Raw genomic sequence first — 115,343 nt, 5'->3', positions numbered from 1 at the left:
AACACATTTCCTAATATTAAGATTGATGCGAAAATTGGCCGGCAGCTGTCTCAAGCAATTCCTGCGGTGGAACAGCTAAAGAATGAGGAAGATTTAGGGGATTATGTCATAATTGGATTAGGTACAAATGGTGCTTTTACTAAGGAACAGCTAGTCTCATTAATAAAAGTGATTGGGAATGAACATAAAATTGTACTAATCAATACGAGGGTACCACGTCCATGGGAATCATTAGTAAATGAAAAATTAAAAGAAGTAGCATCTGAATACCAAAATGTGACGCTAATCGATTGGTATTCAGAAAGTGATGGAAATAAGGCATACTTTGCGCCAGATGGAGTACATTTAACGAAAACAGGTGCAGAAGCATATGCGTCACTTGTTGCAAAAGAAATAAATCAAGTGAATCAATAATTTAATTCGCTTCAGAATACGATTCTATCCATTAAAATTACAAATTGTTATTCTAAGTAGAATCATTTGTAATCAAAAAGAACTTGTAGATCCGCTACAAGTTCTTTTTTGACTTATATTTAATAACGGTGGGTAACCAGATAACACATCTCAAATACAATGAACGGGGGTACATTTATCTCGGCGTTTGGATTAAACCTATAGTGAACTACTCGCCACTTAGCAAAGCTTGAAGTGGAAGCTTCTCAGTTCCACGACGAAAGTAACCTTTGCGTTACTTCGGGGTGTTCCATCCCTAGACGTCCAACGCTTGGACGCTCTTTTGGTACGGTTGTTATTTTACGCAGGAACCGAATGGCTTGGCTTTCGCACTCTATTTTCTTCCTGCAACCTCATATATCAAGTTATCAAAGAACTTCATATAGCTAGTTTATCAAAAGTTTTTGGCTATACCAAACCGAAATTCATCTCCCACCTACCGTTGTGCTATCGCCCTTCACACGCTTGAGAAAGGAGAATTCTTTCGGTAAATCCCTTAAATTTGCGCATTAAAAAAGTTAAAGTAGATAAATTTTCACAAAAATATCTTTCATCGTACAACAAAATATCTCAATAATCTCATTAAACAAAGATTATCGGCATGTGAAGCGCTGTTTTTCTCGCTCCTTAGGATTTCAAAGTCTTCGTCATACCTCATGTACGATATAAGGGATAGAAACGCTTCATGCCATATACGCCGAAAAGACGAAGTCTTCAATCAGATTCCGTCTTTTCGGCGTATAACGAATATCTCTATATGTAAAAAAACTTTGCTATAGAACCTTTTTTCACTTGTATACATTTTCCCAATCGATTTGGGTTAAGTTATTTCTAGAAGGAATGTAGTAATTTCAATGAGTATATTTTATATTACTCTTATTGGATTTTTCAATATGAATTTTTGAAATGTATTATATAGTTTATTTCTGAAGGGAAGGGGATTATCAATTGAAACAACATGAAAAAATCCCTAGTTATCCTATGAAATCTTTGAAAGACCTTATTCAATTGTTAAAGAAATCTAAAGATTTCAATGAATTTAAAATCCATTCAGATAAATCACCTATTGTGGTCTCATATTTTCGGACATTAATTGATGTAAATATGTTACAAGAAGATGTTTTACCGTACATAAAAGAAAAACCTTTCGATTCACTACAAGATATTCAAGCTGTTTTACCAATCGGAATTTCAAAAATAACAAAACAAATAGCAGACATCCAGAATGATATTTTAAACGGGTATATACTAATTCAAATGGATAGAGATGTGTCAAGCGGATTGTTAATCAATATATCCAAAAAAGAAGGAAGGGATATTACAACAGCCGAAATTGAATATAATATTGTAGGCCCACAAATCGCATTTGTTGAAGATTTAGATACAAATTTGAATTTGCTGCGCAGAAAGCTTCCAACGCCGTTTCTCCAAGTAGAAGAATTGAGAGTAGGAGATTTATCTAATACCTCTGTGGCCGTTGTATTTATTGAAGGAATCGCAAACAATCAAAATGTAGAGGAAATCATAAAACGTGTAAGTAAAATAAAAATAGACCACATTCTTGATAGTACTTATTTAACCCAACTGCTTGTTGATAATCCAAGTTCTATTTTTCCACACTTCCTTAATACAGAACGTCCAGATCGTGTAGCTGCTGTTTTGGCTGAAGGAAAGATTGCACTATTTGTAGATGGCTCACCTTTTGCTATTACACTCCCTACGACATTGATTGAATTTTTCACTTCAACAGAAGACTATACGATGCCTTGGGTTTTAGCTTCTTTCTTTCGGTTGTTAAGAATTTTTGCTTTTATATTTTCCGTTTTAACTACGCCCTTATATGTTGCGATATTAACATATCATTACGAGCTTATTCCGAAAGAACTTCTTGAAACATTGGTGATTTCTAGAAGTAAGATACCTTTCCCTCCGGTAATCGAAGCATTTTTTTTAGAAATAACTATTGAATTACTGAGAGAAGCAGGGACACGCTTACCAACTAAAGTGGGATTAACCGTAGGTATAGTAGGTGGTATTGTAATTGGACAAGCATCAGTAGAAGCCAGTCTCACAAGTAACGTGCTTATCATTATTGTTGCTCTTTCAGCACTAACATCATTTACAACTCCAATTTATAAAATTGGTATTACAATTCGAGTAATCCGCTTTCCCTTTATAGTAGCAGCACAACTACTGGGGTTACTAGGGATTGTTATAGCAAGCTCTTTTCTTCTAACGCATTTATTACGTACAAAATCGTTAAAACGTCCTTATTTATTCCCGTTTTATCCAACAAGACTGACAGATTGGAAAGACAGTATTATTCGTATGCCAATCTCATCAATGTTTCAGCGACCTTTGTTTTCAAGAACCAAACAGCGCATTCGGTTTAATCCTGAAAACGAAAAGAAAAATAAAATTTCATCACGAAATGACTTTGATGATTGAACAAAACATGGAGGAGCGTTATGAAAAACATTCCAATTGAGTATAAAGTCTCCCCATTTGTTGTGTTTTTTTTAATTTGTACTATGCAAATGGGAGTCGGCATGCTCGGTTTTGAAAGAATTAGTGCAAAGTTAGTAGGAAACGATGCATGGATTAGTACTCTGTTTTTTGGCTTGTCTGTTAACGTCATAATTTGGATTATATATCAAATTTTGAATCGAGGTAATAGTGACATCATCACAATCCAAAAGAATGTCTTTGGAAAATGGATTGGTGGAGTATTCAACCTCATTTTTTTAGTATATCTGTTAATGTTGGGTGCAACAACATTACACACCTATATTGAGGTAGTACATGTCTGGATGTTTCCTTCTATGTCAACGTGGTTTCTTTCAGGGGTTTTTTTGATTTTATGTTACTACATTGTAACAGGAGGATTCCGTGTAGTTGCAGGTATTGGTTTCTTTGGAATTGTCATTCCAAGTATACTGTTTTTTACATTTTTCTATCCTTTGCAATATGCAGATTTTCGAAATCTATTTCCAATGTGGCAGCATTCAGTTCAAGAAATTATTAAGGGAATGAAAGGAACTATGTTCAGCTATCTAGGATTTGAAATGTTATTGATGTATTATCCCTTTATTAAAAATGCGCGAACCTCTCAGAGATATGCGCACTACGGGAATTTAGTAACCACTGTCACATACACGTACCTTATGATTTTATCACTCACATTTTTTAGTGAAAAACAACTTTCCAGTGCTATATGGGCATATTTGAGTATGACCAAAATCATCCAACTTCCTTTTATAGAGCGATTTGAGTACATTATAATCTCTGTCTGGGCATTTTTTATATTACCAAATATATCCATGACATTATGGGGAGTAAGCCGTGGCATAAAAGAGACATTGAGGATAAAACAAAAATATGTTTTGCCGTTTCTTATCCTATTTATCTTCATTCTAACATTTTTCTTAAATAATCGTAATCAAATAAATGTATTAAACACTTGGGTAGGCCAAGCTGGATTTATTTACATATATATGTACCTTCCTATATTGTGGATTATCCAAACCATTCAAATAAAATTAAGGAGATAAAGATGAAACAGTGGTTATTTTTTCTCATATTAAGTGTCCTCTTAGCAGGGTGTGCTAAAACCAAAATTGTAGATGACATAGGTTTAGTTCAAGTCGTTGCATATGATATAGAGGATGAGAATAAACTACAGGGAACATTTGCGGTTTCGGCATATAAAGATAGTGGAGAAGGCCAAACAAAAATTTATTCAGCGTCAGGGAAAACTAGTAAAGAAGTACTTGCAAGAGCATCTGAAAAATCCTCTGGTCCTCTAGAATTAGGTCAATTACGCATGATTATATTTGATAAAAAATTAGCTAAAAAGGGGATGAAAGAAATTTTAGAAACCGCGAACAGAATTCCAAATATAGGGAATTCTGTTTATTTAGCGATTACAAATGAAAAAGGAGAATCACTTTTAAAAGGAACTTACTCTAAAGAAAAAGGAGTTTCTACCTATTTATCTTCCTTAATTGAGCAAAATATTAAGAATGGAGTACAGCCAAAAACAAATCTTTATTTATTTTTAAATCAACTTTATGATGATGCGAGAGATTCATATTTGCCACTAATTTCCAAAAAAGAAAATTCACTAGAGGTAAATGGTGTGGTTTTATTCAAAAGGTATAGTATGGTTGATACGCTCTCATCTAAAGATTTGTTTATATTCAAGGTGTTGACCGATAAATTTCAACATGGAACGTACCAATTCCACCTTCCTGGTTTTTCTGATAATTATGCCACAATAGAAAATATTAGAGCAGGAACAAAATATAAAATGAAGGGAAATAGCCGGAATCCATTCATAGATGCACATATTCAAGTGACAGGTGAAATTCAAGAAATTACAAAAACAAAAAGCTTGGATAATGCCAAAGAAATACGAAAGCTGGAAAAAATAATGGAAAATGAAATAGAACAAAAGGCAACTAAATTAATAAAAAGATTTATCAATAAGGGTACAGATCCTATAGGTCTTAGAAAATTTGGTAGGACTCAAACAAGAAAGTGGAACGATAAAGAGTGGGAAAACTCCTATAAGCATTTACGTTTTCATGTAACTGCGGATGTGAAAATTACCCAATCTGGTGTGACGGAATAAAAAAGTCAATCAGATAAGGTATGAAAGCTGTTAATAAATGAAACCAGGTGTTATGGGATGAACAGAGGAAAGCATCTTATGAAAAGTTGAAATACTTGGGTTCTGTTGCAAAGTTTTCTAAACCACGTTACATTTTAGAAAATATGAGTAAGAGCACGATAAGATGACCTGTTTTATTGTAACTTTAAAAATAGACCATTATTCAAACACAAGTGTTATTTAAATTTTAAACTTTATCAATCTTTATTATTAATTATCAAACTTTGTTATAAATGATCACTCTTTTTTACAAAGCTACAACATCCACAGTTATAGGAGAATTTAGAGTGGATTACCTATGATGTAAACTTTTTTCAAAACGCTTCGTAAGAAACAAAAAAAGCTTGTGATTATTAATCAAGCAAGCTTTTTTATCGAACTTTAGTTAAAAGTTACACATTGTATGTTTTGGTAATACTTATGGTTTAACAGGTGAAGAATTAGTTAGAACATCTACTTCTGCTGCTGAAGCAAATCCATTCTTTCCATCTGTTACTTCCATTTTTACATATTTCGCAGTGACAGGATTAAATGTTGCCGTTTTCTTATCTTTATTATTTTCCCATGTTCCAGAAGATACTTTGTCATACTTAACGCCATCTACACTCGTATAAATATTGTAGGATAAAATACGGCCATTTTCCGACCAATCTTGCCTTGGTAGATATGCTACTTGATTAATCGTTTTCGTTTCACCGAGATCTAACGTTAAGTTGTATGGATATTGATTTTTTGTACTCCATTTACTATGCCAAATTGTGTTTGGATTGTCATCAATTGCATTACTAGCTGGATCCTGCCATGATTCCTCGCTGTTTGCACTTGCTTTCATTATTTTTTTAGACAATACAGCAAGTGGTTTAACAGGTTTAGCATCCGTCGCTTCCCATATAGGGGCAATTAATGTTGGATTATGTAAAGCTTCTACTTTTTGTCTCGTTTCTTGTGATGCTTTCAGCCCCCATTGATCAAAAAATGGAAGTAAATTTTGTTTCGCTACTTTTGATGTATTGTAAATAAATACTTGTATTTTATCTTCATCCGTTTTTGGAAGTTGATCTTCTGGTAACTCTCGATATAGTTTGTGAAGGTTCGGATAAAAATCTTCACCGTATGCTAGATTAAGTTGCCAAATCATTACAAGTTTCACAAATAAGTCATCAATATTTTTATAGTCTTTATCTGTTTGTTTTAAGTATGAAAAGGCTTTATCGTAATCACCTGATTTTTCTAAACGCGTCGGTTGATTCGGGAATAATTGCTTTTGTGCAGCTAAAGAATATAGATTAACAGTTACTTCCCCCATACCTCTAAAATCGCTCCACGTCCATGGGGATTGTTGCCTTGCATGTCCCGCCTCATGCATTTGTCCCCATCCAAATTTATTTACATCTAAAGCACTTTCAATTGCGTTACCAGCAGTAGTAAATACGGCTCCATCAAGAGAGGCATACATGCCCCAATCTGGTTTGTTAGGATTTTCTACAAAAGCCCACATGCGGCGAGTGGAACGATGTAAAGGATTTGGGTCTTTTTCAGATAACCCTGATATCTTATCTTGTGCTCGAATCATTTCATCATATTTTTTTAATAGAGGAACAGGATCTTGATCCACAATATATTTCTTGGCACTATCCTGCGTAACAGTAAGTACTGCTTTTTCTGATTTCAATTGTACCGCATGTGCATCTGGATACTTGTTCATCATCGCAATCCAGTCTTCTTTCGTATGCTTCCCTAGTTCAAAGAATGGAACAGGGCTTCCGCCTTGTGTTACTTTGACCTTAACGGTTCCTGTATCTTGAGAGTTATCAAATCCTAATAAACCACCATTTGGAGAGGAGATGGTATTAGAACCAGGAGATAGATTAACTTCCTTTCCCCATTGTTTATCATATTGATGCGTCCCAATAATCGCTCTAATCTTTTGTGTTCCCGATACTTCAATTGTAACTTGTTCATTCGGTTTTACATAGATTCCTGTTGGCATATAGTTTTTTTGCTGACCTCTTCGCTCTCTTTTTGCCTCACCTTCAAAACTTCCCGTACCTGGAAGTTCGAATTCCCTCTGTTCATATTGATTTTCAGTTTGTGCGGCAACCGTTTCGGCTTGAACTGTCAAGTTATTTGTTATAGTAGGTGTAAATATTGTAGTTGCCAAAATAGCAGATGTCGCAAGTACTTTCATCGGTTTTTGGAACATTAAATTATTCCTTTTCTTCATATAAATTACCCTTTACCTTCCGATTTTTCCATTAAAATACTTTATCTTTGCACCAAAACCAAAATCCCCAGGAACCTTTGCTACGAACAAAGGATTCTTGGGAATTTTATAGTTTGTTTTTCTAACTTTTTCTTAAAGAGATTTATCTTGATCAAATGTTATAAATTCCGCTTGTGCCGCTGTATTATAACCCATTTCTCCTGTATAGTTAAAAGTTACGTTTTTCACTAAGACTTTTTTACCATTGTCATCAAAACTTAAATATGCTGGTAATGGTATAGATGGTGTGTTTTTGAAAATAGTATATATGTCTTGTGAAGTTAGAGTAACTTCTTCGGTATGAACTACAGTTTGGTTATTAGTGTTTTTAACTATAGGCAATTTCAATTTTAAATCAGTTAAAGCCGCGTCAGTTTGGAATGACCCCGAAAATTTTGCTTTTCCGACCCTGGTAAAATAATTCGTTGTTCCGCCTACGGCAGCTTGTACTTCCTGTGCCTTAAATGTAACAGTCTCTTCATTAGTAACAGTATTTGTATCTGTATGTGAAAAATTAAATTCAGCACTAGCTTTAAATGATTGTTCAGCTTGTGCTACAAGAGCATTAACTTTAAAGTTAGTTGAAGACTCAAATCCTAATTTAAACCCATATTGGTTTGTCGCAGTAACAGTATCTACACGTTTCACTTGTTTTTCTGTTGTAAACTGTTTTTGTGTGATAGGTGTGTCATTTCTATAACTTAATAGCTCAATTTTACCCGCTTCTACTTCAGTAACTGTAGTTGGATTAACCGTAATATTTGTTCCGGTACTTGAAGCAGTCACCTTACTTAATTGATCTCTTAAACCATAATTAATGGCAGGAGTTTTTTCACCGTTAAAATTACCTTCTCCTTGTTCTACTTGTATCCTTTCATCATCTGCTATTTTAAATTTCTGACGTAATTCAGGTGAAGCTTCTATACCAGCGCGTAACCTTACGTATAAAGCATTTGATATGTTTTCTGAAGAGTAAGTACTACCTTGACCAAAATCATATTCTGAAGCTGCTACTGGTGCTGCATCTGCATGAGATGCAGTTGGGAAAGTAACAGCTCCTGTTCCTAGCATGCATGCAAGTGGAGCAACCATTAACAATTTTTTATATCGTTTCATTTTTTTCTCTCCTGTTAAAAATCCATTATTTTTCTGACTTTTCTGTCTTTTCATAACGTATCCCTCTTTTCAAAATAGAATAATAAACTATACATAATGCTATACTATAAAACTATTACCTAAGACCTTATATCAAAGATAAACAATAAAAATAGACTTTATTCTTTTATCTCATAGGATGCAAGAATCTTATGTCCATATTAAAACACTATATTTTTGCGAAGTAAATCATAAAATAGCGTCCGATATATCCGTTATATGATATATTAAGTTTATATGTTAATCAAAAAGTATACTAGGAACTATGTCATAAAATAACTCTTTCACAAATTGTAATAATTACAACCTAATATATCTATGTACAGAATAATTATTGTAACCTTTTTTATCTATTTAGAATGCTAAAAATGTTTTTAATATAATTTAATAGTATTTTCATACCATTCCCTTTTATTTAGATATGCAAAATTGCATGAAAATCAAAAGATACCCACTATTACATGATTTGTTTTTGATTGTGTGTTCTAGACTGACTTTTAACATTTTTATTTAATAGATAATAATTACATGTTTTATAAAAAAATCGACATTACAATATAAATAATTAGATGATGTCTATTACATACACATCTAATCCACATAAAGTATCGTTTTAGGATGAAAAAATGTGTCAAAAAGTTCGAGATAACATTTTGCAGTACTTCATAAACACATAGACCTTTTGAATCATTGTAAATTAGTATCCCAAAACCGATTATTTTGGGGACAATCAAATATCGAGAGGTTTTTGATGTTATTTTGTTGAAAAACTTCCCAATACAATAAAATGTAAATTTTCTCGTTTTGGGGGTATTTACATTTCTTAGCTTGATAGCGATGTGGTGGTATCCCCTTATGCGAATACTAAAGTCCATTTCAATTGAAATGGACTTTAAAACATTTTATCAGAAATCTTCTACTCTTTTTTTTTCATTACAAAATCTCTCGGATTCCCTCTAAGCTTGTAATACTTCATGTTAAGACGAATAGCAACTACAGAAATTATAAGAAATCCAATGATATAAGGAATCATGTAACCTACTCCATTTCTTATTGTTTAGCGAACTTATTCTGTAAATACTTCACATGTCTCTTTTCAATATCCTTATCCGTAATGTTTGCTCGCAATATAGTTTGATAGATATGCTGGACCTCTTCTTTTGTTAACTGAATGTCTGTATAAGATTCAATACATTTCTTCAGATTGCTATAATATAAGACATGTTTATCTTTAGAGTGAACATGTACCCTTTTTAGACTGCATTTTGGATGAAACGCAGCAATAGAGATACACGGCAGCTGTTGTTCCATCACCCATTCAATTGCTTTCGTATGTTTATAGTTTTGTCGAAATGGATTTTGAAAAGAGTGTTTCTTTCTAAAAATACCTTGTGTCCATCTTGCCGCCTTCTCATCTCCATAGATCCAGCCCTCGTAGTTCTTCGTCTCTATGACAAATACACCTGTTTCCGCGATAACAATATGGTCAATTTGCGTTGTATCACCATACTCCGTATGAACCGTCACATCATGTAACACATAATAGCTTTCAGGATTTAATTTACTTAATATACGTTTCACCAGTTTTTCTCCAGCTTTCCCTTTCCATTTAGGTACATGTTTTTTTAGAACAATATTCAATGGAATCAGAATCGCAATGAGAATTAATTCGAATATCAATACTTTCATAATAAAAACCTCCTTTTCACACTCTTGCGTTTTTGCGTATCAAACGATATACATACGTTTCTAATCCTAAAATAAAATATGAGATACATAAGCCTTTTATCACCATCTCTACAAATCCTAATGCTAAAGAAACAATGAGCCCACCCCGAAATTGAAAAGGTCTTGTCACCCTTCGATTCACTGGCTTTTCAATGACGCCAAAATTAGCCCAGGTAGGTAAACGCTTTTCCACATTCTTTACGGTACCCATTAATCCATATTTAAGCGACAGAATGAAACATCCAATTAGTAAATACACAATAGAAGAAAAATAGATAGATAGACCCATTACGATAATTGTAAGCAGCCAACCTATTAAAATAGAATTTCGCAAAACAATATATTCTCGATTTCTTTTCAAAACAAACATTCCTTTCAAAATAAATTAGGGTATTTTTAAATGGAAAATATTTACATTTAATTATAAGCATGATATGATACGTCTATATTAATTTACGAACTAGCCTAAAAAGGATTGTGATAGACATGTTAAAACTTATAGTAGATAATACGGTAACAGACCAAGAAACAGATTCAGCTTTTTCAAACCTTTTCACCTGCAAAGACTGTGTATACTATCTTTCAAAATCGGATTCTTGCAGTCTACAATTAGCAGCTGATTCAAATAATCCCCTTATCCCTTATGAGTGTGGGAATTTTGAGGAAACCTATGAAATCGGAACGGAAGATCCATTGAATTCACATATTCATCAACGACTTCGTGAAGAAAAAGCACAAATACTAGCTGAAAATTATCCAGCACAACCTTCTATTGATCCTATTCATAAAGAAGCATTATGGTATGGAACAGCAGATTATGGTTGTTGGATTGTAAATGATGCAAAGAAACGTTTTTCTCTTGCAGGACAGGTTCCTTTCGGTGATAATAATATGTCATCTAAAAAATACGCATCTCCTTTCCCTTTACATGATCATGGAGCAAAAGAAGGTATTAGGCACTATATGTGCTGGTATGTAAACGAAAAAGGAATAGGCGAATACCATCTACTTATTGGTGGTGTCATCATGAAAATTGCAGAAGGAGTTAAGAAACTTGGATTCAATTACTAATCACATCTACAAGAAAAGAATGTTAGAACATACGATATTATTTAGCCTGGTACATCTGGTACCAATCCTTATCTTTACCGGCATCATATACTTAGTACTAGATCTTTCTAAGTCGGAATGGCATACTTGGCTTATTTATGAAGGAATCTTTACGATCCTGTTCCTCATAACAAGATTACAAGTCTTTCAAACGAAAAAAAGTATTCTTTCTATGAAGCAATACGAGAAATGGTTTTCGAAGTTAAATATTATTTTAGTTTCTATTTTCCTTGTCTGTTTTGCAGGCATACCAGCTCTACTACAAATTGTGTTCATTCTACAAATGGCACTCATTTTCTATCTGTTAGAGCGTAGTTGCCTGTATATCGAAAGATTACCAATACATAACGTCTATAAAATCAAGGCAATTATTTGCGACAAAAAACAACTGAAAATTGAACGAATTATCCCTAATAACGAGGAACACGGCACTCTTACAGTTCAAACAAAAGATGAACAATACTTTTTATATACAGCTGTATATCTAAGTGGCATATTATCCCCTATATCACCGGAAGTATTTGAAGAATACGAAAGAAGAAATCATATGGGTAGATAAAAGGTACTGAATATAGATTCAGTACCTTTTTCATTCCTTTTATATGTATTTCTTTACATATTCGCAAATAGCCATGGAGCGAGTACGGCTAACATACAAAGTAAACAAGATCCCGTTATGACACGATTGGACCAACGATAATACTCAGGTTGTTTCGTACTCTCATGAATTTTTCGTAAACGAATACCTGCAATTAACATAAATGGTGTAAAAATAAGTGCTGTTGATTTAAACAGGTCTAAAAAATCCGTAAAGATGTTCATAAACGAAACTACATCGGAACTGAATAAGAAGTACACACTTAGTCTCATCGCCATCATACTAACGAATGAAAAGATCATACTCCCCGTCGCCCACTTCATCCATTGACCATTCTTCGTAATTAATGCCATAACCATGACAATAACGCCTAATACGAAAGAGATAGAAAAGATATTTACCCCTACTTTAAAGGCAGGTGCATACATACCCTCAATTTTTTGTAGTAATGATGAACCGAATGAATCATCCTTCTCTGGTGTTTTGGTTCGATTGTTTAATCCCTCTTTAAAGGATGACGAAACATCATTCCCTTTTAATTCATTAAAGTCCACTTTTACAGATGCATGAGCTGCTTGTAATGGTATAAGTAATAAGACCGTTAAGATGAGTGTACATAAGACACCAATCATCCCTTTTTCTTGTTTCATTACATATCACCCGCTAATTTCGGTTTAATGCTCTTTAATTTGATTTCATTTCCTTCCGCAACATAATAGAGGTCTGCTGAATAATAAATGTTCGCTTTTGTATATGCCCCCATAATTGCATTCGCAATTTCTTCTTTCTCTACTGCCACATATGTTTCATTTTCATTGTAAAATTCAATTTCAATTCGATTAATATTATTATTTAATACTGTGATATGTAGCTCTTTTAAGCTATTTAGACGATTTCCTAAGCCACACACTAGCTTAAATACCTTATTCGCAATCGTTGGTGGCTTGACATACGTCGTATTAAAATGAATGGTTTCATCATCTAACACACCATCTTCCTCGACTGCACACGTCATAATGAAAGAGTGATTTTGTTTTTCAATTTCTTGTTGACTCAACTTACGATCAATGACATACTTCACGCTTGTTGATAGGTTTTCTATATATTCATCCAGTTCGGTATTTGAAATTTTAGCCTCTGAGAATTCCGGGAAAATCATGTAAGCATGTATATTTGAACTACTTTTACTTACACGCAATACCTTAACTTGTTTCTTTTCGTAGCGCACCGTCTGTTCCAATTTTTTTACTACGTTGTTACTCATATGATCTATAGTCATATATCATCAGCCTCCAATAATTTTAATATAATAATCTTAAATACAATCTCATGTATATGAAGCATTGTAATGTTTCATGGAGTTCTCGAAGCTCCTATTCTAAGATCAATGATTATTTCAACCTTAAAATATTTTGATATTGCAATGACGTGCAATGTCTCATTATAGTCGAATATCCTTATATGGTGAATCATTCCGTCTCACTCATTTGTACAAAAATAAAAAAATATTTTGTCCTTGTACAAATGAGTGAGAACCTAGTGTTTTTAATGCTATATAACTAAGAAAATACCAACTAGGAAATAGATTTATATACTCCCTAGTTGTCTATCACTCCACCCAACTAATGTATAGGAATAAGTTGAATCGACCTCTAATTCTATATACAATAGTTTATTTTCTGGTAATATCTCTCCCTCTGTATGTATCCAATAGCGCTTCCTATTAGACATATTTATCACACGTGTCAGTCCTTGTTCTCGTTCTATCACTTTTGCGGTCCACTTTACCATATTCCCATCCTGCACTTCTGATACTTCTTGTTGAACAGGAAGGATAAGTTCTGTTTCTGCTGAAACCGGCAGTTGTTCTAGTTCTGGAAATGTATCTTCATATCCTAAGAATTCCTCTGGTGTATCCATATCGCTTGGAAACGGTATGTCCTCATCACTCAGGAATGGGATATCATATCCTGCTTCAGAAGCAGGAGTATGGTGAAAATCTTCAACATACTCCACTTCTTCTACAGCTTCAATTTCCTGTTCAAATTTGTTACTCGCTTCTTCACACAGATTCTTTTGAACCGATGTAGCAACTAAATCGTATATACTTGCTACATCTTTTTCTAAGGTGATTTCCTTCGTAGGAGCAGTAACACGCTCTTGTTCTCTACCAATTGGTCTGTTTTCTCGCGGGCACCAATAAACGGGACGTTCCACCGGTGCCTGTTCTATTTCTTTTTTCTTTGCTTCTTCTATTAGCATGTTCTTTCTGACTTTGCGAACTACAAAAAACATATAACAAAATAAAGCGATAAAAATCGTTGTAAACATGATTTTCTCCTCTCGGTTATGCAAATAAATCGAACTCAAACTGTCCTTCGATTACTTTGCTTTTTCGTTTCCCTTTCTTTTTAGCAGTATCCACTTCAACAATCACTTCATCCCAGAATGCAATATCTTGTTTTTGGACCAGCATACGCTTATCTGTATTCAGCGTTGTTAATGTACGAATGATACCTTCTACTTCCCCATCTATTTCAAGTTCACGTTTCTTCACTTGAACACCAGGTACTTTCCCTTGTTGAATAAATTCAACAGCCTTTTGTACAAATTTGGCATCTTTCATAAATGCAACATCCATTGTTCCTGGTAATTTCTCCACCCAGTTCGTAAATTGAATTTCAATCGATTCAAACACAGGTGTAATCACATTACCGATATTTGCAAGAACTCGTTTCGATTCTTCTGATGCCGCTTTTGTCCATTCCTCTGTTGAACCTTTTAATTGATTGCCACTCTTAATATTTTGAATTAATAAAGTCTGTATATCCCCTGTATCACCAAGCATTGCATTCAGACCATCGCTTGTTGCATCACCGTTCATTGCTTCTGCAGCTTTGTTCTTTTGGGCAATTAACTGCGCCATCTGTTCTTGGAACGTTTCTCGGTAGCCAAGATAGAAAGTTCTACATTGCTTTGTTTGACCAATGCGCCAATGTCTTCTTGCAGCCTGGTTTAACGTAAATAAGCTGAATGATAATTGATAGAAAATTAATGTTGGCGTCGCCAGCAAGTCCAATCCTACCTTAACTAGTTCTTGTGAACAGATGATAACATTCACACCGCTATTTACTTGCTCTTTTAACCATGCACTACGTTTTGGCGGATTAACTGTATTGGTACGGAGAATAGCTACTTTCGCACCAGGTACTTGCTCTGCAACCTTCTGTAAACGTGGCTGAACGTCTCGTTCTTTTACTGTAGATCCTGTATCTGATACATAAATGATAGTCGGACGGCCCTCAGAAATTTCAGTACGCAATATCTCTCGCAACTTCTCCTCTTTAGGTTGTATACAATCCTCATCAAATTTAAATTGATCATTGGACCAAACCAGTTCTTTTCCTGCATTATCTAGGTAATAGTTCGGATAGTGGATCATATTATCTGGATATGCATTCCCTGTACGAATATAAGAAAGCCATAGTTTCCCAGCATCTGGTGTACCTTTCGCTGCTTCAATTGCTTTTTCAAACGACTCTTTCATATGCTCATAGGCTTGTTTTTGCTCTTCAGACATATCAACAAGAATTGTAGGGACGTTGATTAGTTCAACTGGATTTGGCCATACATCTTTAAAACGCACATTAATTGCTGTATCCATTAAGAATTGAGTAAACACATATGGTGAAATACCAGGGACAACTTTCGTCTTATCTAGCATTCCTTGTGCGCCACGTGAAGCTACATTAGATACAACCTCACCATCATGGTAGTACGTTCTCTCAATGTTTCCGTAGGTTTCATTCCATTCCATTAAAGAACTATATTCAAACCCACTCTTCACCATCTTTTGAGGGAATAAACGCCATAATGTATAGAATACGTCGCTCGCTTTACCTCCAAATAACGTACCTGTACCCGCTACAAATTTCTTACAAACCTTCGCTAAACTTCCTAAAGCCGTTCCTTGTGCTGTCTCACTTTTTAATTCGTGGACTTCATCAACGATAAGAGCATCAAAGAAGTGTTTCATTTTCCTACGAATATACTCAACAGTAGCTACCTTTCGATATGCTCGCCCTGTGTGTTTCGCATCATATGGTTTTACACGATTCTCTAATTCTAGTTGTTTTTGCAACGGTTTATTTCCCTCTTTTATTGCTTGCACTAATTTATTTTCATATTTCGTCCAATCTCTAAAACTCGCATATTTCGTTTTTACTTTTGGACTCCAAATAGGAGACTGACAATCGGCACATTCACTGTTTTTATTCGTCTTTGACTCTAAGTCACTGACTGTAAAATCTTTATACTGACAAACTTCTTGTTGTTCACCGTTAGCTTTTTGAACCATCATAGAAGAAGTCTTTTTGCGTAACTTAGCGCCACAATCTGAACAGTAGTATCCATTCTTATAATATCTTTGCACCTCTTCCTCAGATTTCTTAGAAAGTGCGATCTGCTTATAAAGTAATGGCATCTGTTTAATAGAATCCCCTCGCATTGTTGTAAAACTAATGACAAAGAAGGTTGGTTTTTGTGGTTTCGGTCTTCCAGCCTGAATCCAAGATTGATGAATTCGAATAAGATCCTCTGTACGTTTAATAAGGTATATCTCTGCATCTGGTAATAAGTGTCTTATTTCTTCTTTTGCCCACTTTTCCGTAAGGGTTGGTGGAACGAAAACGCATGTACGATACCCTTTTTGTCCTTTTAAATGAAAATACCCATCTACTGCGGCTGTCATAAACGCACTTTTCCCCGTGCTCATCTCACCCTGTATAATGATTCCTTTTTGCACTTGTAATGCTTTAGCAGCACCTGTTGCTACATGTGCTTGTACAGGGAATAATGGTCTTTCATACGTATCAAAATGGGATAATGCTTGGTCTTTCATCGGTTGATGTAATGGCTCATCCAATTTTGTTACCTTATCAAGCATGACAGGCGAATATTCCAATAGGTATTCATTTAAATCATTAATTTCATTGATTTTTTCACCTGTACCCTCTTGCGGAAATTGACATTTTCCAGAGCGAATCATTTCTGATAAAAACTCTTTACAATCCTCTTCTTTTAGCAATACTTGCGCAATAGATAGAGAAGAAAATTCATTCTTATCAAAATACACATCTAATGATTGTAATAGATTTCTTGTTAGCATCTCCTCATAAATTGGCTTCGCCCATTCTTCTAAGATTGGCAGACCATAAGGAGGAGCCATTAAGAAATCTCTTACTTGCATTTCTGGTGCTTCATCAATTGCAACAATGTATTTCTCCTCTAATTCTTTAGAAAACGCAATGACTGCCTTCTTTCTATTTGCTGTTTGTGTATTAATAAACTCAAATTGTCCTGTTGATATTACATTCACTTTTTTTCCTAACGCGTAATGTAAATCTTCTTTTTGTCCCTCTCCAAAATACATGCGACGAGTACCCATCGATATGGCTGCTCGGAATGACTTTAATGTACTGTCATTCCCCCCTAATACTGCAAATTGCATTTGGTGATGAGGATTTACTGCCATAGCAAAACAGAAAGCCGAATGTGAAGCAGTAGCTGTCTCTAATTGCAACATCGCTGGTGTTTGTTCCTGGTCAAATGTATGTTGTTGAATCATTTCTTGTATCATAAGTTTCCCTCCCAAAAATAAAAACGCATCTTATCGATACGTTTCATGTCCTACTCATTAAATTTATTGTTTAAAAATCTATAAACTGTTTCCACTCTGGTAATGATTGCTCAGCTGCATGCAACATATCACCTGCACTATGGAACAGTGAGAATTGTTCTAGCATTGCCCAATGTGTAGTACTGAATTGAGATACACACAAGCAAATAAATGTTAGTACAATAGCAATACGAAATATACGATTGCTAAACTCCCATACGATGAATAATGCTCCTATTCCTAATAGTACAGACATAGCCTTCTTCCTTTCCTAGACAAGTTCTTTGACTTCACCTTTTGGCGTTGCGATGATAAATTTAGCGCGACGTTTTTGTAAAACAACTTCTTTCGTTGTTTTTTCCAATTGCTCGAATGAAGTTTCAAAAAACACATTTTCAGATCCACGAACAGCGTGGAGTGTATCGCCTTCACCAAGCAAACCATCTGCCACACCTGTTATCAGCAATAGTCCTAATTGTCCGGAAGCAATCGGCATTTTCGCTCTTTCAGCAGCTGTTTTCTCTCCTTGCAGTGAGTACCCATTCCCTCGATTTAAACGCTTCTTAAATGTTGCGATACCTTCTGATTTCCCAACACCTTCATAAGCACTTTTATAGTCCACTCTTGATGTGAAAATGAGTTTCTTCTGGTGATGCAATTCAGGTATAATCCAACTTTTACGATTCACCATTTCCGCTAATGTATTCACATGTTTTCTTACGAAAGCAAGATCGGACATATTTTCACAAAAATTAGCAAATCGATCATTGAAATATGTATCATTTTTCGTAGCTTCACGCTTACGGCCAATAAAGACACATTGCTTAAATTGCTCAAATTCTTCATTTTCATCACCAAAACGCATTAATCCTATTTCCTCGTAATTCTTAGCTAAGAAATAGCTAATTTCATCTCGAGCAAAACGATCATACGGAATGACATACACCATAATCCCACCATCTTGTAAATATAGGTGAGCACGCTTTAGGAAGTTGAATTCCATTTTCTCTGATTTTGCTTTTTCTGTACGAAGCTCCGTATTATAAGGAGGGTTTAAAAAAATAAGCGGAAAATAGTCATGACTAATCATCATGTTCTCAAAGCTTGAGCGTACCGCTACATCTAATTGCTCTTTTGCTTTGTCATACCGATTTGCATCTAATTCCACACCATATGTATCAAGTTGTATGCCAACTTGCTTCGCCTCGTCTGCAAAACTTCGTAAAATAGTGCCTTCCCCACAACATGGGTCAAAGCAAGCATAAGCTCGCCCTGGTTCCATTTGTAATAGTTGTATTAAGTGTTTCCCTTCTGTTAGTGGTGTTGGATAAAATCCCGCCGCTAAATCATTTCCTATACGCATAATCTTTCCCTCCAAGTTCTATTTTGCAATAAAAAAAGGAAGATCCAAGTATATACATCACTTAGTTCTTCCTTTTACCCTCTATACACTACCTCGACTTGCTTAAAATGGTAGTTCATCATCTGTAATCTCCGATAGCTCATCCATACCAGCAAATATGTCATCCTGCTCTTTGGATTGCTCTTTTGTTTCCTGCTCTTTTGGATCATCTAATACTGTCCAAATGTTATCTTTTTTCATATCTATATCCCTCTATCCTTCTTATTTTTCAGTTTCATAAACCACTTCTTCATAATCGAAAAAATAATCTTTCATCTTACGCATGAATTTACGAAACTTCGGTTCAGCTACAATCTTTGTACCATGGTAAAAACTTTGTTGCCCGACAAAGCGCCATAAGATGACATAGCCTTCTTTTGTTTCCTGGATGCCCTCAATAAATAATGCAATTTCTTGAGTAGCTTCTTTTTCATGAATAGAGTTTGGTTTAAAATATTGCTTTTTACCATCAGGTAATATGATTTCTGCCTCTAAACAACCTCGTAATTGATTAATTCTCGATCTAGATTCGGTTAACAGTGCAGATAAAGCATATGACTTCTGAGTTTTTTCCATTCGTGTTTTATGTTCCTCTACTGTTGGTACTAATCGTAAGTGTCTACAATCTTTTTTCATTTTACTATCTCCTCTATTTTGTAATTTGTTATAATTCATAACCCCGCCTGCGAACTTGAAAACAACACAAAAAGGGCTTCTTCAAGTCGATTAAAAATGTGCATAGCAAAATAAGCTATATATACACTAATCGGCTCAAAGAAGCCCTTTCACAATTGAAACAAGACGCAACTTGCTTCTACAACTCAACCACAACACAATAAGGTGTGGGAATAAACGGAATCAATTAAACTAACAATATACCTATATATTATATAATATCGTTATATATTTCAAGAAGTTTTAATTAAAGTTAACGCATTACCAAAAGAATCCTTCTTCCTCAAGATTGTGAAGGACGTTAGTCAAAAGGTATTTGGGTAATGCGTTAAGGCTTAATAAAATACTATCAAGTGTCTTACCACTTTCAATCCAAACACCTACTAGAGGTGTGACGCCCATACAATTCCTTTAGACGTTTAGCACTAGCGATTTCAATTCACGCAACTATAAGAGGTGCGACAAGTATTATAAGGAGAATTTAAAAAGATAAGTGATTTCAATCCACGCACCCATGAAAGATGCGACACCGATTTTTGTTCAAAATCATACAAAAATACGTTAATTCTGTTCAAAAATATACAATTTCTTTATTTGATAAAAAAATTTGTATAGAAAATCATAAATTTTACTCATAAATTATAAAAATTCAGGTGCGAATGTACGAGACATTTCATGTGTGCTATACGTTCTCACCTACTAAGATTTTAATCCTTGCACCAATAAGGGATGTAATTGAAGATAATCCGGTATGGATGAAATATTTATGTATTTCGATCCACGCACCTACATGAGATGCGACTGACAGACTTCTTTTTGTTCACCATTGGCTTGTTATTTCAATCCACGCACCCATGAGAGGTGCGACAAACTGGTTGTACATTGTATTCCAATCCGCGCACCTACTAGAGGTGCAACTTTAATAGCTGCTGTGTGCCCATAAATATCCTGATTTCAATCCACACACCTTCGAAAGGTGCGACATTAATACATCTCCTTTTTCCCAAACCTGCAAAGAATTTCAATCCACGCATCTACGAAAGGTGCGACAAATATTATTGGTTTTTTTCGGATATTCTTTAAATTTCAATCCTCGCACCTATAAAAGGTGCGAAAAGTAATTTTGAAAACTTTTGATGAATGAGCAATATTTCATTCCACACACCTACTAGAGGTACGGCTTCTTATATTCTGTCCCCTTTTTTTGCTATAATCAATTTCAATCCACGCACCTATAAGAGGTGCGACCCATGTCATGCTGTTCAGATTCCAGCACTTGACGATTTCAATCCACGCACCTACAAGAGGTGCGACAAAACGCTCCGGCCACACCGTTAAGCGACAGCCTGATTTCAATCCACGCACCTACGAGAGGTGCGACCTGCAAGTCTTACATAAAATATAACACATCTTTTATTTCAATCCACGTACCTTCAAGAGGTACGACTTTTCTTTAATAAATGGTTGATTAGCTTTTTAATAAATACGCTTTCCTTCAATCATTCTAACGTTTTCTTCATTACAGTCCATCAATAATCACAACTTTTAAGCTATCTAATTCATTTACCAAAATGTTATAGTCATCAATTGTTTTTGGTTCGTCAATGTTCCGCTTAATATCCAGTAAACGGTATACTTTTGCGGAAGAGTACTGGCCAAGTTTTGAATTATGCTCCCACCAACAAACTTTATGTACTTCTATACTTCCTTCAGGGCGTGCTGCTGACGCATTATTTTCAAACAATGTAACTAGTGCATTTTTAATCTTTTCCGCATCTTCGTTAGTAAAACCTGTCTTTTCTGCTAATTGTGTATTAATACTTCCATAAAAAACATAGACTCCAAAATCAACACGCTGCTTCATCCCCATCGTATCTGAACCTTTATCCTTCTCCTTCTCAGGCTCAGAATTTACACTTTTCGTACTCTGCATACTAGTAATGTCAATTGGATCAACACTAGTTGCTGTATGAATTGAAGCAGGTCCTCTTACTCCAACAGAGACACTAAATTACTATCAAGCATCTTATCAGTCTTAATTCACGCACCTATAAGAGGTGCGACTGTATTGCCGTCACCATCCAAAATCACAACTTCAATTTCAATCCACGCACCTATAAGAGGTGCGACTTTCTCAAATGGCAAACCTCCTGGTTGGTCAGATATTTCAATCCACGCACCTATAAGAGGTGCGACCAATTTCTCTTTCTGTTTCTTCAACACTTCCAATATTTCAATCCACGCACCTATAAGAGGTGCGACCTGCCTTAACATGTCACGAAAAACCATGTTTTGAATTTCAATCCACGCACCTATAAGAGGTGCGACGGTAATAGATACATTGAATTTCTTTAGAGGGATAATTTCAATCCACGCACCTATAAGAGGTGCGACCTTAAACCTGTTATTATTTGGACTACTTATATAAATTTCAATCCACGCACCTATAAGAGGTGCGACAAAGATTATTAGTATTGTAGGCCCAGCTCCTTATTTCAATCCACGCACCTATAAGAGGTGCGACGCTTTTTGAGTTGTGTAACTCATCGTCACTAACATATTTCAATCCACGCACCTATAAGAGGTGCGACTCCGATTTGTGTTCAAAATCCTACACAAATCCGTTAATTCTGTTTAAAAATATGCAAGTTTTTTTATTAGATAAAGAAACTTGCATAGAAAATCATAGACTTTACTCATAAATTATGAAAATTCAGGTGCGAATGTACGAGGAATTTCATGTGTGCTATACGTTCGCACCTAAAAAATTAATGGACCTTCTAAATCTATTGATTCTTTTACACCAATATGTTCAACCTTATTTTTATAGTTATTACCTAACTAATAAAATCTGAGACTATCCTTATCTTCGTCAATAATTTTAATTAATTCCATTTTTAAAGTAGCAAGTTGAGCTGCATCAACAACACATTCAAACACTGAGTTTTGGACTCGTTGACCATAATTTTGACATGTTTTCGAAAATTTTCGCCAAAGGAGTCCTACTTATTAAGAATAATCAAGGTCTTTATATCGATAAGGACCTGTGTCTTGTTGTTTTCGGTGTATGTTTTGTTTATTTGGCCAATTATCTATTTCTCTTTCAATAGCATTTATGGAGTATGGTATATGTAAAGTTAATTCTTCTCTAAGAATAGCGAAATATAAGGTACGATCTATACCATTTTCTTATTCAAGTTAACAACTAATATAGAAATGTCAGCTTGTAAGTTATTACAATGGTATTTTAATTTAGACATATAAATTTGATTATTTATGTATTCTAAATTCTTGTAATGCCTTATTTAATGCCAATCCAACTGATAATCTATAATTATCAACTTGTACTTCCAATTCATTTCCCATATCCACAAAAAAACGATTCTTTTTAACTTTGGCTAAATAATGTTCTACTATACTTTGATTTGATTCTATGTAGTCCTCAAATGATTCCAGTTCTTCTTGATTTTCGAAATAAAGTACTACTTCATCTAATCTTCTTTTAGCGAAAACTTCTTCTTGATTTTCAGCATTAAAGAAAAATTGCTGTAACTTATAAGTTATACTATCCTTCAAATAATATTTATATGTATATTTATGTTTTACATGCCATTTATCGAATCCTACATGTCCCCATTCGGGTATAGGTGTCTTATATCTTCCACTGTCTAATACTACTAATTCAAAGCTATCTAAAACTGTTTCATTACACATTATGTCTAATGTTTTATAACTAAATTTTGAATTTGTTTGTGAGTATACAAAAAATTCGCTTCCCCTAGTGTCATACTCATCATCAATATACTTTTCCACTAACTTGAATTCAGGTTTATAAATATTATAAGAAAAGTGATTACTATCTACCCATTCTGTTTTATTTTTTAATCTACTTTCTATTTGTAGTAATGGTGGAAAAGTTAATCCCAGCCTTTTTTTCCATAACATTTCTATTTGTTGAATAGTTGCATTTTGATTTATAGGGGTGTTTCTATCTCCAACCCTTGTGTATATGTATCCCTCTTTTATATTATTGTATTTTCTACTTTTGCTCTTTAAGTAATAAGGAACGTTATTAGAATTAAATATTGTAAGAATATCAACCTCTTTATGTTCTATGTTTATTGTATCTATTTGAATTCTTGGGGTATTATCACCTGCAAAAACAGTATTAGCAAGTAAGTCAAGTACACTTGACTGTTCCCTTCTATTTTCATTATTTATCCCAATTATATCTCCATTATCTGATACTCCAATTATTATATAGCAGTCTTTTTCATGAACTGTATTTGCAAAACAGAGAATATCATGTAATAATCTCTCATTGTCTCTATGCCACTCTTGTTTAAAATCCCAAAATTCTCCTTCGGATTTACTTGATATTAAGTTTTTAATTTTTATCATGAAATTATTGTTCATTATTAACCTCCTTTTATAAACTGAAAATTTGCTTCTAAAATTTTACATATCTAATTTGATGTAAATAAGCGTTTGCTTATCTCATTGGTCGTAAGGAAGTAAGCATATCTCTCGTATAACGATTTGGATATAATTTGTTTAGCATTCTAAAAGCATTTTTATTCTAAAAGTTTGCAAAAGTTATTCTTAACTCAATTTGTTTAATCTAATCACAATCCTACAAGAGATGTGATTTTACGCTCCGAGTCCTCGTTAAGAAATTGACAGATTTCAATCCACACACCTACAAGAGGTGCGACCAGCATGTACAGTAAATACGATGTGATGACAAAAATTTCAATCCATACACCTACAAGAGGTGCGATAATGAGAATTGTGGAGCGTAGGAATAGCATAAACATTTCAACCCGCGCACCTAAAAGAGGTGCGACTCGTCCAGTATGTACCGATAGGTAAACTCAGGAGATCTCAATCCCCGCACTAATAAGAGGTGCGACATTTTTACATTTTCATAGGTGACTTTGTAACGTAATTTCAACCCACGCACCTATAAGAGGTGCGACCTAACTGTAATACAATTCGTACTAAAGCTAAAATATTTCAATCCACGCACCTATAAGAGGTGCGACGCCGTTATTCGTATCAAATACAGCGCATGGAAAATTTCAATCCACGCAGCACCTATAAGAGGTGCGACATGATTCCTTTGCGGATTTCACAACAGAATTAGAATTTCAATCCACGCACCTATAAGAGGTGCGACATACCAATAGTTTGTAATAAACTTGCTTGCATATTTCAATCCACGCACCTATAAGAGGTGCGACATTTTCGTATAATCATATAATCATGACCAACAGGATTTCAATCCACGCACCTATAAGAGGTGCGACTTTGAGTAACAAAGATTAAAGCATTGTTATAAATTTCAATCCACGCACCTATAAGAGGTGCGACTCCGATTTGTGTTCAAAATCCTACACAAATACGCTAATTCTGTTCAAAAATATGCAAGTTTTTTTATTAGATAAAGAAACTTGCATAGAAAATCATAAACTTTACTCATAAATTATGAAAATTCAGGTGCGAATGTACAAGGAATTTCATGTGTGCTATACGTTCGCACCTAAAAAATTAAAGGACCTTCTAAATCTATTGATTCTTTTACACCAATATGTTCAACCTTATTTTTATAGTTATTACCTAACTGATAAAATCTGAGACTATCCTTATCTTCGTCAATAATTTTAATTAATTCCATTTTTAAAGTAGCAAGTTGAGCTGCATCAACAACACATTCAAACACTGAGTTTTGGACTCGTTGACCATAATTTTGACATACTTTTGAAACTTTCCGCAGTCTTTTTTGTCCTGCACCGCCAACAGTGCTTACATCATACGTAATTAATACTAGCAAATGTTACACCTACTTCCATAAAAATGGTGGATACTCATCTAAGTCATTACGTAAATAACGAGCCAATAACAAAGCTTGTGCATGTGGTACTAATCCCCAAGATATTTTTTCACCAAGATATGGATGTGTTATTTTTTCTTGCTTTTTATTTTGCCAAGCCGCTAAAAATTTTTTTCTAGCTTCATCTGTCATGATAACAGCTCCATTTTCCTTTTTTAGAAAATCTCCTTTGTTTATGACTTTTTTATTAATTAATGACAAGACAAATTTATCTGCACATACCCCTCGCAGCTCTTCCATGATATCTAAAGCCAAAGATACCCTTCCTGGTCGATCTCGATGTAAAAAACCAACATATGCATCCAATCCAACACCCTCTAATGCGGATGTCATATCATTTGCTAATAATGTATAAGCGAATGATAGCATTGCATTCACATTATCTAATGGAGGTCTTCGAGAACGTCTATTGAAATAAAAATCCTCTTTTTGTTGTAGGATCATTTGATCAAATAATTTATTATAACTTGTCGCAGCCTGCCCTTCCAATCCTCTTAATCTTTCTAAATTCTCACATTCCCTTACTTCAAGAATGATAGATGATAAGTGTTGAGAGATTACTTTGAATTGAGCCACATCTATTCGTAATGGATAATCTCGAGTCATTCTTTCAATTATCCATTTGTTATTGTAAATCTTTCCAACAATGAAGTTGCGCGCAATTTTAGCCGATATAACTTCATCTTCTGATATACGATATTGTTTCTTTCTTAGAATGACATTCCCCTTACTTTTTCCAATAACTCTAGCAAGAAATTGTCCATACATTGTTAAAAATACCAATGAAATATTTTTTTCTGTACAATAACCCATAAGTGCAGGACTTGTACCAGTATAGCCAAAAGACACAATTGATTCTAAGTTATGAAGTGGCAACCTTCCTATCTTCTCCTTTTCCTTAAGAAGAACGATATTATCACCATCTAACGATAAATAAACATCTGGTTGAGTTATAAATAATGTATTAAGAAGTTTTTTCATTCATGAATCTTCCCTTCAATATAACTTTTTACAGATCTTTTATTCATTAATCCTGGTAAGCATAAATTTTGAAGGGAACATTTTTTACAAAACGATCCAGTTTTTACTTTAGGAGTATACTTGCGTTTATAATAATCATACATTTCTTTGACAATTGACCTAACTTTATTCTTTTCATGTGCTGTTAGGGGTACTTTGATTCGGTGTTTTATTTCATTATAAAATATAAAGCCGGTCTTTATTTCACAAAGCAGCATTTCTTCTAGACATATAGCTTGTGCTGTTAATTGTAAAACATCCGAATCGTTTATTTTGGGTTTCCCGCTTTTATATTCGATTGGGTGAACAATATATTTTCCCTTGACACCATTTATTTCAATCCCACTATTATCTTTAATAAACTCTACCACATCACAAACACCTGTAATTCTAAGTTCATTTGATTTTATGGGCATCGCACGCACAGTGAGTTTGTTTCCTCGTTTTTCCTTAATAAATGGCTGATCAGCTTTCTGATGAAGAAACTTTCCTTCAATCGTTCTAACGTTTTCTTCCCATTGTTGTTCAATATGAATGAGAGCCCATTGTCGTTTACAAAATTGAAAATGTTGAATACCGGATAACATTAAATAACTATTTTCTTCATTACAGTCCATCAATAGTCTCAACTTTTAAGCTATCTAATTCATGTACCAAAATGTTATAGTCATCAATTGTTTTTGGCTCGTCAACGTTCCGCTTAATATCCAGTAAACGGTGTACTTTTGCGGAAGAGTACTGGCCAAGTTTTGAATTATGCTCCCACCAACAAACTTTATGTACTTCTATACTTCCTTCAGGACGTGCTGCTGACGCATCATTTTCAAACAATGTAACCAATGCATTTTTAATCTTTTCCGCATCTTCGTTAGTAAAACCTGTCTTTTCTGCTAATTGTGTATTAATACTTCCATAAAAAACATAGACTCCAAAATCAACACGATGCTTCATCCCCATCGTATCTGAACCTTTATCCTTCCCAGGCTCAGAATTTACACTTTTCGTAATCTGCATACTAGTAATGTCAATTGGATCAACACTAGTTGCCGTATGAATTGAAACAGGTCCTCTTACTCCAACAGAGACACCTTTTCCAGCTCCTCCTTTAAATGCAAAAACTTGTCCAAAGCTCCTTACATCAATCCACTCTTTACATGCGATTGCAGCAAATTGTTCATGAGGATTCTCTTTTGACTTTAACGCTTTGACTAAATCTACATTTGTTTCTGCTCTTTCCCTTAAACTATTAAACTGGTCTACCTTCCTATCATTTGATTGAACAAAAATAGATTCTTCCATGTCTTGCAGACGATTTCTAATCTTTCTTTTAATGGCTACATCAGAGATTTCCCCGTGGCCATCATAATTTTGTCTTGGACGATTCCCGTTCAAAGGATCTCCATTTGGATTAGCCTTGGTAACAGATAGAACAACTGCAAAATCGATTTTATGGTTTAAAGTTGTCATTATTAATTCTCCTCTCCATTATTTACTGCATCATCTAGTGAAACATTCTTTTCTTTTTTTTGATACAACTCATGCCGTTGACTATAAAATCCTAACAAATATTTTCCTGATAGTGGTTTATTATTGAAATCTTCGATTTTTATTTTTGAGCCAACCTCATCAATTAATTTGTTATAATACCAAACTTTCTCTCCCAAACGTGCTTGATATGGCTGTAGAGCCCCCTGAATCGTCTTCCATGTTCTTTCTGGATGTTGAGAAAAGGAATTCATATATCTTCTAGCATTTGTAGCACGTTGATCACCGGTATTTAAAGAATTTCTTTCCAAAACATCCGCAATTGCAAGAAGACGACCAAATAGATAATCACGATCAATATTTTCCTTATCTAATACCAATTGATATCCCTCCATTGTATTAATTAATGCACATGTAATGCTTAGTGTTTTTTCCCATTCCCATTTATCCATTGATAGAGGGTTTGATGCACGCTGAAAGGCACTTCTAACAATGTCGAAGGGAATTTTTCTCTCATCTATGATGCAAGGCAGCATACGCTCCATCAAACCCTTGACTACTTTCTCGTTTGCTTTTGGCCCATAAGCAGCAAAGGCAATATCTCTCGTTGATGGTGCTCCATAAAATTTAACAAATTCATTATCTGTACTTTTACGATAGCTATGCTCCCATACACAAGTAGAATGCCAGTTCTTTAACCTGTTTAAATAAAGTTTTTTATCCATATTACGATAATAAAGAACTGCTAATCTACCTGTTGTCGCTGAATCAAGCAAGAGAATATTTACATTCTCACTGGACGATAAATTATTTTTATAGCCATCAATCGCCTTAGCAACTTCATTGGCAAATTGTTCATGTGTATAAGATTTGACTTCTCGCTTTTTCGTTACTCTTAAATCCATTGAAAAAATGCTGTAACTGTCCTCTACAATATCTGGAATATCTTCTGCATCATTGCCCCAGACAAGAAATACACGTTGATCAATGATTTTCCCTTGCTTGTTAATAAGCCATTTCAATGCATTATGCGCTTTTTGGGACACATCATAACTAACGTTAGCAACTTCATTAGCCTTTTGAAATCTTCCTCTAAATGTAAATCCACTTGTATCATTTGCAGAAATCAATTTTGCCTTGTCCCCTGCATTCCTTATTTTATTGGCATGTTTGTCCGTACTTGGCATTATCTTTCCTGTTACATAGCAATAGTCATCTTTACCCAAAAAATCATTATAAAATTTGATAAAAGAATCGTACATTAGGGAATCTTTCCAGACCTTTGTTAGCATCTCATTCGGAGAATACACATTAAACCTAATAAAAGCACTTTCTTGCTTACCTGTAACTGTTGAAAAAATGGGCGGTTTTTCACCAAGGAAAGACTCCGCCTTTTCATCCCATGCTTCAATTAATTGGTCATTTGCATCAACATGCAAAACTTTTTGTTCGACTAAATCTTTTATTAATTGTCTTTTGCTTAAATAATTATAGATGCTCTTTACTTTATCTGTAGCATAGGGAGATACTGCCCATTTTTTTAATTGTCTTATGTAGGCTGAGAAAGGTTCTTCTTTTTTGATTTTCCCCCCATAGTTAACAAAGTCACCTGCCACATAACTCAACTTATCATGTAATGGATAAGGAGCTACTTTTGAACCGGCTCTGTTTGCGGAATCTTCAGTACATGGAATCAATGTATTGGCATCAATTTTATCAATGATTTCCGCGGTGTGAAATTCACCATCTTCTGTAATTGAAACTTCGATATGAGCTGTTTGAGTGGTATGAGAAATAGGTAGTAATGTATATTCTTGGCCATTATATTTTTTTTCAATTTTACCGACTCGATCTAAGTTTGATTGATATGTCTCGTACAAATTTAATAGCCAACTCATTTATTCACCACCTTTTTCTAATTGTTTGATAAGCTCCTCAACTGATTCAACGTTTGAACGGTCAAAAACCTTTGGCTCCATCTTAGATATTTTACGAACTTGTGTACATTCCTCTGGTCGGATAAATTGAATAATCCCATCTCTCATTACCGGATTCCATAATCGAACCTCTAGTTCATTTCTACCTGTTTCATCAGGATAATTGAGCCCATGAACCATTGTGCCTAAATGAATATCTCCACCATAATTATCATAAAAGCCTTTTCCTTCACCAAAAACACAAGGCTCCACATATCCTTGGCATTCTCTCGTTCCTAAAAAAATGTCTCTCCGTCCCCCAACTTTAAGTGAACGTTTTAGGATGTTATGATGCTTAAATTCATTACGGTCAAAAGCTAAATCTGGTCGATGAGGATTAAAGATAAAATGAGCCTGAACTTGGTATCTTACATTCTTTAAATATGTGTAATTTGCGAGTGTATTTCCGCCACCATACTCAATTGGACGAATACCTTTTGATTCCATTTTGATTGCATTCATAATTCTTATTTTATCTACAATCATAAGAAGAGTTGGCTTCCAGTAGATCGATTCGACAATCCCTTTAATAGCTTGATAAGTTGGTACTTGATAAGTTAACTTTTCTCCTCCCATTTTCATCAAGGGATCTGTGAAAAGAGCGTAATCACCAAACACTTCAAATTCAATAGAATTTCTCAAAGATTCTCCCTCCTTTTTTTATTTTCTATATTTTGCTAGTAAATTAATGATACCCCTCCTATGTAACGATATCAATATTTTACGATTATATATTATATGAAATTTAAGAATTTTTTAGATGTGGTATAAATGTGTGAATTAAAAACCCTATCTCAAACCAAGATAGGGTTTAAAATATAGCTGTCTTAACATCGCTCTCATTAAGCAAATTCAAACCATATTCATCATTATAAGCACCTTCCTTCAAGGCTAGGATTTTCCCATCAAGATAGTATACAAGTCCATCGTTTATTATCAATTGTTCTTTTTCATAGTTGAATAAGTTAACTGTATACTGCTGTGCCTTTCGTAATAACCGACTTAGATCCTCAATAGAACTATTGCTATTTAATTCTGCGATAATATCCTTTCCTTCTTCATATGGGACAATAACTGAAGTGGTTAGATCATCAATGACGTTAAAATGTTTGGCCGCTGTCTGGTAGCTATTTAAAATAAATAACGGAATGTCCTTTTTGGTGTGTTTATGTATATATGCTCGACGATAGCTATTTTCTATTCTCGGTGCAGATAATAGCTCAGTCATGTTCTTTTTTAGTTTTGGAATAAAATAATTTAGATCAGATTCAAATTCTGTATAATATTCTTTAAAATACCTTTTCATTGCCTCTCTTGATAAAATATGCCCACCATGCGATTTGTTGTTACGCTTCAAGTCTTCAAGAATCTTTTTCGTAATTTTCTTTCCGATTTTAATCTCCTTTAAACGACTTAGGTTTTCCTCTTCATAATCAATCACATAGACATTCTGTATGTCCTTTTCCCCATGACGATTACACCTTCCCGCAGCTTGCGCTATAGAATCTAACCCAGATAGGGAGCGAATAACACACTCAAAACTCACATCCACACCAGCTTCGATTAACTGTGTGCTAATGCAAATGATTTTTCTTCCATCTTTGAGGCACTTCCTAACCTCTTCTAAAATTTTATGTCGATGGGCTGCACACATTGTTGTGCTTAAATGGTAAATCGGAATATTTAATCGTTGACTCAGTAATTGTGTATATAAATCTCTCACAACCGATTTTGTATTCAAAACAATTAGGATACTTTGTACTTCCTCTATTTTTGTATGTATAAATGTTGTGAGTTTATCTTTATTAAAGGTTTCAATAGTTGCTTTATCAATGATTTCTACTCTTTTAAATGATTCAATTACATTATCGAGATTATTAATCATTTCAGCATCTGTATTTACGTCTAATTTCTGTTCTACAAAGTCCAAAGCTGGTTGAGTGGCAGTGCAGAGGACTATACTGGAACGACTATATACTTTTAAAAAATTCAAGGCTTGATTAAATAATGAAACACATGAAATAGGAACTTTTTGTACTTCATCAAAAATAATAATTGCCTCACTTAAATTATGGAGTCTTCTAGTATTTCTATTTCCCGTTGCGTAAAACACATTTAGAAACTGAACCATGGTTGTAAAAATAATAGGCGATTCCCAATTATCTTTAGCTAGCTTTAATTTTTGTTGTACGCTAATCATACCGTCTTCATTTTCATCATTATCATTCACTTCTTCAACTATATTTGAATGATGTTCTAAAATATTTTCTTCATCTTCTAATATTCTTCGGACCTCTTCCGCATTTTGCTCAATAATTGTTGTGTAAGGTACAACATAAATAATTCGTTTTTTATTATGGATTTTGGCGTGTTTTAGTGCATATCTTAAACTAGCTAATGTTTTACCACCACCAGTTGGAATAGATAACGTATATATACCTGATGCCCTCTCAGCAAACTGATCACACTGCTCTGACATCTCTGTTCTTAGAATATTAATAGGGGTATTTGCATTCTGCTGTTTTTTAAAAGAATTGATTTTTGACATGAGCCTCTCGTAGTATATCTCGAATAACTCACCAGATTTTATTACGGATTCTACACTTTTTTCTTCTTCAAATAATCGGGTGTTTGTTCTATCAGCATCAATTAATGTACTAAAGATAAATTTAGTTAAAAACATTAATTGTTTTTCAGTATTTTCCGGGGATTCTTTACGTAAAAAACTTTCTAGTTCTTCAGTGGCTTTGTCAACATACTCATGAAAATCTTGCTCACTCATAACATGTTTAAAAAAGAATTGCTGTGTTACATCAAATCCACTTAATTTTTTATCTCGCACTCTATTTAAATAGGGCGATTCTAAATCTGGATTTAAAAAGTCTTGAAGGTATCCATGGTGAGAAATAATAGCATTTCCTACTATCTCAGATAGTATTCCTTTATAAGGAATGATATTTTCTGTATGGAATAATTGATATAACAATTTTCCACCTGCAGTTGAATGATCAACACTCCCTCTTTTAGATGAAGAATTAGGGTTATTTACTGCTTCCAATATGTACTCTCTAAACTCATTGGTATATTTACCTAAATCATGGAGCATGCCCGCTAAACCAGCTAAATGTTTTATACCAATTTTTTCTCCATAGATTTCAGCTAGTTCTTTTACTCCTAATAAATGCTCTTCGACTGTTTGTACTTGACTGTCACTCTCGCGGATATGAGCAATGTAGGTCATTCAATCTCCCTCCAATTTATATTTTTAACATGTGTGTTAGATACTGCAGATAGATACTTCCAGTTGAGTATCTAATAAGCTGAAGACTGTTTTGAAGTTAAAGTATTACCTTAAAAACCCCTTCTTCCTCAATCTTGTGATATTTCAATCCACGCACCTGCAAGAGGTGCGACCGAAGTTTTTGTTATCTTGAGCCTGACTCTCTAATTTCAATCCACGCACCTACAAGAGGTGCGACATGAACTCTTCAAACATCTCAGCTTGTTCTTCTGAATTTCAATCCACGCACCTACAAGAGGTGCGACGCAACAAGGTTTCACAGATGGACAAGCACAAGAAATTTCAATCCACGCACCTACAAGAGGTGCGACTTATTTTGCAGTTCGTAAAGTTGATCATTAATTATTTCAATCCACGCACCTACAAGAGGTGCGACGAAGGCGTGTAGGGTTGCCTTCCTTGTCTGTGTAATTTCAATCCACGCACCTACAAGAGGTGCGACTGTAATTTAGCTGCACGTTTCATTGCGTGTTTCTTATTTCAATCCACGCACCTACAAGAGGTGCGACTAAACCCAATAAACGCAACTGAAATCATGTTAATATTTCAATCCACGCACCTACAAGAGGTGCGACGATTATAAAAATCCTATAGATTACCTTTTTGAAATTTCAATCCACGCACCTACAAGAGGTGCGACCCCGATTTGTGTTCAAAATCACACACAAATACGGTAATTCTATTCAAAAGTATACAAATATTTTTATTTTATAAAGTAATTTGTATAAAAATCATAAATTCCAATCATAAATTATGAGAATTCCAGGTGCGAATGTACTAGGAATTTCATGTGTACTATACGTTCGCACCTAAAAAATTAAAGAGCTTTCTAAATCAATTGATTCTTTTACACCAATATGTTCGACAATAGCCTATATATATTAAGTCATAATTTACAATAAATTAACTACCTCTTGTCTCTCTATCCACTTATCAAGCTTATTCTTTGTATCATCATTTAATCGTTTCCTTTTACCGGATAACATCCTAGAAAGCGTTGAATACGAAATATCAATTTCTTTCGCTAACTCACGTATACTTTTATTATTCTTTTCTTTATACGTATTCATCTTTTCAATATAAAACTCGATGCTATTAGGAGTCTCTTGATTTAAAATACTAATTTGCTTCTCTTCAATTACTGGCGGCTTTTCTTCCATCTCGATGACTAATGGGACCCGCTGCTTACTTTTCTTAGTAATCAACTCCTGTTGTAGTTTAACAAGTTCATTTGTAGGAGAAATACTTACTTTCAATTTTAACCAATAGTTTTCAAACCAGTTTTTCCCCTTACATTTCTCTTCATCAATTTCAGGAGAGTATTTCCACTCTTGAATCACTTGATCCCTCATTAGGTCATCTAACGTCTTTTCAAAAACTTGTCTTATGAGACTTGGTTTTCTATTCATACTTATCTCCATAACTTGTAATAGCCCTTTGGGACCACCAATACTATATGAATGAGTTAGATGTTGATATGATTGTTGAATGCGCCAGCGCCAGCTAAAGTATCTTGTCAGCCTTTTATGATATCTCTGCTGCTTACTGTTATACTCTAGTGCTTTCTTAGATAATAAACCTGTTAGTTTTTCAGAACCATATAGATATTTCGATAAAAAACTACCTGGTGTAACGTTCATACTCTCTATTCCTAATGTTCTATCCGTATCAATATCTTTTGCAATGATAATTTCGTCCATTACAAATAGCCTTCTAATTCTTTGCTTTTTATAAGCTAAGGTTTCATTTGGATCCTCTTCATTTAATATCACAATCTCATTATCTTCATTTACATAAATAAAAATGCTGGCAAGGGCAGCTAAACGCTCCATAATCTTTAATCTGTCCTCTTTTCGATAATAAGCTTTACCGTTCTTGATTTGCTTCATATTACACATCTCTAATATCTGCTCATAATGTACAGGCACAATAGTCTTATCATTTTCCGCACTCTTTACCCATAGTTCCGTTACAATATCGAGGCAATCCGCCGTCAAATCATCCATTACTCGAGTTAAAAAAGTAGAATCAATTAGCGTATTCCATCTTTTTAGCTCTTTTCTTTGTAATTTCATATCACCATCATCATGTGCAGATACTACCACTAGACTATTTTGTTTATCCTGCAACTGAGCAATACGAACATTCTTATCTTGGTCATCTGTAAACTTATTCTTAGCAATGGTGTCTGATAAATGGTACATAAATCCTGCATTACTTCGTTCTATATAATCACTCTTAGCCTCTGAATCTAAAGGTAATTCTTTTGCGAAAACAGGCAGTTTAATTCCAAATTCCATATATAAATCGTCTTTTAGACATTCAAAAATTTCTTCCTTATAATTATCTAATTTGGGAAGGATGTCTATCGCAGATAATCCTAAAGCTTCCTTTTTAGAAACCCATTTCACTAATCTTTCGAAAGTCTGTGACGAATAAGTTGAGTTGTAAATCCTCTGTAGATCTCTTTCTACATCTTGATAGAAGTGTTGCCATTTATTTAAAACTCTTTCACTTCCCTCAACTCCAGTAAATAGAGGGTACGCTATATATAAAGTGTTTTGAAATAGTACTTTTAACTTTTCCACTAATAATCCTCCTAATTGCTTCTAATACAATTATATCAATTGCTGCTAATCATTTATACCTTTCTAAATAGAGTTTCAAAAGTATGTAAAAATCACCAGTCATTTGCCTGTTTTTTTGAAATATAATGTTTTTTCTGAATTGTATACCTTGTTGCAAAACACGTAACACATTTGCATTATGGTGTACCTTTCGGGATAGATAGCATGGATGGTTTGGGGATTTTTAGTGCATTATTGTTAAAATGAAAAATAGAACAGCATTGCGTTGTGCTGTTCTATTTTTATTAAGATACTAATTGTGTCTCTATTGTAAATTATTATAAGCCAACATCAATGATTGGGAGAGACAAATTGACGAGTATACCAATCAACACGAGTACTAGTATACTAATTAACACGAGTATCAAAACACTGAATTTTAAATATTTAAAAAATACTGCATACTTTGGTGTTAAATACCTTTGTATCAAATATCTTAGACAATCAAAGAAAATACCATATATGAGAGCTGTCAATATACGAAATGCGTATATATGATTGTTAAACACCATATCCCTAAAGGGTTCAGCATATATTAAATTATTTAATATATGGTCCAATCCGAAAACGAAAAAAACGAGTCCTTGAGGGTCTAGTCCACTAATGCGAAAATAACAAAGTAATAAACCGATTGCTAAAGATAAAAATGTATAACTTTTTAACATCTGTTTTAATAGGTTCATTATAAATAGATTCCTTTACTTATTAATAATATAGTTTTATAGACTGAAAAACACTGATTGAGTTTTCGCAACCAAAATAACTATTAGATATAAAATGAATCTTGTACAGACATTAAATAATAGAAAAAAGTCCCTAATATTCCAGTAGTAAAAATAATAAATCCCATATTGCGTATGCTTTTAATTTTTGCTTGTAGACCATTAAATGCTGCTAACAACCCAGTTAAAGAGAATAGAGTCCAGTATAGCAGGGGTGGAATAGGAGGAATTATATCTCCACCAATCCCCAGACCCCAATCAACATAAGGTAGAACGATAAAGGAAAGGCTAAGTAATCCCATTACACTCGCGAGTAATTTACGATATTTAACCCCTGTAATTATTAAAAAAATCCCACCAAAAAAACCGCATGAACAAAGAATAGGCGTAAATAAAATATAAAGTAAGCTCAAGATGTACATATATAATCTCCTTCAAGTTGATAAGTTTTATTTTAACTCTATTTATATATAGAGAAAGGAACTGAGGAATCAAATTCAACAAAACACAACTACCAATAGTTAAGAAGCTGAAAAAGGCTTAAAATAACCGTCATCCCGTCGATATAGTATTGGGGATAAAATAAGCACATCCTAATAATAAGGTCAGGGTCAACAACATTAGTAAAATATTTTTCATTTATGTATTCCCCCTCTTTTTAGCTCTGAGAAATTATTTATTTTTCCGAATTTATCGTTAATTTAAATAGTTGATCTAGCGCTTCTTCTCTATCAAACGAACTAAACCAACGGTAATCATGTTCGTCTAAAATACGATAATGCTGACTAATCAGATTTTGCTGTAAGCGAAAGTCCTCTTTTTCTTGAATTTTTTTCCACCATAATTTTCCTCCCAATGTTTTTTCTTTGGAGTTGTTAATACTTTTGTGAGCCATTGTTTCGATTACTACTAATGGATCATCTCCCAAAGTGGACTGTAAAACCTCACTCCCCCTAAATAATGCACAAATAGCCACGGTATTGGTCCAGCCTGCATTAGATCTCCCCTTTTCGATTTGAACGAGTGTTTTCTTTGAAATGCCGAGAACTTCAGCCATTTTATCTTGCGTATACCCCTTTTCAGTACGAATTAACTTTATTTTCGTTGAAATGAGTTCGATTATAAGCTCCTTATTCATCTTTTTTCCTCCCAAAAAGTAACTTATGTATTATTTAGTGTAATTTTACACTTTTGTTAATCCTTTTTCAACTTGATTTTCCCCTAGGCCTCGGACGAAAAAATCAATGTTTACCTTATGTTTTCATTTTTGTACATAAACTCATCAATTTCTAAACATGTAAAATTGATAGATAGTTTTCTAGTTTTTTCATAGACCTTAGTACCAATGAAGGCCGCTACGGCGCGATAACACCCCCATTAGGGATGGGAGGAATTGGTACTAGGGTCTGTGACTCGCTTTCATGAGATTTCCTAAGATGTTTTATTTCATTAATATATGAAATAGAAGAAGCATTATATATGCTAAGCTATAGCGCTATGTTATAACTGTTGGTTATCTAGGATTGGGATTTGGCCATTAATCCCTTTAAGTGCTGCATTCTTATTTCGCCAAAAGATAGCAAAGACAGTACGAGCTTCGGCGATTGATTATGAAAGGTATAATTCCCTTATAGGAGGTGTCATGGTACTATGTCAGATACTGAGATTGTATATACCGCTAATGAAGTGTATAAGCGTTTAGGAGTGAGTGGAAGTACGCAGATGTTTGTGTTGCAACATCTTTCCCATCTTGCGTACCCTTACTTTATAACTTGCAACACCTTTCTCATCTTGCGTACCCTTCCTGTAAAACATGCAACATCTTTCCCATCTTGCGTACTCTTCCTGTAAAACATGCAACATCTTTCCCGCGTTGCGTACTCTTCCTGTTAACATGCAACATCTTTCCCATCTTGCGTACTCTTCCTGTTAATATGCAACATCTTTCCCATCCTGCGTACCCTTCCTGTGAAACATGCAACATCTTTCCCACCTTGCGTACTCTTCCTGTAAAACATGCAACATCTTTCCCATCTTGCGTACTTTTAGTACAAAACAAGCAACACCTTTCCCAACTCACGTACTCTTTCACTAAAATAAGCAACATTCTTCCCGTGTTGCGTACTTATTTCTCGCAACAAGCAACACCTAATATTTAAATTATTTAATTTCATGTTAAAAAGAAGCAACATTTTTCCCAAGTCGCGTACCTATCTTGCTAACGAAATCAGTTACAAACGCTGTTATATCAAGTGATTTAGGATATTCAATAAAAATCAAACTATATATTACATAAAAATTCTTTCCCAAGTCGCGTACCCATTTTCCCGAAAAAGAAGCAACATCTTTCCCAAGTTGAGTACCTAAAGTTTATTTGAATGCCTATAAAGTATTGATATTAAAGGATTTTCTTTTTCCTCGAAAAGTAGCATCATACAAAAAAAGAGCAACAACCCTTCCCAAGTCGCGTACCAAAAAAAAATTCAAACTTTTTTTTAATCCCTTGAGGCTCTAAGGCTCATAAGGTGTTGCTTTTTTTAAAATTCTCTCTTAAAGGGCACATTTTTACAAAATTCGTTTTGCTATAATCAGAATTGGAATATTTTATAGTCTTTTGGCATATATTTCAGAATTTTGCAGAACGGAGGTGAGAAAGATGGGGAAATCATTTATTATACGAAATCAGCGTAGCTTAAATGGAGAAACGACAAATGCAGTTTTAGTAACACTAAAATCTTGGCAAAAGTTTGTGGAAACATTTGAAGAGAAATACTACAGCTATAAAGATACATATTTAGAAGATATTCTGCAGCACATGACATACGAAGAACGTATTGCGGATGTAGAAGGTTTTGTCGAACAAGCCAAACCATCTTTTTCACGTCGCGCAATGTCTGCACTTGCAGAGAAAACAGGAAGAAAGCATAAGTTATATGGCATTACGAATGCAGATCTTGAAGTGTTCTTATATCTACATAAGAAATGTTATACCAATGGTATCATTCCAAATGTAACAATACATATGATGTGGGAAGATTACAAGCAATACAAAGAAGAATTTGCTTTTATTCAGCACTCACAATTCTATATCGCTCTAAAGAAATTAAGCATACATAACATAATCACTATCGAAAATGGCGTAGATGGTCGATATACAATCAAACTCACTCATTTTATGAATGAAGAAACAGAAAAAGCAAATCCATACGTATATATTAGTCCTGTTGTATTTACAAAGGATTTCTTTAAGCTATCTGTAGCAGCTAAGAAGCTATTCTTAGATATCGCTATGCAACAACATACAGAAACAACTTTAAAGCGCTCTTTGGACAAGCAGGACGAAAGAGGAAACAAAACTCACTTTGGCGGGATGTATCGTTTCTTACATAAAAAATATCCGCACCAGATCCGTGCGGTTATCGAAGAATTAACTACTGCATTACCATGTACGGGTAATGCCCTATTCAAAATTTGTAAAATGCAAAAAGGTGTAAAGCATACCAAACGATATACAACATTATATCTCTCTATCCATTCGGACTTCTTATGTACGAAAGAATCTGGAGAAGAACAACACAGGGATCCATTTACACCAAAAGCTACCTATGCTCGTAAAGCAAAATTCATCGAATCAGTTCTACAAGAAATGAATATCGGTGAACTGTCTTCAGACATGAATAAGTTCATTCATGTCTTAAAGCATACTTGTCATCGTCAAATTCGCAGTGTAATTCGTGGGCTTCGTGACATGGTTGATCGAAAAGAAGGATATCCAACGAAAATTGTATATACATTGAAAAAAATATTGCATCAAACATCTCAATATCAAATTCTTGATACTGCGGCGAAAGAAGGCATCTACCCTCTTATTGCGCAACATGTACCAAAAGAGAGAAATAGTGACCGTGAACAAGCTGTCTTTAATTTTGGTCTACATTATTCCATGTACTCTCTTCGCAACATTAAGAAGATGTTTAAAAATGTGCATGCACTACTGAAGCAGAAGTTTGCGGTACCAGTGACGGAAGAGTCTTATCACCGTAATTATCTAAAATACCAGGAAGAAACGTTATTTAGAAAATATGCATATGATCAGGGAGTGAATCTCCATGCATATATCGCTTTAGAAATTGAAATGCGTGAAAAATTAAAAGTTCGTGGCCATAAAGAACGCACGATTCCAAGTGATGTACGTGAATGGTTTATCGAGGCAATTGATAAGCTGCCACAAGAAAAACTTCGTGTTATTGAGCTACCAAAACAGTTTAATTTACTAGAGTTTATGCGTACATTCGAACGTTTAGTACGTGCTGGTGTAACAATAACAGCTCCAGATCAGGTGCTAACCGCAATGGAAATAAAATAATAGCAACGAGCTCTCTATTTTTGAAAAAATCGAAAGTGGAGGGCTATTCGTGTTTGTTTCATTAACATCCCTTTTCTACTACTCTATTTATAAATACCAAATCAGAAAAACTTCATGTAAAATGGAGTCTTTTTTTATACATTTCTATACAAATCATCTTCTACCTATAGAAGAATCTCCACATTACACATTGAATATTATTCACGTGTAGTAAAACATCCGATTTTATATCTACAAAAAATCAGAAAGATATTTATAAAAATAGTGGATATGAGGATAAATATGTTCAAATGTGAATAATATTTTCCCAATATCCTTGAGAATACTAGTGTCGTTGAATATATCTAATAAAAATCATCAATAATAATGTGAGTTATGTGTAAATACTGAGTAATGTTAACAAATAGCTACATTATCTGAACAAAATGTGGATAATTGGACGCTACATACTGCTCCATTTACCAAAATAAAGGAAATAAGCCCTATTTACATGGTTGAATAAATATAAAGTGATTTGTATCATTTTCTTTTCGATTTCGTGTAGAAACATATAATTTTCTTTCTGCTTTTTTGTAGAATTGAAAGTCTAATAATCATTGAATCTACGAATACATTTTCTGCTATTTATGATTTTTTACGTTCTTACATCAAATTTCGCCTTGTGGGAGTAAGTCATTTCACTATTTTTGATGACCTATAAAAGTCTTATCTTTATTTCTTTTTAATATATAAGATATATATTTATAATAGATTTTATTATTACTAGTACAATTGTTAATAAGATGTCAGACCTAATTGAAAATATTTATTAATTCAGTTATAATAATGCTAATTAAACATATCATTACCCACATACAAAAGGACAAACCTACGTATCCCTACCAGGACGAGGTTTGTCCTTTTTTCATTTTATAATCAATTAATAATAGGAGGACTAAACATGGTCGTACTAAAGAATACAACTAATATAGCAATGAATGAATATAACGAAATTAGATTTTTTAAAGGGGTTTTTTGGGGATTATTATTTGTATTCCCTTTTTGGAGTATTATGATAGCCTTATTCATTTGGCTTTGTAAATAATAATCAACATATCAAAAATGCAAAGGGTTGTTTGTCCGTTTGCGTTTTTGATATGCCAGCAACCGTGCGTAGCAGAGGGCGGTAGCAGGTCTTTCACCTACTTTCTGTTATAATATAGCCAAAGAAATTAGGTGATTATAATGAACGAGAAAATAAGTTTAGAAGAAACATTAAAAGCATTTTCTGCTTATTTAACAGAAAAAGGACGAAAACAATCTACAATTCAACGTTATACATACGATATTAAGGATTTTTTTAAGTGGTTAGAAATAAATGAGATACTTTTTCATATCAAATCATGGAGTGAACTTTCTGAAGAAGATTATGAGGCGTATTTCTCTGAGTTAGAAAATAAGCGTAAATATTCCCCTAAAACAAGGCACAGAATATGGGTGGTTTTAAAGAAGTTGCACATGTTTTTAGGGATAGTTAGCCCATTAGATAGTATTCACCTTTCCTTAATTCCGGATCAATCGCTAAATGATAGTGATTTTATTACTGAAGAGGAAGAAAAGCTTTTAAAACAAATTGTACTATCGACAAAGGGGTTAACAGAAAGACAAGCTAAATATCGTCCTCTAATTATGGATAGAAACGCTTGTATAATAATTCTAATAGTAAACTATGGTTTATCCTTGCAAGAGCTTATATCGCTTAATATGAGCCATATACACTTTGCTAGAAACACTTTAATTGTTCCAGGAGAAAATGGTATGGCTAGAATTATCTCTTTAACGGAAGAGGATACAAAACAGATGTATAAATATTATAAAACGATTCCGGAGCCAGTAAGACCTCGACAATATACAAATAATCCTTTGTTCATTGCATTTGACTTTAATCGAGGAACATATCGATGGGTATATGAAAATGATGCACCAAAGGCATTATCCGAGGTCGCTGTTCAAAAAATGATACGACTTGAAGTAAAACGTGCGGGGTTGAATAGACGTATCTCGGCGCAGCAAATGCGAAATACATTCATTATTCGTCTTATTAAGCAAGGGATATCAGAAGATAAATTGGTAAGCGGGATGGGGTTCAAAACTAAGATATCTTTAAAAAGATATTATCAATATTTACAGTGACCCAAAAGTAGCTTTAGAATAAAGTTTAATTATAAATTTTAAAAATGCATAAGACTATATACATCAGCGTTCTTACCTTAAATGTATTAACCAGACGAAAATAAAAAGGCGTATTCTATTTATAGAACACGTCTTTTTATTAATTTGTTTCTCTCTGTTTACTTCTTATTTTTTCTCATCTATCTTTTTAATCATAAGTTCGTTCTTGCAGATTATATCTTGAAAATGTTCTTCTTTATTTTCTTCTATATACTTCATAAGTTCTTCGAATTGCACTATTATCACCTATTTTCCTTAACTTTTATTAATCCTTCTAATTCGGATACAGACAGTACATCAATGTTTAGAAAGTTTTTTAGGGCATTCCAAAACTCCCCACGATCATTTAATGATACCTGGAGAATACTTTCCCAAACATCAATCCCAACCTCGTTATACTGAGGATTTCCTTTTACTAGGCATGCTTCATCTATAGTAAACGAGAGCGGATTAGGTTTTACAGATTGATTAAGTTCAAGCGAAGGAACCCAATCAATCGGAGCATGTAAGTGCATAAGATTCTCTAAACATTTCTTTAAAATGCTATTGTCTCCTATACAATGTATTTCGCCGGTCATTTTATCCATTATAATTTTTTCACTTGGGTGTACTTCTCTAACATGAAAAGGTACTTGTTCTGCATATTGCTTATATATTCCCTGAAATGTTTCTATGGCCGTTTCTGTAGATGACGCATTAAGAAAGCTTATTTTGTGAGCTGTAATAATTTCTAATATGTATAGGCGCATAATTAATCATCCCCTATATTTTTTCTATATTAACTGATACGTTTTATCCTTTTATTTTTGAAATAAAGAAAGTACCTATTTTAACGGTACTTTCTTTAAATATATCGTCTATTTAGTTATTAAGCTATTGGAAAAGATTCATTTACTAATTCTTTAAGTATTTTTGCAAAGTAATGGTTGGTCTCTTCAGATAGCAGCTCCTCTGTTTCTATTAATCTAGAAAGTCTGCTTGTAAACTCTGCAGCATACAAAAGTTTTGTACTAGCTTTTTCATCTTCTTTAAAAAGTGGTTCATTCTTCATGGATTGAATTAAGAGCTGAATAAGCATTTGTTTATGCTGCTCTTCCCTCTTTCCATGGTACATATCCATCCCTAACCAATGACGCACAATCCGTTCAGCGTCTCTTGCTTCTGTTATATCTGCTCTAGATACAACAAAGGTTAGCTTGTTCCATGTTAATTTTGCAGCTTCATTTGAATAATTTGAAGGAAAGAAGAAGAAGCTCTGTCGCGTAATTCTTTGCTGCTCTTTAATCCAACGAAATAGATCCTGCTTCCCTAAATGAATATCTATTTCTACAAAAAATATGGGGAATGGGGACGTCGTTTTTTCCTCATTTATTGTACAATCGGGCTTGAATACCAATTCACCAAGTAATACGTGGTGTATAGGCTCCAATTCATCACGATATACTCTAATTCCATCCGTTTCATACCAGGCTTGTAGTATTGCCTCGATCTCTTCTTCAGATATAAGAGTCGTATTCATCTTTTGTTGCGTATAAAGTAGATACTCTAAAAGCATTCTTCTACCTTCTACTGTAAGTCCTCCTGGTGCATAGTCTCCTTTTTCTGTACGATCAAACATAATATAATCGTATTCAATATGATTGTGTATGGAGAACAGGTCCGAATCACGCTTGTTTTCGCTTCTAAGGAGCGTCTGCAGACTGCGTCTATTCATTACATTCCGATAGCGAATATCGTTTCTAATGGAACGTAAGAAGCTTTTCCATGATTGTAGGTAAGCATAATCTGTATACCCCTCACTTATTAACTGGGTTAGCATTTTATCCTCACCATTCATCATCAGACAAGTCCAACATCCACTACGCGAATTTGCAGCTCCACAAGCATTTCCTTGCTGTTTTCCACCTGTTTTTATGCTACATTCAAACATAGCCTGTCCATACTGTATGCTCATTTCTTCTACATCTACGCCAAAAGGCAATAATCCTCTATCTAAAAGTAACATCCATACCTCATCACCGGTTAAGAATTTAACTGGATTAAAGCAAAGTATATTTTTCATGTCATTATGACGCGAAAATAGAGAATCGTTACTAATCTCGTGTTTTTGAATACTATGCCTTCTACGTGCACTTTCTTCATTGCGAACGGCGAGCATAAGCACACCATCATATTCATCAAAACATTCTACTGCATTAGTAGTTTGAGAATCTATTAAGATTTCTTTCATCTTTCGCTGCATGGGTTTGATCTTGAGGGAGTCGGTGCACCATCTCAATCTACTATTACCACTTGGCGGAAGAACCCCTCTTCCTATCACCTTATACCAATATGATTCTTTCATTGATGGTTGTACACTATGAACAATGAACGGTAGATTTTGCTCATCTGCATTCTCCTGGATCTTTTGTAATGTCCGTGAGATATAAGCCGTCATAGCAGGTGTTTCTACCCCAACTTCGGAAGTTAAGATATGAATTGGTTTTGTACGGTCCTCTAGCGGCAGCTCGGCAATTGCATCCCATAGTAATGTCAACATGGCAGAACTATCTTTACCACCACTGTAACCTACGAAACAACAATCTCGAGACAAATAGACTTTTTTCATGTCCTCTTTAATTTCTTTATAAATATCCATCATTATATTGTTAGCTCCATAGCAAAGTATTATTCCATCCTACTATGGAGCATTCCTCCTCTTTTTTAGATAGAAAAAGAGAGTCCCTCTTTTAGGCACTCTCTCTTATGTATATCCTCTATTTTTAATCAACTGTGATTTCATGTATATTCAGCTTGTTTAACTTTTCATTATAAAAACTCAGTACTTTTTGAGCATGTTGTATAGCCACTAATCCATCTTGAACAGTAAGTGCTTCAAAATACGGATAACGAATGTCTGTAGCATAACCATTCAGCTGCACGCATTGGTCTAAAATCAATGAGAATTCCTCATCTAATCTATGACAGGATTTGTGCAGCATTAAAAGGTTATGAGTTTTAGGGACTGTTCTACCGTTTAGTGCAAGAAATCCTTTTAGAAGTTTCTCCACACATTGTTGACTATGATAACAAATAATTGCAGTAGGGAAAGGCTTCATGTGAGTTAAGTACCTAGCAGAATCTAAGTCAGATTTTGCAATGAAGAGCCATTCTTTTAGATCCTCAGTATTTCTCATATAGAACCATCCCCTCTAGTGCAATTTTATGCTCCATGGTTACATTGCGGTTAGCACGTTCTTGAAACTCTTCCGGTCCATACACTAAAATATCAACTGGTGTTTCCATTACATCGTAAATACCCCAATTGATACGATTAATGACTTCCCTTTTTCTTGCTCCTACACCTTCCACAACAATACAGAGATCAAAATCACTGTCTTCATTTGGTGTGCCATAGGCATGAGAGCCAAAAAGGATAATTTTTTGGACTGAAGACACGGTTTCACGAATTTTTTGTACTAATAGGTCCAGTTCCCTTTGTACTTCTTCGTTAATCCGAATCACCTCTTGGATAATTGAATTATATTGACGCTTGATTATATTATACATGCGTTCCTCTTCTCCCTGCTATTACATATTTATTTTTATATCGCTCTCTTGTTTTCCAACGTTCTGTAATGCTTGATAACATTCGTATACCTGCTTGAAGTCTTGTAAGAATCCATCATCAGAGATACTATGAAATCCTTTGAAGTTCTTTCTACACCAATATAAGAAGTCGGATTCATCCTTAGCTAAAAAAGAGTCCGGGTTTAAATGAATCAAAGCCTCTGCTAAACAAGCCAGAAGCAAGGGTATCATTTCGGAATCATGCTTTGATAAATCAAGTACAGATACAACCGCATAATTCTTATATTGATAGTATTGAAGAACACCACTACACATGTTTGTCGGTGTTAACGTATGTTGTAATTGAGTGTTGTCTAGTTGATACAGCCTCATATTGTCCCTCCTATACCACTACTCCCCAATTGGTGCGGCCTTCATAAAAGCTTTTTGAGCTTGGAAAATGATGTAGTGATTCGATACAGTACCTTCATCAAAGAGCTCGTTTACGAATTGTGCAACAGTCATGGCAGCGAACTTATTTGTAATAACGCGCTGTGGTTCTGAAGCAGCTAATTCGGAACAACTTAATTGACTTGGAGCCATTTCCTTTTTCGTAAAAGCATCTGGAAATAAGTCTCCAAGCGGAGAGAGAATAATTTCGCCATTCAGTTTAATCCCACATACTGCTTGACCGTTATAACCACTACTTTTATAATCGGCTATTTGTTGAGATGTCCAATGTCTTTTATCTACTTCTCTCCAATTATCAGGAACTGTTACAGCTGTATTCCCTACATCGATGTAAATAAGATTATCCGATTGATGGAAGAATTGATGAAAGACCTCACGAGAAAACATATTATCTACTGCTCCAATCACAATTGGCAGATACAAATAGTCGTCTTTATGTTGTTTTTTTAATAAATCGTATTTATTACCAAACAACTGCTGCATTGTTTCTGTGTCTTCTATGTACTGTGACGTATAGGAAGAGATAGGAACGTTATAGCCAGCTTTATATCGACGAGCAAGTACCTCCGCTTTGTATTTACCAACATCAGGTCGAATAAAGAGTTGATTTCCAAGGTTCTTGGTTTCAATTATGTCTGGATCTGCAACTACAATTTCTCCATCTAATTGGAAAATACTCATCATTTGAGCAATATGTTGTAAAATTAAGCCTCCGTTTCCTCCAGCACCTACTAATACAATATGCGGTACAATCTTCTTTCCTTCTGCAACATCAATAACAATACTCATTTTTATATCCCCCTAATTTTCTTTTAATTGTGTATTCTCTAAATTTCGTAGAAATGGAATTGATAAATTTGTAATCCTATGCACGGTATACAAGTCAAATGAATGCATCAATAGTATCGATGCAGCATGAACGACTCCTTTCTCTTGCACAATGGATACAGCATATTGAAGTGAATTCACCTGCTCAATAAGTGTATGTACATATACTTGATGCGCGTTTAAATCAATATAGGTATCATTCCCTTGTCCTTCTAGTGCTTCATATATGTGATTCATCTCTAACTTGCACATAAATTGAAATAGCTCATAGTCATGATGTGTTTCCTCTACTACTCGTTCACTCTTTGTAAGAAGTAACATGCAATGTTTTATCTTTGTAAACATCGATACGTGAATTGATTTTAATGTTGTCATAATAAAGAAGGAGACATGAAAATATGTCTCCTTTACGCCCCCCTGTGTATTTATTTTAAAAGTGTAATCCCGCTTAAATCGTAATTTTGGCTTATCCCTTTCGTTGCATATTCTCCTGCAAATATAAAGTTAGGGTTAATAGAATGAAATTCCCCATCGATACAAGTGCGTACACGTAGTTCAGGGAAAACATCCTCTATTCTGCCGATTATTGCATAGAGAATAGGAGCCTGTTCACTTTGATCATCTAAATCACTTGGTTCAGCAGAGAAATGATGATGACTGTGTATCTCCATAACTTTCATAGCGATAGACTGCATCTCTATATTCGTTTCTGGAATTACAATTTCAGTTGCTACCTGCTGGTGTGGAAAGTCCATAAAATAACCACGCTCTTTATTGAAATAGATATCAGCATGCAATTCGCAATCACATTTACGAGAAATGGCTTGTGCAATAATCACAAAATCCATTAATAAAGTTCTCGGTATAAAATCCCCAGGTAAAAAATGATCACGCCAAGTACTAAGAAAAGAAAAAGGACAATCTGAAAGTGATTGTCCCTCTACAGTACTTGCTCCTTTTGCGCCGACAGTTAAAATCGGAAGTAGTGCATTTGTATCCTCATCAAATTTAATGACAGTTAAGCCTTTAATAAATGAGGGATAAAGTTGCTCTAATTTTACGCGAATGTCCTCTGCTTCTATTTTTCTTACATCTGTGGAATCTCCATTTTGAACAGCGATTCCATGTGTAATTTCTTCTTCTGTAAACCAATCTACTAACGGTTTATCACCAAATACTACGTGACGAACAACCGTTGTTGTATTGATTTTATCTAGACAATCTGTAGCTTTTGCAGCCTTAGGCTTCTTACTTGTCTTTGTCTTATCTTTGGCTTTTTCCTTCTTCTCTTCTTTTTTAGCAGTGGCTTGCTCTGAAGCAGCTTTTTTCACTGGTACTGTTGTTTCCTCTACTTGTTTTTCCATATCAAAAAAATCGAATAAGTTAGTCATATTAAAAATCCTCCTAGTATGTTTGCTTTTATATAATCCTGCTATTTTTTAAAAAGTCATTTCTGATTCTATTAGAATGAAATCATCAAAACTTTGGTTTTCAAATCGTTTAAATAACTCTCCTACTGGTTCCGTATGAGTGTTTGTAAGGTCATGGTTGAATGAACTTGCAAAGAATAAAACATGAAATGTTTCTAAATCTTTTAAAGTTCGGAATTTAGGAATCATAACTCTACCCGTACATACAGATCCACTAGCATGAACATTAGAATAAGGAAATTGGTATAACTTCATTCCTTCTTCTAACTCCATGTCTTCTTTTACAGCAAAGACAGAGATATTCGTAACTCGTTTTTGATACACCGTATAACGGAATAACAGACGTGGAAAGCCCACTTGTTGAAACGGTCGTTCAAAAAATTGAATATCCCACTGAGCCTTTGGTACTTCAATCCAAACAGCTTGCTTATCACCACTCTTAGATAACACCTCATGTTTTACACACCCTTTTGGGAGTACGCCACTAGAGTAATGAGTATTATCTTGTGTACCTTGCTCCATTACTTCTTTTAAAGCTAAATAAAAGTCTTTAAAAGTAACGGCAGTCTCACCACGCGATAATTCGTTGTTAAATTGCTGAATGGTTACAATTCCTTTTGGCTCTAAAGCATCAAATATTGCTACTGTCTTCATGTGTTTGTTCCCCCTGTGTATAAATTGTTTCCACTAAATCTAGTAACATCTCAAATTTATATGGTCCGTATAATGGTTCATCGCCATAATAGAGATAAAGTGATTCTTCATCAATTTGGTAAGAATACTTTACTGGATAACAATCTAGTATTTTAAAAATATCTTCTTTATGTTTTGGTGATATGCCGTCTATTGTTTCAGCTATAGCACCCCATGTTACCTCTGCTACTTCCTGTATTTCCTTTAATGGTATGTCGAATAGTGTAGAGAGCGTTTCATACTCTTCTTCCTCTTCAATAGGAAAAGCTTCTAAGCCCATTTCTTCGATCATGTCCGTCCCTAATTCCACAAATCCTTCTTCATGGTCTAATTCATAAATATTCTCTTGTTCTAAGTACACGGGAGAATACTGTGTTACATTAATCGAAAGCGAATGCATTCTTTTAAAGTAATGTAAGTAATGAAATTGACACGGATAAAAGCAAGATAGATTTATGTGTAACAGGTTCATAGAAAGTAAGAAGATAACAATCGTATCTTTAGATTCTACGTCCTCCCAACTTAATGTTTGGTTTACATCTAAAAAGTCCACACAAGTTAGGATTTTACCAATTGCCTCATGAGATATTTTGTTGAAATCTATCTCTATATCTTTAGAAAGACTTTCTAATATATATATTTCCTCTTGGTATCTCTGTTTAATTTGTTCCAGATCTACGATGCTATAAGTTTTATTTAACTTAATCCATAGTAAATAGTACGGAACTGACATATGCGTTTCCAAACCAAATAATTTTCGCACTACAATATCACCTCTAAAGGGTTCTTTATTTATACATTCCTCTTACTAACCATTTGAATTTCTTCAAAGATACAAAGTATCATTTCAATTCGTTTGATTGCTGGAAAGTATGTATCATCGTCATAGAAAAGGAAAAGTTTCTCCTCATCAGCTTGATAAAGCATACGAATATCAAAACGACTTTGGATAGAATGAAAAAAACTTTGATCCGTTATCTTGATATTGGAAAATATCTCACCAATGGAACTCCATGAATTCTTGACAATGTCTTTTAATTCATCCATGGAAATATGAAATAGATTCGAATATTTAATCAGGTCATTCTTATCGTCGTTATTTACCTCTTCGTGACGTAATTTCATATCCTGAATTAAATCATCACCCCAGCTTTTAAATGAATCCTCACAATCGTATTCTTCGAAATTATCTCGTTCTAAATACGTTGGGAAATACGCAGATACGGGAATTCCTAGTCTATACATACGCATAAAGATTTCCATAAAATACAGTTGCGATGTATAGAAGCAGGAAAGATCAGTATCTAAAGAATTTTCCGCAATCATAATTATTTCAAGGAGAGTTTTCGAATCAATTAAATCAATTGAAAAATTCGAGTCTTCCTCTACATAAGAAACGGCAGCCAGTACATGATGAATGGAGCGTTCTGAAATTTTGCTGAAGTCTATTTTTCTATAGTTCTCTAAGCAATCTAATATATAAATTTCTTCATGATGTTTCTTATCTGCAAGTAATTCAGGCAGTAAGTGATCATTCTTTTGTATTTTTAACGAAAGTAGATACTTTCTTACTTTCTGCTGATTGTATGTAAATAATAATTTCATACCTGGTTCCCCTTCGTCTTTTCTCGGATCATTGCCGCAAGACGGATTATAATTTCATAATAAGAAAGTACCCATTCATCAAATGAGTACTGTTCATAACCATCCTCTAGAAATTCAATCAAAATATGACTGGGATACTCTTCACTTTGATAGGTGTTAAACGAAAATTCATGTAACACTAATTGAAAATTGGATTGTGTTATATGTTTCGATCCTATACATAGATAGTAACCAGCTGTGTCGAAGTAACATCCTTCCGCAGCCATAGAACTAATATCCGAAGCGAAATTCGAATACATGTCTTCTGAGCTAAATAACGTCCCATCTAACAGGTCTTCTTCAGTTCCGAAGGCAAAGTGACAAAATATACGTGTTTGCTCGTTAAAACGCGCAAGCGACTCGAATAATAGTTCACTTGTTATATGCAACCTGTCCCTGTGAAAATCATTGATATTGATTAAGAATGGGATGTTATATTTGCGAATTAATTTTTGTATGCGTAGCATCCGAATGTATACTTTCATCTCATTTCCCTGATTAAATAAATATCTCATCTTCTAGCCCCTGCTTTTCTACATCTTCTAGTTGTTCAGTGAAAAGATGTAAATGTAGCATTTCCTTTAATACACAATCTGGGCCACTTATCCGAAATGAATTACCACTATAAAACGTGACATAATGTCGTAGCTGCTCAAATTGCTTTTCAAATTCATCTATATGTTCTAATGATATGTTTTCTAAATCAGGCATTTCGTTCGCAATAAATCCATTTATAAGCGATTCAAAGGATTGACGAAGTTCTTGATTATTAGGAAGGACTTCTTTTGACTGTAATAAGTCAAAGAAGTCACTGTGATTCATACTCATTTGGATGCCCCCTTACACACGAACCGGTAGGATTAATTGCAGATTAGAGCTAGTTTTGTCATCTGCCCCCACTATCACAATAGGTCTCTGGTTACTAATTATTTTTATCGTGATTGCTTCAGACGGTATCGTCTGTAATGCTTGCAGCAGATATTCCACATTACAAGCAAATGTAAATGTCTCTTCTTGATTGCATGAAATTTCCACACTCGCAGTTCCTACTTGTGAGTTTTTCGGCTCAATCCTCAAAGATTTTTTTCCTTCTGAAGTAAACATAACTAATGTCGAGAATGCCGACAGCTGTTCTAATGTATTTTGTAACTCGCTACGTTCTACGGTTACATAGATATCGGAGTAATCGGGTATCATCCTTGACGTATCAGGATATATTCCGGCTAATAATCGAGATTGATAGATAATGCTCTCCCCTCTTATAAGAAGTTGCGTATCACTAATCAATTTCATTTCTAATTTAGATTCTCTATTAAATAGTTTTAACGCCGTTTTTAGGGATTTACTTGGTAAAATGACTTCACCATCTTTAGCGGCGGGAATATGCGTACGTTCAAAACGTAACCTCGCTAAACGATACGAATCAGTAGCAGTACATGAAAGGCTACCTTCCATGGATTTTAAATTTAAACCCGTTAAAATCTTTCGTGTATCTGATACTGCAATAGCATGTAAAGTTCTACTAGCGATTTTTGCAAATTGTTCTTGTGACATCGTTAGCCAGTCTTCTCCTGCCTCAATTTTGATTTCAGGATATTCTTCGTGATCCATGGTACAAAAGCTAAATTGCTTTTTCGCATTTTCTACAATTTTTAGCTCATTGTTTTTATGTTCTAAACCAATGAATTCACTTTTGAATTTCTTAATCGTTTTAAGAACTGGAGCAGCTGCAAAAAGCACCTTCCCCGGCTCAGTACAATCCCCACTATTTACGTTAAAGCGTGTCACTAATGTTACCGTTTCTGTACCGTCTGAACCCATTAGAATCATTCCCTTTGGACTACACTCTAATAAAACACCTTGTAATGCCGGCATTGGGTTTTTAACGTCTACAGTAGCACTAGCTTTCTCTAATTTTTCGATAAATAAAGTACGGTTAATATTAAAATTCATAATAAATCCCTCCAAAAAAGTAATAAAAAAAGAACAGACCTCATATCCTGTTCATTCGTTTCCCTGCTATAAAACAAAGCTTTACGCACTTTGTTGTTTTTTTAACTGTTCTATGAGTTGATGAATGGCTTCAGTATGATCATGAAGTAACCATTCTCTAAAAGACGTAATATCGCCAGATATATAGGTAGATAACCAGCGGTTAAGCTGTGTTTCATTCCCATGGTTAATATTTATCGCCTCATGAATCAACTGTAAACGAGTTATAATGTCCTCTAATCCACCAGTCGTTGTATCTTCGAATGTTCTAGCTTGTGCATTATGATTGTGATTATAGGCAAGCAAAACATCTTTAGATGTAATTCCTAACGGCTTTACTAGCTGTTGCATGTCTTGAATTAATAATCCTAGACTTGGCTGGCCATTCGATTGTTCCTTCTGTGAACTTCCTTGTTTATTCTTTAGTTGTAGCATAGTAGGTGGTGTGAAATAATACCCTTTCTTTTGATAAGAAACATAGATACTATTTGGACCATTACTATGGGTAGAAAGTTCTACTTTACTAGGTTTTATATTGTAAAGGTATCTTCCCACGCCCCACATTACAGCAGCTCTTTTTAAACTATTCGAAAAGCCACCTTTAACAGAACTATAGTCAGATTCTTCACTTCCATCCTCTTTTGATATCCAGCGTTCATTCAAAAATACTGAAATGGTACACTTCGTGGCATTCTCACCCCATTTGTTGTAGGATACTTCCCATCTATCGATACCGAAGACTTCGTCAAAACGGTCCTGTATGGCACGAGCATCAACAAATGGAGCTACATACGCGAAAAAACGCCCGTTACTTTCGAATGCATGTGTAATTTTCCATCCTAATTGTTCGAATGGAAATTCGGCTTGTAAACTTTCCATCATATTCGTCATAATAATCCCCCTACATCATTTTATTTTGTACACTTTATTATGAAAGAGATTGTTATTTTGAATTGGAGTGTACCCACTCGTTCTTTCGAAATTCATCAATCATTTCACATATAATTCCTCTGTTTTCATGAAGCAACCACTCTTCATAGGAAGTAATATTTTTTCCTGATAGAATGGATAAGCGCTGATTCAACTCTTCTTTACTTGCATGACTGATATTCCTTGCTGCATAAATGAGACGTAAGCTTACTTTCAAATCTCTTAAATCAGAAACGGTAATATCCTTAAATGTCGTAGCTTTCGTATTGAAGTTTTGATTGTGCGCTTGCAGCATTGATAAAGAACTGATCCATAAAGGATTAGCTAGTGCTTTAATTTCTTCAATAATTTCATGTAAATGAGCATCATTTTGTAATTTCCCTTGTGATTTTTCCATGACTAAATTCATGATGTTTCCCCCTAATTAATAAAATAATTGCCTAAAGTGCTGGCTATACAATAACTCCAAACTTGAAGACAACACAAAAAGGGCTTCTTCAAGTCGATTAATAATGTGCATAGCAAAATAAGCTATATATACACTAATCGGCTCAAAGAAGCCCTTTCAAAAATGAAACAAGACGCAACTTGCTTCTACAACTCAACCACAACACAAAAAAGGTGTGGGAATAAACGGAATCAATTAAACAATAAATATATCTGTATATTAAACTATCTTTATTTTGAATGCAAGTAAAAAAGAGTGAAACAACCGTAACACTCTTTCATCCATAGTATATTATTTGCTCCAAAACTCATTATAATACCAAGCTCGATAAGAAATATCTTCTGATACATCCATTACTTTCATACGCCTTCTATGATTTTTAGGCTGAACAGGTATACTATATATCTTCGCATCGTCTGGTTTCGTAATATCTTCTACTTCAATTTTTACAACTTTTAGATGGTACGGCATACGGCCATTGCTAAAAACATCCCCTACACAAATTGTCCAAAGACTCGTTTCAATTTCAGTTACAACATTCATTATATATGCTCCTCTGCAGATTAATAAAAAAGACATTGAACAAATTCGTCCAATGTCTTTTTTCCCTCTTATATATTCTTTAACTCAAAGTACAATTTTCCAGGTTTTCCATACATGTTAATTTCATTTTGATATACGACAGCTAATTGCTGAGACATCTCAATGCTTTCCATATAGGATAATGAAGCAGCTGCTTCTATTTTTTCTTTAATTTCATTAGGAATAACTGCGTAAGATAAGCTATCCATTTTACTTCCTAATTTAGTATCTGTAGCAGCCTCATAATAAATTTCGGTAATTAAGACCTCATTATCACCTGGATCATACATATATCCTCGGTTAACTGTAATCATATTAAAGTACTCCTCTCAAGTTTCACATTCTAATCCCTTGTGCTTTTAGCATTGCAACAAATACCTTAATTCTATATAAATTCCCTGGTTCTTATTTTTCGCATTCTATTCCTTATCTACTTTACTATTAGACATTACTCTCTTTCTTTACAGTCAAATTCAAAAATCTTTAACAATGATAAGAGACGATAAATACCTGGTAAGTGTTTTTCTCCATAATAGATATATAATTCCTTCAATTCTTCTTTATAAGCAAATTGTACACCTAAATGGGCAGGAAGTTTCTCTAGTATCCTTGTGTTCTCCAACTCTATGTTTTGAATAATCTCAATAACAGTATGTGGGGATTCTTTTAAAATAGCTTTTAATGTCTCATATGGAATATGAAACAGTTCGCTACATTCTATTGCTCTTCTTTTATTATACTCTACTTGTTCTAGTTCTTCGTCTGTAGGAGGTATAGTTGAAGGTCTTCTATATTCAGATTTTACTACCTCTTTTTTTGATTCCATTTTTTTAATAAGAAAATGGCCCCATTCTTGGATACGATCCTCTATTTCACACGGATTTCCATATTGATATTCAAAACTTCTTCTTTGAAATTCGAAATCACAGTCATCATTACAATCATGATAATCCAGCTCCATAATGAAGTCCCTATAACCATAATAGTCGATGTCGATTTCTTTCATTTGATCCCCAATAATACCCACAGTATCTTGAAAAATAGTAAGTTCACGACTTCTAATTGGTTCAGTGATTTCTTTCTTTTGAAAGATTGATATAATTTCCCCTATTGATAATACTGATTTATCTAATGTAATTGCATGTTTATATTTCATTATAAATATCCCCTTTTCCAAATAAAAAAAGCACAAACTATGTACTATTTATTCACATTATTTTTTTAGTTGTAATACATAAATACTAGAACCTCTCACCCTTGTTTATTTTAGTATCTCTACTACGGTACAAGGGATGTTAGCGAATTTTCTCTCACTACATATGTCTTGTAGTGTTCTTAACGCTTCATATCCGTCATGCATGACTTTAAGTGGTTCTGAAGTGCTTAACTTATGAGCGTTTAGATACTCTACACAATCGCAATCATGATATGTTTCTGTTAAATAAAAACCTATCGCTTCGTAATTATTATGAGCACAAATGACTCTCATATTCTTTTTTTTATGCCATACTTTGTAAAATTCCATATGATCTCTCCTCTAAATTAAACAAAAAAAGCACAATAGATGTGCTGTTTTTATTTAGCATATTATTAGCCCAGAAGGTCTATTTACAAGTAATTCCTAACTTAAAGACAACACAAAAAGGGCTTCTTCAAGTCGATTAATAATGTGCATAGCAAAATAAGCTATATATACACTAATCGGCTCAAAGAAGCCCTTTCAAAAATGAAACAAGACGCAACTTGCTTCTACAACTCAACCACAACACAAAAAAGGTGTGGGAATAAACGGAATCAATTAAACAATAAATATACGTTTATATTAATCTATTTTTATATAATATTCAATTGTTTTTAATAGAATGAAGATAAGAAGGGATTTTATATGTATTCTATAATAATATCCCTGTTTCTTCTGCTATAAATCCCCTCTTATTTTCAGTTCTTGGTGTTAATTCATGTACTGCATTTCAAAATATAGTTTTTCTGGCTTTTGATTTTGGTCTAAATAACAAAGTATTTCCTTCATGTTTTCTTTTTCAACTTCAACACTTTCCATGTAGGACATACTTTCGTTTTCTCGGACCTTTTGAAAAATAGCAGTAGGTAGTTTAACCGCATCAAACACACCCATTTTGCTTCCTAGCTTTTGTTCTGATGTAGCATCGTAGAAAATTTCATTAACAATTACCTCATTATCATCTGGATCGTACATAAACCCTCTTTGTATACGTAGCAATGTATTACTCCTTTCTAATATATTCTCTTCCTAAAAATAATTATATTTATATATAGCGTTATTAATGAAAGAGCTATCAAACAATATTATTTCGTAAAATCCGTACTTTGTATAGTGGTAGATACATGATAATTAATTTTCACACGTTATTTTTGAATATTTCGTACTTTTTTTAGAACACAAACAAGCCACCCTTTAAAAGAAAGCAATAGCTTGCAAGGGTGGCTTAGTTTGTGGTGAATAGCTTCATATTTAATTGTTTGATTTCTCCTTCTGCAAGAGGCTGATAAAAAGCATGTTGTAATCCTTGTGAATGTAAGGTTTCTCCTATACATAGCAATACTTTACCAGGGATTAAATCAAGTAGTAGATCATTATTAATTTGCTTTGCCTGTTTTTCAGTAGAAACATAAATAACTAAGATTGTAGGATTATTCCCTAAGTCTTGCATAATAACATCTTTTCCTGACTCTACAAAAGCCTTCCATCTAGCAATAATTCGCTTTAATCGATCCTTTATATCTGATAATAAGGTGGAGTATACAACGAAATTAAATTTACGATTTTCTCCACCGCTTACTACAAAACTTAAAGGAGGGGTAGAAACCCCTTTGCTTATAGATGGATGCATAATATGCCCCATAAAGGACGGATCATAGCGTAAATGGCAAAGTAAGTCTATATCATGCCAGTAACGTAGGTGAACGTATTTGCCGTGATTATCAAGGCGCTCCGGAGCAAAGTAAAACATATTTCCTTGCCAGTACTTTAAGAGCTTAAACCCATTATCGGATAACGTATATGCCTCCTCACGAATTTCCATATCAAAAATCTCTACTTGCCATTTTTCAATGAGACGATAGTAAAGTAGTCCTTGAAGTGCATCATTAATTCTCTTACGCGAAAACTTATCTTTGAATAGATATAATAAATGATTAAAACGAACAGATGTATGAATACCGATGAAAGTTAGTATTGCATGCTGTTCTTCTGTTAAACGCTGCTTAAACGTAACTAATTCGTCATAGGAATGGAATACATAGGTTTTATCAAGACTATGTATTCGATATACCTGAAGTCCTTGTGCATCCTCACTTGTTAAATGTGGAATTGAAGGGAAATATGAAGACATTTGATTCTCTATTGTACGCATAGTCATTCATTAAAATTGGTAAATTGGCGAATTAGATTTTTTACTTTGGCCTTGCGGATAATTCAGGATACGTACAGTTCCTTTTCTATTTTTCGCATCAATGTTAAGCAGCTCGCATGTAACAATCGTTTGGTTAGTTGCATCGTGTGCAGTTGGATTGGCAAGATTACGGCTCTTTAAGCCTTTAAACTGAATACCTGGTGCAACTTCTACGAAAATACCAGCAATGGCATCTACACCTACAATTTTACCTACAAAACGGTCACGTCGTTTATTAAGCTCTAGTAGCTTTTCCATTGGATCTGTTTCTAGTTTCTTTTTATTTCCTCTAAATTCATAGCGGCCGTTCTTTTCTACTACTTTATCGATAATGAGCTCTACAACATCACCAATAATAATATCCTCCGGACGTACAAATGAATGTGACCAATGTGAGTACCTTACCCCTATAGTTACACCATGGACTTCAACCAGAACGGTTTGTGCAGTTGGAATATGACCTGAAACTGTTCCTGTGTATACTTTATTCCCACCTTGTGAGGTTACTTCATCATATAATCTTTTTTGTAATGCGAGCTCTCCTGCTGTGATTGATACAACGGCAAAGTTCCCTTCCTCTGTCTTTTGGAAATGCTCAATGATAACAGGTTTTGTTCTACCAACTAGCCATTGAGGATTCTTAGGAATTGTTATCCCTGCCTCTGTAATTGGGCAGTATGCAGTTGTATGGGTACCAATTTGCATCGTAAGTACGGGTATGCGTTCTGATTTACCATTTTTAGTTGGGAACAACTTTTCAGAGACGACTGTAATTAAGCCTTTACCTATAATACGTTCCCGTTTCATACGAGCTAACTCTTCTAATTCATGCTCACGTACTCGTTCAAATTGATTGAAGTTTGTTTCTACTGGTGTGTCCCCTGCTGTGAATTCTTGTTCAAAAGCCATTCCTAGTTCTTCTGCAACGTGTGTTGTTTCTTTCTCTACTGTCATCCTATTTTTCCTCCTAGAACGTAAAAAAGGACACACCTGTACCGTTGGAATGGTACGTAAGGTGTGTCCTTCACGTAAGTTATAGTTTATTTATATAATTATTAATTTTAATATAATGGTATTCAAAAATTTATGCAAGTGTTATTTGGTTCAACTTCAAATATTTTCTCTATTTCATGTCGTAGATTTTCATTTTATCCAATTCCTTTTTTCTTTTCTCATGAAGATACTTTCTACCTCCATTCCATTCTGCACATAGGAAAAGCAGCCCTAATAATAGATAGAGGATAAAGCCAATAGTATTTTCAATACGATTCGTTACAAACAGCCCTGTCAAAAATGCAATATATGCTACTGGTAAAATTGCTCCCCAATAGATATTGTTCCTAGTTGAAAAGAAGAATTGAACAGCTAAAATACCAGCAATAATAAAAACCTCATAAAAACTAAATGACATCACTTCTCATCCCTATCTTGTTTATATTTTTCAATAATCAATTTTGCATCCTCTACACTTATGCGATCATCAATCGACAGGCTCTTGATAAATTTAATAAATCCCTCGTTTTCTACAGCATCATTCATTTTTATTTTATCGATTAATCGATCAAGTTTAAGTCTTACTGTTGGGTATGATACCTCATAAACCTTTGCAATCTCTTTTAAAGAACCCGAATGAAGTACTAAGTTTTTAACAAACTCTAAATCCTCATTTTCCAAAGCTAAAATCCAGTTTGGAATATTGTTAATATCCACATCTTCGCCTCCATTAACTTTTATTAATATTAGTTTAACATATTTTTTAATAATATTGAATAAATGTTAAACTTTATTAAAAATAATTTATATCATTTGTTAAATTATTTATAAAATAAAAAGAACCCATTTGAATTAAGTTACTCAAGTGGGTATTGCTTCACAATCTGGCCCTTTAGTTGAGTAACTTTATTGCTACTCAACATTTTCTTAATCCGCCTTTCAGTTCAGATCTTCTTTTCACTTTTCACTATAAAAACACCCCTTTAGATAAACAGATCTAAAGGGGCAAAACATCGCGCCTTTTTTATAAACACCGTGACTTGATTTAAAAGAGACAATAAATTAACCATAAACTGTCCGGACAGTTTATGCTTTAACTTACAAAATCTCTAATTAATTTCAAAGTATCGTTCTAATTGAAAGGAAATATTAATCAAATATATCGTTTAAATCCTTGCTCATCACGTTAGATGTATTCTTCTTAGGTTGTTCATTTCTATATGGCAGTGGCTGCGTATCACTATACTTATTTTTCTGTTGAGTTTTTAGAAGTTCTTGACGTTCTTTATAGGTCATAGGGCTATACTCTCGTTGCTCTTCATTATTTTTAGGATTCCCTAGCATATTTATTTCTAAGTTTTTATAGACAGTAGTACTAATTGATTCATAAACTTTTGCTACATCTGCATCAAGTTTATTTTCTTCAGTAAGGGCTGCTGTTTCTATTACTGGTGTTGGATCTTCCTCTATATTTATTTCTGATTCCTTCTCTATTTCAATTGTAGTTACTTCTTCTTGTAACTCTTCTTGGAATGGTTCGATTCTAACTGAAAGCTCCGTCTCTATTGAAGCATCTGTGTTCCAATCCTGTTCCAATATAGAAATGGATAAATCCTTGTTAAGCTCTGATACATCCATATGTATTTCATGATAATCTTCTATATCGGCAGAATTCATTTTAATTACTTCCTCAATTGTTTCTTCTGGTACTGTATCTTGTATTGCAGGTGTCACAAATTCCAATTTTTGTTCTGTCTCTATATCCTGCAAGACTCCATTACGTTGTAAAGCATCTAGTAAGCGTGCTGCACGTGTATAACCTATATTAAATTTATCTTGCAGTGCAGATATGGAGGCAGTCCTGGATTCCTTCACAAAAGCTACCACATCATCATACAGGACATCTTTAAAGAAGCTTGTCTCCTCTTGCGCGGCTTCCTTGTCTTCGCTTGGAATGGCTGATTCTTGCTGAATACTCTCACCGGTATTTGTTTCGAATAAAACGGGAGAGTTTATATCAGACTTCTCAATCGGTAATGGAACACGACTATCTTTTGAAATTAGAACTTTACGAGGTTCTTTTCCTGTATAGGAACTTACAACTAGATTTTGTTCTAACTTATCAATTAATCGTGCTGTCTTCATATAGCCAATCCTAAATTTTCTTTGCAGAAGGGATGGCGAGACTTGCTGTGCTTCAATTACGAAGTTTTTTATCTCTTCATATAGAGCAGCTTCCTTTTCAGCTTCCTCTTCCTCTTCCTCATTGTTGTTTGTCTGTTGTTCACTAGCAATGGATGTATTTGATATAGCTATATCTTCGACTAATTTTGTTTCATGTTCAGATTTATGATCCTTATAATCATTCAATGATACAATATGTTGTTGCTCACCGTTTGTTTCCAGGGAATTGTTCTGCTCCATCGTATCATTCTGCATAGGTGGTAATGGTTCTATTTTTTTCATATTCTCTGCATCTACGTGCTTCATTGGATTTGCTTTAGTAATAGACTCCTTGATTAGAAGGAGACGCTCATTTTCCCAATATCGCCCTAGTTTTTCGTCTACCTGTATAATCGCTCTAGCAAACTCTTCTTTAGGTACAAAGTTACTTGTGATTTGTTGTACAGGCTGCACATGATTATCTTGTACGATACGAGCAGCGCAAATAAATGCACCTTGTCCCATAATATCCCCTGGCGACATAACCACTTCTTTTGTTTTTTGATAGGTTGATCCTAAGCGACTAACGGGATTCTCTTGCATAGGAGAAATACCTTGTTCAGATTCAGATTCTTTAAATTCCTCTTTTTCGCCAAACATGTCAGAGAATATCTTTGCATCATATGGCGTAACATCTCCAAATATCATTTTGTTACGGAATGAGCCCAGCAAGGTAAACATGTACTGCTCTGTGAAATCGAGAGCTAATTGAGATAGTGTTTGGCTTGCAATTGTCAGGATTACTTTATATTTACGAGATTGTGCAGGGAATTCTTTAAACGGGCGGACAACGTAATCTGGGAATTCATCGACAATTATATGGTGGTATGGTGAAACGTTTGGTTCTCTACGGAATACAGCATTCTGCATACTAAGTAAGACGAATTTTCCTAATACATTAGAAAGGTCTGCCAATTCCCCTTTTGCCGTATTTACTAATAAAATTCCACCTTGTTCTAAATGTACATCAAAATCGAAATCGGATTTACCAAATAAAACTCGTCGTATTAGTACGTTCGAAGCAAGGTCTTTTAAAATATTACGTAATCCTTTTACATATTCTTCTTCTCTATCATAATGCATGGGGTGCCCGCGGTATTTCCCTTTTTTATAAACCGCAGGTTCGCCTTGAGAATCTGTTTTTTCTCGAATGGTATTATCAAACCACTCATCTATCCCTTTTATAATTTTATATTCGTTGTTCTGGTCCCGCGAAGCAGCGCCAGTTTGAACAAAATCGTATAACTTTTCCACCTGTACTTTTAAGAGTTTCTGCATACGATGGACACGTTCTATATCATCATACATCTCTATCAAGTCGTCGAAGGTTACATCTTTTTGCGGGTTGTACAGCTTTAATAAATAGATATGTTGCTTAAGATGGTTACGCTGTGCTTGTTCAAAGAATGCATTATTGGATTCAGATAAACCTTGAATAACCATTGCGAAAACCTCTGCTACTTTATCAACTGGTCCACGCAGAATGTTTATGTTTTTTGTATCAGGGTTAGTTGGATCAATATAGTAAACCGAGCTTTCAGGAATTTTGTGTGCTTGTACTAACTTAAATACTTTTTGACATAAATCATTACTCGGTTCAATAACAGTGACACCATTTAAAAACGTCCCTTTTACTTCTTCCGTATCATAATCATTTTTTTTATAAGCATTCTCGAACTTATTAATGAAACGTACCATCCAGTGTAAATCTTGATTAATCATTGGAATGATTAAACTAGATGTTTTACCAGAACCAATTGGACCAATAATGATTCCATTTAATGTTCTATCTTTCCCTTTGATACGAACCATTTCTTTATGCTCAATATGAGGACCAATTTCTACATCAGGATATATTTGTTGTTCCTGACTATTAAACCATTTTTGTAACTTGTGGTTTTTGTACTCATATTTTTGTACCCATTTTAAAATTTCTTCCCGGTAACGAACAATATGCCCGCTATACCAAAGAGTAAACAAGATCATAAATACAGTCGGTAAAAACACAAATATCATGGTTAATGTGTGGAAATTCCCCGTTAATACATGTCCTACTGCCTGATATTCACCAAAATTAACATGCGTTGCTTTATCAGTGAGATAAGGGATAACCTTTGCATGGATAGGAGCAGTTGCAAACCATAAGAAGTGGATATCAACTGCGATGTGTGAAGCAATTAGAATGAATAGTTTCCCATTTTTCACATGTAAAGCTGGAATACGGCTGTAGAAACGAAAACTAAATTCTCCTAGAAATAAAGAGAAGAACATTAAGATGAGTGGTACATATGTAATTTCTATAGGATAAGACGGTAGTTCAAATGCATAGTATAGTAACTTTATATAGTTTATTAAACCGACTCCAAAAGAAATAATAAATGCGCTAATGAGTGTAATGGTTGTAAATAAAGGTAACCTTTGCTTAAACGTATCCATAAAGGCTCACCTATTCCTTACAGAAACAGCTGAGCTTTATGGCGGAATGTAAAACGATCTTGTAACTCTGGATTAAATCGCTCTTTTGATTTTTCTAGAAAGAACTTCGCTGTATCTTCAGTCTGTTTTAAATATAGGTCGATACTAGCTTTTTCACAAAGCTTGTCATATTCTTCTTGAGAAAGTACAGCAATATTCACTTCTATTTTCTTAGCAGCTGCAGTTTCAATCAATACGTCGTACCAATAGTAATTAGGCTTACCAGGTATTTGAATATCTTGTAGTGAAACGCTGAACTCCGCACCTTCTTCTGTAATATGTTCAAGTACTAGTTCTGGATTTGCTAATGCCTCTCTCACAGAAAGCACTCCCCCATTGGCTGTTGATGCAGTTGTAAATTGCAAATTCATTTTCATTTTCCACCTTTCTCCAAATAAAAAAAGGCAAGCGACACCCACTGTAAAAACAGCGTGTGTCGCTTGCCTTAATTCATATGTTCTGATTTGATTGTAGTTTTAATTATATGTTCAAACGCTATTCTACCACTTTGAATAATGAAAATCAATAAAATTATATAGTGTTATATAAAAAATAATAGATTAATATAACTCAACAAGTTTACGTCTTTTCGGATGAACGTTATTTGCAGTACGTACCATGATCTGTTCATCCATGTCTATATGGATACTTTCATTTTGGATTGATAGCAGTCGTACATTTTCATAAGTGTCCATCAGAAGAATATCTCTGGGTTTTTCACGTTTAGGATAGATAACTACAAGTGGAACACCGTCATCCCCTTTTCTTCTTGAAAACACGACGTCATCTAATCTAGAGATCATCCGGTAATCATTTTCGTTCCCAAAAATAAAGAAGAAATCTTGTATAACGTCTTTGTCTCTCCTATAAGTTCGACGTAGACCGCCATCTATTGGTTCCTTAAATGTTTGTACGTTCTCAACAAATGCATAACGCCACTCAGCATCTCCTACTATACGTTGAGATAAAGGCACAAGAATATCTTGTTCAAAATTTTGGTTGTCATCTTTTCCAAGAATGATATCTGAAATAACGTCTCCAGCATCTTTAAGTGAGCAGACGTACATATTTAGATTAGGTATTGTCATTAAAAGTTCGTGATACTCCCTCATAGAAAATAATAGATTCTTCATCCGTACGTATGGTGGCTCTGCTTCTTCTGCAAGGAACATTGATTTGTCGTACATGACAAAAACAACTGAAACATTGTCCTTCGTTTTTTGAGCATATTCTACATACTTCCCTACTTTTTCAACTAAGGTAGAATTGGTTTCTTTACACATATCCATTTCAATATAGATATTTTTATCTTGATATGAAATGTGTTCATCAGGAACCATTGCCAGGCCTGCATCTTCAATTTCAATTTTTTTAAGCTTTTGATGATAAGACCGAATATCTAACTCATATAATGTCTCGTTATTATAGGTCTTTTTCGTCACTTCTAAAAGCGTACGTACTAAAACTTCTCTTGAGCAGAGTGTATGTAATGAATTTGAATGAGAGTATCTACGTTTTGAAGATCCTTCAGGAATCTTCCCGATTTCCTGAAGGTATTCAATCATTCTTTCTTTTAAAGAGAATGTAGCACGTTTAGTTATACTATCATCTCGCTTCTCAATTTTTTTCGTTAAAATAGCACCGTATTGTGAATAACGATTAAGTTTTGTAAACACACTAGCTTCGGAAAAATCTCGACCTTCAAACGCGCTATAGAGTTGAGTAATTTGTCGTGTAGTAAGATACCTTTTGTGATATAAAACTGTGAATACAAATATGTCAGCCTCCTTTAGATGGAAAAATTTTTGCACGCCTTTGCTTTTATATTTATACGTTTTACTGTTCATATTATACAACTCCATAATTTAAATTTCTTCTCGTGTAATAACTATCATTTCTATATATCTTATTACAGCAGAATTAGGTTGTAAATTATGAAAAATTCAAACTAAATTTGAGCTAATATAGATACTAAAACTCGTACGCTGAAGTTTGGATCAAATTTGCTTCTAAAAATCCGCTATAAATATTGATTTATATAGCTTTATCACTCTTTTAAAATTGTTAGGACAGAGTACAAGTTTGACTCTAACATTTTTTTGAAGGGTAAAGTAAAGATAAAAAATTGTTAGGACGCCCAAACAGAATAAAGGATGGTAGACAAAAAGATTTAAAGGTTCCAATTATTCAAGAATTATAACGGATTTTTTGCGGGGTAGAATTAATGTCATTAACGATTGAAATAGAAAAAGACCGACAAAATTTAATTTGTCGGTCTTTTGTTTAGAATGATAATTTCTTTTTTGCTGGTTGTGAATCGTCGGCTACTTCTACTTCAGGTTCAGCACCAAAATTCAATTTTTTCTTTTTAGGTTTTTCTTCTTGTACTGAATCATCAAATGCAAAAAGTTTATTTAAAACAGCATTTGATTTCTTAGAATTAGCTTGTTCACGCTCTTCTTTAATTCTAGTAATCTCATCAATAATATCACTCACACGTTTTGGTAATGGTAGCCCTGCAACAACTGAATAGAATTTAACTATATCCTCTTCTTTTTTCGCTGTATGTTTATTTACATATGGAGCTATAGGACGTTCATCTACGTATGGAGTTCTTTCTTTTAAGAAGTTTTCCATCTGGTTAAGGAATGAGAAGTTATATAATCGACTAGCTCGTAGCGGTGATGTAACGATAGATAGTGCACTTTTTTTAGCACTTTCTAGCTCTTCTCTTTCTGTATCGTATAAAACTCCTTTTTCTAGTGCATTCCCTAGTTGAGTCAAGTAACCTAGTGGGTTTTCAGTGTCTAATTGATTTGATTTTAGCTCTAGTTTTGCTAAAGATAAAACGCCTGGTGTATTAATTACCTGAGCAAATTCACTTGCATCAAAATGTGTATCTGAAAACGGCGTAAATGATGAAGTAACTAAGTTAATCTCATGTAATGCATCAGCAATATATTTGTTACTATAGCTAGTATATTCGTTCGCTAATGCACTTGGGTTTTCTTCTTCAAATTTTCTATATAGTTTAGCATTATCTATTAATACAATTGAACCGAAAGCGTCTTGGTTCATAGCAATGCTACGAATACGTGAAGCTGCATTTTCTAATACTTTTAAAGCCTCAGCATCTCGAGGTAAAGTTAGTAACAATCCAAAATTGTAATCATGTTCATATAACATTTCGATTGCCTTTAAAAGAGCTCCAGTTCCTGTTCCACCACCAAGGCCACAAGTAATCCAGATAAAGTCACGATCTTCAAACTCTTGTTTAACTGCTTCAAAAATCATTGCTCCATGTTTTACAAATGCTTCCTCACCAACCTGTGGATTACGAGCTGCACCTTGTTCATATCCTTCTAACTGAATTTTACGGACATTCCCTGTATTTTTAATCTCAATTTTATTAAAATCTTGGCTATTTGTATTAACAAGAATCGCACGATATGGGTATTTATTGTTTTTAATCTGTGTTTCTTTATTTGCACACTCCGCTGCGATTGCGCATCCTCCCATACCTAGTCCTAAGAATCCAAATTTCAAGCTAATATTTCCTTGGCTTTCGATTTCTGAAAAATTGCCTGCCATATGTATATCCTCCCTCAAATATATATTTTAGTTGTTTTTCTCAACTCGTTTTTCTAGTTCTTTGATTAAAACATTACCTAGATTTGTTACTTCGTAAACTCGAACGCGCCCAAATGGTTTGAAAGATATCAACCCTGCCCCCTCAAGTCGTGCAGTCATAATATCCAAAGAATATCGCGATGGAAGTATCTTTTTTCCTTCATAATCCTTTGCATTCTCTATTTGATATTCTTTATGATACTGGTTGATACAATCCCATAGCTTTTCTTTGTGCATTGCACCTTCAGCGTATAGTACACGTAGAGCCCAAATTCCGTCATTTAAATTCTCACAGAGTACATCAATAATTTCATTGCTACTCATTGATATATTAGACACTAATTTCACACCACCTTTAATAAAAAGTAAAATTTATGTATAGATACAAAAAGCAATAACAATATTACGGAATTTAATCCCGCGATAAACGCCGTAGATACTTCGGGATATACTTCCGAAGTATGTGATGTATTAACTATAATACATCTCAAATATTTTATCAAGAACCTTTTAATATCAAGTGTTTAAATACTTCCGAAATATAACCCGTAATTATTACCGTAATGATTACGGGTTATATTTACGTATTTATTTCGATAATTAATCCCGCTATTTGTACCTAATAACCATCGGATGCAACTGAAAATATGTAAAAACTCATTGATATATGAGTAGATTTATTTCCGCTATGACGAGATGGTTTTGTACATATTGAGGAATTAATCACGCTCATCCAACTAATCACCGCTCAACAAGACAGGCATTTTTGATACATAACCCAATAAATGAGCAATGAATGGTTGAGTGATCAGACGCAAAAAAACATGAAATTTTACGTAATTGGAAAAGGTGTCCTTTTAGTTTCTATAGAATTTCTATATAATGTACTATAGGACAGGCAACATATAGTTAGGTGGTGAGCAAATGATTGATGAACAGTTAAGCGATGGTTATTATCGTGTATCTGAAGTAGCAACCATGCTTGATATACCCGAAAGTACTCTTCGCAGATGGTTGAATGATTTTGATGAGTACTTGAACATTAAAAAAGAACGACAACTTAAATATGTTCATGAGGATAGTATTGATACAGTAAAAAAAATAAAACATTATTATTCAGAGTCAAAGAAAAAGCACGAAATTGTAGTGCTTTTAGATATGGATCCCACTGTTATTCGTAATGTTTATGCTGAAGAGATTGATGACGATGATGAGCAAAAAGAAACATCGCTAGTTAAAGCACAACAGGTAAATACAGACTTGATTGAGGCTTTGACAGAAAAAATCACTGAGGAAGTTACAGCTAAAGTGACCGCCGAATTAACAAAGCAAAATATGGAATTCTTCGCTGCTGTAGCTAAACAAAGTCAGGACAATTTCGATAGAATTAATAAACGTCTAGAGGAACGTGACGAAAAACTAATGAGCACTATACGATTAATTCAAGAACAAAAAAGTGCAAATGCTCAGAAACAAGAAAATACTGAACAAAAAGGCGGATTTTTCTCTAAGTTTTTCGGGAAAAAATAAAAGAGACTATCATTTTGATAGTCTCTTTTATTTTCTAAATCCTTAGGACACTTAGTATCTTTTACTGAGACTAAATTCATTAATAAATAACATGATTAATTCAAAGTTATTATGTTAATTCTGTATATTTTTATGTAAAATCATAATATATAGAATTAACATATATTTACAGGAGTTGATACATATGTGGAAAAAGATTAATAATTATAAATATCACCTAAAAGATTTAAAATTCATGACTTGGCTATTTCCCGCTATTGGCTTGTTATATGCTTATGAATTCTTCTCTGGTATAATGTTCGACCAGGAGTTTCGTTGGCTCAAATTATTATGCACGATCATAATGATTCTAGCATTTATGGATATTAGAAAGAAACTTAGAAACAAAGACTATAGAACAACGTGATGCAAATGGAATCCTTATGGGTTCCTTTTTCTTTACAAAATAAAAAAGTAACGAATTCGCTACTTTTATTTCTTCCAATCTTTGAAATTGGCATACTTCATATATTCTTTTTTAACTATTCCTTTATACCATTTATTCTTACTTTCAGGTCTAGAAGGTTTTTTGTTATATTCATTAATATCTCCGTCTACATTAAGCCATTGTGGATTTTCATAAGCATATTTGTAGATGAATTGTCTAGCTTCTTTTAGTGAACTAAATTCTCCTAAATGTAACTTTGGTTTAGCGGTTCTATATCCATATACAAAATAAGTTGTACCATGTTCCCCTATAGTTTCAAAAAATGGTTTTGGTATCAAATCAATTCTTCTCATTTAAACATCCCCTTTATAATAACCATAGGTTTATTATACAAATTAAGTACTATTAAACTATTGTTCTGCCAATCAATTTACGTTAATTCTCAGAACAATAGTTTAATAAACATGTTTATTACTACAACTGTATACTTTGCTGTTTATTCGAGAGTTAATTTTGTAACTAAAAAACCTATGATTGATTCTCAACCACTTTTAAAATGCGAACAAAAACTATGTAAGTGACCGGCGATTAATTGACTGATTGGAACTATAATTAATATAATAAAATCATTCACTCAATCACCACTCAATCTATTAAGGAAAACTAAGTGTATTATTATTAAGTGACCGGTGATTAGCCGGGTGACTCTTACTAATTAGAGGTGAAATGGCGTCGAAATCAAGGTGGTGTGTTGATTGAGCGACAATTGATTAGGTGAGTGTCGTGAAAATAATTGGATTTTAAACCATATTTAGTTGGTTTTTGATTGAGAGGCGATCATGTAGATGTTTAATGTGCAGATTTTCGTTCGTGTTAAGTTCACCAGGTTGTTACTTTTGAAAATCAGCTTGCAACCATGAAAAAAACTATATATGATGTAGTTACTTTAATAATTTCATATTTTTCTAGATATAGATTTATTAATAATATAACATTTATATAATGTGAAAATAAAATATAATAAAGCAAAAAAAGGTTCATCAGCCCAATGAAATAGCGCCAACTATCTCATTGTGGTTAACCGCGAATCGCTGAAACTCTAAATCTTTTTCTAGAGCGCGGTAAACAAAGCTTCTAAACCTTTTTTGATTTGCATGAAATTATAAGATAATTTTACTGTATCTTATGTATTTGTGCAACTTAAAAAGGGGATTTCTTGCGTATTTTTAGGCATTGTTTACCGTGGTTATACATGTATTGCTTTTTTAAAGAGTAGTATTTTTGTATACGTGGTATGACAGTGCCTTTTTTGTGCTCTTTTGAAAGGAGTTAGCAACATTATGAATACGCAAATGGCTTTTTCCCAGCAGAACTTTAAGGTTCATGGGGTTAAGTTTTTCGATGGATTATTAAACATCGTGAAACTAGAAAATGAACGGAAAGAATTACCATCTTCAGCTTTAGCTACTTATATCTTGCTTCACTTTGAATGTAATGATATTGGAATGCTACCACGTGAATTTCAAATCATGGATCTTGCTAAGAACAGTGGGATTCCCTACACAACAATTTATACGGGGTTTCAAGTTTGCTTGGAGCGTAAGCTCGTAAAAGAGACACCTGTTGGAAATCGTACTGTATATGAGGTTGTAGATTATGCCTTGTATAACCATACTGCTGCAGAAACTACAAAAACTACAGATATATCACTATCATATTTCCGAATTCCATTTCATCTTATTCAAACAACTATACTTAGTAGTCTTGTAAAGGCTCGTGATAACAGAGGGATTATGTTCCTATTAGAATTAATAAATACTTTTTCTAGAAAAATTGGTATGGAGCATTATAAGCACCAGATTCAAGAGTTCGAGATTACAAGAAGAATGGCTTTTTTAAAGGATAAATTGAATCGTAATGCAAAGAAGGTACGACAATACATAGAAATTTTAAAACCAATTGTGCAATTTACAGCAATTGATTCTAAGGAAAAGAAGTCTAGCGAATCTCGCATAGCGCGTGTTAGAAAACAGGTGAAACAAGTCATCATTGAAAAGTTCAATGTGGTGTTTTCTTCAAACTGCGTAATTGAGAATGATAAAAAAGATTTACATAGGCCGGTAGCGAAATGCAGAAAGGAAGCAGTATCTCGTTTAAAATATATGGGACAATCATTACGAAAGAAAGATCGTGAAAATATGATGATTGCATTTAAACAGGAAATTGTGGACATTGCTGCATACATGCCAACAAAGGAAAAACAAAACGAATTACTGATTACCGCAATGACTTATGCATTAGATCAGGTTGAAAATTATTCGAAAGAGCAAGAAATATTCTCTATTCCTGCATTTATGCGAGTACAATTTAGAGAATCCTGGACTGATTTTACGGAAAAAAGCTTGTCTGTAGAAGAAAGGCACGATGTAATGATGAATTATTATAATCAAAATGGTGCCTATCCAGACTTCATAAAATCTTAAAAAATATAGTAAGCAGCAGCCCTTGTTAAAAAATCACATAAAAGCAAGGGTTATTTGGCATGTTCTTTAATTTGAGGACATGTTTTTTTGTTAAGGAAATGTCTTTACCGGCGCTTTTACGTAAATATATAAACAGTTTATGCTGCTTTTGGATACGATTCATTTTGTTTATAATTCGATTCAATACTTGTGATTATCTTAATACTATATATTAAAACTTGTGAATTCTTAGTAATATGATATTTAGCTTCTTAATTTGTGTTTTTTATGATTCATTACTTGTATGTAATGGGGATAGTACGATATGTAATTTGGTTTATTATAAAAGAACGTATGGTATATAAGGATTCATAAGCACTTTTATTTTCTCTTTATATTTAATAATTGAGTTTAGTTATATATGATTCTTGTATTATTTATATAAAATACTTGAATATATTTTTATTTGAAATATTGTTTTCTTTAGATTAGATACATAAAAAATAAGAAAAATATAAGTGAATATATTAGCATTAGGATTTTTTGAAACTGTTGACTTTTAAAATTCAGAGATGTATTCTTATACATGAACAACAATTTACTAAGAGAAATATACAAATTAATAGATTCATTCTTTAGCTAAACGGACACACCGAAGGCACATAACCTGCCATCGGTGTGTCTTTTTTTATGTATTAATAACATTTGAAAGGGAGAAATCAGAACTATGAATGAAATTGTAAGCATGAGTAAAGAGAGATTTGCAAAGTATTGTGAGGATAATTCAACGTTTGAAGAAAGTATTAGTCGTATCATTAATCATTACTTTTTATTGTTAGGTAACAAAGCTAATATCCTACAAGAAAGGGAGTTTAATAACGAAGTTGAAGAAAAGAAATTTAAGAACAATGTAAAGCGCTTTGAAACTCTATTCCCAGCAGCAGCCAAGAATGCATTTTTAAAAGGATATCAACTATGCCTTGAGTTTGTACATCATCCTGAAACCCACATTCCAGAGGAGCTATATACTGATTCGAATCTTATTAAAGATATTCCTTTTGCTTTAGTAAATGCATCTGAGTTTGAATTATATGAAATCATTCGAACAGATGAAACACAGGAATTTAGTGTATTTGCAATACGAACATTTGAGGGGATTCGTCCATTACTAGAACAAGTATTTTGCGAAATTGCATTTGCTGGCGCTGAATGTGCGTTTGAACACGAACGATTGGAAAAAGGATTGGAACTAGTAAATGGGGATACCACTACTTTAACTAAAGTTCCTGTAGATCGTCTTTTTGCAATTACGCCTTCAGTAAATGGAGTTGTTGTGCATGCGGAAGAACATTGTGAGATTTGGAATCTAACTTGGAATAGCGGAGTAACGATAGACAATCCTTTCATTGAGCTTGCAGAGGTTACATTTATTCATCAAACAAGAGATATGATTCAAAAAAGCATTGAAGATGGTGTTTTATACTACAGAATTCTTTATCTCGATACACCATTAAATGAAATTCAAGATCGACTGGAAATACGAATAAAACTTAATTCTGATTTTGAGGCACCACGACCATTGGAACAAGTTGAAGTGGAGTATATTCTGAATGAGATTTTTGGGAAGATTCATCAACAGGCGCAAATTCCAATTGAAAACATGATTTTAATCCAACGCTAAAAGTTAAAGGAGGTCTACCATGGTCAAAAAAATTGTATTAGCCATCAGTGATACTGTATATACGGCATATTTACGAGAAGATTTTGTTGGCGCGGGATTTGAAGTGGCTGATAGTGATGTGATGCATATTAAATATCTAGATGAAATTCTAGATACGGAACAACCCGAGATTCTATGTATTAATGACAAACGATTAAATATTGATGCGGGACAGGAAGATAAACGTGAATTGATTATCTTACAGAAGTTAAGGGATATACGTTTTAATCGAGATATTCGTATTGTAGTTTTTACAGAACGTGAAAATGATGATGAGTTTTTAGCGAAACTGATTTATCTAGGTATCTATGACATTTTCAACTCTCGTAGAATTGATATTGATAATAAAGTCATCCCGCAGTTGCTACAGGAGTCGGATATTAAGAATGTAGCTGAAATTGTAGGAACAAGCCAGGCTCCGAAACAAACGAAATTGCCGGACGTGCCTACTGAGGAAGAAGAGGAAGTGCCAAGTGATGAGGAAGAAGAAAGCAATGATGAACCTTCCTCTAAGTCAAAAATATTTAAAAACAAACAAAAACGTAAGTCTGTCCAAGAGGAAACAGTAAAAGCACCAATTATTAAAAAACAATATAAATTATCATTTGAGCCTGTATATGAGAAGCAAATAGGTATAGCAATTCCAAGGAAAACAATTGTTGTGGCCAGTATGAATAGGAGAAGTGGAGCTACTTTTGTTTCACATCTCCTAGCTGCCTATTTGAATGAACTACAGATTGATGTGAACTATATAGAGAATCTATACGATGAGGGATATACGTATCCACTATTAAAGGGCTACACAGAAGCACCAGAAAATTATCGCAGCGAGTTCATGTTACAACGCTATAAAGAGATGCTACAGAAGGAATCCGATATATTATCTATTCCAAAGTGGAAGCAAGGAAAGATAAACTTTATCGTAAAGAATCCGATTGTAGACCAAGAATTAAAAAATGAAACAGAGCAGGACTTTGACCATTTTATTAAGGTCTTATTGGGGAACCAAGAAGCACCTATTTCTATTATTGATGCAGGGAATGATTGGGACAAAGATTTATACCATGAGATATGCGAAATGGCTGATTATATATTCTTTGTAGCGGAGCCAGATCTTCATCAAATGTTAAAGATAGCACACCCTCTTACGCAAAAAGAAAGAAAGTTAGTTTCCTACTTAGCATTAGAGAAAACAAAAGTAATTGGGAATAAATTTTCATCATCATTGTTAAAACACGAGGTAGTGGAAGAATGTTTAGGACAGAAGTTATTAGCAGCTATACCACCTTATGGGATTGAGGATGTATTTGAAGCACAGTTGAATAGTAGTACGTTACTATCAAGTCGAAACTATTATAGAGAGTTAGAAGGAATAATGAAGAAGATAGCAGAGTTATTACTACCAAACGAATTGCTGAACCAGAAGAAAAGTTCTATATTAAGTGGATTTCGTTTCCGAAAGACCGAAAATTAAGAAGGGATGATAAAAAATGCAAAAATTTATAATAGCTGCAGGTGCGCTACTTTTATTCATAGGCTGTCTTTTCTTTGTAACAGATATGGTGATTGGGGATACAACACATACTGACAATAAGGCTGCATTAAAGAAAGGGAACAATACTGCCTTATATAAATCAGTAAAAGTCGGTACTTTACGTGCTGAGGAAGAAATAGCAATTGATCCAGAACTAGCAAAAAAAGAGTTCGAGCAAGCGTACAAGCAGAATGCGGCATTCAAAGACCCTGCGTCAAAGCGTGATTTTTCTGTTCATGTTATCCAAGACAAGCCAGCAATGATTGCAGTTGAGGGAGATGTGGATGCAAAGAGCTATCTAAAACAATTTGATGAAAACAAAGGAACAATTAAAAGTAAAGCACGAAACATCTATATTTTTGAGTCTACCTCTGATAAAAAACAACCTGGAGGAAACATAAAATAATAGGGCCAAGAACTGTAAGGAGTGAACCAGTATGCAAAATACCGTAACAACAGCTCTATTATTAACTCTTTTTCTATTCTTTATCTCTTTAATCCCGGAAGGCGTACTATATGGTATTCAATTGGTCAAAGCGCATAATTTTGCTTCTAATACGATAGAGTTAGCTGAAAGAACAGGCGGATTTCAATATAGTTATAATGGGGAAAATGTAGATTTAATCCCTGATATTGAGAAAAAGATGAAGGCAGATAATATGGATGGATGGAAATATGAATTTACAAAAGGACGAGTAGATCGTAACCAACCTCTTTATTTTAAGATTAAATCGGAGCATCAGTTTTATATATTTAAATTGATTGGTGTTGACGGAGTAAAAGCGCCAATTTGGAGCAATCGTGAAGGAGTAGGAAAAGTATTCTTTCGTGAATAGAGCAGACATAATATAAATCTGGTAAGAAAACTATGCTTAGAAAAGTGTAGTTTTTTTGCTAGAAAAATATATTTAAAAATAAATATATAAAAATACTTTACAAGCCTATTTCTATATGGTAATATTTTCCATATAGAACAGCGGTTATAAAAAAACGCTAATCAAATAATTAATATGTTAAAACATCTAGATTTTATGTTTAATTTAGGTACAATAAGAGAATCTATAAAAAAACTAATATATTCGGAGGAACAAACAATGGCTAACAAATTTTTAAAAACAGCAACAGCACTAACAATTATGGGTACATCACTATTAGGAGCAGGAGCATTTACAGCGAAAGCAGCTGATAACACAGATTCATTAAAATTCAATGACGTTCCAGCAAATCACTGGTCTACGAAAGCAATCTATGATTTAGCAAACCGTAAAGTAGTAGCAGGATACGGAAATGGACAGTTTGGTTTTGGTGACAATGTAACTCGTGGACAGGTTGCTCGTATGATTTACGCATACGTAAAACCAGCAGATGCAGATGCTAGTTTCAAAAATCCATTTACTGATATTAAGGGACACATGTTTGAAAAAGAAATCTTAGCACTTGCGAAAGCGGGTCTAGTAAGTGGTTATGGTGAAGGGAAATATGGTCCAGATGATATTTTAACTCGTGAACAAATGGCACAGGTACTTACTAATGCATTTAAATTTAAGGCGACAACTACAACTTCATTTAAAGATGTTGATAAAAACTCTTGGGCGTATAACGCAATTAATGCTTTAGAAGAGAATGGTGTTACTTCTGGTACAGGAGGAAATATGTATTCACCACAAATGCATGTAACTCGTGAGCAATACAGTCAGTTCCTATATAACTCTATTAATGTAATCGAAAAAGAAACAAAACCAGAAGAAAAACCAGAAGTGAAGCCAGACCCGAAACCTGAAACAAAACCAGAAGAAAAACCAGAAGTGAAGCCAGACCCGAAACCTGAAACAAAACCAGAAGCCAAAACCTGAAACAAAACCAGAGGAAAAGCCAGAAGTGAAGCCAGATCCAAAACCTGAAACGAAGCCAGAGGAAAAACCAGAAGTGAAGCCAGACCCAAAACCTGAAACGAAGAAAAACCAGAAGTGAAGCCTGAGACACCTAAATTACCGGAGGGCTTAGATGTGAATATTGCATCTGAAGATTTCAAATATTTCCCTGAAGCGTTAGAAAATCCTACGGTCAAAAAACAGCTATCTTCTGATGCGCAAAATATCTTAAAAGGTATTAACAGTAAGTATAATACTAATCTAAAATATGATAGTCTTTTAGGTGGTGTCTACATAGTAGATAAAAATATGTACTTACCAGAAGGTACAATTGGAGCGCAATTTGTTGTGGTAGGCGGTGGAAATGACTTTAAAATTCTATTCCTTGATAATAACGAGGCGACTGTAGAATTAACAAAGAAATGGGTAACTTTTATGAGCGGTTTGAATTTAGACAAGGAAATTCAAGAAACAGTTGATGCACAGGCAATTAACAATTATGAAAAAGGTAATTATAAGGTTCGTGTGGGACATTCAACAGCAGAGCATACAATGTATGTGGAAGTAGAGCCTAAATAATTTTTTAGTGTTTACATTTGAAATTTAATATCGTATAATTGTATAAAATTAATATAATAATTATTAATAAATACGTAAAGGACAAACCTTACGTACCTTCCCAAGGTACAGGTTTGTCCTTTTTTTGCGTTTAAGGAGGAAAATTTTATGAGAATGCGAAAAAGGTTATTGTTAACTTGTACCTCTTTAATGTTGGCATTGCCATCAGTAGCAAGTGCGGGGAATAGTGATGTACCATTTTATGATGGAAATGAAACTACGTCTTTAATATCAGACGAATTACAATTGAAAGGGAAATTACTTAGACCTGGAAGTGGATATAAATCTGAACAATTATTATATAGAGCAGATTTACATTTTCCAGCAGTGTATAACGGTTCGTTTAATTGGGATAATCCGTGGGAAAATCTGGTCCAAAGTGAAGATAGGTCAGAACCTTACATTCGTATTGCAAATGATGGATACATTAACGGTCCAGTTCCAGCTGGTGATCGTATGGTAACAGAAGTTGAACACGTGAGTAAGTCTGTTATTAAAGATAAATATTGGGGGAATCCAGACTTTGTTTTAATAAATATGGGGAAACATAACATTATAAGGTTTAAAAGTTCCAATGAATCTTTAGGAAAGTTTTATTGGATTCGTGACTTAGCTTATCTTTCTGGCGGATATGCAGGGTCTGGTGCTGTAGATGATGTTAATAAATATAACTTATGGTATGTACGTACAAGTATTCCTGAAATTGAAGATTTTAAAGCTTCTAGTGGTGCAAAGAATGTCCCAGTAAAATTTACATTTAACGGTTTTGAGTATGTAAGTAAAAATAAGGGTTATAATGACCGAGATCCAAATGGAACAACTGTAAATCCTTATCAAAAAGCTGCTGGTGAACGAAATCGTGTGAAATGGATGCTAGACATTACAAAAGATGGTGAAACAGTGCATCACCAAGAAAATTATCTACGTTCGAATCCACAAAAAAATAATGATAAACCAAATGAAGGCGATGCAGGGAATTTTACTAAAGCAGATGTAAGCTGGCAGCCGCAAATGTGCGGGCGTTATACTGCAAAAATTAAAGTTACTGACGCTGTTCAAAGGGATTCAAATGAGAAGACCATAAACTTTAATGTGGATGGTAACTGTGGTACAGAGGTTACACCTAACCCAGATCCAGGCAATGAAGATGATTACAAATTTAAAATTGATTTCTCGGCTGACCGAATTGAAGGTGAAACAGCAAGAGAAGGAAAGAATATTAAAACAAGGGTAGATGTATCACGTGATAACTTTAAACAAGAACGTGACGAATATAGAACGAAGGTAAATAACAACATTAATAAGTCTCAGCAGGAAGTAAATAGCACTGAATCAGATAGAGATAGCGCTCAATCAAGTCTAAGTTATTGCCGTCGTGATCCTATTCATGAAATAGATGCGGAAGGAAATCACCACTATTATGATAGGGACTGCTCATGGGAAGAGAATAGACTAGACAACGCTGCGGGTAGGTTAGATAAGGCAAGAGAGAAGCTAGATAAAGAGAAGAAAAAAATTAAGAAGTTAGATGGATTAGAAGAAAAATATGTGAATCCTGAAACAGTTGTGGTGTTAAAACATAATGGGCAACAAGTGGCTTCACAAAAGATAAGACTAACAGAGGGAGAAAAGAAAACATTGAATTTTGATTGGCAGCATAAAGGGAAAGGAACAATTCAGGCGGAAATTAACCCTGCTGGTAATCGTATAGATATAGAAGAAACCACATACAAAAATAATCCTATTAAAACAGCTATCTATGCACCATCACATGAAAAAGGGATGTGTGGTGTAACTAGCGTAAAAAGTGTGGTAGAGACAGTCAGTGAGCGTGTTTCTAAAGATGATACAGTTGGAGAAATGTATTATGAAACATTAAGTGGAAGTATTGATAATCTAGTACCTTCTAAGCTTCATAGTGGATATGGATTCACTTATGAAGTAAACGGAAAATACAAAAATGATTGGAATGCAAATTACCCTGGTGTATTTACAGAAGCAACGGCGCAATATCCTTTTGCCGATGAAGGATTAAAAACTACACAAGATTTGGAGCGTGTTTCTAATAATGGATTGACATCGAAATTCCTACCTAAAAATATGTATTTGTCTGAAATAACAGGTCTTGTATTTGATAGTAAAAGACCGACTAAGTCTCTATATTGGGATGGACAGGAAAAGATGATTGATGGGGGACGCAAATGGTACGCGCCATTGAAAAAGAAAGATGGTAAATATAATTTTACAGTTGAAACACCCCCTGCGGGAATTAATGAAATGAGTTTATGTATGACAAATCAAGTAGAAATCAAAGGCGCAGCATACGATGATTTTGTAGATAGAGATGTGCTTGCAGATCTTCCATTCCCTGTACAAACACCAGGATGGAACTGGGCAGGAAAGGAACATATTATTACTGACCTGTCAGACTGGTACTATATGAAGAATAGAAATTAGTTAAGTAGTTAAGTAGTATTGTATAATAAGTTGAATTAACACAATAATATATCCATCTTAAACTAGTAGCTGAATGGACAAACCAAAGGCACATCCCTTAATGGGATGTGCCTTTTTTTCGTAGAAAGGGGAATTTGGAATGGACAAAAAGAAAAAACAACGTGTGAGACGTGCAATTTTCATCGGGGTTGTCGCAATGATTGTATCTCTGTGCATTGGCAGTGAATTTCAGGATCGTGATGGGAAAAGCTATGCTCCTGCAAAGTATTTTGAAACAGGAACAAAATTGATTTCGTTTTAGAAGTAATTTTATTTATTTCATCCACTATAGTGGATGCAGAGACATGACATGGACCATAGTTGATGTTATAATATGTGTAGAAGTATTACAAAGATAGTTTTTGCATAAACTAATAAAGACGAGATGCTTCAACATCTCGCCTTATGTAACTGCTACCGCAAGGTGGATGGTTGCTAAAAAAGTTTATTTTTTCTTAGAACCGCCCTTCACACGCTTGCAGGCATTGTGGGTGGTTCTTTTCGTTTTTCGTCGCTTTTTTAGTATTTGTTTCCAAGACTTTGATAGGAATTTACCTACCCGTTTTGCAAAAAATACAGCGACTTCTCTAGCAATAACTTTTACAATTTCAATTGCTATAGTGAAAAGTATATCCATACGGTCACCTCCTTTCTCCATAAAATGAAAGAGAAAGGATAGCAACCGACCACCCTGAAATATTCAGTTACGTTACATCTATTATATCATATTTAATGGGTAGTTAATAGCTTAAAAACCTTGATATGACAACGTTTTTAAAGGTTTTTTGTTTTTTGTAATTCGTGCGTTGGAATAGAAAAAATAGGTTTTTTTTTAGAAATGATTGACATAAAACCGTATATATCATAATATTGAAATTGTAATATTAAAGAAAACAAATCCAACATTTTCATATAGACTTTAGATTAGCTAAAAGGACACACCTAAGGCGCTTTATGCCATAGGTGTGTCCTTTTTTTGCGTTTAAAGGCTACATAAGGAGGAACACAAACATTGAAGCCATCTAAGTTTCAAAAGAAGCAGATTGCTGCGGTTGGTCTTGCCGCTGCAACAGTCGCTGGTATCTATGGATACAATCATTTTGCAGTGGAGAATGCAGTAAAACCAACAAAGATTGTCGTAGCCGCAAAGGATATACCCGCTCATACAGAGATTAAAGAGTATATGCTAGTTGAACGCACATTACCTGGTGATTCCATTCCACCCAATGCATTACGCGTGAGTAAGAAAGAGGTCGTAGGAAAATGGACAAATGATGGGCAACCCATTACAGAAAATAGCTATCTCTTCAAAAATAAAGTGGTAAAGAAAGAAGAGTTACCAGACTCTGCAATATTAAACCTAAAAAATGAAGAAGTTGCTTTCCCATTACTCGTTGATCTTGAAACAAGTTCCGGGAATAGTATTATTCCTAACACATACGTGGACTTGTATTTCAAACAGGTTGTGAAAGAAGGAGACAATGAAAAGGTTGTATTCGGTGGTCTTTTCCAACGTGTACGTGTTACGGCTGCAAAAGATAGTAATACAGAAGATGCATTCGTGTTAGAAAAGAAAGAATCAAAAGAGGAACAAGAGGGGAAACAAAAACCGAAGGTAACTCGTTTATATACATTAGCTGTTTCACCAGAACAACTCCAATACTTAAATCGTGCGAAAATGCTTGGTGATGTGATTCCTGTTGCAGTCGGACAAAAGGTAGAACAAACAGGGAAGGAATTACAACCAGCGGAAGGGTTCTCGCAAATATCTGATCAGAAGAACATTTTAGACTATGTTGAGAAACATTCAACCAATCCAATTTCTAAAAATGTAAAAGAATTTGTTGCACAGTATCTGAACGAATCCAAATAAGATAGGGGGTATTAAGATGGAGCGGCAAGTCAGAATGGTTGCTTTTTATGCGACAAACGAAAATGTAGGGAAAAGCACGTTAAGTATTGCGATGGCAAATGAGTTAGCTCATTTAGGGAAAAAGGTGCTGTATGTAGAAGCAGACCAAGTAAGGCCGAGTTTTGCAGTTGGAACAGGTCTTAGCCATGACAGCAAAAATATGTTAGAGCTTGTGAGAAAAGAAAATGAGTACAATCTCTTGCAGTACATTTGCACAAAACAAGATTTACTAGAGAAAAAATTGAATCCAAGGTTGATACAAAAATTGCACGATAAGATGGATTTTCTGGTATTTCCATCAGGATATAACATGGCTCACTTCCCTGAAATTCAAAACAAAGAATTATTTGTAACGACATTTATCGAATCACTTGTAGCCACAGAATACGATTACATCATTTTATCTGTACCAACTGAATTATCAGAGGTACTAAGTTACCCAATCTTATATCAATCAGATATTGTGGTTTATGTGTTAAATAGTAACCCTCGTGGTGCTTTAGCAATTAAGCAAGAATTACAGCTGATAGAAGAAGCGAAGCTGACATTACCTCGTATGATTCATGTTTTGAACATGGGAGATGAGAATTATGTAGAAGATATTGAAAAGCTTTCTTCTCAAAGAATTGCGGTGACTATTCCATATGACAGAGATCGTACAAGTTACGAATGGGGAATGCAGATTGGTTCCCCACAAATTAATACAAAGGTCCATCACATTATGGAAGCAGCTGGTCTTGATATTACATCCCAGCATACATCCTCTATGAAAAAGGGTATCTTTGGTTTTCGAAATTAAAAGGGGAGGTTAGTAGTATGTGGGGCTATTTACAGGCAAAACAAGTCGCCTTAAAACGAAATCGAGTAGATTTATACCATTTTGGGTATATGATTCGTTCCAAATCGGCTCGGAAATTAGGAACGACTACAGCACAACAAATTAAAGATACAACGGATGAGATTCGTGCATTTTTAGTGAAAGACCATCGTGATATTTTAAGTGAATCCTTTATGAATAAAGAGAAGCGAGCCACTATAGAAACTATCATTAAAAACTTCTTATTAAGTAATCAAGTTGTTATCGCAGATGTACCTTCTGATCAGTTATTAAACATGGTATGTGACGATATTGTGGGATTTGGGATTATAGAGCCTTTGAAAGAAGATAAGGACGTAACCGATATTTATATAAATGGCACAAAAGAGATTATTTACGAAAAGATTGGCGAAGGAGAATGTACATTTCCTTACCGGTTTGAAACGGAAGAAGAAGTGAAAGCTTTAGCCTATAAGATGGTAAACAGTACTTCAGAATCCTTAAATACAGCTAAACCCTATGTAGACTGCGTATTTCCCTATATACGTATCAATATTGCATTAGATGAACTGGGTGGACTGGGTACAACGATAACGATTCGTAAGAATGCGGATCATCTTCGTGCCTCTGAAGAACGCATGTTATCTACGAATCAGGCAACGAAAGAAATGCTAGATTTTTTAGCAGCAGCTGTAAAAGCCAAAATGAATATTTTAGTGGCGGGAGCAACAGGTACAGGGAAGTCAGAGTTTATGAAATATCTTGCTTCTCATATTCCGAAAGGGAAGAAGAAAGAACGTACTCTCGTAGTAGAAGATAACCCTGAATTATATTTGCATCGTATCTTTCCAGAACATCATTTTGTTCCGATGCAGTGTAGGGCATCGGAAGTAGAAGAGAATGCAATTGATTTTGATAGATTGTTGACGAATGCATTACGTCAAGGGCCAAAGAGATTAATTGTAGGGGAATCAAGGGGGAAAGAAGCATTAAAAATGCTGAATTTCTTCCAAACAGGACACCCTGGCTTTACTTCAGTCCATGCAAGGAGTGCGAAAGAAGCAGTAAGACGTTTAATGCTCATGTGCCTGCAAAGTGGTGCGAACATTGACGCTAAGTATTTATATGAATTAATTTCACAGACGTTTGATGTGATTGTCTTTTTAGAAAAAAAAGATGATGGGAATCGCTATATTACAGAGATGATTGAATTATTGGATTATAAAGATGATATACAGTTCAATCAGCTTTCTCAATTTATTCCGACAGGTGAGGAATACGATGAAATGAATGAGAAAGTAGGGAAGATTCATGGAGATCATATCATTACAGCAAAAATGTCAGCTGAAATGGAGAAGAAATTCCGTTCTTCTACTGTAAATCCAGCTCTTTATGCACCATTCCTTACACATAAGGAGGTGCAATATGCATAGTTTGTTAGCTTATGGATGTATATTCCTCATATTCATGAGTGTACTATTGTTAGTTTTACTGTTTACAAAATCTAAGGGTTCTGCCCTTTCCCAATTTGTACAAGAAAATGAGAAAGAAGAAAGACGCTTAGAATTACGGAATATCAAAGGAATACGAATGTATCTTCCACAATCCGTTATCCTAGAAGCCCAAAAGTACGAGTGGAAACTGACGAAAAGTATGTACTGGTTATATACGGTACTCTCAGGGATGAGTATTGCGGCAGTATTCTACTTTTCCTTTGGAAGAGATTCTTTTACACTCATTTCCGCTTTATGTGGGTTTTTAGTGCCGAGATTTCTTCTCTATCGAAGAAAAAAACGTTACTACTTGGTTGTCATAGACCGTCTATCTATCTATATGAAGGCTACAGCGAATGCGCTTCAAATTAGTAATAACGCAAAACGAGTGTTACTTCAGGTGAAACCGATGATGCATGACAGTATTCAAGAAGAAATAGAAAAAGTTTCTCTTTTATTAGAAGGGGGAACAACGATGCACCGTGCATTTAAAGGGTTTAATGAAACCTTTAATTTCAGAGAATTGGTATTCTTCCACGAAATGTTGGAAGTATGTAGCCGAGAAGGTGGAGCAAATTCAGTGCAAGTCTTACTAGATATTGCAGAAGATTTCGAAAAACAAAAGCTATACCTGGCAAGATTGCGTTCTAGTTTGTCGCAAGCGCAACGTGCTTTTGTACAGAACTGCTTAATAGTCATCGCAATGCCGATTGTCATTATGTTGATGTCAAAAGAGGCATATGGATTTTTGGCAGGTTCTATGATGGGGAAAATTGCATTAACAATAAATATGTTTATTGTATTTTTCCTAGCAACACGTGTAGAAAAAATTGCAAATTATAACCCGACAGAAAGGGGGGAATAAGATGGCTGCGTTTTTAGGTTTAGTCATATTTGTTGTCATGTACTGGGTATTCTCCACCTTTCTACAAAGTAAAAAAGACAGTGAGAGTGTACTTACTCATTATGTAGAAAATGCGAAGCGTATTGAAAAGAAGAATTTGAATCAAATGATGCTTGCTCCTTTTCAATCGTTATCACATAAGTATCTGACAGAAGAAAAGAAAGAGCAGATTCAGAAAAAATTAGAGGAAGCTGGCTTGGATACGAAACCAGAAGAATATTTAAAAATGAAGGTTGCGTATCCCGTCATTTTCACATCTGTTTTCTTAATTTGTACCGTATTCCATGATTACTACGTATTTAAAGTAGGCGTTCTGGTTTCACCACTGCTTTACTTCTATCCAGATTACTTATTAAAGAGAAGAATAAAGCAGGCGATAGAAGCAAGGAAGTTTGAATTGCCAGAGTATTTAATTCCGTTGCTGCAATTGTTAAAGACACATACAACATTAGAAGCAGTAAAAAAGGCACAGATATATGCAGGGAGACATCTTAGTCCGTATGTATCTACTCTTACAGCAGAATTAGAAATGTATGCGGGCTCGGATCAACCGTTTAGGAACTTCGCAGCAGCTCTAAATAGTCCAGAAGTAAATACCTTTACGATTGCGTTACAACAAGCGCAAAAAACGGACAAGGTACAAAGTCTTCGGATTATGGATTCGCAAATTAAAATGATGCGTGAATTAAAACATGAGAACTACAACCGTCTGATTCAAGATAAACCAATGGAAATGAATAAATTTAACGTTGCGGTTATTGGTTGTATCGTTATTTATCCAATGGTCATTGTTATTCAATCCTTAACACAAGGATTTGCAAGTTTATAAAAAAGATATTACCCCAAATGGAATAGGAAAAGGAGCAAAATACATGTTAACAAAAATGAAGAATTGGTTAAAAAATGAAGACTCACAATTATCATCAGAAAACGGTATGTTAATCGCCTTGGCGGTCATTATCGTATTAGTCATTGGACCGTTTGTATGGAAAGCAATTCAAGGTGGATATGACACAATTCTAGCTCGATTCACAAAAGCATCAAGCAATGCAGATGTAGATTCTTGGAACAAGAAATAAAAGGTTAGTTTCATAATGTTTGTTAGAAATAGCTCAAATAAATAGATAAGGGAGATTCAATCATGTTAGCAAAAATGAAGAATTGGTTAAAAAACGAAGATTCACAGTTGTCGTCAGAAAACGGTATGCTAATCGCTTTAGCGGTAATTATTGTACTTGTTATTGGACCATTTGTATGGAAGGCAATCCAAGGTGGATATGACACAATTCTAGCTCGATTCACAAAAGCATCAAGCAATGCAAATGTGGATTCTTGGAACAAGTAATAAAATTTTAATTAGGTAAATTCTTATTCTAGTAGTTTCTTAAAATCGATATATAAAGGAGAAAAAATAACATGTTAGCAAAAATGAAAAATTGGTTAAAAAACGAAGATTCACAGTTATCATCAGAAAACGGTATGTTAATCGCTTTAGCGGTAATTATTGTGCTAGTCATTGGACCATTTGTATGGAAAGCCATTCAAGGTGGGTATGATACAATTCTAGCTCGATTCACAAAAGCATCAAGCAATGCAGATGTAGATTCTTGGAACAAAAAATAAGTTTTGGATTGCAAATAAGAGGGGGCATGTTTCATACAGCTCCCTCCTTTTAAAACATAAGGAGGTATTATGATGAGATTCAGTAAAGTAATGATTCCTACTTTAGCAACAATTGCTCTGGGTATGTCAGTAATGGGTACACCTGCAAGTGCAGCAACAACAGCTGAGACGAAATTAACACAAAGTATTACGGGTGGAGAACATAATGTTGCTGTCACACCAGTTAGTAATTTTAATGCGATAACACTAAGTGGAGAAACACAGGTGACAAATGCAAATCCTGGTGTGCTAACAGTGACAGATGCAACTGGTTCAGGGAATGGTTGGAGAATTAATGTAAAAGCAGATCAATTTAAAGTAAGTGGCGATGCAAAATCAAATCGAACACTTCCAAAAGGATCTCTAGTCCTAAATAGTGGCGGTGCTGCTATTACGAAAGTAGGAGGGACGAGTTCACCAAACCCGGAGTTTAAATCAGCAAACTTTGTAATCGACACAGATAACCAGGTTACAATTTTAAATGCGAAAAAAGATGAGGGCATGGGTAAATACAATGTCAGTTTCAACGATAAATCCTTGGCTTTAACTCTAAATCCACATAGTACATATGTAGAGAATAAGGCTGGTGCTACCTCATATGAGTCGAAACTTACCTATTCCATTGTAACAGGCCCCTGATTAGAAATTATAGTGCAGAAGAGATACATATTATAGATATGCTTCTCTTCTGTATATAGAAAGAAGGTGCAATATGAAGAGTTATGCTTATAAAATTTCTATTAGTATATTGGTGGGTATTGTGTTTACCTTGAGCTTATGCCTAAAACCTTTTCAGCTTGTTTATGCAGAAGAAAAACAAGATAGTCTACCATTTGATGTAGACATTCATGTTCCAGATAATCAATTAGGCGATATCAAAAACTATTTTACTTTACAGGTGAAAAAGAAACAGAACCAAACAGTGAAAATGGATGTACACAATAAAGCTAATACTCCAATCAAAGTGAATGTAAAAGTGGCTAATGCTCTCACCTCAACAAACGGAGGTATTATGTATGTGCCAAACCGTGAAGTTTCACAAAGTACGTTAATGGATACAGATTTTTATATGGATCAGTATGTGCAAGCTCCTTCTACTGTTACTTTAGAAGGGAATCAAATGAAGACCATAGAGGTACAACTAACGACACCTAATCAAGATGGAGTATTTTTGGGCGGATTATTGTTTGAATTAGTACAAGATACAAAATCACAGGATCTTGAAAAAGATGGACTGAACTTCTCTGTACATAACCGTATCGAATATGCGGTAGCGATTCAATTGAATGCAAATAAGACTGAAGATTCCGTTAATAATGTATCTATGAAGTTAAATGGCACAGCTATTGAATCGTATCCAACACAACCGCAAGTACATGCACTTATTCAAAATACAAATGCAAATATAGTGAGGGATGTGGCAGTTTACTATGAAGTTTTATCTAAGGATAACGTTCTATTTCATGGGAATATCCCAGCGTTCAATGTTGCCCCGAAATCCAAGGTAGGATTGGCTATTCCATGGAAAGCGAAAGAATACAAAGATGGAAAGTATATGCTAAAAGTCACAATAAAAGAGAACGGTGTACCCAAAACATATACAGAAGAATTCCAGATAACTGCTTCTAATGTGACAGAGTACGCGGAACAAACTGGTGCAGTAGAGGTATTACCGACGTATTCTAATCAAACATATATGATAGTGGCTGGTATTGTTATAGTAATCATTTCAATATTTGTATTTGTATGGTGGAGAAAGAAGCATTCCAAACAGAGAGAAGAACAAAAAGCCTCATAAATACTAAAGAAGTGAAAGGAGAGGATAGGGTGAAACGGGGGAAGATTTTCACTTCGGTCATGCTTTTAACCGCCGCATGCTTATTTATAGGTATAAAAGATAACACTATATTAGCTGATCAAGCAGTAAGTCAGCAGAATGGTATTCCAACACTCACTGCAAGTGGAAAAGAGAATGAGGTCAAATTGGAATGGGCAATTGATATCTTAGATCAAGATGTACTATGGAAAATTGATTTTAATAACCTTAAAGATGTCAATTTAATGAATGGTTGGGGAGAATTTTATGGGAATGGGAATCAAAGTTTACAATCAGAAGTCTTTTATCCTAATGGTGCAGATACTAGCGGATACAAAGTATTTGATACAAAATTAGGAGGGAATCGAGTCTTATATCCCTATACGGTTAAAACAGATTCTATTGCTGTTTTTAAGCGATTAAATGTGCCCAATAATGCTTATATTTCCGCAACCTTTAAAGCAAGATCACAAGGATTGGGAAGAATTAGTTTCTATGGTGATGGAAGTTGGGAAACAGGAAGAGAATTTGATTATTATAACGCTACCGTTTTAAAGGATGTGCCATCCGGTTCGAAAGAATTAGAAATTAGTAATATCTCTTTATTTCCGGAAAGAGAACCAGGCACCAACATACCAAAGGATAGAAAACATTTAACTTCGGACATAAATAAAGATGTGTATCAAGATTCTCCGATGGTAGATAAAGTAATTCCTTATCAGGATGGTTCTGGACAGGGGAAGTTAATATTAAATAGTCCTATTATGACTCCAATGAAACAAGGTGACCGCTTAAAAACAAGAAAATGGGCAGCACCTATCCAATTACCAAATAATCGTACGGTCACAAAGGATGATTCTAATAAAGACATAAATGGATGGTCTACATTTAGTATGAATACCCAAGTTGCAAATAATCCTTTTTATATTACCGAGCAACGAGGCGTAACGTTTTATATGCTTGCGTATTCAGAAGGGATTACATATGTTGATGAATTAAAAGTGGGATATGCATCGGAGGCAGAAGTATACCGGGGGAATCAGCAAATATATAAGGGTAGACTCTCTGACTATGTAGATAAAGAGGCAAGGGATCAGGCAGCGCCAACAACACCAGAAGGTTTTCAAATTGAAAATAAAGAGCTAAAGGAAACAAAAGTAACATTTGATTCCGCGCAAGATGAGGGGAGTACCTATCATTATAAAATTCGTGGAGTTGGTAGGAATGGAGCGTCGGACTTTTCTAAGGAGGTTCCTGCAACTGTAACAAGTGGTGTGAAAGGGTATGAATATGTAGTAAATGACAAACCGGACATATCACTCGATAAAGCAAATGGCGTTCAGTTTACAAATCAGACTAGTATTCAGTTTCCGACTGATTATGCGAAACCGCAATATGTACATATCCGAACAGTAGATAAAGCTGGGAATAAAAGTGCGACAAAGCATGTTTCTACCACACAAAAAGGACATGTAGACATGCTCACTGTACCAAAAAGTGTGGAATTCAGTCCGATCCAATTAAATGGAGAAAAACAAAATTCATTTGGTACCTTAGGAAAAATCATGATTCGTGATAGTCGGAATCAAGCGGATGGATGGAGATTGAATGTGACTATATCACCATTTACAGAATCGAATATATCAAAACAATTGCCAAAGGGTTCTCTATACTTGAAAAATCAAGTGAGTGTAACAAAAGTAAAAGGGCCAGAGACAGGGAAACCTATTGTACAGATTCCCAATGCACCTATTGATAATGGGGCAGCACACACCATTATCCAGGCTACAAAAGATGTAGCAATTGGAGAATATCAAATTGATTTTGGTCAACATGCATTCCAACTTCAGCTAGATCCAGGGACAACCTATGTAGGGAAGAATGGGCAAGCAACTTATAATTCTACGGTCACATGGTCTTTAGTAAGTGGACCTTAAAAAATCCATTTAAACAAGAATGAAATAAGGAGAGAAAAATATGGGTATATATGTAATAGGAATATTGATAGGGTATATGATCCTGAATGTATTTACTGATTTGAAGTATAGAAAAACGAAAAATATGTGGCATTTACTATTCTTAATTATGGGTATAGGAATCACGTATTTTGATGGAGTAAGAACAGGGAAAGAGATTGCGATTGTACTAGTCATGGCCTTAGCATGTGGTTTATTGTTAGAGACGTTTAAATTTTCTTCACCCGGTGATACGAAAATGCTTGTGGTGGTAGCTTTGTATGTTAGCAATGTAGTAGAAGAATCGGCTATGCTTACCGCAATTACATTAACAGCTTTCCATTTACTATTCTTTTGGATTGCCAGTGTGTATCGATTAATTAAGATTTTAGGGTTTGTAGGAGCTATTAAAGACCAATTAGAGCATGCTGCCTCTATGTTTGGTGCGAAACTACCAAAGAAAGAAATACAGCTCATTCAGAGCTTTCCAGGGGCTTGTTCTATTTTATTAGGAGCACTTGTTTATGTTGTTTTCACTATATATCAAAACGGAGGTATCTTGGCTTGAATAGTAGAATCATTCATCAAAGAGAAACGTATATTTATTTCACGATATTCGCACTAGTAGGAGTACTTATTACAAATATGTTTATTAATATGGTCTTTATAATAGCGTATCCGTTACTTATAGGATTAATTGTACAGGTTGTCCTGCTTCAGAAGATAAAAAAGCCGTTTTATCGGAGCGGAAAAGAATTAACGGAACAGTTAAAACTAAAAAATATATTTCTAGTAGAATCAAACATATTAGGAGATGAAGAAGGAACTGTCTATGAGGTGCATCAAATGCCTTTTGCATTTTCTAATGGATTAATTAATAAAGATAAGAGCTATAAAGTCATAAAACAAGAGTATGAGAGAAAAGTCAAAGAGGATTTAACGAAAATTGCAAAATGGCAAGTTACAACAAAAGCTAGGCTAGTTACTACTACACATTTTCGCTTGTATGTGATTTGGCAGAAAAACAGTACAGGCTATCAGCTGAAAAAGTTAGAAGATTGTATTGATCCCTATGCAAAGATGAACCTTATTCAATGGGTTATTGCCTCCTTTTGTACAACTGGTCGTATCAAGTATGACAAACAGCCGAAAGATTGGTCTAGTTATGAATGGTTAGCATTAAAATAATAAAAGAGACTTAGGTCTCTTTTTCTTGTTATGGAAAATAAACTATTAAAAAGTGTTTTAATTTAATATAATAATATTTAAATTGAAAGGAGGTTTAAAAGTGAATCTATCAAACTTTAAAAAAGAATATAAAATAAATTTTTTATTTTGGGGTATACCAATGTTTTTCTTTATGAACCTAATATTTTACAAAGATATTATCAAATATGTTCAAAATAAAGAGTGGTTCAACCTGATTTCAGATGTTTTTATTTCCCTATTAATAGTAATAGTGGGAACGATACTATATACAGTTTTATATTTAGTGATTTCAAAACCAAAAAAATAAATAAATTTTTATGAGAAAGAAACAAAAAAGAGGGTCATTTTATTGTCCCTCTTTTTTAAAATGACGAATGAGATACGACTCAATATCTCGTGTAGGATACTTTTATTACACAGCATTTGAAAAAAATGCAAAAGAAATGAGCGGAATATCTTGATGAAACATAAAATTGTTGAAATTATGGTATGAATTCATTAATATAAAATTATAGTTATTGTTTAATTGATTCCGTTTATTCCCACACCTTATGTGTTGTGGTTGAGTTGTAGAAGCAAGTTGCGTCTTGTTTCAATTGTGAAAGGGCTTCTTTGAGCCGATTAGTGTATATATAGCTTATTTTGCTATGCACATTATTAATCGACTTGAAGAAGCCCTTTTTGTGTTGTTTTCAAGTCTGTTGAATTTATATGAGCCATTATCATATCGGGCAAAAATTATTATTTATGGGGGATTTTATTGTGAAAATGAGTTATGAAGTATCCATATTTTGTTCTGCACATCCAAATGACTTTATACCGAGTTTGCGTGCATTACGAATGAGAGTTACAAAAGAAGGAGCGTTTTGGGAACGAGATTGTTATCAGTTTTCTATTAAACCATCAAATTTGTCGCAACAAGAGGCAAAACAAGCAGGGGAAATCTATTTGTATCATGTCTATTTTAATGGATGTATACGAGATTTCCTTTTTTTATTGGAAAAGTGCTTTAGTGGGACGAGTTTTCGTTTTACAGCCATCCGTGGATTTTTAGAGGTAGAGGGATATTTGCTCAAGCAATGGAAACCGATTCTGCATAGCCATCATGTAAAGTCTTCAGATGTAGATTGTATTTTTAAGAAAGATGATCTTACAATGCTTGTTCATCATCATGGATGTTTAGAAGTGGTTAAGCGTGCGGAGAAAGGCGAACAATTAAAAAAAGTAAACTTTCTAAAGGTAGATAGCTGGTTACAATCACTTAATCCAACAAAAGAGGATTTATTCTCTTTAACAGGTGTAAGTGTATCGTAATGAATGATTTACAAAACCATATGGAAGTATGCAGACAGAGGGAAGGACAGAAATCCGTAGTGAAAAATTACTATGAATTTATGTCTTTTTATTTTAATGAGGAGGATTAGAGTATGAATTTATTTGAAATGTTTGATTTAGAGGTAGGAGAAAACGTAATGATACAAGATGTGAGAACAGATAAACAAGTTCGCAATCGATACAGTTATGATGTAGGTGAGAAATTAGTGGGAGCAAAGAAAGAGATACGAGCTTTAAAAGAATCATTTTTAGTATCATTTTCTTTAGAAATTTTAGCGGAAATTGAAAAAGAATCTGCAGTAGAGGCGCTAAATGCATTGGATCGAAACACATTGATTCCATTTTCTTTTGAACAAGAAAAAGAAAATGATATCCCGCCACATGTTGCAAAGTTAAAGCAACTACTGGTAGGTAGAATAAATAAGAAGCCAATTGTAGACACACCGACTGCAAGGAAGTTGTATGTTCAAGCATGTAGAAGAATATGGAATGATATACAGTCAGTATATACCTTAGAACAATGGGTAGATCTTGTTGTTTCTTATGGTATGGAAATGAGCAACGGTTGGTCTGCATTTAGAAAAAATAAGAGTGTCACATACACATTTAAAAGAATGGTGGAAGAATATTTTGATGAGTTTGTTGATGCAGATGGTATGGAGTTATTAATACTAGGAAAGAAATTCATATCACTTTGTACAAATTCTAAAAGTATTAATTCTACGTATCATCGTGTATCACATGAACTAACATGGAATGATTTACTTACGAAAAAGGTTACGACTCGTAAGAAATCCGCAGCTGCTTGGAGTAGGAAACTGCCAGATACCCTGCAAAGAAAAGGACCAGGATTAGAACTTGCTACCAAACCTGAAGACGTAGTTGCTATGTTTGGTTTAAAAGGAATGCAATTTGGGCATTATTGCACCGAACAATATGCAAAAGAGCATATTGGGCATGTATCTGAAGCGTTACATGATTTAGCTCGTATATTGGGGATTCCACCTGAATATATAGGACTAGGAGGACGCTTAGGACTTGCGATTGGTGCGAGAGGAAGCGGCAATGCATTAGCACATTATGAACCTTCTACCAAAATAATTAATTTAACTCGTGATAATGGAGTTGGAGCATTGTGTCATGAATGGGGCCATGCATTGGATCATTTCTTGTATGATTGTAGTCATGATTTTCAAAACGGTAGCTTTGCTTTCCTATCAAGTGGGAAGAGTGTCGGGAATATCTTGCCTGCTATTATCAAGGAAAGGATGCAAGATGTGCTAGATGTTTGTAAACAAGGAAAAGTGGCCAGAGTAATAAACGTGGAAAACGCCTACAGTAGAAAGTGGCATTTCTATGGTGGTGTTATCGATAGTTATGATGTATTTAAAGGGAATGTTTCAAATATTTTAGAATCACATCATGCAAGTTTGTACAGGAAACTTGATACTTTGTCAGGCGCAGCAAAAACGCGTATGGAACGTAAAACTGAAAAGGAATTTGAGCGAACTGCACAAATGCTAGCTGCTTTCCATTATAAAAAAACAGGGGAAAAATTTGATGAAATATCCTATCAAGCGAAAGGGTCTGTATACTTTGATACAGCAATTAAGTTAGATAAGAAGAGAACCAAAAAGTATTGGTCTACAAATCATGAGATGTTTGCTAGAGCATTTGAAGCATACGTGGAATCGGCTTTGTTAGATCAAGAACATAGAAGCGATTATTTAGTTTGTGACACACATTCTTTTGTATATCCATTAGGAGAACAAAGAGAACATCTAAATAGAAGTATAAAGAGTTTAATGGAAGTGGCAGTTCCATATATAATAAACAGTATACAAGGAGTGGGACAAAATGAACTATAACATACAAAAAGGACAGTTTCGTTTAACAAGTGCTTATCCAAGAGGGAGCTGGTGGGAATTTTACCGTGTTACGTGTCCGATTTGTCATGATACAGGTAATTGCATGCTGCATGTTTCGCAAGAGAAGGTAGCATGTACCCGTGTAGAAAGCAAATGGGTCTATGGGAAAAATACGAGCAATCCAAGCTACATTCACTACATAAATGGAAAAGATAAGTATCAATTGCCTGAGGCGGATGAAGTTCAGATTCATGATAAGAAAAGTAATGAGGAATTAGATGTGTTTAATCGTAAGTTAATTGATTTTATACCATTGCAAGAGAATCATCATACACATTTATTAAGAGATAGAAAAATGACCGAGGAACAAATACAAGTACGTCAATATCGTTCCTTCTTAAAACAACAAATTGTGTTAGAAGAGGATAACACGTATACAACCGTTTGGGAGCAGTTATTCAAACAGATTGGGAAGAAAGATTGTTGGCAGGGCGTGCCAGGCTTTTATGAAATGAAAAAAGGTACACTTTCGCTTCGTTTAATGGCAGGCTCCCCTGGTATATTGATTCCTTTTCGAAACCAGTATAATCAAGTTGTTGGATGGCAGGTTCGTGTGGATGAAGTGAAAAACTCAGTTCATGTGAAATCTGCACCTACTGGAGTTCAGGCGGAATTAATTGAACAGCCTAATGTTGTAAAGATAACTAAAAATGGTGATTGTATTTTTGAAGGCGAACTAGAAGTGAGCAAAAAGGTAGAGATTCCATTTCAAGAGGGACAAATTGTTGTAAAGATCCATAAAGGGCAAAAATATCTATGGCTCTCATCAGCAAACAAAAATCAAGGGACTGGTGCAGGTGGTAGTGAAAATCCACTTCCTGTACATGTAGCGGTACCGAGTTCTCATTTAAAACATTGGAATTCTGGTACATTGCATCAAACTAAATCAGTAATGATCACAGAAGGACCCATGAAAGCTGATTTGATTGCTGATTTGATTCCAGAGCGATTTAATAAAGCAGAACTTATTGAAGTAGGAACGACGGTTCTTGCGATTCCTGGTGTAAACGCTTGGCGAATTACTATGCCTGTATTAAAGGATATGGGCGTAGAAAATGTCTATTTAGCGTTTGATGCGGATTTAGTAGAGAATCAAAAAGTAAGGAAAGCTCTTATAGACTTTGCGACAGAGTTAAAGCGAGTGGGCTATAACGTAGTTATTGCAGCATGGAATCCAGCACAAGGTAAAGGTCTCGATGAGATGATGCAAGCTTCTTTCAAGCCTGTTTTCCGTACATTATAATAAATCATATTATTTTAGCTAGGGGATTTTATATAAAAGAAAGGTGTGTATGAAGTATATGGATATTATGCAACAATTAATGGACGTAGACAAAAAAGCTAGGGAACAAGAAAGAAGGGAACTCATTCAACGATTTTATAATGAGGGAGTTTCTATCACGACAATTGCAAATGCGACAAATATGTGTGAAGAGGATATTTCATATATATTAAACAACTAGTAGCCATATTTGGTGAGGTGAATAGAAGGGGAAAAAGATAGAATAGTAATTCTATCTTTTTTTATGCCTGTAAATAAAATTTTTAAAAGTAGAAAGGTAGAGGGAAAATATGAGTGTATATGTAAAAAAGAATCTAGTGAATTTACGAATTGACTTTGCTTTTAAGCGCTTATTTGGTGTAGAAGGAAACGAAGACATATTAATTGGTTTTCTAAATGCGGTATTACAATCCTCTTTAGATGAAGAAATTATTTCTTTGCATTTAGATGATCCGCATCTTCCAAGGGAGCAAAAGGATGATAAATTATCTATTTTAGATTTGCGAGCTACCCTTAATAGTGGTATAAAATTAAATATAGAGATACAGGTTCGCGACAAAAAAGACATGATCGAGCGATCTTTGTTCTACTGGGCTGGCATGTATTATTCCCAAATGACTCAGGGGATGAAGTATACAGAATTAAGACCAACTATTTGTATTAATATAGTGGATTTCATTTTGTTTCCAGAAGAAGAAGACTTTCATAATGTCGGTGTAGTCATGAACAAAAAATCGGAGCACATAATTTCTGAGAATATGCAATTGCACTTTCTTGAGATTCCAAAAGTAATTCGAGAATGGCAAGAAGATCGAATGGATCCATGGGATGATATATTAGCACGTTGGCTACTATTATTTCCTGCATATGAAGATGAGAAATTAACTACAATCCTGGAGGGAATCGCGATGGAAAAAGATCCAGTTTTGAAAAAGGCAATAGAGGATTGGGAGCGTCTAAGTAGCGATAAGGATTTTTTACGCTTATATGAGGCGAGAGAAAAGGCAATAAAAGATAGAATATCTGAAATAGAAACAGCAGAAGAAAAAGCTGCAAAAAAAGCCGAAGAAGAGACTAGAATTGCAACTAAGATAGAGATAATTCACAATTTGATTAAAATGGGGTTGCCTATAGAACAAATTGCGAAAGCTGCTGATTTAAGTGTGGAAGAGGTTAATGAGATTTTACAAAAATAAAGAGTAGATATAAGTAAAAAAACAGGTGATTGTGATATACACACAATTACCTGTTTTTTATGTTCTTTTCTCATAAATCTGTATAAAGACAATAAAGTTATTTAACTTTAATACCTAAAACAAGCATAACCCCGTACTAAATTTAGGACGGGGTTAAAATATAGTTATTTAATTTTCGATATAAGATACTTCACTGTACTCAAAAATATAACAATAAAGTCGTTTGGAAATCTAAGGTTTATTCAACAATAGCGCCCGATTCTGGAAAAATTAAAAAACGTTTATTTTTCTTTTAACATTGAATACTTTCGATAAGCTTTATAGAAATTGATACCCAAAAAAACAAACAGAAGTGTGGAAGACAACTTCAAAAAGACAAATGGAGTTTCAAATAAAAATGCCTTCCAAAATAATGAACCTTTCATACTCCAAAGACCTTCATGATATAATCCCGAACCCTGGTAAAACATATAAGAATAAGCTAAACACAGCATAACCAACCAAAATGAATAATTCATTAATTTTTTATAATGATTATCCTTAGATTGGCGATCCGAGAAGATTTCATTTTGATCATCATCTTTTTTTTGCCAATACCGTATTCCACTAAGCCAGGGCCCCTTTATATAGTTCCAACCAAAATCCTCATATATTCCTTTGTATTCAACCAACTTTTTCTTAGGTAAATAATCTTGATAATCAAGTCGTATAATATATCTCTTGTCAGTTTCTTCGAAAGTGTATATTCCTAATCCACTAATATTTGTACAACGATAGCCTTTTTGTAATTGCTCGTTCAGCCATTGCTCCTCTTTTTCAATATCAAAAAACATCTTAAATTTCTTCATTGGATTCACTTCCTTCGTACAGGGATAAAATATGCAATAGCCTATTTTGTTCCATTTTCAAAATGGCGCTTCCTTCTGCAGTTATCATATAAACTTTTCTCCGACCTGACTCTCCAACAGGTTCAATCCAACCATGCTTATTCAAGTTTTCAATCGCACCGTATAATGTACCAGCTGCTAAAATAACAGTACTGTTACTTATCTTTTCTATCTTCTGCATTACGGCATAGCCATGGAGTGGCTCACGCAGAGCTAATAAAATATAATGCATGGTTTCAGACAATGGTAATAATTTATGTTTCATATCCTCACCTTCCATTCAGTTCAACTGTATAGTTCAACTTAATAATAACATAATGCAGTTCAACTGAATAGTCAACAACATTTTCAAAATTGGTCAAAGGAACTTAAAGTAATAGCTTGATAACAAGGGAAAAAATCAATCTAAAAAGTCACTTTCCTTACGTAAGGGAAAGTGACTTTTTATGTAGTCTTATTCAATTAAATGGCTCAATTGTTGAATAACATGACCAGCATTTTTTAAACAACTTTATTATGTTTTAAACGAATTTATTGTAAATTAAACAACTTTATTATCTCTGGACAAAATCAAAAGTATATTTCTTGGCTACAAACTTGAATACGCTATAATTAAAGTTAGATTTATTTTTTGAGGAGAAAGAGTAATTATATATTATACTTGTTAAGGGATTTTCTTTAGAATAAAACTCTTAAGTATGTAATTTTTACAACACTATACAGATGTTAGGGGTTATTATGAAAAAGAAAGAAGAAGAATATTATATACATGTGTTTACGCTAAAGGACAAAACTACAAAATCCATAAAAATAGAAACATGGCGTTCATTTAAAGAAGAAAAGAATGTTTTAGGTATTACGGACAGTGACATTTTCCAAATTCAAATGATCTTATACGATCCAAACAAAGACAATAAGCAAAAATAAAAGCAAGATGGCAGAAGAAATGTCTATCTTGCTTTTATTTTTGTTAAATATGTAAAGAAAGTCTTGTGTTTTAAAAATCGCATTGCTATAATATAGACGTAATAAGATTTTACAATAAAATAAAAAATTAATCAGTTCGCATATAAGAGAAGACCTCAATATGCGCCATGTCCTTAGGGGACGTGTGCGTGTATTGGGGTCTTTTTGCGTTTTGCGAACAAAAACACCCGGAGGTGCAGGAATTATGTTGAATTGGTTGTCTGCAAAACTTATGACAACATCAGTAGGAGATTTCTTACTGGCAAAAAGTAGTTTTACGAGTGGTATTGGAAAAGGTAGTGGTGCGAATGCCCAAACCGTTCAAAATAGCATGAATACCATTGTAAAAACATTGATTGGTTTTGGTGGTATTTGGGTAGTTGCTTGTGTTGTATTCGCAAGTATTAAACTATCAGGTGCACAAGGGAAAAACCCGGAAAACCGTACACAAGCTATGCTTGGTTTGGCTTGTGCGGCAATTGGAGGCTTTATCATGATCAAAGCGTACGACATCGCTTCTTGGGTTACAACAATCTAACATAAGAGTTTGTACAAGCTCTCCTCTATTTGGGGAGAGCTTCTCTTATACAAAGGAGGAAACAGAATGAGAAAAGTAACTGTTCCTGTTGATATGACTTCGGAACAAAAAACACTGTTAGGTGTGCTGAGCAAACGCCAATTGATTTATCTATTAGGTGGCGGGGCATCCCTTTATTTATATGTACCATTCTTATGGCGGCTATTTGCACCTATTGATGCGGTGGTAGCATTTTTTATTTGCTTAATTTTAGCACTACCAACGGTAGTAGGTGTAATAGCGTTTGCGTTTATTTATAAAGAAAAACAACACATGTATCTAGATAAGTTTTTACTTATCAAAATGCGTAGCCGTTCCGAAAAAGGGAAATGGAGAAAAGGATACGAGACAACTACATGGGTAAAGGAGAATCTATAGATGTTAGAGATGATATATTTTGCGGCGATAGCCATTGTGGGATTTTTCTTTTATCGAAAAATGAACGGGAAGCCGCTGTTTGGATTTAAGAAAAAGGGAAAGAAACAGGGGGGAGTAGAGCAGCATACTGCTGATAAAGGTGGAAAGAAAAACAAAAAGAATGCGCCTGCCGAATCGACAATTGATGAGGACAATGTAGACTTCTTTAGCAATTTTGTAGAGGACATTAAGGAAATTGACAATCATATGATTCGATATCATGATGACACATTTGTCCTAATCGCGGAAGCACATCCAGTAAACTATTACTTACTTTCCAACATGGAACAAGAAGCAATTGATATCAAAATTGAATCATGGTTAACAACATTAGAGTTTAATACAAAAGTATATATCCAAAGTAAATTTGTAGATTTAACAGATCCTGTACGAAAAATGACAGAAACGATGAAAGGTGCGAAGGACCTTACACCAGAGACAATACTATATGGTCAAGAAGTTATCGATAACTTAGAGTACTGGCAACGTTCACAGCCCCGATATGAGCAAAAACGTTATTTAATTTACCCATACAAGGTGGATATTAGTACGATTACAGCTGATACAGAGGAAGAATTGGAAGAAAAGATTGTAGATAAAGCGTTTAACGAATTATATCGTCGTTATAATGCTTCGCGAAATTTATTATCAAAAGCAAAAATTAATGTAGAAATGTTAACGAAAGATAAATTGATAGAACTCTTATACGTATCGTTTAATCGCCGTAAAGCTGTGAAAGCGCGTTTCCAAGATTTAATTGAAAATGAAAACTTCTCTCTGTATTCAACAGGTGAAACAAATGAGAGAAAACTAGAGTTAATAAAGAAAGTTCTAGCAGAAGAAAAAGCTGAAAAATCAAATAATGGGGTGGCGTGAATATGAAGTTGTTTGGAAAGAAGAAAAAAGAAAAAAAGAAATTAGAAGCAGAAGAGAAGGATGAATTGGAACTAGAGGAGGAAGAGCAGGAGCAAGAAGAGGTACCCACTCAATTAGATAATCAAACAACCGTGTTTGATGTCATTGCCCCAGAAGGCATGAAAATTGATGCAGAAGACTATGGGGTGATTAAGCAGTCTTTAGGAAGTAATACCTTCTTCCGTCCGTTTTATATTCCACGTGATGGATACCCTCGTATGATGCAAACCAATTGGTTGAACATGTTAACTTCAGCTGGGGAAGTCGATGTCATGATTGATATTCATAAAGAGCCAAAAGCGAAAGCGATGCGATCGTTAGATATGCAGCTAACGATGTTACGTTCAAACCTTTCTTTCCAACGCACAAGAGGAAACATTGACCAAGAAAAAGACTTAGATGCAAAAATTCAAGATACAAACAATTTAATGGATGAAATTCAATTTAATGAGAATGACTCCTATATGGTGAGTACGATGGCTGTTGCGTATGCAGAATCAAAGAAAGAATTAGACGTTTTATGTGAGTATCTTGAGGATGAAATGCAAGCATCACACTTTAAGATAGCAAGTACTTGGAATCGTGTGAAAAGTGGTTTGAAAGCGGTTATGCCACTAGGTGCACCAAACACTTTGCAAGATACATATCGAAATATCGATAGACGAGCCTTATGTACATTTGCACCGTTTGTGTCAGGATCCGGAAGATTTAATGGTGGTATACCAATAGGAAAGAACAAAATTACTGGGCAAATAGAATTTTTAAATTCGTTCGGGAATGCAGATTATCGCCCACCAAATTATAACATTGGTGTGACCGGGATTTCGGGTTCGGGAAAAAGTTTACTTTTAAAAATGAAATTAGCTCGTGAAACGTCACTTGCAGATACACATGCAATGATTATCGACCCAGAGGGAGAATTCGTAAAGATTACAAAACGTCTAGGCGGTATTAACTTAAATATTTCACCAGAAAGTAATATCATTATTAACCCTTGTGCAATCGCGGTAACAGAACTTCAGATTACAGATAAAGATGAAGAATTAGAAGCACTTGAACAATATGATAAGAAAGAACTCATAGAACGTGATGGCGTGAAGTATGTAAGATTCGTACCAATTTTAGAGAAAATTAATGAAATACTAGGATTCTTTGACATTATTATTCGCGGACAAGATTTTGATCAACCAGGATTAAATGTATTCCAACGTACGATGCTGGAAGATGCGATTCGCGAAGTGTTTGATAAACATGGCATTACTTCCCACCCTTCATCTTTATATACAGATGAAGTGAAAAAAATGGATGGACAATTAATTCAGTCTCAAGTGAGAAAGCCTGAGCCAGAGTTAAAAGAAATCTACGATGTAATAGTAGAACATCATGGGGACGATGTGAAAGCAGAAGAGTTAATTGCCGCGATTCGTCCGTTCTTACGTGATGGTTCAAAACCATTATTTGATGGACAAAGTCATTTTGGCCGTGGTGTGGAAACACAGTTAAATGAATCACGTGTTGTTAACTTTAATATTAGTCATTTAGAAGAAGGATTCTTAAAACCAATCGCCTTCCACGTTATCCTGAACTATATCTGGGAGCATTGGATTAAGAGCCCAGAACACGCTATCAAACGAAAAGTGTTATATGTGGATGAAATGTGGCAGTTTATCGACTATGAACAAACAGTTAACTTCTTAGAAAAAGTAGCACGCCGCTCTCGTAAGAGAAATGCAGGTATGTGTTGGGCAAGTCAGGACTTTGTTCGTATTTTAGAAAATGTAAAAGCACGTGGTATCTTGCAATCTACTTTCTCTTATTTCTTCTTAGAACAAAATAAGATTGATAAGAAAAAGATCCAGGAGAACTTTAACTTAACTGCTGGGGAGCTTGATATTATTCTCAACAACCCAGGTAAAGGAGAAGGAATCTTCCGTGTAGGGGATAGTTCAGTTTGGATTCAAACAGATCCATCAGACAAAGAAATGATGTTCATTGAATCGAATGAAGCAGTACTACAAGAGCTTTTAAATAATATGAAGAAAGTACAAGGGTATGCAGGGTAAAAGCGTACCTTTAAAAAGGAAGGTGAAATTATGCTTGAGAAAATAGTAGAGTGGGTCGGAGGCCTAATTATTGTTTTAGTAAAGGCTTTTCTTAGTCCGATTTATGCGACTTTGGACTCTCTTCCAGTCTTAGTGTTTGGGGGAAATGGGACAGAAGGAAAAGGGACAAATTTAGATTTCTTATTTTCGGGAGATTCTCTAACCAAAGTATTAGACACAGGTATGCCTGTCATGTTTAAGCTTGTTGCTTTTTGTGTCCTCATCAGTGTAGTGATTACGGCAGCAAAATATTCAGCGACAGCTATTAATCCGAATAATCGAACGGCATTAATAGATTATGCGAAAGATTTAATGATTATCTCGATTTGTCTTTGGCATTTGGATTACTTCTATACTCTTATATTTGATATCAATTCGTGGGTAATAGTAGAGTTCAGAGACGCTATCAATGGAGTAAGTGGTGGGAATTTTGACCCGGATAAGGGTACTAAATTTCTACAGCCTGGATTTGGTGGGGCTGGACTTACAATTACTGAGCTGAGTCTGAAAGGTCATGAAAATGACTATATGTTTATTATATTTGGCTTGTTTATAGAAGCTGGTCTCATCGTTTGGGCAAACTTTTACTATTTAATGCGTGCGGTGTCACTATATGTCTTAATGTTAATGGGTCCTTTAATGGTAGGAATGTGGCTATTCCCACAAAAGAAACAACAGACATTATATTGGATACGTGAATTTATGGGGGCAGTGTTCATACAAGCGATTCATGCGATTACCTTATGGCTCATTATTTCTTTAATTGGAGCAGCAAATAGTCCGTTACTCAAATTAATGTTACTTGCTATGTTTATCCCAATAGGTGAGATTGTAAAAAGTTTTATTGGTCTTAGTACCAATGCATCAGGTGGTATTCATAAAGCGGGTACGATGATGGGTATGGGGGCTTTAGCAAGTGTGGCTGGGCTGGTTAAAGGTGTTCGTGATGACTACCGTAATTCGAAAGCGAAACCTAATGATAAAGAGAATAATAAAGAAGAGACAAAAGAAGATGCTGACAATCCCAAAAATGCATTAGGAGCAAATTTAGGGACAGATCTAGGTACAACATCTCGTGCAGCTCGCATGTTAAAAGCAGGGCAAATCGGAAGTTCAATTGGTAAAGCGGCTGGTGGACTTGCAGGTATGGCAACAGGAGCTGGGCTTGGACCAGAAGGAATGGCAATAGGGACATTGGCTGGCAGTAAAGCGGGCGGATTTACTGGTGCGGTTGCTGGAAGATCTGCTGCTACAGTAGGCGAAGGAGCTGTAGCCTTAGGAAAACATATTGGTTCAAGTGTGAAGAAGGGTACAGATACTTATAATGGGTTAAATAGTGAATCTTATCCAGAACTAACGGATGAAGATATTGCACAGGATTTAGCTACAAAAGATTTTGAATCTTGGAAAGCGGATAATCCTGATTCAGCAGTTACGAGTCGATTAAAACAAGCATTTCCTGGTGCTTCCGATGCAGAAATTGCTAAGAAGGTAGCGAAAACCAATAGTGATCAAATGTCTCACTTTAAAAATCAGCGTAAACAAGATTTTCAGAATATGAAGAAAAACGCCACACCATATGGAAACGCTAGAGATTTAGTCAATGCTGCGACTAACGCATTCCAAAAGGGATATGAGGCAGATCATAAAGACGCGTTTATGAGTCAACTGCCAGAAAATATGTCGGCGGAAGAAAAAGAGAAAAAATGGAACGGCCATCTTAATTCAAAAGTACAAGGGTTTAGAAATCATGCAGAACAAGCGGCAATAAAAGCGGGGGCTATGCCTGTTGATACATTGGCTTCTCAACTTGCACTTGGAAAAGCAGTTGAAGGGGTAAAGGGAGAAACACTAGAGGGTGGTCATCAAAACATGGGACAAGTAGACTCTCTTGTTGGGGCGTCCACTGCTGCATTTAAAAAGGCGTATGCTGCAGATCATAAGGCTGGATTTATGAAGCAATTTTCTGCAGGTGTACCACAACAAGAAAAAGAGGCGGCATGGAACAAGCATCTGAGTCAGGAAGTCCAAGGATTTAAAAATCATGCACAGAAAGCTGCCGAACAAGCAGGGATTGTACAACAAAAAGATGGGACTAGCTATGCCAATAAGGAAGCTTTTGCTTCTCAGTTATCACAACAATTACAAAGCAATCAAAATAAGCAAGGAAATAACTTGTTTGATAAGTCCTATGTGAATAAAGATGCTTTCGCTTCTCAACTTGCATTAGGAAAAGTCGGAAAAGCAGTTGAGGATGTAAAAGGAGAAACGTTAGAGAGTGGCCATAAAAATATGGGACAGGTTGGTGCTCTTGTAGGTGCTTCAACCGCTGCGTTTAAGAAAGCATATAGTGCAGATCATAAGGCTGGTTTTATCAAGCAATTGCCTGCGAATTTACCACAACAAGAAAAAGAAGCGGCATGGAACAAGCATTTAGGCCATACAGTACAAGGGTTCGAAAATCATGCACAAAGAGCTGCGGAGCAAGCAGGTATTGTTCAGCAAAAAGATGGAATAAAATTTGCGAATAAGGAAGCATTTGCTTCTCAGTTATCACAACAGTTACAAAATAATCCAAACTTAAATGCAATGGGTGTATCCAGTACTGCGGGCATTCAAAAGGCAGTTAATGGCGTGAAAACACATGGTTTGACAAGTGGATATGGAAGCCAGAATGCAAAACAAGTAAGTAATGTTGGGAACTTGGTACAAGCTTCTACGGAATCCTTTAAACAAGGGTATGCAGGAGAGAACAGGGCAAACTTTATGAAAAACTTGTCTCCAACCATGGCTCAACCGCAAAAAGAGCAAGCTTGGCAGACACATCTAAACCAAAAAGGAAGTGAATTTAAAGCAGTAGCCCAGCAAGCAGCAGTACAAACTGGAGCGATGCCAGTGCAAGCAAAAGATACGAGTGGTAAGAGTCTACATGCCCAGTCGTATATCAATAAGGATGCTTTTGCTTCGCAATTAACGAAAGGTTTACAGAGTCATGCAACCCTTGGGACAGTGAGCCAACAAGTAAGCTCTGGGATTACAAGTTCTATTCAAGGAGTTAGATCACACGGTGTTGCTGCAGGTGGTGCAATCAATAAAGCTGTGTATGCAGCTACACAAACGCAAGCGAGTATGGCGAGTGCAGGAAATCTTTCCGTTTCTGAAATTCAACGTTCTTATGCAGATGCGTCTGCAGGTGTAGCAAGTATTGCACAAAGTGCTGGCAAAATGTCTATCCCAACTTCAGCTGTGGGACGTATGACACAGCAAAGTACGAAGGTTGGCATGAGTGTGATGGAAGGTGTCAAACATTTTATGCCTACAAATGCACTAGAGAATGTTTCAAAAGCATACTTTAATGCGTCAGATGCTGTTCAGCAGGCAGGAGGGAATGCAGTACAAAAAGCGATAAGTGGAAGTGCAGCCGCTGTTCATACTTCATTAGGAGGTAACGCGGCAGAACGCCATTACAACGTTACAAAAGGATTAAGCTATGCTGCTGGTGTGATTGGTGGCGCAGGTGCTTACCAAGCAGCTGCACGTACGGTAAGTAAATATAACCCGTACAATAAAGCAGTTCAAACTGAAGCAAAAGAGATTCAGGAGATTCAGAGAATGGTACCAACGACAACAGACCATACAGGAACGCAATCTGTTGCCAAAGGGGCTGTACGTTTAGTTACGACGAATAACAAGTCATGGATTGAAGCAAAAGATTCCAGTGGGATGACACAAGTTGTATCTCGTTATGGTAGTGGAGATAGCAGTATTCGTTCCGGACAAATGGTATATCAAGATTTAAATATTGCAGACGGGCAGTTGACACAGTACCGAAATGGTATGAAAGCTTCTCCAGCATATATACAAGATTCAAGTGGTGGGAAAATTAGTATAAATCGCTCGATTAATGCAAATCCAAATCAATTGGTAGGAAATCAAAATCCAAGACCAATACAACAAAAACCAGTAATGAGCGAACCGCCAATCACTGTGAATCATAAAGTAGACAATGGGAATTTCTACATGTCCGATTTAGACCAGGGTGGATATAATAATGTACAAATGGTCGTAGAAAGAGACCGTAGTTATATGGTGGCTACTACAACAGATGGTACGGTCTCACGTATCTCACCATTCGGAAAAGGAGATACACGTTTACAAACAAACCAAAGAATTGAAAGAAATTGTGAAGTAAAAGATAGTAGCATTAAACCAAGAGAAGAAATTTTGGTTACACACACACAAGACGAAACCGTACGTGCAGAGACACAACTGAATTTATCAGAACATGACCCGCAAAATCTGATTCCATTTGCGCCAAACCCACGTTTAGCACAGCGAAAAAGACGGAATGATGAGCATGGAAAGTATGGTGTGACAAGTCTATGAGTCAGAACCCAAACGATCCAAATGAACAGAAAAAAAGCAATCCCTTAAAAGATGTAGCGTCTCACTTTATCAAGAAAAAAGGGATGCAAGCTCGCGGGAAAATGGCAAAATTGGCAGGAAAAGCAGGAAGGGCGGCAGCGAAAGCTGCTGCCAAACTGCTAAAAAAGGCAACACTTAAAATTGTAGGGTCAATATTAGCCGCGGTTGGATTACCTGCAGCTATCATTATGTCGCTGATTATTGTGGTGTGTGTCATTTTAGCATCATTTGTACCGTTTACAAAAGATGAAAGTAAAACAGAAGAACAAGTAAAAAAGTATATGGAAGTTTCAATGGCTCTAAATGTGGATTGGAAAGAGATCGTTGCTTTTGACATGGCACGGTATGATAATGATCTCACCGGTAAAGATCCACATGATGCGATTTCATATTTTTTGGATATCCAATATGAAGAATATACGGAAAAAGAGGTATGCGAGGCAGGACCAAACGGTCCTTGTGAAAAAAAGAAAAAGGAGATGCAAAAAACAAAATCTGAGAGTTACTCCGGACCAGATGTAAAAAAGATTTTAGGAGATACAGATTTTAAGAAAAAAATAGATGAAATTAATGCTAGTGGTAGTAAAAAGGTGACAACCTCTTCTCATGGGCTAGAGAAAGCGATGGAACTTGCAAAATTTAGTGAGAGTCAAAAAAATCGTGCGCGTGAGATATTAGCTGCAGGGATGTTAGAGGGAATGTATGGACATCTAGCCCCAACTGGTGGATTTATCGGGGGCATGTGCGTAGGTTCTGTTAGTCCTGGTGGAGAGCCTGTTAATATCAATGAAAAAGTAACAGGTTATCTTCCCAAAATTAAAGAGATGGCAGAAAAACATGGTGTTGCTCAATATGTTGGTATTCTGGCAGCTCAAATGATGCAGGAATCAGCTGGAGCAGGAAATGACCCGATGCAAGCATCAGAGGGACATTATGGAGACTTGAGTCCATCTTGTATAGGTGTAAAAGGAAATGCTCGAATGGGGTGTATTACAGATCCGAATATTTCTATTGAAGCAGGAGTACAGGAATTTAAAGATGTGCTAGGACAAGCGAATGGTGACGTCGCTCTCGCCTTACAGTCATATAATTTTGGGAGTGGTTTTATTAGCTATGCATTAGCAAAAGGTGGTTATTCAGAGGAAACTGCCATTGAATTCTCAAGAAGTAAGGCACATTTAAATCCGGGTGGTTGTTCTGACCCTAATAACTTCCGAACCAAAGTGGGAGCGTGTTATGGGGATTACACGTACGTTACCAAAGTTTTGAAATTTTACAAAGATTTAGGTTGTGTAGCGTCCGGGGATGGAGAATGGGTGTCTGATAAAGGTTGGAAATGGCCAACGAAATCAGGGCGTATTACAGATACGTTTGATGCGGTTCGTGGTGGAAAACAACATAACGCTGTAGATATTGGGGCCATGACCGCCGGAAAAGCTGGAGACCCTGTGTGGTCGATGGAAGTTGGTATTGTAACGAACCAAACAGGAAATGTAAATGGTGGTGGTTTAGGTGTTTATGTAGACCATGGAAATGGCATTGTATCTCGCTACTTACACTTGAGTAAAATATCAGTTGCACCAGGAACCATGGTAACAAAAGGACAAATCATTGGGGAGATGGGCGGTTCTAACTATAATAAAGATACAGGTTTACTTAATATGAATGGATACGCTGTCCATTTAGACTTCCAGGTTCGTATTAACGACCAACCAACAGATCCAATGAAATTCTTTAAGAAAAATGATGATCCGGGATTATCATCAGGCGGTTCTCCTGTTATGACGAATGACAAAAGACAAAAGGTACTAGCAGAAGCGAAAAAATGGCTTGGGCAAGGAAAAGTTAGATATGTATTAGGGGATCGTAATCCACCAGGCGGCACTTCAGATTGCTCAGGATTTACGCAGTATGTCTTTAGAACAAGTATAGGTGTGCAACTTGGAGAGTGGACAGGTGCTCAAGTTGGACAAGGTAAACAAGTACCAGACATCAATCATGCACAACCAGGAGACCTCATCTTCTATGAAAACCCAGGACACGTTGCAATTTATATGGGGAACCAGAAAATGATTCATATTGGTGATGATAAGGGTGTACAAATTACAGGTCTAAACTATACGGCAAGAGGACAACATATGACTCAAATCCGTAATGTTATAGACTGATAAGGGATGAGAGAAGATGAAGAAAGTAATCAATATTTTGTCCAATATGCCTCGTAAGTACTTGGTGGTATTGGGGGTCATAGTTTTAGTGCTAGGTGTAGCTACCTATAATACCATTCATCGTTACATGATGAAATCACAAGTACAAGAGGAAGAACAAGTAAATCAAGATGAAATAGAGATGCTTGGAGATAAGCCAAAGGGATTTGATACAAAAGAAGAGGAATATATCGCGAAAACAAGAACAGTAGAAGACTTACTGCGAAAAATATCTTCCAGTAGTTATGATGTACCGTATTTGTTTACAAAAGCTGGATTTGGTATTGAGCCAATGAAAATGACAAGTAATGAGCGCATGCTTGCTACAGAAGCTGTACAACGATATTTCCTGCATGGAGATAAATTCTATAATGCTCGTATTACAAAAATAGAACGCGGAAAAAAAGTAGATACGTACCACATTGAAGTTCAAATTCAACAAGTGAATTTCCTTGAACCACGTCAATTTAAAGTGCAAGTAAATCAATATGCACAAATTGTAACACCAATTGAACAAATTCCGCACGGGCAAGAAGAAGTACCAGTGGATTAAGACGGAAATGAGGGTTGTGGAAGAAAAAACACAACCCTTTCTAAAAAAATAAAGAGTACCCTAAAAATATTTATTGAATATTCATAATTTTCTGATATAATAAAACCATAGCTAAATGAAATCTATATATATAACTGATTTGAAATAGATATGGAGGAAAGAAAAAATGAGAATGTTATTTGGAACAGCAGCAAACTTTTTTGCGGGATATTCTTCCGGAAGAGGATCAGGTTTTTTAGGTACATTATTTGGATGGACTTTACTTGTGGGTGGTGGATATTTGTTAGTTTCGCACTGGGACAGTATCACGGTTTGGATGCATAGTTTAAATATAGTGCGAGGATTAGACGGTTATGAAGACATGAGCAATGGGTTCATCTTTGTATGCTTGGTAGTAAGTGCTTTTATCTTTATGCTGTTGTTACCTATTTTCGCAATTGTATTGATAGTAGGTTTAATATTCATGAATATTGTAGTTTGTACGCTTGTATTGTTAACAACACCAAGTACATACATAAAAAAGAAAAATGAGGAGAGTGAATGGGAATGAGTACAATTTTAGTTTTAGGTGGGTCAAATGGTAGAACGTTAGAAAAACTAGCGAAAAAAAGAGATTGTCAGGTGATTTTTCATGACGGAAAGAATCATGGTGGCGTGAAGAAGACTTTTCGTAGTGTCATTAAAAAATGTGATGTCATTGTCGTACAGAAAGGTGCATGTGGCCATGTTTCTATTGATGTAGCAAAGGAATACGCAAAGAAGTATGATGTTCCACTTTTGTTTAATCAAGGTTTTGGTGGAACGGGTGCGTTAGAAATAGGTTTAAAGCACCTGCAGGCAGCGTGAGATTAATAGGAAAAGAATATTTCGGATTATAAATCATATAATTTTTATATAAAGATAATAATTCGAAAGGTTTTAATAATATACAATTTAAATTTCATTCAGGATAGGGATTCAGTATAACCAAAAGTAATAAATAAAAGAGAAAATCCCTGCGGGGACAGGGACTTTTTAGGAGAGATATTTTTGTCGTACAATGTCGAAATTTGGCGGATTCGACGAATTAATATTATCACGAATTTTCAAGTAATTGCGGTGGCTGATGTGTCAAAACTGTGTACGCTTTTCATATAAAAGCGTTATTTGTGTACAAGAATCTTTACAATTATACGCAAAAACGGCAGGGAACCGATTAAGGCACCTGCTACGTTCTTGTACGGATTGAAGGAGCACTCACCGATTTGAGAGAATGCCGCCGGTGGGAAGTCGGCTCACAAGTAGTATGTGTAATAAAAAAAAGATTATTCGAAAAGGGGAATAAGGAATGAAAGAGTACGATTCATTTGAAAATGTTCGTGATGCATTACGTTGTTTAAATGAGTATTTTACAAATCCATTTGATAAATATATTTACTTAGTTATTGATAAACAAGAAGGCGAAGCAGCGATAACAGATGATCCATCTGATGTGATTAAACAATGGATAGTTGATTATGAATACGATTTAAGTTGTGTTGAGTATTTCGAAGTTTATGAGTACAGAAAAATAGAAGATGATTCGGATTGGTTGGGACGTTTTAATAATTGGAAAAGCAGTTGTATTAAAGGGTATATCAGAACAAAGAGTAATGTGAGTGCCGATTTTGAGTTATCGGTAAGTGTTATTTAAACAAAATAGTTATTTGGGATAGATTAGTAGCTGAAATGCTAGATATCTAGCATTTCAGCGGGATGTTTATCCATTTTTATTACGGGAGTTTTTCAACTTGCTATTAGAAGAAATAACTCCGCAAAATATAGCAATAAAAATTGCAGCCCAAGTTCCCATGGACATAGAGATCCCTCCTAGTAATAAAATGAACTACTTCTATATTTTAACATTATTAAATGTCTTATTGTTAATAAATTGAAATATTACACAAATGAGATGTTATAAAACTAAACAAAATCCTTATTTAAATAGAAAATGACAGCTGAAATGTCAAGGACGTATCAGCTGTCATTGGAATAGATATTAACTTTTATTATTAGGTTTTTTAGTTGGCATTTTTGCTCTTATTTCTAGAAGAGATTGTACCAAATATTGCTCCAGACATTGCTCCAATTAAAGTCATAAAAATTGCACTCCATGCTGCAAATGACATAATTACACCTCCTAATAATAAATTGTTGTAACTATATATTTTATTATATCTAAATTAACGAATGTAAGGTAGGGAAAAGGTTAGAAAACTAAACAAAATCGTTATTTGATAACAAATGAAAAGAGCACACATATATGCATGCTCTTTGAAAGGTAAGAATCTTATGAGTGGAGAGTCTCCATACAATAACATATGCTTGTCTATTTTAAAGGTGAAAAGATTTTTAACAAAAACGCTATTTTAGAGAAAAAGGTAAAGGATGAATCCAAGAATATGAATAATAGTAATATATACAAATCAGGTTATGTCATTCTTATTTACTTTGTTATGACTCAATTTGTAGGAATTATAGGAGTACAATTACTGGCTAAGACAGGTTGGTATGATATTCAGAGGAATCAGCAACAAGCGATTCAAGAGATCCTTGTACATTGGGAGTTAATAGGGTTTCTGCTTACACTAGGAATCATATTTCTTGTATATAAGAAAGAACGGATTAAAGAACCTAGGCTATCAATCAAATTATCGAAAGCCACATGGGGGTGGATTCTTGCTGGAATCGTATTCGTTTTTCTTGCACAGATGATTGGTAGCTTTTTAGATAAAAGTTTATTCCAGTTATCTACGCAATCAGAAAATACATCTAGCACAGTCGCAGCTGCAGTGATATCACCAATTGCGATTGTATCAATTGTAATTCTTGCCCCATTAGTAGAGGAATTGGTATTTCGATATGCAACCATGAATATTTTAATGAAGAAGTTTAAAGAAACAGGGAGTATCGTAATCAGTGCATTGTTCTTTGCAATTATGCATTTTGATTTCCCATTTATCTTTGGGTATTTCTGTATTGGGGTTGTATTAGCCTTCGTATATAAACGTTCAAATCAATTATTAGTTTCTTATATTGTTCACGCAGTGATGAACTTCAGTGTACTGATGTTGCAAATAATCTAAATAGGAGTAAATAAAAAGACATGTTGGATAAAACAGCACGTCTTTTTATTTAGGGGTATCGCTACATGCCCATCAACTTAAGAATTCAGAATTACCCTAAAACGAAATTTTAGCTTGATGGGCACGGGGCGGTACACCTTTAATTAATTTCATTAATAATGAATTTTTATATAGGGGTATCGCTACATGCCTTAAGAATTCAGAATTACCCTAAAACGAAATTTTAGCTTGATGGGCACGGGGCGGTACACCTTTAATTAATTTCATTAATAATAAAATTAAAGAATCTTTATAGCGATATTTAATGGTAATATACTAATATAAAGTTTTTTAGAAAATATCATAATAATTTATTATTAGTTATTTTATT

General features: G+C 34.7%; 108 protein-coding genes, 4 pseudogenes and 2 CRISPR repeat arrays (1 of these 114 running past the window's edge). Of the genes and pseudogenes, 51 read left to right on the top strand and 61 right to left on the bottom strand.

The features are described 5' to 3' along the window. The 5 genes and pseudogenes from DN408_RS12980 to DN408_RS12955 form a co-directional block, all read left to right on the top strand. A protein-coding gene (locus DN408_RS12980; protein WP_002166889.1) for an acyltransferase family protein crosses the window boundary here: on the top strand, window positions 1–414 show its end. It extends 1,413 nt beyond the left edge of the window; only the last 414 of its 1,827 coding nucleotides appear in the window; its start codon lies off the left edge, out of view; it ends in the stop codon at window positions 412–414. A 566-nt stretch (window positions 415–980) separates the two neighbouring features. After that, window positions 981–1,216, top strand: a pseudogene (locus DN408_RS32610) (DDE-type integrase/transposase/recombinase); the annotation flags it as partial. Between the two features lie 185 nt (window positions 1,217–1,401). Then, a complete protein-coding gene (locus DN408_RS12965) occupies window positions 1,402–2,901 on the top strand; it encodes a spore germination protein (RefSeq protein WP_002166888.1) in 1,500 nt (499 codons plus the stop codon). Between the two features lie 20 nt (window positions 2,902–2,921). After that, window positions 2,922–4,004, top strand: coding sequence for a GerAB/ArcD/ProY family transporter (locus DN408_RS12960; protein ID WP_000790080.1), 1,083 nt, complete (start codon window positions 2,922–2,924; stop codon window positions 4,002–4,004). A 2-nt stretch (window positions 4,005–4,006) separates the two neighbouring features. Continuing rightward, window positions 4,007–5,086 carry a Ger(x)C family spore germination protein gene (locus tag DN408_RS12955; RefSeq protein WP_002166887.1) on the top strand — a complete coding sequence of 360 codons (1,080 nt, stop codon included), beginning with the start codon at window positions 4,007–4,009 and terminating at the stop codon, window positions 5,084–5,086. Between the two features lie 457 nt (window positions 5,087–5,543). On the opposite strand, the gene DN408_RS12950 is transcribed toward DN408_RS12955, so the two are convergent. The 4 genes from DN408_RS12950 to DN408_RS12935 form a co-directional block, all read right to left on the bottom strand. Next, a complete protein-coding gene (locus DN408_RS12950; protein ID WP_147740210.1) occupies window positions 5,544–7,328 on the bottom strand; it encodes a M60 family metallopeptidase in 1,785 nt (594 codons plus the stop codon). A gap of 153 nt (window positions 7,329–7,481) precedes the next feature. Next, window positions 7,482–8,558 (bottom strand): ETX/MTX2 family pore-forming toxin, encoded by a 1,077-nt coding sequence (locus DN408_RS12945; RefSeq protein ID WP_002166885.1) that lies wholly within the window; start codon window positions 8,556–8,558, stop codon window positions 7,482–7,484. 1,035 nt (window positions 8,559–9,593) lie between these two features. After that, a complete protein-coding gene (locus tag DN408_RS12940; RefSeq protein ID WP_002166883.1) occupies window positions 9,594–10,232 on the bottom strand; it encodes a nuclease-related domain-containing protein in 639 nt (212 codons plus the stop codon). A 16-nt stretch (window positions 10,233–10,248) separates the two neighbouring features. Further along, window positions 10,249–10,632: a hypothetical protein gene (locus DN408_RS12935; RefSeq protein WP_147740167.1), complete on the bottom strand. Its 384-nt coding sequence runs from the start codon at window positions 10,630–10,632 to the stop codon at window positions 10,249–10,251. 125 nt (window positions 10,633–10,757) lie between these two features. On the opposite strand from DN408_RS12935, the gene DN408_RS12930 reads away from it, so the two are divergent. After that, window positions 10,758–11,342, top strand: coding sequence for a hypothetical protein (locus tag DN408_RS12930; protein ID WP_002166881.1), 585 nt, complete (start codon window positions 10,758–10,760; stop codon window positions 11,340–11,342). Next, the gene (locus tag DN408_RS12925) at window positions 11,326–11,940 is read left to right on the top strand and encodes a hypothetical protein (protein WP_002166880.1); all 615 of its coding nucleotides are present in this window, start codon (window positions 11,326–11,328) and stop codon (window positions 11,938–11,940) included. The genes DN408_RS12930 and DN408_RS12925 overlap by 17 nt, the downstream gene beginning before the upstream one ends. Before the next feature lie 53 nt (window positions 11,941–11,993). Here the strand turns inward: DN408_RS12925 and DN408_RS12920 are convergent, their stop codons facing one another. From DN408_RS12920 to DN408_RS12800, 23 genes and pseudogenes are all read right to left on the bottom strand, one after another. After that, a complete protein-coding gene (locus tag DN408_RS12920; RefSeq protein ID WP_002166879.1) occupies window positions 11,994–12,629 on the bottom strand; it encodes a hypothetical protein in 636 nt (211 codons plus the stop codon). Continuing rightward, complete coding sequence (locus tag DN408_RS12915) at window positions 12,629–13,258, bottom strand: hypothetical protein (RefSeq protein ID WP_002166878.1); 630 nt, start codon at window positions 13,256–13,258, stop codon at window positions 12,629–12,631. The genes DN408_RS12920 and DN408_RS12915 overlap by 1 nt, the downstream gene beginning before the upstream one ends. 308 nt (window positions 13,259–13,566) lie before the next feature. Further along, a complete protein-coding gene (locus tag DN408_RS12910; protein ID WP_002166877.1) occupies window positions 13,567–14,310 on the bottom strand; it encodes a hypothetical protein in 744 nt (247 codons plus the stop codon). 16 nt (window positions 14,311–14,326) lie between these two features. Next, window positions 14,327–17,617, bottom strand: coding sequence for a DEAD/DEAH box helicase (locus DN408_RS12905; RefSeq protein ID WP_147740166.1), 3,291 nt, complete (start codon window positions 17,615–17,617; stop codon window positions 14,327–14,329). Between the two features lie 70 nt (window positions 17,618–17,687). Beyond that, window positions 17,688–17,912, bottom strand: coding sequence for a hypothetical protein (locus DN408_RS12900; RefSeq protein ID WP_147740165.1), 225 nt, complete (start codon window positions 17,910–17,912; stop codon window positions 17,688–17,690). A gap of 15 nt (window positions 17,913–17,927) precedes the next feature. Continuing rightward, on the bottom strand, window positions 17,928–19,019 hold the full coding sequence (locus DN408_RS12895) for a DUF6094 domain-containing protein (RefSeq protein WP_147740164.1): 1,092 nt from the start codon (window positions 19,017–19,019) through the stop codon (window positions 17,928–17,930). 102 nt (window positions 19,020–19,121) lie between these two features. After that, window positions 19,122–19,259 carry a hypothetical protein gene (locus tag DN408_RS31390; RefSeq protein WP_179957896.1) on the bottom strand — a complete coding sequence of 46 codons (138 nt, stop codon included), beginning with the start codon at window positions 19,257–19,259 and terminating at the stop codon, window positions 19,122–19,124. A gap of 21 nt (window positions 19,260–19,280) precedes the next feature. Beyond that, window positions 19,281–19,694, bottom strand: a complete 414-nt coding sequence (locus tag DN408_RS12890; protein ID WP_147740163.1) for a DUF6018 family natural product bioysynthesis protein — start codon at window positions 19,692–19,694, stop codon at window positions 19,281–19,283. Window positions 19,695–21,252: 1,558 nt separating this feature from the next. Next, window positions 21,253–21,738: pseudogene (cas7c, locus tag DN408_RS12880) on the bottom strand (type I-C CRISPR-associated protein Cas7/Csd2); the annotation flags it as partial. Window positions 21,739–21,765: 27 nt separating this feature from the next. Beyond that, window positions 21,766–22,324: a CRISPR direct-repeat array (repeat unit 32 nt; unit sequence ATTTCAATCCACGCACCTATAAGAGGTGCGAC). A gap of 169 nt (window positions 22,325–22,493) precedes the next feature. Next, window positions 22,494–22,724 (bottom strand): annotated as a pseudogene (cas2, locus tag DN408_RS12875) (CRISPR-associated endonuclease Cas2); the annotation flags it as partial. Between the two features lie 279 nt (window positions 22,725–23,003). Then, a complete protein-coding gene (locus DN408_RS12870) occupies window positions 23,004–24,149 on the bottom strand; it encodes an AlbA family DNA-binding domain-containing protein (protein ID WP_147740162.1) in 1,146 nt (381 codons plus the stop codon). 209 nt (window positions 24,150–24,358) lie between these two features. Next, a complete protein-coding gene (locus tag DN408_RS12865; protein WP_147740161.1) occupies window positions 24,359–24,550 on the bottom strand; it encodes a hypothetical protein in 192 nt (63 codons plus the stop codon). Between the two features lie 725 nt (window positions 24,551–25,275). Next, window positions 25,276–25,566 (bottom strand): CRISPR-associated endonuclease Cas2, encoded by a 291-nt coding sequence (gene cas2 / locus DN408_RS12860; RefSeq protein ID WP_147740160.1) that lies wholly within the window; start codon window positions 25,564–25,566, stop codon window positions 25,276–25,278. 9 nt (window positions 25,567–25,575) lie between these two features. Further along, entirely contained in the window at window positions 25,576–26,607 is a 1,032-nt protein-coding gene (gene cas1c / locus DN408_RS12855; RefSeq protein WP_147740159.1) for a type I-C CRISPR-associated endonuclease Cas1c, read from the bottom strand. Beyond that, the gene (gene cas4 / locus DN408_RS12850; protein ID WP_147740158.1) at window positions 26,604–27,263 is read right to left on the bottom strand and encodes a CRISPR-associated protein Cas4; all 660 of its coding nucleotides are present in this window, start codon (window positions 27,261–27,263) and stop codon (window positions 26,604–26,606) included. Before cas4 ends, cas1c begins: the two co-directional genes overlap by 4 nt. Continuing rightward, window positions 27,253–28,113 (bottom strand): type I-C CRISPR-associated protein Cas7/Csd2, encoded by an 861-nt coding sequence (gene cas7c / locus DN408_RS12845; RefSeq protein WP_002166868.1) that lies wholly within the window; start codon window positions 28,111–28,113, stop codon window positions 27,253–27,255. The genes cas4 and cas7c (DN408_RS12845) overlap by 11 nt, the downstream gene beginning before the upstream one ends. 2 nt (window positions 28,114–28,115) lie before the next feature. Beyond that, complete coding sequence (cas8c, locus tag DN408_RS12840) at window positions 28,116–30,029, bottom strand: type I-C CRISPR-associated protein Cas8c/Csd1 (protein ID WP_147740157.1); 1,914 nt, start codon at window positions 30,027–30,029, stop codon at window positions 28,116–28,118. Then, window positions 30,030–30,749, bottom strand: coding sequence for a type I-C CRISPR-associated protein Cas5c (cas5c, locus tag DN408_RS12835; RefSeq protein WP_002166866.1), 720 nt, complete (start codon window positions 30,747–30,749; stop codon window positions 30,030–30,032). Window positions 30,750–30,918: 169 nt separating this feature from the next. Continuing rightward, the gene (cas3, locus tag DN408_RS12830; RefSeq protein WP_147740156.1) at window positions 30,919–33,348 is read right to left on the bottom strand and encodes a CRISPR-associated helicase Cas3'; all 2,430 of its coding nucleotides are present in this window, start codon (window positions 33,346–33,348) and stop codon (window positions 30,919–30,921) included. A gap of 141 nt (window positions 33,349–33,489) precedes the next feature. Continuing rightward, a CRISPR array of direct repeats spans window positions 33,490–34,048; the repeat unit is 32 nt; unit sequence ATTTCAATCCACGCACCTACAAGAGGTGCGAC. Window positions 34,049–34,301: 253 nt separating this feature from the next. Further along, complete coding sequence (locus DN408_RS12825) at window positions 34,302–35,996, bottom strand: helix-turn-helix domain-containing protein (RefSeq protein ID WP_137058317.1); 1,695 nt, start codon at window positions 35,994–35,996, stop codon at window positions 34,302–34,304. An 805-nt stretch (window positions 35,997–36,801) separates the two neighbouring features. After that, window positions 36,802–37,179 carry a hypothetical protein gene (locus DN408_RS12815; protein ID WP_002166862.1) on the bottom strand — a complete coding sequence of 126 codons (378 nt, stop codon included), beginning with the start codon at window positions 37,177–37,179 and terminating at the stop codon, window positions 36,802–36,804. A 254-nt stretch (window positions 37,180–37,433) separates the two neighbouring features. Beyond that, on the bottom strand, window positions 37,434–37,895 hold the full coding sequence (locus DN408_RS12810; RefSeq protein ID WP_147740155.1) for a helix-turn-helix transcriptional regulator: 462 nt from the start codon (window positions 37,893–37,895) through the stop codon (window positions 37,434–37,436). Between the two features lie 648 nt (window positions 37,896–38,543). Further along, on the bottom strand, window positions 38,544–38,738 hold the full coding sequence (locus DN408_RS12800; RefSeq protein WP_218943193.1) for a hypothetical protein: 195 nt from the start codon (window positions 38,736–38,738) through the stop codon (window positions 38,544–38,546). A 675-nt stretch (window positions 38,739–39,413) separates the two neighbouring features. On the opposite strand from DN408_RS12800, the gene DN408_RS12795 reads away from it, so the two are divergent. The 3 genes from DN408_RS12795 to DN408_RS12790 all read left to right on the top strand — a co-directional run bounded on the left by DN408_RS12795 (window position 39,414) and on the right by DN408_RS12790 (window position 43,295). Further along, the gene (locus DN408_RS12795; protein ID WP_147740153.1) at window positions 39,414–41,123 is read left to right on the top strand and encodes a hypothetical protein; all 1,710 of its coding nucleotides are present in this window, start codon (window positions 39,414–39,416) and stop codon (window positions 41,121–41,123) included. Window positions 41,124–42,063: 940 nt separating this feature from the next. Next, window positions 42,064–42,207: a hypothetical protein gene (locus tag DN408_RS31385; RefSeq protein WP_179957895.1), complete on the top strand. Its 144-nt coding sequence runs from the start codon at window positions 42,064–42,066 to the stop codon at window positions 42,205–42,207. A 140-nt stretch (window positions 42,208–42,347) separates the two neighbouring features. After that, a complete protein-coding gene (locus DN408_RS12790; protein WP_147740152.1) occupies window positions 42,348–43,295 on the top strand; it encodes a tyrosine-type recombinase/integrase in 948 nt (315 codons plus the stop codon). 281 nt (window positions 43,296–43,576) lie between these two features. On the opposite strand, the gene DN408_RS12785 is transcribed toward DN408_RS12790, so the two are convergent. The 30 genes from DN408_RS12785 to DN408_RS12630 all read right to left on the bottom strand — a co-directional run bounded on the left by DN408_RS12785 (window position 43,577) and on the right by DN408_RS12630 (window position 68,977). Continuing rightward, a complete protein-coding gene (locus DN408_RS12785) occupies window positions 43,577–44,083 on the bottom strand; it encodes a hypothetical protein (protein WP_147740151.1) in 507 nt (168 codons plus the stop codon). A 119-nt stretch (window positions 44,084–44,202) separates the two neighbouring features. Next, a complete protein-coding gene (locus tag DN408_RS12780; protein ID WP_147740150.1) occupies window positions 44,203–45,975 on the bottom strand; it encodes a phosphoadenosine phosphosulfate reductase domain-containing protein in 1,773 nt (590 codons plus the stop codon). 121 nt (window positions 45,976–46,096) lie between these two features. Then, on the bottom strand, window positions 46,097–46,510 hold the full coding sequence (locus DN408_RS12775; RefSeq protein WP_147740149.1) for a HEPN domain-containing protein: 414 nt from the start codon (window positions 46,508–46,510) through the stop codon (window positions 46,097–46,099). Further along, window positions 46,497–46,883 carry a nucleotidyltransferase domain-containing protein gene (locus DN408_RS12770; RefSeq protein ID WP_002139773.1) on the bottom strand — a complete coding sequence of 129 codons (387 nt, stop codon included), beginning with the start codon at window positions 46,881–46,883 and terminating at the stop codon, window positions 46,497–46,499. The genes DN408_RS12775 and DN408_RS12770 overlap by 14 nt, the downstream gene beginning before the upstream one ends. A gap of 21 nt (window positions 46,884–46,904) precedes the next feature. Next, window positions 46,905–47,276: a hypothetical protein gene (locus DN408_RS12765; RefSeq protein ID WP_002139772.1), complete on the bottom strand. Its 372-nt coding sequence runs from the start codon at window positions 47,274–47,276 to the stop codon at window positions 46,905–46,907. 18 nt (window positions 47,277–47,294) lie between these two features. Further along, a complete protein-coding gene (locus DN408_RS12760; RefSeq protein WP_147740148.1) occupies window positions 47,295–48,143 on the bottom strand; it encodes a ThiF family adenylyltransferase in 849 nt (282 codons plus the stop codon). Between the two features lie 12 nt (window positions 48,144–48,155). Beyond that, a complete protein-coding gene (locus DN408_RS12755; RefSeq protein ID WP_002169952.1) occupies window positions 48,156–48,557 on the bottom strand; it encodes a hypothetical protein in 402 nt (133 codons plus the stop codon). A gap of 50 nt (window positions 48,558–48,607) precedes the next feature. Then, on the bottom strand, window positions 48,608–49,573 hold the full coding sequence (locus DN408_RS12750; protein ID WP_147740147.1) for an MPN domain-containing protein: 966 nt from the start codon (window positions 49,571–49,573) through the stop codon (window positions 48,608–48,610). Window positions 49,574–49,621: 48 nt separating this feature from the next. Further along, entirely contained in the window at window positions 49,622–50,266 is a 645-nt protein-coding gene (locus DN408_RS12745; protein WP_147740146.1) for a hypothetical protein, read from the bottom strand. Then, the gene (locus DN408_RS12740; protein WP_147740145.1) at window positions 50,244–51,068 is read right to left on the bottom strand and encodes a hypothetical protein; all 825 of its coding nucleotides are present in this window, start codon (window positions 51,066–51,068) and stop codon (window positions 50,244–50,246) included. The genes DN408_RS12745 and DN408_RS12740 overlap by 23 nt, the downstream gene beginning before the upstream one ends. Before the next feature lie 29 nt (window positions 51,069–51,097). Beyond that, window positions 51,098–51,910, bottom strand: coding sequence for a hypothetical protein (locus tag DN408_RS12735; RefSeq protein WP_147740144.1), 813 nt, complete (start codon window positions 51,908–51,910; stop codon window positions 51,098–51,100). Next, window positions 51,907–52,464, bottom strand: a complete 558-nt coding sequence (locus DN408_RS12730; protein ID WP_147740143.1) for a hypothetical protein — start codon at window positions 52,462–52,464, stop codon at window positions 51,907–51,909. The genes DN408_RS12735 and DN408_RS12730 overlap by 4 nt, the downstream gene beginning before the upstream one ends. Further along, window positions 52,448–52,777, bottom strand: coding sequence for a hypothetical protein (locus DN408_RS12725; RefSeq protein WP_002139760.1), 330 nt, complete (start codon window positions 52,775–52,777; stop codon window positions 52,448–52,450). Before DN408_RS12725 ends, DN408_RS12730 begins: the two co-directional genes overlap by 17 nt. A 12-nt stretch (window positions 52,778–52,789) precedes the next feature. Then, window positions 52,790–53,902: a DNA polymerase III subunit beta gene (gene dnaN, locus DN408_RS12720; protein ID WP_147740142.1), complete on the bottom strand. Its 1,113-nt coding sequence runs from the start codon at window positions 53,900–53,902 to the stop codon at window positions 52,790–52,792. Between the two features lie 81 nt (window positions 53,903–53,983). Then, the gene (locus tag DN408_RS12715) at window positions 53,984–54,832 is read right to left on the bottom strand and encodes a Rad52/Rad22 family DNA repair protein (RefSeq protein ID WP_147740141.1); all 849 of its coding nucleotides are present in this window, start codon (window positions 54,830–54,832) and stop codon (window positions 53,984–53,986) included. Window positions 54,833–54,884: 52 nt separating this feature from the next. Further along, window positions 54,885–55,280 carry a hypothetical protein gene (locus DN408_RS12710; protein ID WP_147740140.1) on the bottom strand — a complete coding sequence of 132 codons (396 nt, stop codon included), beginning with the start codon at window positions 55,278–55,280 and terminating at the stop codon, window positions 54,885–54,887. A gap of 330 nt (window positions 55,281–55,610) precedes the next feature. Continuing rightward, a complete protein-coding gene (locus DN408_RS12700) occupies window positions 55,611–55,862 on the bottom strand; it encodes a hypothetical protein (RefSeq protein ID WP_002166839.1) in 252 nt (83 codons plus the stop codon). A 68-nt stretch (window positions 55,863–55,930) separates the two neighbouring features. After that, window positions 55,931–56,215 (bottom strand): hypothetical protein, encoded by a 285-nt coding sequence (locus DN408_RS12695; protein WP_147740139.1) that lies wholly within the window; start codon window positions 56,213–56,215, stop codon window positions 55,931–55,933. 134 nt (window positions 56,216–56,349) lie between these two features. Further along, window positions 56,350–57,057, bottom strand: coding sequence for a hypothetical protein (locus DN408_RS12690; protein ID WP_147740138.1), 708 nt, complete (start codon window positions 57,055–57,057; stop codon window positions 56,350–56,352). 105 nt (window positions 57,058–57,162) lie between these two features. Next, complete coding sequence (locus tag DN408_RS12685) at window positions 57,163–57,426, bottom strand: hypothetical protein (protein ID WP_002166836.1); 264 nt, start codon at window positions 57,424–57,426, stop codon at window positions 57,163–57,165. Window positions 57,427–57,852: 426 nt separating this feature from the next. Beyond that, window positions 57,853–58,140 (bottom strand): hypothetical protein, encoded by a 288-nt coding sequence (locus DN408_RS12675; RefSeq protein WP_147740136.1) that lies wholly within the window; start codon window positions 58,138–58,140, stop codon window positions 57,853–57,855. A gap of 226 nt (window positions 58,141–58,366) precedes the next feature. Beyond that, window positions 58,367–59,293: a hypothetical protein gene (locus DN408_RS12670; protein ID WP_147740135.1), complete on the bottom strand. Its 927-nt coding sequence runs from the start codon at window positions 59,291–59,293 to the stop codon at window positions 58,367–58,369. A 9-nt stretch (window positions 59,294–59,302) separates the two neighbouring features. After that, window positions 59,303–60,286, bottom strand: a complete 984-nt coding sequence (locus DN408_RS12665) for an RNA-binding protein (protein ID WP_098343928.1) — start codon at window positions 60,284–60,286, stop codon at window positions 59,303–59,305. A gap of 169 nt (window positions 60,287–60,455) precedes the next feature. After that, complete coding sequence (locus DN408_RS12660; RefSeq protein ID WP_147740134.1) at window positions 60,456–60,743, bottom strand: hypothetical protein; 288 nt, start codon at window positions 60,741–60,743, stop codon at window positions 60,456–60,458. Further along, entirely contained in the window at window positions 60,743–61,042 is a 300-nt protein-coding gene (locus DN408_RS12655) for a DUF2089 family protein (RefSeq protein WP_147740133.1), read from the bottom strand. The genes DN408_RS12660 and DN408_RS12655 overlap by 1 nt, the downstream gene beginning before the upstream one ends. 432 nt (window positions 61,043–61,474) lie before the next feature. Then, window positions 61,475–64,984 (bottom strand): DNA translocase FtsK, encoded by a 3,510-nt coding sequence (locus DN408_RS12650; RefSeq protein ID WP_147740132.1) that lies wholly within the window; start codon window positions 64,982–64,984, stop codon window positions 61,475–61,477. A gap of 17 nt (window positions 64,985–65,001) precedes the next feature. Further along, window positions 65,002–65,394 (bottom strand): hypothetical protein, encoded by a 393-nt coding sequence (locus DN408_RS12645; RefSeq protein WP_002166827.1) that lies wholly within the window; start codon window positions 65,392–65,394, stop codon window positions 65,002–65,004. Between the two features lie 189 nt (window positions 65,395–65,583). Then, window positions 65,584–66,870, bottom strand: coding sequence for a replication-relaxation family protein (locus DN408_RS12640; protein WP_002166826.1), 1,287 nt, complete (start codon window positions 66,868–66,870; stop codon window positions 65,584–65,586). A gap of 436 nt (window positions 66,871–67,306) precedes the next feature. After that, complete coding sequence (gene repX, locus DN408_RS12635) at window positions 67,307–68,614, bottom strand: plasmid replication protein RepX (protein ID WP_002166825.1); 1,308 nt, start codon at window positions 68,612–68,614, stop codon at window positions 67,307–67,309. Between the two features lie 27 nt (window positions 68,615–68,641). Further along, window positions 68,642–68,977 carry a hypothetical protein gene (locus DN408_RS12630; protein WP_033710312.1) on the bottom strand — a complete coding sequence of 112 codons (336 nt, stop codon included), beginning with the start codon at window positions 68,975–68,977 and terminating at the stop codon, window positions 68,642–68,644. A 600-nt stretch (window positions 68,978–69,577) separates the two neighbouring features. Between DN408_RS12630 and DN408_RS12625 the strand changes: the two genes are divergently transcribed. Together DN408_RS12625 and DN408_RS31960 are read left to right on the top strand one after the other, a co-directional pair. Beyond that, window positions 69,578–70,183: a MerR family transcriptional regulator gene (locus DN408_RS12625; protein WP_002166823.1), complete on the top strand. Its 606-nt coding sequence runs from the start codon at window positions 69,578–69,580 to the stop codon at window positions 70,181–70,183. A gap of 184 nt (window positions 70,184–70,367) precedes the next feature. Next, window positions 70,368–70,589, top strand: a complete 222-nt coding sequence (locus DN408_RS31960) for a hypothetical protein (RefSeq protein ID WP_002139742.1) — start codon at window positions 70,368–70,370, stop codon at window positions 70,587–70,589. Window positions 70,590–70,654: 65 nt separating this feature from the next. On the opposite strand, the gene DN408_RS12615 is transcribed toward DN408_RS31960, so the two are convergent. Then, a complete protein-coding gene (locus tag DN408_RS12615; RefSeq protein WP_002166822.1) occupies window positions 70,655–70,963 on the bottom strand; it encodes a hypothetical protein in 309 nt (102 codons plus the stop codon). A gap of 987 nt (window positions 70,964–71,950) precedes the next feature. Here DN408_RS12615 and DN408_RS12610 point away from each other — a divergent pair. The 8 genes and pseudogenes from DN408_RS12610 to DN408_RS31380 all read left to right on the top strand — a co-directional run bounded on the left by DN408_RS12610 (window position 71,951) and on the right by DN408_RS31380 (window position 81,573). Further along, the gene (locus tag DN408_RS12610; protein WP_002166821.1) at window positions 71,951–73,093 is read left to right on the top strand and encodes a hypothetical protein; all 1,143 of its coding nucleotides are present in this window, start codon (window positions 71,951–71,953) and stop codon (window positions 73,091–73,093) included. Between the two features lie 706 nt (window positions 73,094–73,799). Then, on the top strand, window positions 73,800–74,753 hold the full coding sequence (locus DN408_RS12605; protein WP_002166820.1) for a hypothetical protein: 954 nt from the start codon (window positions 73,800–73,802) through the stop codon (window positions 74,751–74,753). A gap of 19 nt (window positions 74,754–74,772) precedes the next feature. Beyond that, window positions 74,773–76,266, top strand: a complete 1,494-nt coding sequence (locus tag DN408_RS12600) for a CpaE/TadZ family protein (RefSeq protein WP_002166819.1) — start codon at window positions 74,773–74,775, stop codon at window positions 76,264–76,266. 16 nt (window positions 76,267–76,282) lie between these two features. Further along, entirely contained in the window at window positions 76,283–76,732 is a 450-nt protein-coding gene (locus DN408_RS12595) for a hypothetical protein (RefSeq protein WP_002166818.1), read from the top strand. A gap of 31 nt (window positions 76,733–76,763) precedes the next feature. Continuing rightward, window positions 76,764–77,162 carry a DUF4320 family protein gene (locus DN408_RS12590; protein ID WP_002166817.1) on the top strand — a complete coding sequence of 133 codons (399 nt, stop codon included), beginning with the start codon at window positions 76,764–76,766 and terminating at the stop codon, window positions 77,160–77,162. A gap of 258 nt (window positions 77,163–77,420) precedes the next feature. Beyond that, a pseudogene (locus DN408_RS12585) lies at window positions 77,421–78,776 on the top strand (S-layer homology domain-containing protein). 147 nt (window positions 78,777–78,923) lie between these two features. After that, window positions 78,924–81,272, top strand: a complete 2,349-nt coding sequence (locus DN408_RS12580) for a hypothetical protein (protein WP_002166814.1) — start codon at window positions 78,924–78,926, stop codon at window positions 81,270–81,272. 139 nt (window positions 81,273–81,411) lie between these two features. Continuing rightward, window positions 81,412–81,573: a hypothetical protein gene (locus tag DN408_RS31380; RefSeq protein WP_002166813.1), complete on the top strand. Its 162-nt coding sequence runs from the start codon at window positions 81,412–81,414 to the stop codon at window positions 81,571–81,573. A 183-nt stretch (window positions 81,574–81,756) separates the two neighbouring features. Here the strand turns inward: DN408_RS31380 and DN408_RS12575 are convergent, their stop codons facing one another. Continuing rightward, the gene (locus DN408_RS12575; RefSeq protein WP_002166812.1) at window positions 81,757–81,948 is read right to left on the bottom strand and encodes a hypothetical protein; all 192 of its coding nucleotides are present in this window, start codon (window positions 81,946–81,948) and stop codon (window positions 81,757–81,759) included. A 375-nt stretch (window positions 81,949–82,323) separates the two neighbouring features. On the opposite strand from DN408_RS12575, the gene cpaB reads away from it, so the two are divergent. The 19 genes from cpaB to DN408_RS12485 all read left to right on the top strand — a co-directional run bounded on the left by cpaB (window position 82,324) and on the right by DN408_RS12485 (window position 98,820). Further along, window positions 82,324–83,184 (top strand): Flp pilus assembly protein CpaB, encoded by an 861-nt coding sequence (gene cpaB, locus DN408_RS12570; protein ID WP_002166811.1) that lies wholly within the window; start codon window positions 82,324–82,326, stop codon window positions 83,182–83,184. Window positions 83,185–83,200: 16 nt separating this feature from the next. Further along, a complete protein-coding gene (locus DN408_RS12565) occupies window positions 83,201–84,022 on the top strand; it encodes an AAA family ATPase (protein ID WP_147740131.1) in 822 nt (273 codons plus the stop codon). 17 nt (window positions 84,023–84,039) lie between these two features. After that, window positions 84,040–85,473 (top strand): TadA family conjugal transfer-associated ATPase, encoded by a 1,434-nt coding sequence (locus DN408_RS12560; RefSeq protein ID WP_002166809.1) that lies wholly within the window; start codon window positions 84,040–84,042, stop codon window positions 85,471–85,473. Then, window positions 85,466–86,398: a hypothetical protein gene (locus DN408_RS12555; RefSeq protein WP_002166808.1), complete on the top strand. Its 933-nt coding sequence runs from the start codon at window positions 85,466–85,468 to the stop codon at window positions 86,396–86,398. Before DN408_RS12560 ends, DN408_RS12555 begins: the two co-directional genes overlap by 8 nt. 1 nt (window position 86,399) lies before the next feature. Next, on the top strand, window positions 86,400–87,266 hold the full coding sequence (locus tag DN408_RS12550; protein ID WP_002166807.1) for a hypothetical protein: 867 nt from the start codon (window positions 86,400–86,402) through the stop codon (window positions 87,264–87,266). 43 nt (window positions 87,267–87,309) lie between these two features. Next, a complete protein-coding gene (locus tag DN408_RS12545) occupies window positions 87,310–87,516 on the top strand; it encodes a hypothetical protein (protein ID WP_002166806.1) in 207 nt (68 codons plus the stop codon). A 62-nt stretch (window positions 87,517–87,578) separates the two neighbouring features. Next, entirely contained in the window at window positions 87,579–87,782 is a 204-nt protein-coding gene (locus tag DN408_RS12540; RefSeq protein ID WP_002166805.1) for a hypothetical protein, read from the top strand. Window positions 87,783–87,853: 71 nt separating this feature from the next. Next, window positions 87,854–88,060, top strand: a complete 207-nt coding sequence (locus tag DN408_RS12535; RefSeq protein WP_000879954.1) for a hypothetical protein — start codon at window positions 87,854–87,856, stop codon at window positions 88,058–88,060. A gap of 72 nt (window positions 88,061–88,132) precedes the next feature. Further along, entirely contained in the window at window positions 88,133–88,738 is a 606-nt protein-coding gene (locus DN408_RS12530; RefSeq protein ID WP_147740130.1) for a WxL domain-containing protein, read from the top strand. Between the two features lie 73 nt (window positions 88,739–88,811). Continuing rightward, entirely contained in the window at window positions 88,812–89,897 is a 1,086-nt protein-coding gene (locus tag DN408_RS12525; RefSeq protein ID WP_147740129.1) for a WxLIP family cell surface protein, read from the top strand. 29 nt (window positions 89,898–89,926) lie between these two features. Further along, complete coding sequence (locus DN408_RS12520) at window positions 89,927–91,852, top strand: WxL domain-containing protein (RefSeq protein ID WP_147740128.1); 1,926 nt, start codon at window positions 89,927–89,929, stop codon at window positions 91,850–91,852. Between the two features lie 40 nt (window positions 91,853–91,892). Further along, window positions 91,893–92,438: a hypothetical protein gene (locus tag DN408_RS12515; protein ID WP_147740127.1), complete on the top strand. Its 546-nt coding sequence runs from the start codon at window positions 91,893–91,895 to the stop codon at window positions 92,436–92,438. After that, a complete protein-coding gene (locus DN408_RS12510; RefSeq protein ID WP_002139708.1) occupies window positions 92,435–93,058 on the top strand; it encodes a hypothetical protein in 624 nt (207 codons plus the stop codon). The genes DN408_RS12515 and DN408_RS12510 overlap by 4 nt, the downstream gene beginning before the upstream one ends. A 100-nt stretch (window positions 93,059–93,158) precedes the next feature. Further along, window positions 93,159–93,386: a hypothetical protein gene (locus DN408_RS12505; RefSeq protein ID WP_002139707.1), complete on the top strand. Its 228-nt coding sequence runs from the start codon at window positions 93,159–93,161 to the stop codon at window positions 93,384–93,386. A gap of 455 nt (window positions 93,387–93,841) precedes the next feature. Beyond that, the gene (locus DN408_RS12500) at window positions 93,842–94,393 is read left to right on the top strand and encodes a hypothetical protein (RefSeq protein ID WP_002139706.1); all 552 of its coding nucleotides are present in this window, start codon (window positions 93,842–93,844) and stop codon (window positions 94,391–94,393) included. 113 nt (window positions 94,394–94,506) lie between these two features. Beyond that, window positions 94,507–96,282, top strand: a complete 1,776-nt coding sequence (locus tag DN408_RS12495) for an LPD1 domain-containing protein (RefSeq protein ID WP_147740126.1) — start codon at window positions 94,507–94,509, stop codon at window positions 96,280–96,282. Next, a complete protein-coding gene (locus DN408_RS12490; RefSeq protein ID WP_147740125.1) occupies window positions 96,272–97,585 on the top strand; it encodes a DUF3854 domain-containing protein in 1,314 nt (437 codons plus the stop codon). The genes DN408_RS12495 and DN408_RS12490 overlap by 11 nt, the downstream gene beginning before the upstream one ends. A 58-nt stretch (window positions 97,586–97,643) precedes the next feature. Beyond that, on the top strand, window positions 97,644–97,805 hold the full coding sequence (locus tag DN408_RS31375) for a hypothetical protein (protein WP_179957894.1): 162 nt from the start codon (window positions 97,644–97,646) through the stop codon (window positions 97,803–97,805). A 109-nt stretch (window positions 97,806–97,914) separates the two neighbouring features. Next, window positions 97,915–98,820: an Rpn family recombination-promoting nuclease/putative transposase gene (locus tag DN408_RS12485; RefSeq protein ID WP_147740124.1), complete on the top strand. Its 906-nt coding sequence runs from the start codon at window positions 97,915–97,917 to the stop codon at window positions 98,818–98,820. 281 nt (window positions 98,821–99,101) lie between these two features. Here DN408_RS12485 and DN408_RS12480 read toward each other — a convergent pair whose 3' ends face one another. Together DN408_RS12480 and DN408_RS12475 are read right to left on the bottom strand one after the other, a co-directional pair. Then, a complete protein-coding gene (locus DN408_RS12480) occupies window positions 99,102–99,668 on the bottom strand; it encodes a DUF2812 domain-containing protein (protein ID WP_002139691.1) in 567 nt (188 codons plus the stop codon). Further along, on the bottom strand, window positions 99,655–99,972 hold the full coding sequence (locus tag DN408_RS12475; protein ID WP_002139689.1) for a PadR family transcriptional regulator: 318 nt from the start codon (window positions 99,970–99,972) through the stop codon (window positions 99,655–99,657). Before DN408_RS12475 ends, DN408_RS12480 begins: the two co-directional genes overlap by 14 nt. Before the next feature lie 473 nt (window positions 99,973–100,445). On the opposite strand from DN408_RS12475, the gene DN408_RS12470 reads away from it, so the two are divergent. The 12 genes from DN408_RS12470 (at window position 100,446) to DN408_RS12410 (ending at window position 114,973) form a co-directional block, all read left to right on the top strand. After that, window positions 100,446–100,634 (top strand): hypothetical protein, encoded by a 189-nt coding sequence (locus tag DN408_RS12470; RefSeq protein WP_002139688.1) that lies wholly within the window; start codon window positions 100,446–100,448, stop codon window positions 100,632–100,634. Window positions 100,635–100,794: 160 nt separating this feature from the next. After that, window positions 100,795–101,211, top strand: a complete 417-nt coding sequence (locus DN408_RS12460; protein WP_002166791.1) for a hypothetical protein — start codon at window positions 100,795–100,797, stop codon at window positions 101,209–101,211. Between the two features lie 66 nt (window positions 101,212–101,277). Further along, window positions 101,278–101,628, top strand: a complete 351-nt coding sequence (locus DN408_RS12455) for a PrgI family protein (protein WP_147740122.1) — start codon at window positions 101,278–101,280, stop codon at window positions 101,626–101,628. Further along, the gene (locus tag DN408_RS12450; protein WP_147740121.1) at window positions 101,629–102,543 is read left to right on the top strand and encodes a hypothetical protein; all 915 of its coding nucleotides are present in this window, start codon (window positions 101,629–101,631) and stop codon (window positions 102,541–102,543) included. 2 nt (window positions 102,544–102,545) lie between these two features. After that, the gene (locus DN408_RS12445; protein ID WP_147740120.1) at window positions 102,546–104,645 is read left to right on the top strand and encodes a VirB4 family type IV secretion system protein; all 2,100 of its coding nucleotides are present in this window, start codon (window positions 102,546–102,548) and stop codon (window positions 104,643–104,645) included. Between the two features lie 30 nt (window positions 104,646–104,675). Beyond that, entirely contained in the window at window positions 104,676–109,070 is a 4,395-nt protein-coding gene (locus DN408_RS12440; protein WP_147740119.1) for a TrbL/VirB6 family protein, read from the top strand. Next, window positions 109,067–111,277 carry a lysozyme family protein gene (locus DN408_RS12435; RefSeq protein ID WP_147740118.1) on the top strand — a complete coding sequence of 737 codons (2,211 nt, stop codon included), beginning with the start codon at window positions 109,067–109,069 and terminating at the stop codon, window positions 111,275–111,277. The genes DN408_RS12440 and DN408_RS12435 overlap by 4 nt, the downstream gene beginning before the upstream one ends. A gap of 16 nt (window positions 111,278–111,293) precedes the next feature. Next, window positions 111,294–111,869 (top strand): hypothetical protein, encoded by a 576-nt coding sequence (locus tag DN408_RS12430; protein ID WP_147740117.1) that lies wholly within the window; start codon window positions 111,294–111,296, stop codon window positions 111,867–111,869. 166 nt (window positions 111,870–112,035) lie between these two features. Then, on the top strand, window positions 112,036–112,419 hold the full coding sequence (locus tag DN408_RS12425) for a hypothetical protein (RefSeq protein WP_147740116.1): 384 nt from the start codon (window positions 112,036–112,038) through the stop codon (window positions 112,417–112,419). Then, entirely contained in the window at window positions 112,410–112,715 is a 306-nt protein-coding gene (locus tag DN408_RS12420; protein ID WP_001996254.1) for a DUF2325 domain-containing protein, read from the top strand. The genes DN408_RS12425 and DN408_RS12420 overlap by 10 nt, the downstream gene beginning before the upstream one ends. A gap of 481 nt (window positions 112,716–113,196) precedes the next feature. Continuing rightward, window positions 113,197–113,541 (top strand): MBL fold metallo-hydrolase, encoded by a 345-nt coding sequence (locus DN408_RS12415; RefSeq protein WP_002166783.1) that lies wholly within the window; start codon window positions 113,197–113,199, stop codon window positions 113,539–113,541. Window positions 113,542–114,289: 748 nt separating this feature from the next. Further along, on the top strand, window positions 114,290–114,973 hold the full coding sequence (locus DN408_RS12410) for a CPBP family intramembrane glutamic endopeptidase (protein WP_147740115.1): 684 nt from the start codon (window positions 114,290–114,292) through the stop codon (window positions 114,971–114,973). Window positions 114,974–115,343 lie beyond the last annotated feature (370 nt).

The organism is Bacillus sp. AR13-1 (assembly GCF_008042285.1).
In the GTDB taxonomy this organism is placed as follows: domain Bacteria; phylum Bacillota; class Bacilli; order Bacillales; family Bacillaceae_G; genus Bacillus_A; species Bacillus_A mycoides.
This window is presented reverse-complemented; position numbering and strand designations above follow the sequence as displayed.

Excerpts from the sequence above, each read along its gene's own strand:
- DN408_RS12755 (WP_002169952.1), bottom strand. The coding sequence starts at position 48,557 with ATGACAACATTAAAATCAATTCACGTATCGATGTTTACAAAGATAAAA.
- DN408_RS12865 (WP_147740161.1), bottom strand. The coding sequence starts at position 24,550 with ATGTTTATGCTATTCCTACGCTCCACAATTCTCATTATCGCACCTCTT.
- DN408_RS12790 (WP_147740152.1), top strand. The coding sequence starts at position 42,348 with ATGAACGAGAAAATAAGTTTAGAAGAAACATTAAAAGCATTTTCTGCT.
- DN408_RS12420 (WP_001996254.1), top strand. The coding sequence starts at position 112,410 with ATGGGAATGAGTACAATTTTAGTTTTAGGTGGGTCAAATGGTAGAACG.
- DN408_RS12770 (WP_002139773.1), bottom strand. The coding sequence starts at position 46,883 with ATGTATAATATAATCAAGCGTCAATATAATTCAATTATCCAAGAGGTG.
- DN408_RS12940 (WP_002166883.1), bottom strand. The coding sequence starts at position 10,232 with ATGAAAGTATTGATATTCGAATTAATTCTCATTGCGATTCTGATTCCA.
- DN408_RS12545 (WP_002166806.1), top strand. The coding sequence starts at position 87,310 with ATGTTAACAAAAATGAAGAATTGGTTAAAAAATGAAGACTCACAATTA.
- DN408_RS12610 (WP_002166821.1), top strand. The coding sequence starts at position 71,951 with ATGAATACGCAAATGGCTTTTTCCCAGCAGAACTTTAAGGTTCATGGG.
- DN408_RS12645 (WP_002166827.1), bottom strand. The coding sequence starts at position 65,394 with ATGAATTTGCAATTTACAACTGCATCAACAGCCAATGGGGGAGTGCTT.
- DN408_RS12540 (WP_002166805.1), top strand. The coding sequence starts at position 87,579 with ATGTTAGCAAAAATGAAGAATTGGTTAAAAAACGAAGATTCACAGTTG.
- DN408_RS12560 (WP_002166809.1), top strand. The coding sequence starts at position 84,040 with ATGTGGGGCTATTTACAGGCAAAACAAGTCGCCTTAAAACGAAATCGA.
- DN408_RS12430 (WP_147740117.1), top strand. The coding sequence starts at position 111,294 with ATGAAGAAAGTAATCAATATTTTGTCCAATATGCCTCGTAAGTACTTG.
- DN408_RS31385 (WP_179957895.1), top strand. The coding sequence starts at position 42,064 with ATGGTCGTACTAAAGAATACAACTAATATAGCAATGAATGAATATAAC.
- DN408_RS12960 (WP_000790080.1), top strand. The coding sequence starts at position 2,922 with ATGAAAAACATTCCAATTGAGTATAAAGTCTCCCCATTTGTTGTGTTT.
- cas3 (WP_147740156.1), bottom strand. The coding sequence starts at position 33,348 with ATGACCTACATTGCTCATATCCGCGAGAGTGACAGTCAAGTACAAACA.
- DN408_RS31380 (WP_002166813.1), top strand. The coding sequence starts at position 81,412 with ATGGACAAAAAGAAAAAACAACGTGTGAGACGTGCAATTTTCATCGGG.
- cas1c (WP_147740159.1), bottom strand. The coding sequence starts at position 26,607 with ATGAAAAAACTTCTTAATACATTATTTATAACTCAACCAGATGTTTAT.
- DN408_RS12565 (WP_147740131.1), top strand. The coding sequence starts at position 83,201 with ATGGAGCGGCAAGTCAGAATGGTTGCTTTTTATGCGACAAACGAAAAT.
- DN408_RS12440 (WP_147740119.1), top strand. The coding sequence starts at position 104,676 with ATGCTTGAGAAAATAGTAGAGTGGGTCGGAGGCCTAATTATTGTTTTA.
- DN408_RS12475 (WP_002139689.1), bottom strand. The coding sequence starts at position 99,972 with ATGAAACATAAATTATTACCATTGTCTGAAACCATGCATTATATTTTA.
- DN408_RS12915 (WP_002166878.1), bottom strand. The coding sequence starts at position 13,258 with ATGACTATAGATCATATGAGTAACAACGTAGTAAAAAAATTGGAACAG.
- DN408_RS12670 (WP_147740135.1), bottom strand. The coding sequence starts at position 59,293 with ATGCGTACAATAGAGAATCAAATGTCTTCATATTTCCCTTCAATTCCA.
- DN408_RS12795 (WP_147740153.1), top strand. The coding sequence starts at position 39,414 with ATGGGGAAATCATTTATTATACGAAATCAGCGTAGCTTAAATGGAGAA.
- DN408_RS12445 (WP_147740120.1), top strand. The coding sequence starts at position 102,546 with ATGAAGTTGTTTGGAAAGAAGAAAAAAGAAAAAAAGAAATTAGAAGCA.
- DN408_RS12515 (WP_147740127.1), top strand. The coding sequence starts at position 91,893 with ATGGGTATATATGTAATAGGAATATTGATAGGGTATATGATCCTGAAT.
- DN408_RS12460 (WP_002166791.1), top strand. The coding sequence starts at position 100,795 with ATGCGCCATGTCCTTAGGGGACGTGTGCGTGTATTGGGGTCTTTTTGC.
- DN408_RS12410 (WP_147740115.1), top strand. The coding sequence starts at position 114,290 with ATGAATAATAGTAATATATACAAATCAGGTTATGTCATTCTTATTTAC.
- DN408_RS12470 (WP_002139688.1), top strand. The coding sequence starts at position 100,446 with ATGAAAAAGAAAGAAGAAGAATATTATATACATGTGTTTACGCTAAAG.
- DN408_RS12745 (WP_147740146.1), bottom strand. The coding sequence starts at position 50,266 with ATGAAGACAGTAGCAATATTTGATGCTTTAGAGCCAAAAGGAATTGTA.
- DN408_RS12495 (WP_147740126.1), top strand. The coding sequence starts at position 94,507 with ATGAATTTATTTGAAATGTTTGATTTAGAGGTAGGAGAAAACGTAATG.
- DN408_RS12710 (WP_147740140.1), bottom strand. The coding sequence starts at position 55,280 with ATGAATTTAGTCATGGAAAAATCACAAGGGAAATTACAAAATGATGCT.
- DN408_RS12600 (WP_002166819.1), top strand. The coding sequence starts at position 74,773 with ATGGTCAAAAAAATTGTATTAGCCATCAGTGATACTGTATATACGGCA.
- repX (WP_002166825.1), bottom strand. The coding sequence starts at position 68,614 with ATGGCAGGCAATTTTTCAGAAATCGAAAGCCAAGGAAATATTAGCTTG.
- DN408_RS12490 (WP_147740125.1), top strand. The coding sequence starts at position 96,272 with ATGAACTATAACATACAAAAAGGACAGTTTCGTTTAACAAGTGCTTAT.
- DN408_RS12870 (WP_147740162.1), bottom strand. The coding sequence starts at position 24,149 with ATGAACAATAATTTCATGATAAAAATTAAAAACTTAATATCAAGTAAA.
- DN408_RS12815 (WP_002166862.1), bottom strand. The coding sequence starts at position 37,179 with ATGTACATCTTGAGCTTACTTTATATTTTATTTACGCCTATTCTTTGT.
- cas7c (WP_002166868.1), bottom strand. The coding sequence starts at position 28,113 with ATGACAACTTTAAACCATAAAATCGATTTTGCAGTTGTTCTATCTGTT.
- DN408_RS12695 (WP_147740139.1), bottom strand. The coding sequence starts at position 56,215 with ATGATTACAGTTAACCGAGGATATATGTATGATCCAGGTGATAATGAG.
- DN408_RS12780 (WP_147740150.1), bottom strand. The coding sequence starts at position 45,975 with ATGATGGATATTTATAAAGAAATTAAAGAGGACATGAAAAAAGTCTAT.
- DN408_RS12425 (WP_147740116.1), top strand. The coding sequence starts at position 112,036 with ATGAGAATGTTATTTGGAACAGCAGCAAACTTTTTTGCGGGATATTCT.
- DN408_RS12555 (WP_002166808.1), top strand. The coding sequence starts at position 85,466 with ATGCATAGTTTGTTAGCTTATGGATGTATATTCCTCATATTCATGAGT.
- DN408_RS12615 (WP_002166822.1), bottom strand. The coding sequence starts at position 70,963 with ATGAGAAGAATTGATTTGATACCAAAACCATTTTTTGAAACTATAGGG.
- DN408_RS12685 (WP_002166836.1), bottom strand. The coding sequence starts at position 57,426 with ATGGAATTTTACAAAGTATGGCATAAAAAAAAGAATATGAGAGTCATT.
- DN408_RS12550 (WP_002166807.1), top strand. The coding sequence starts at position 86,400 with ATGGCTGCGTTTTTAGGTTTAGTCATATTTGTTGTCATGTACTGGGTA.
- DN408_RS12485 (WP_147740124.1), top strand. The coding sequence starts at position 97,915 with ATGAGTGTATATGTAAAAAAGAATCTAGTGAATTTACGAATTGACTTT.
- DN408_RS12945 (WP_002166885.1), bottom strand. The coding sequence starts at position 8,558 with ATGAAAAGACAGAAAAGTCAGAAAAATAATGGATTTTTAACAGGAGAG.
- DN408_RS12660 (WP_147740134.1), bottom strand. The coding sequence starts at position 60,743 with ATGTCATTTAGTTTTTATGAGGTTTTTATTATTGCTGGTATTTTAGCT.
- DN408_RS31960 (WP_002139742.1), top strand. The coding sequence starts at position 70,368 with ATGTGGAAAAAGATTAATAATTATAAATATCACCTAAAAGATTTAAAA.
- DN408_RS12665 (WP_098343928.1), bottom strand. The coding sequence starts at position 60,286 with ATGACAGTAGAGAAAGAAACAACACACGTTGCAGAAGAACTAGGAATG.
- DN408_RS31390 (WP_179957896.1), bottom strand. The coding sequence starts at position 19,259 with ATGAAAAAAGATAACATTTGGACAGTATTAGATGATCCAAAAGAGCAG.
- cas8c (WP_147740157.1), bottom strand. The coding sequence starts at position 30,029 with ATGAGTTGGCTATTAAATTTGTACGAGACATATCAATCAAACTTAGAT.
- DN408_RS12590 (WP_002166817.1), top strand. The coding sequence starts at position 76,764 with ATGCAAAATACCGTAACAACAGCTCTATTATTAACTCTTTTTCTATTC.
- cas4 (WP_147740158.1), bottom strand. The coding sequence starts at position 27,263 with ATGGACTGTAATGAAGAAAATAGTTATTTAATGTTATCCGGTATTCAA.
- DN408_RS12890 (WP_147740163.1), bottom strand. The coding sequence starts at position 19,694 with ATGAAAAAAGATTGTAGACACTTACGATTAGTACCAACAGTAGAGGAA.
- DN408_RS12715 (WP_147740141.1), bottom strand. The coding sequence starts at position 54,832 with ATGACGAATATGATGGAAAGTTTACAAGCCGAATTTCCATTCGAACAA.
- DN408_RS12950 (WP_147740210.1), bottom strand. The coding sequence starts at position 7,328 with ATGTTCCAAAAACCGATGAAAGTACTTGCGACATCTGCTATTTTGGCA.
- DN408_RS12480 (WP_002139691.1), bottom strand. The coding sequence starts at position 99,668 with ATGAAGAAATTTAAGATGTTTTTTGATATTGAAAAAGAGGAGCAATGG.
- DN408_RS12450 (WP_147740121.1), top strand. The coding sequence starts at position 101,629 with ATGTTAGAGATGATATATTTTGCGGCGATAGCCATTGTGGGATTTTTC.
- DN408_RS12535 (WP_000879954.1), top strand. The coding sequence starts at position 87,854 with ATGTTAGCAAAAATGAAAAATTGGTTAAAAAACGAAGATTCACAGTTA.
- DN408_RS12730 (WP_147740143.1), bottom strand. The coding sequence starts at position 52,464 with ATGAGATATTTATTTAATCAGGGAAATGAGATGAAAGTATACATTCGG.
- DN408_RS12900 (WP_147740165.1), bottom strand. The coding sequence starts at position 17,912 with ATGTCTGTACTATTAGGAATAGGAGCATTATTCATCGTATGGGAGTTT.
- DN408_RS12580 (WP_002166814.1), top strand. The coding sequence starts at position 78,924 with ATGAGAATGCGAAAAAGGTTATTGTTAACTTGTACCTCTTTAATGTTG.
- DN408_RS12920 (WP_002166879.1), bottom strand. The coding sequence starts at position 12,629 with ATGAAACAAGAAAAAGGGATGATTGGTGTCTTATGTACACTCATCTTA.
- DN408_RS12765 (WP_002139772.1), bottom strand. The coding sequence starts at position 47,276 with ATGAGGCTGTATCAACTAGACAACACTCAATTACAACATACGTTAACA.
- DN408_RS12625 (WP_002166823.1), top strand. The coding sequence starts at position 69,578 with ATGATTGATGAACAGTTAAGCGATGGTTATTATCGTGTATCTGAAGTA.
- DN408_RS12750 (WP_147740147.1), bottom strand. The coding sequence starts at position 49,573 with ATGACTAACTTATTCGATTTTTTTGATATGGAAAAACAAGTAGAGGAA.
- DN408_RS12810 (WP_147740155.1), bottom strand. The coding sequence starts at position 37,895 with ATGAATAAGGAGCTTATAATCGAACTCATTTCAACGAAAATAAAGTTA.
- DN408_RS12700 (WP_002166839.1), bottom strand. The coding sequence starts at position 55,862 with ATGAATGTTGTAACTGAAATTGAAACGAGTCTTTGGACAATTTGTGTA.
- DN408_RS12725 (WP_002139760.1), bottom strand. The coding sequence starts at position 52,777 with ATGAGTATGAATCACAGTGACTTCTTTGACTTATTACAGTCAAAAGAA.
- DN408_RS12455 (WP_147740122.1), top strand. The coding sequence starts at position 101,278 with ATGAGAAAAGTAACTGTTCCTGTTGATATGACTTCGGAACAAAAAACA.
- DN408_RS12955 (WP_002166887.1), top strand. The coding sequence starts at position 4,007 with ATGAAACAGTGGTTATTTTTTCTCATATTAAGTGTCCTCTTAGCAGGG.
- DN408_RS12605 (WP_002166820.1), top strand. The coding sequence starts at position 73,800 with ATGAATGAAATTGTAAGCATGAGTAAAGAGAGATTTGCAAAGTATTGT.
- DN408_RS12930 (WP_002166881.1), top strand. The coding sequence starts at position 10,758 with ATGTTAAAACTTATAGTAGATAATACGGTAACAGACCAAGAAACAGAT.
- DN408_RS12905 (WP_147740166.1), bottom strand. The coding sequence starts at position 17,617 with ATGATACAAGAAATGATTCAACAACATACATTTGACCAGGAACAAACA.
- DN408_RS12785 (WP_147740151.1), bottom strand. The coding sequence starts at position 44,083 with ATGCGCCTATACATATTAGAAATTATTACAGCTCACAAAATAAGCTTT.
- dnaN (WP_147740142.1), bottom strand. The coding sequence starts at position 53,902 with ATGAATTTTAATATTAACCGTACTTTATTTATCGAAAAATTAGAGAAA.
- DN408_RS12735 (WP_147740144.1), bottom strand. The coding sequence starts at position 51,910 with ATGAAATTATTATTTACATACAATCAGCAGAAAGTAAGAAAGTATCTA.
- DN408_RS12525 (WP_147740129.1), top strand. The coding sequence starts at position 88,812 with ATGAAGAGTTATGCTTATAAAATTTCTATTAGTATATTGGTGGGTATT.
- DN408_RS12640 (WP_002166826.1), bottom strand. The coding sequence starts at position 66,870 with ATGAACAGTAAAACGTATAAATATAAAAGCAAAGGCGTGCAAAAATTT.
- DN408_RS12910 (WP_002166877.1), bottom strand. The coding sequence starts at position 14,310 with ATGTTTACAACGATTTTTATCGCTTTATTTTGTTATATGTTTTTTGTA.
- DN408_RS12895 (WP_147740164.1), bottom strand. The coding sequence starts at position 19,019 with ATGCGTATAGGAAATGATTTAGCGGCGGGATTTTATCCAACACCACTA.
- DN408_RS12650 (WP_147740132.1), bottom strand. The coding sequence starts at position 64,984 with ATGGATACGTTTAAGCAAAGGTTACCTTTATTTACAACCATTACACTC.
- DN408_RS12415 (WP_002166783.1), top strand. The coding sequence starts at position 113,197 with ATGAAAGAGTACGATTCATTTGAAAATGTTCGTGATGCATTACGTTGT.
- DN408_RS12575 (WP_002166812.1), bottom strand. The coding sequence starts at position 81,948 with ATGGATATACTTTTCACTATAGCAATTGAAATTGTAAAAGTTATTGCT.
- DN408_RS31375 (WP_179957894.1), top strand. The coding sequence starts at position 97,644 with ATGGATATTATGCAACAATTAATGGACGTAGACAAAAAAGCTAGGGAA.
- DN408_RS12690 (WP_147740138.1), bottom strand. The coding sequence starts at position 57,057 with ATGAAATATAAACATGCAATTACATTAGATAAATCAGTATTATCAATA.
- DN408_RS12595 (WP_002166818.1), top strand. The coding sequence starts at position 76,283 with ATGCAAAAATTTATAATAGCTGCAGGTGCGCTACTTTTATTCATAGGC.
- DN408_RS12630 (WP_033710312.1), bottom strand. The coding sequence starts at position 68,977 with ATGAGTAGCAATGAAATTATTGATGTACTCTGTGAGAATTTAAATGAC.
- DN408_RS12775 (WP_147740149.1), bottom strand. The coding sequence starts at position 46,510 with ATGAGAAATACTGAGGATCTAAAAGAATGGCTCTTCATTGCAAAATCT.
- DN408_RS12530 (WP_147740130.1), top strand. The coding sequence starts at position 88,133 with ATGAGATTCAGTAAAGTAATGATTCCTACTTTAGCAACAATTGCTCTG.
- DN408_RS12435 (WP_147740118.1), top strand. The coding sequence starts at position 109,067 with ATGAGTCAGAACCCAAACGATCCAAATGAACAGAAAAAAAGCAATCCC.
- DN408_RS12760 (WP_147740148.1), bottom strand. The coding sequence starts at position 48,143 with ATGAGTATTGTTATTGATGTTGCAGAAGGAAAGAAGATTGTACCGCAT.